This is a genomic window from Polaromonas sp., from assembly GCF_041689105.1.
Taxonomy (GTDB): Bacteria; Pseudomonadota; Gammaproteobacteria; order Burkholderiales; family Burkholderiaceae_C; genus Polaromonas.
The window spans coordinates 1-85,568 of record NZ_JBDNGU010000089.1 but is presented as its reverse complement, the minus strand read 5'-3'; the positions used below and the strand labels follow the sequence as shown (position 1 = coordinate 85,568).

Sequence of the window (85,568 nt, the reverse complement as noted above, 5' to 3'; positions counted from 1 at the left end):
TTAGGGAGCCTTGGCGTCGTTCAGGTATTTCTCGACCTGCGGCGCGCTGACCGCGCCAGGCACGCGCGAGCCGTCGGCAAAAATCAGTGTGGGCGTGCCGGTGATACGGTACTTTTTGCCGAATTCAATGTTGCGCGCCAGCGCGCTGCTGTCGCAGCTGGCGGGCGCTACCGGCCGGTCATGCACCATCAGGTCCTGCCAGGCCTTGCCTTTGTCCTTGGCACACCATAGATTTTTCGATTTTTCGACGGAGTCGGGCCCCAGGATGGGATAAAGAAACATGTAGATGGTCACATCCGTGACTTTTTGCATGTCGCGTTCAAAGCGCTTGCAGTAGCCGCAATTCGGATCTTCGAACACGGCCAGCTTGCGTTTGCCGTTGCCGCGCACGATGGTGAACGCATCCTTGAGCGGCAAGGCGTCGAAGGCCACGGCATTGAGTTTATCCACGCGCTCTTCGGTCAGGTTGCGCCGCAGCTTGGTGTCAATCAGGCTGCCTTGAATCAGGAAGTTGCCTTCGGCGTCGGTGTAGAAAATGTCGTTGCCATTGACTCGAATCTCGTACAGGCCGGCCATGGGCGACTTGCTGATCTCATCGATGGTCGGGAGGTTGGGCAGGCGATCCATCAGGTTTTTGCGGATCGCCGCTTCCTGCGCGACAGCGGCACTCAGGCCAAGGGCCAGCAGGCTGCAGGCCGCCATGGCCTTGAATAATTTCATCATTTCTTCCAGTCGTTGGTTAAATCTTCTCTAAATCTGACGCACACCGTCCGTGCGGACGCCCATCGCCTGACGCGTCACCCACGTCTTGAGCGGGCCGCTGCGTGCAAATCCCTTCATGCCCCAATTGCGCAGGACCTGCCAGCGCACATCGGTCTGCGCAAACAGGCCGTGCAAGCCGTCCGTCACCGCGCCCATGGCGGCTACATCGGCCTTGCGCGCCCGTTCATAGCGGCGCAGCAGTTTCTCGTCACCCAGGCCGCGCCAGTATTCGCGCTGGCGAATCACCCCGGCCAGTGCCGCTGCATCGGCCAACCCCAGATTCAGACCCTGGCCAGCCAGCGGGTGCACCGTGTGTGCAGCGTCACCTGCCAATGCCCAGCCTGGCCCGACCCAGCGTTCGGCGGTGGACAGTGCCAGCGGCCAGCTTGACAGGCTGCTGGTGAGTTGCAGGTGGCCCGCTTTGGTGCCGCAGGCGGCCTGAACGGCCGCGGATAACTCTTGAGGTGACATTTTTTCCAGTGAAGCCGCACGCTCCACAGAGACAGACCAGACCAGCGCCACAGAGTTCCCGTCCGCGCCGCCGATTGGCAAAAGGGCCAGCACCTCGCCTTGGCTGAACCACTGTCGGGCCACGCCCCGGTGTGCCAGATTGCTTAGCAGGCGGGCCGCGATGGCTTTTTGCGGGTACGGCTTGACGCTCCAGGTGGCGCCGAACTCGTTGCGGCTGCTGCTTTTCTGGCCTTCGCACACCACCTGAAGCGCCGCCTGGACGGGCGCCGGAACAGCTTCGATCTGTGGCTGGTAATACACGGCGTCGGCGAGTTGTTGCTCCAGTGCCGGCACATCGACGATCCAGGCCAGCGGCGTGCTGCTGTCGGGTTCTGCGTTGAAATCGAGCCGGCCGCCGTCGTCGCCCCAGACCTGCATGGCGAGCACGGGTGTGGCCGACGGCTCCTCTGGCCAGGCCCTGAGCGACTCCAGCAGCTGTCGCGATGCGGCGTTCAGCGCGTAGGCCCGCAGATCCTGGGCGGTGGGCGCGGACGGGTTGACGTCAGGCGCGGGACGGGTGACCAGCGCCACGCGCAGGCGCTCGCGTGCCAGCAGCAGAGCCAGCGTGCGGCCGACCACCCCGCCGCCGCGGATACAGACATCAAAGGGTTTGGACATGATTCATTTTAGAAGGCAGTGCAAAATCGGGCCTTCCATGCGATCCGACCCGAATTTTTTGAAGGACTTGTCAAGTGAGTGAATCATTGAGCGAATCACCCGGCGCAGCGCCAACCGATGTTGACGCGGTCATCACCGCCTTGTGGGTGTACCCCGTCAAATCCTGTGCCGGCGTGCAGGTGACCGAAGCCATCCTGACGGAAACTGGCCTCGAGTTTGACCGCGCGTGGATGGTGGTCGATAAGCAGGGTGAATTTGTGACGCAGCGCGAGTTGCCGCGCATGGCGCTGATCCGCCCCCAGCTCAAGACCCAGGACATGGTGCTTCGCGCGCCGGGCATGCTGGCCCTGCACATTGCGCTGGACCAGGTTCAGGAGCCTGTGCGCGTCAAGGTTTGGGACGACGAGGTCAAGGCCTACGACATGGGTCCGGTAGCGGCCCAGTGGTTCAGCGATTTTCTGGGTGCCAAGCTGCGCCTGGTTCGGTTTGACCCGGAGGAAAAGCGCCTGTCCAGCCCGCGCTGGACGGGCAGCGTCGAGGCGCTCAACCAGTTCAGCGACGGTTACCCGCTGCTGGTGATCAGCGAAGCCTCGCTGGCTGGCCTCAACGACAAACTTCTGGCCGAAGGCAGCGCGCCTGTGACCATGGAGCGTTTTCGGCCCAACATCGTGCTGGGCAATGCGTCCGGCGACACTGCGCAGGCACTGGTGGCCCATGACGAGGACCGGCTCAATGAGTTGCAGGTCGGCACCGAGCAGGGCCTGGCCCGGCTCAAACCGGTCAAGCCATGTGCGCGTTGCCCGATCCCCAACATCGACCCAGCCACCGCGCTGAGTAGCCCGGAGGTCAATGACATGCTGCAGACCTACCGCCAGGACCCGCAGCTCGGCGGCGCATTGACTTTCGGCATGAACCTGATCCGGCTGGACAGTGAGGACCACCTGCTGCGGGTGGGGCAGGCTGTCACGGCTAACTACCGCTTCGACTGACAGGGGCCACCCAGGGTCAGGCGACAGTCTGCGTGGATTGCTGCGCAGGCAGGCTGTCACCGTCGCTGTCATCGAGGCCGGAGTCCACTTCCAGCGGCATGGGCCGTGTCAGCTCCGGCTCCAGAAATCAGATGGGCCGGCGCGTGCGGGCCGCCATGCCGGTCAGCTGGTCAGCCAGGGCTTGCGCGAGTTGCGGCCCGTCCAGCAGTTTTTCGGTGAGCAGTACGCCGGCAATGTGAAACTGCAGGATAACTTCGGGCTTGAGGCCCTTGAGCGGCATGAGGCCTGCCGCGATCAGGCGTGCGGCCATGTCGGTGACCGGCTCGCGGGAGGACACCCCCTCCATGATCAGGCCAAAGCGAGCCTCGTCCACCCGGCCCACGGTATCCACATCGCGCAGGATGCGGCGCAGCTTGATCACGCTGCGCAGCAGGCTTTGCTCGGCCACTGCAATGCCGTGGGTACGCTTGATGTAGTTGTAGTTGACCAGCTCGATATACACCACGGCAGCCGCTTCCTTGTTGCGCTTGGCGCGGGACAGTACTTGTGACAGCCGATCGCTGAAAAGATGCGGGGTCAGCAGGCCGGTCAGCGCATCCTGGCTGGACATGGCCTGCTCGCGGGTTTCAATGATGTGACGCTCGCGCGAACGGATGTTCAATGCCACCAGCAGCAAAGGTGCCTCTGCGGCCAGCGCGATCATCAGCGAGTGCTCGATCAGCCACGAGCTGGGTACCCAGCCGAAAATACGCGCCACCGCCAGCAAGGTGGCTGCCGACAGGGGCGTGAAGGCGCCCAGCACCCACAAGCCGACCACATCCCTGCGCCGCGACGCCAGAAACGCCGTTACCAGGCCCAATACGACGCACAGCGTCAGGTAGACACCGATCAGGCGAACACCCCATCCCCGGTCCATCACCACAAAAAGCAGCGCCAGGACCGGACCGGCCAGGGCGGTCCACTAGCGGACCCGATCAAGCCGCGCGTAGTGGGTATTCGAGCCGCAAAGCGCCCTGACCCTCAGCAGCGCAACGCAGCCGCCGATCAGCCCCAAAAAACCCTGTGCCGCGTTGTTCCAGGCGGCGGAGTCGCCCCATAGCAGATGGCCGGCCGTACCGCTGGTGGTGGCGATGACGCCCATCATGATGGCCGCATAGCCCGCATAGCCCGCATAGCCCGCATAGCCCGCATACCAGCCATATAGCCGGTCGCGGTACACCCAGCTCTGCGCCGCACTGGCAACCACCGGCAGAAGCAAGGCACCAAAAACGACGCCGATCAACATGTAATCGACCTGTACCCGCTGCCTTCTGGTCGCGCTCGAGATGACATTGACCGGGATGTTGATCTGGGTCTGGTGCTGGATGCGGACATACACGTCCCTCATCACACCGGGTTGCAAGTTCAGTGAAAATTGCCCATACCGCCCCCGCTCAGGCCAGCTGGAGACGGGCACGGTGTCGCCTGCGGTCTGCCCCAACCATTGCCCGCGTGCCGACAGCTGGTACACGGTGACTTTGTCGAGCAGCGGAATCGGAAACTCCAGGACCCACTGGTGGTGCGAGTCAAGGGGTTCCAGAAAGCGATAGTGTTGCCACAGCGCGGCCTGGGTACCCAGCGTGTAGATGGTGTTGCTGCGCGGCGGGCTCATCAAAGCCTGGAATTGACCGGCCGCCACCTGCGCAATGCTGGCTTTGGCCTCGGCGTCTACCCATGCCAGACCCTGGGCCTGCAGGTCGAACGAGACATTCGGGTCGTGCAATATCAGCACCGGCTGGGCCTGGCTGGGCGCGGCGGCGAGTGCCCCCAGTACCACCAGTGCCAGGCCCGCGATCTGCACAAGCGCAAATCGCATACACTTCTCAGCCTGTTTTTGAAGGTTTCTCATGAGCTTGAAGTGCGGTATTGTAGGTTTGCCCAACGTGGGGAAATCGACCCTTTTTAATGCTTTGACCAAGGCGGGCATTGCGGCTGAAAATTATCCTTTTTGCACGATTGAGCCCAATGTGGGAATTGTGGAAGTCCCTGACCAGAGGTTGGCCCAATTGGCCGCCATCGTGAATCCGGAGAAGATCCAGTCCGCTATCGTGGAGTTTGTGGATATTGCCGGGTTGGTCGCTGGCGCCAGCACCGGCGAGGGACTGGGCAATAAGTTTCTGGCGCACATTCGCGAGACCGATGCCACCGTCAATGTGGTGCGTTGCTTCGAGGACGACAACGTCATCCATGTGGCGGGCAAGGTCGACCCGATCTCCGACATCGAGGTGATCCAGACCGAACTGTGTCTGGCCGACCTGTCCGCCGTCGAGAAAGCGCTGCATCGCGTGACCAAGCTGGCGCGTTCCGGCGACAAGGAGTCCATCAAGCTTGTGGCTATCCTGGAGAAGTGCCAGGTCGCGCTCAATGACACCAAACCCGTCCGTACCATCGATTTCAGCAAGGAAGAGCTGTCGCTGCTCAAGCAGTTCTTCCTGATCACTGCCAAGCCGGCCATGTTCGTGGCCAACGTGGCCGAGGACGGTTTCGAGAACAACCCTTTCCTGGACCGGCTGAAGGCCTATGCCGCCGAGCAGAAGGCACCGGTGGTCGCGATCTGCGCCAAGATGGAAGCCGAGATGGCCGACATGGAGGAAGAGGACAAGAAGATGTTCCTCGCCGAGATCGGCCAAGAGGAACCCGGCCTGAACCGCCTGATCGTCGCCGCCTACAAGCTGCTGGGCCTGCAGACCTACTTTACCGCCGGTGTGAAAGAAGTGCGCGCCTGGACCATCCATGTGGGCGACACCGGCCCGCAGGCGGCCGGTGTGATTCACACCGATTTTGAAAAAGGCTATATCCGCGCCCAGACCATCGCCTTCGACGACTACATCGCCTTCAAGGGTGAGCAAGGCGCCAAGGACGCGGGCAAGATGCGCAGCGAAGGCAAGGAATACGTCGTCAAGGATGGCGACGTGATGAATTTCCTGTTCAGCAGCTGACGCCTGCAGCGGCCGGTGCGTCGCTGCTTCAGAGTGAAAAAGGCCTCCAGCCCTTGTTCTGCGGGCGCAAGCAGCTATTGATTTGGTAGCAAATTGTCGAATCTCCAGAGACCCTTGCCCATGACAGAACCCGTCCGTCCCGATCAGCGCCTGGCCAAGCGCCTGGCTGAAATGCTGTCCTGCTCGCGCCGCGAGGCCGAGCAGTACATCGAGGGCGGCTGGGTGCGGGTCGATGGCGTGGTGGTGGAGGAGCCGCAGTTTCGCGTCCTCAAGCAGAAGATCGAGCTCGACGGCGATGCCAGCTTGCTGGCATTGGCGCCGGTCACGCTGCTTCTGCACAAGCCGCCCGGTTATGCAGCCGGTCTCGATGCCGCGTCAAGCCGGGCTGCCCCCGCCGCGCAGTTGCTCACGACGAACAACCGGGCCGGGGACGACCGCTCCGGCATCCGGCCGCTCAAGAAACATTTCAGCACGCAGGCCCTCGCGACACCGCTGGCGACACCGGCCAGCGGCCTGGTGGTGTTCACCCAGGACTGGCGGGTCGCGCGCAAGCTCAGCGAGGACGCCTCGGTGATGGAGCATGAAGTGATTGTGGAGGTGACTGGCACGCCTAGCACCGGGGGGCTGGAACGGCTCAATCGCGTCGATCACGGTTTTACGTTCAATGGCGCGCTGTTGCCGCCCGCCAAGGTCAGCTGGCAGAACGAAACCCGTTTGCGTTTTGCGCTCAAGGGCGAGCGCCCCGGACAAATCGCCTACATGTGTGAAAGCGTGGGCCTGAGCGTGCAGGCCATGAAACGCATACGTATAGGCCGGGTTTCCATGAGCAGCCTGCCGGTGGGCCAGTGGCGTTACCTGCTGCCGACCGAGCGGTTCTAGTCCATACGGGACAGAGAACTACACGCACTGAGCGAACGTGGGGGTCTTTTTTTCGCAAGGCTTCCCGAGAAAAAATGCGCCCCCTCGGGGGGCAGCGAGCCACACGCAGTGAGCGAACGTGGGGGTCTTTTTTTCGCAGGGCTTCCCGAGAAAAAATGCGCCCCCTCGGGGGGGCAGCGAGCCACACGCAGTGAGCGAGCGTGGGGGCCATATTCACCCGCCGAGAAATTTGAAGTCGCCAGGAAACGCCCAGACCAGCGCGCCCGTCATCATGAAATAACGCGCAAATTTGCCGATCGCCATGTAGGCCACGCAGGGCCAGAACGGAAACTTGAGCCAGCCGGCCACCGCGCACAGCGGGTCGCCCACGGCCGGAAGCCAGGCCAGCAGGCAGGCTTTGGGCCCGAGTTTTTCCAGCCAGCGGATGGCCCGGCCATGGTGCGAGGAATGTGAATATTTGTCCACCACCTTGTGCGCGCCGTAGCCCAGCCACCAGTCCAGTGCGCCGCCCAAGGTGTTGCCGACGGTGGCCACCAAAATGGCGGGCCAGAACATGTGCGGGTTGAGTTTGACCAGCCCGAACACCACGGGCTCGGAGCCCAGCGGCAACAGGGTCGCTGAAATAAACGAGACCACGAACACTGTGCTCAGACCGTACTCTGGCAAGGCCAGCGCTTGAGTCAGGTGTTGTATCCAGAGTTCCATCTGCAGCGAGTATAGAGAGTGCCGTGACGCCAACGCTGTAGGGCGGACGCTTGCAAATCCGTGTGCGAATTTCGATTGCTGAAATTTTGGGCAGTTACAATCACACCTCTTTTCGGCAAGCACCATTCCAGCACCTTCATGAACATCGGCCCCTATGTCCTGGCAAACAACCTGTTTGCCGCGCCGATGGCCGGTGTCACCGACCGGCCTTTCCGGCGCCTGTGCAAGGCGCTGGGCGCGGGTTACGCGGTCAGTGAAATGGTGACCTCGCGCCGCGACCTGTGGGACACGCTGAAAACGTCGCGCCGCGCCAACCACGACGGCGAAGTTGCGCCGATTGCGGTGCAGATCGCAGGCACCGATGCGCAGATGATGGCTGAAGCGGCCGCCTACAACATCGACCGTGGCGCCCAGATCATCGACATCAACATGGGTTGCCCGGCCAAGAAAGTCTGCAACAAGTGGGCCGGCTCGGCGTTGATGCAGGACGAGCCCTTGGCGCTGGCCATTGCCGAGGCCGTGGTCGCAGCCTGCGCGCCACGCGGCGTGCCGGTCACCTTGAAGATGCGCACGGGCTGGGCTGAGTCGCACAAAAATGCGGTCACGCTGGCGCGCGCCTTCGAGACCGCCGGCGTGCAGATGCTCGCAGTGCATGGTCGCACACGCGCCCAGGGGTACAAGGGCCAGGCCGAGTACGACACGATTGCCGCCGTCAAGGCTGCGGTGCGTATTCCGGTGGTGGCCAATGGCGACATCCACACCCCGGAAAAAGCCCGCGATGTGCTGGCGTACACCGGCGCCGACGCGGTAATGATAGGCAGAGCGGCCCAGGGACGCCCGTGGATCTTTCGCGAGATCGCACATTTCCTGGCAACCGGCACGCATCTTGCGCCGCCACTGGTGGCTGAGGTCAGGCGTTTGCTGCTCGATCACCTGCTGGATCACTACGAACTTTACGGCGCGTTCAGCGGTGTGCGCAGCGCGCGCAAACACATCGGCTGGTATGTCAGGACGCTGCCCGGTGGCGAGGCCTTTCGTAGCCGCATGAACCTGCTGGACGATTGCGAGACGCAATGGCAGGCTGTTGCAGGTTTTTTTGACGGATTGGGCGCCGAGATGGACCGCATGCCGGTGGCTGCGGGCGGCGACTTGAATGAACAACAACAGGACAGGCAGGGGGAGCTCGCATGAGCAAGAAGCAGATCGAAGAGTGCGTGCGCAGCAGTCTGGAGAGTTATTTCAAGGACCTGCGCGGCACCGAACCCGACGGCATGTACGAGATGATGGTGCGGGTGGTCGAAAAACCGCTGCTGGAGGTGGTGATGCAGCAGGCCGACCAGAATCAGTCGCGGGCCGCCGAATGGCTGGGCCTGAACCGCAACACGCTGCGCAAGAAGCTGATTGACCACAAGCTGATCAAGTAAAACCGCTCCACGCAGCGCGGCTTGCGCGCACCAGAAACAAAGAAGACCATGAACGCAACCTCGCCCGCCGACCTTGAAGTGATTGACATGAAGGCATTGATTTCCGTCTCCGACAAAACCGGCATTGTTGAATTCGCACGCGCACTGCACGCGCTGGGCATCAAGCTGCTGTCCACGGGCGGGACAGCGAAGTTGCTGGCTGACGCCGGCCTGCCGGTCACCGAGGTTGCCGACCACACCGGCTTTCCTGAAATGCTCGACGGCCGTGTCAAGACGCTGCACCCTGCCATCCACGGCGGGCTGCTGGCACGCCGTGACTTGCCCGAACACATGGCCGCCCTGAAGGCGCACGCTATCGATACCATCGACCTGCTGATCGTCAATCTCTATCCTTTTGAGGCCACAGTGGCTCAAACCGGCTGCACGCTGGAAGACGCCATCGAGAACATCGACATCGGCGGCCCGGCCATGGTGCGCTCGGCAGCCAAGAACTGGAAGGATGTGGGGGTGCTGACTGACGCCTCGCAATACGCCGGCGTGCTCGAGGAACTCAAGGCGGGCGAGCTCAGCGACGCGACAAGGTTTGCTCTGGCGGTGGCCGCGTTTAACCGCATCAGCCAGTACGACGGCGCGATCAGCGACTACCTCTCAGGCATTCAGGCTGACGGTGCGCACAGCCTGTTTCCGGGCCAGGCCAATGGCCGCTTTATCAAGGTGCAGGACCTGCGTTATGGCGAAAACTCGCACCAGCAGGCAGCGCTTTACCGTGACCTGTATCCGGCGCCGGGTTCGCTGGTGACCGCCATGCAACTGCAGGGCAAAGAGCTGTCTTACAACAACATCGCCGACGCGGATGCGGCCTGGGAGTGCGTCAAGAGTTTCACGGAGTCTGCGGCCTGTGTCATCGTCAAACACGCCAACCCCTGCGGCGTGGCGGTGGGTGCCAATGCGCTGGAGGCCTACAGCAAGGCTTTCAAGACCGATCCGACCTCGGCCTTCGGCGGCATCATCGCGCTGAACTGCACGCTGGACGAAGCAGCGGCGCAGCAGATCGTCAAACAGTTCGTCGAGGTGTTGATGGCCCCCGCCTTCACACCTGCGGCGCTGGAAGTATTCAAGACCAAGGTCAACGTGCGTATCCTGCAGGTCGCGCTGCCGCCTGGCGGCGACACCGCGTGGAAGCAAGGCCGCAACCTGATGGACGTCAAGCGTGTCGGTTCCGGCATGCTCATGCAGACCGCCGACAACCACGAACTCGTGCTGGCCGACCTGAAGGTGGTGAGCAAGCTGCAGCCGACGCCGGCGCAATTGCAGGATTTGCTGTTCGCCTGGAAGGTCGCCAAATACGTCAAGTCCAACGCCATCGTGTTCTGCGGCGACGGCATGACCCTGGGCGTGGGCGCCGGCCAGATGAGCCGCATCGACTCGGCGCGTATTGCCTCCATCAAGGCGGCCAACGCCAGCCTCGACCTTCAAGGTTCTGCCGTGGCCAGCGACGCCTTTTTTCCGTTTCGCGACGGCCTCGATGTGGTGGTTGATGTCGGCGCTACCTGCGTGATCCAGCCGGGTGGCAGCATGCGGGATGAGGAAGTGATTGCAGCGGCGGATGAGCGTGGTGTGGTGATGGTGCTCAGCGGGGTGCGGCACTTCCGGCATTGAGTCGATTCTGTACGCCACATGTGGCTTTAGCCCTTATCGAACAGTCGCAGGCAGCTATTGAATTTATAGCAAATGTGGTGCCCGGGTCTTTCCAAAGTGACCGCCATTCATCTACCCCAGCGCAGCACACACGGCCAAATGAAGTCCCCCCTCCATCGCCCAGAAGGGCGAGGGCATGGGTTAGGGGTGGGAGTGAGGAGTCAGACCTGCTGCCAAAAGCAGACGACTGACGCAGCGGGATGCCCGGAACTGCGGCAACCCGAAAGCAAGCCGGCTCAGTTCCCTGCAAAAAACCGCGCGGCCACATCCACCGTTTCTTCAATATCCGCAGCCGTGTGCGCCGAACTGACAAAGCCGGCTTCGTACAAGGCCGGCGCGTAGTAAATGCCTTCATCAAGCATGGCGTGGAAGAATCGGTTGAAGGCCGGGCCGTCGGTGGTCATCACGGTGGCGTAGTTCTGCGGTAGCGGGTCAAGCAGGAAAAAGCCGAACATGCCGCCTTCGCTGTCGGCGCTGAAGGTGACGCCGGCCTGGTGGGCCGCCTGCGTCAGGCCGCCGGTCAGGCTCCTTGTACGTCCGGACAGCGCCTCGTAAAACCCCGGTTTTTGCAGCTCGCGCAAGGTCGCCAGCCCGCAGGCGGTAGCCACCGGGTTACCCGACAGCGTGCCGGCCTGGTACACCGGGCCCAGCGGCGCCAGCTGCTCCATCACCGCGCGGGTTCCGCCGAAGGCCGCCAGCGGCATACCGCCGCCTATGACCTTGCCCAGCACGGTCATGTCGGGCTTGAAGCCAGGAATACTTTTCGCATAAACACTCTGCGCGCCACCGAGAGCCACGCGAAAACCGGTCATCACTTCGTCAAACACCAGCAACACGCCGTACTGGGTACAGAGCTCGCGGCAGCGTTTCATGAAGGGCACACTCGCCCGTACAAAGTTCATGTTGCCTGCAATCGGCTCGATCATCAGGCAGGCGGTGCTGCTGCCATGCAGGACGAAGGCTTCTTCCAGCTGCGCGATGTGGTTGTATTCGAGCACCAGCGTGTGCTGCACCACCTCGGGCGGCACGCCGGCGCTTGTCGGGTTGCCGAAGGTGGCCAGGCCCGAGCCGGCCTTCACCAGCAGAGCGTCGGCGTGACCGTGGTAACAGCCTTCGAACTTGATGATCTTGCTGCGCCCCGTCGCACCGCGCGCCAGCCGGATCGCGCTCATCGCTGCTTCGGTGCCCGAGCTGACGAGGCGCAGCATTTCGATGGACGGCAGCAGCCGCACAATTTCTTCGGCGAGTTCGACCTCCCGTTCGGTGGGTGCGCCGTAAGAAAAACCTTCCAGGACGGCCCGCTGGACCGCTTCGACCACGGCAGGGTGGCCATGACCGAGAATCATCGGCCCCCAGGAGCCGATGTAGTCGATGTAGCGCTTGCCATCGGCATCCCAGAAGCAGGCGCCCTGCGCGCGTTGCACGAACCGCGGTGTGCCACCGACCGCTTTAAAGGCGCGTACCGGCGAATTGACCCCACCGGGGATCAGTTTTCTTGCGCGTTCGAACAGGGCCGTGTTGCGGGAATTGTCGGGGCTAGTGTTTGGTGCCATTGATGAGTATGTCGAAAGGGGGTAGGGCGGGGGCGGGATCAGCGCTTTCGGCGTCGTCGCCGTCGGCGTCGGTGTCCGTCTGGGCCCAGAACAGGCGGTCAGGCACGATGTTGCCCATGCCTGGGTGAAAGCCTGCGTCCAGGCTGTGATCGAGATAGGTCAGGGCCTCGCTGGTGGCGGCCTGCAGGTTGTGCCCATTGGCCAGCAGGGCCGAAACGGCAGCGGTCAGCGTGTCGCCAGCACCGGCAAACACGGCCTCGAAACGCTCGAACTTCTCGCTGTAAAGAATCGCCTGCGGCGTGGCCAGCACGTTGTCAATGAACTGTTCAGGCAGGGGGATGCCGGTGACCAGGGTGTAAGGCACACCAAACTCAGCTGCCGCCTTGGCGATGTCGCGGGCCGAAGGGCTCTTGTCGCCGGCCCAGTCGGGCAACAGCCAGCGCCAAAGGCTGCTGTGGTTGCCCACCAGCACAGTGGTTTGCGGCAGCAACAGTTCGCGGAAGGCGTCCAGGTAATTGTCGATGGCATCTTCTTCCCACCACGACAGGTTGGGCATGTAGGCAATCAGCGGCACGTCAGCATAATCCGATGCGATCTCCGCGATAGCGCTGATGTTTTCCGGGTTGCCGACAAAGCCGACCTTGATGGCGCTGACCGGCATGTCTTCGAGCGCGGTTCGGGCCTGTTCGGTCACGGCATCCTCATCAAAGCAAATATGATCGAAAATTTCGGCGGTGTCGCGCACATAGGCGCCGGTGACGACCGCCAGCGCGTGGGCGCCAGCGGAGGTGATGGCGCTGATGTCCGCCGTCAAGCCGCCGGCGCCGCTGGGGTCGCTGGCGTTGAAGGTCATCACGCAGGCTGGAGATGTTTCGCCCTCCTCTGCTTCCATTTGCGGGGCATCTAGAGGAGGTGGGTTGGGGTTTGCCATAGGCTGGATTTTGTCTTGTACGCGAATAAGCAACGCCGCCTCGGTACAATTGTTGCATTCTATTCGAAGGCAACTTAAGCTGTGACCCAAACAATGACCTGGATGTGTTTAATCTGTGGATGGATTTATGACGAAACGACGGGGGCGCCAGAACACGGCATTGCGGCAGGTACGCCGTGGGCCCAGGTTCCCATGAACTGGACCTGTCCTGAATGCGGGGCACGAAAAGAAGACTTTGAAATGGTTCAGATCTGAATGCCTGATCAGTTGTCTACACAAATGCTCAGCGGGCCCGGCCTGCCGGCTGCGCGTTATAAGGAGCGCAGTCAGTGAGTATTCCCAGTTCAGGGTTCAAGGTGTTGGTCATCGATGACAGCAACACCATACGCCGCAGTGCAGAAATATTCCTGAAACAGGGCGGCCATGAGGTGCTGTTGGCCGAAGACGGCTTCGACGCGCTGGCCAAGGTCAATGATTATTTGCCCGACCTGATTTTTTGCGACATTCTGATGCCGCGCCTGGACGGCTATCAGACATGCGCGATCATCAAGCGCAACCCGAAATTTTCAAATGTCCCGATTGTGATGCTGTCTTCCAAAGACGGCGTTTTCGACAAGGCGAGAGGCAGGATGGTCGGATCCCAAGACTACCTGACCAAGCCGTTTACCAAAGACCAGCTGCTGCATACCGTCCAGGAACTTGGCAGCGCAAAACAAGGAGTAGCGTAATGGCAATTAAGAAAATCCTGATCGTGGATGATTCAAAAACCGAACTGATGTTCATGACCGACCTGCTCGGCAAGAACGGATTTTCAGTAAAAACCGCCGAGAATGCGGAAGACGCCTTTCGTCGGCTTGCCGAGGAAAAACCCGACCTGATCCTGATGGACGTGGTGATGCCCGGGCAAAATGGTTTTCAGCTCACGCGTGCCATCACGCGAGATCCTCTTTACGCTGATGTACCCATCATCATGTGTACCAGCAAAAACCAGGAAACCGACCGTGTTTGGGGCATGCGCCAGGGCGCCAAGGACTACATCACCAAACCGGTGGATGCCGACGACCTGATGGCCAAAATCAAGGCGCTGGGCTGATTCGCTACCGAACTCACTAAAGCATGGCCAATCGACAAGCACTTAGAGAACTACAAAGTCGTCTGGCCGACAGGCTGCAAGCCGCCAAGACACAGGGTGTCTCGGCTTCCTGGCTGGCCGTGGAGGCAGGTGGCGACAAGTACCTGTTCCCGTTGAACCAGTCTGGAGAAATCTTCCCATGGGTCAGCGCGCAAAACGTGCCCTACACGCAGGCCTGGTTCGCCGGTGTTGCCAATTTGCGCGGCGGTCTTTACGGCATCGTCGATCTGGCCAGTTTTGTAAGCGGGAAGATGCCGCCACCGCGCAGCGAAATGACGCGCACCGAGTCTCGCCTGGTTGCGCTCAACAGCGCGCTCGAAATCAACTGCGCATTGCAGATTGACAAGCTTGCCGGCTTGCGCAACCCCGAGGCCTTCACCGATTTTGCCGAGAGGTCGCCCGAATCGCCGGAGTTCTTCGGCCACAGCTATGTCGATGCCAACGGTAGCCGGTGGCAGGAGATCAACCTGCAGTCGCTCGCGCAACAAGTCCACTTTTTGACCATCAGCGCGTAGCGCTCTCACGTTTTTCCCGGAAGGCTCACCATGTCTGTCATTGAAAATATCCAGAAGCTATTCAAAACAAAGCCCGCTGCGCCCCAGGACAGCATGGATGATGTTTCACTCGACATGTCGGTCGATCCTCTGGCGACGGACGCGATGAATTCACCAGGCAGCATGGCGGCGCCCATCCCCGCCGAAAGCGGTACCGGGCCGGAGAGCCAGAACGCTGATGACACGCCTGAAAACGTCGTACTCCTGTCGCTGCCGATACTCGGGCGCCGCCGCATGGGGGCGCATCAGCAGGTGCTGCTGGTCTTGTTGGGTTTTGCAGTCGTGGTGTTGGGTTCCGTGACCGTTGTTGCGTTGAATCAGGCGGACCAGGTGGCGCAACAGGTGGCGGCTACCGGGCAATCGCTGATGCAGTCGCAGCGGCTGGCCAAGTCGGTTTCGCAGGCGCTGGTAGGTAGTGCCCAGGCATTCCCCGACGTGCGGGAGAGCTCCGATGTGTTGGCCAAAACCGTGCGCGGCCTCAAGTCCGGCGAGACGTCGCTGCGTTTGGCACGTGTGGCTCCCGAGTTGCAGCCGGAGGTTGCCGCAGTGACGCCGTTGATGGAGCGCGCCGAGAAAAACGCATCCACGGTGATGAGGCAGCAGGCGATTCTGACGCAGGTGGGCAGCGCTTTGCGTACCATCAACCGACAGTCGTCGGACCTGCTGGAAATCGCTGAAACCGTGGCTTCGCTCAAACTTCAGCAAAATGCCCCCCCGGCAGAAATCTCTGCAGCCGGCCAGCTCGTGATGTTGACGCAGCGCATTGGTAAATCGGCCAATGAGTTCCTGACCATGGAGGGCGTGAGCCCGGAGGCGGTGTTTTTGCTTGGCAAGGATTTGAACTCCTTCAAGGAAATTGCCCAAGGACTGCAGGAAGGCAGCCCCGAGCTGCGTCTGGCGGGCTCCAAGGACCCCCAGACACGCGAGCGGCTTGAAGCGCTGATGGCGCTGTATGAACAGACACGCGTTCAGGCCGGCGCCATTTTGGGCAACTTGCAGGGTCTGGTGTCTGCACGCGAAGCCCAGGCCTCGATTATTTCCGACAGTGAGCCCTTGCGCCGCGGTCTGGAGGATATTCAGGGCAAGCTCTCGTCACAGACTGGTTTGGGTGTAGGCGCCTTGACCACACTCGCAGTCGCTGCGGCCTTTGCGCTGCTTTGTGCGGCAGGCCTGGCCCGTTTGCAGGTGCTGGACAGCCGCCAGCGCCAGGGTGTAGCTGAAAGCCAGCGGCAGGAAGCCAAGGGCCAGGAGCAGGACGCCAAGCGCGTCAACGATGCCAACCAGGCCGCCATTTTGCGGCTGATGAACGAGTTGCAGACAGTTGCCGAGGGCGACCTGACCCAGGAGGCGACGGTGACCGAGGACATCACCGGCGCCATTGCCGACTCGGTGAACTACACGGTGGAGGAGTTGCGTCAGCTGGTGGGCAACGTGCAGAACACGGCGACCCGCGTGGCGCAAACCACCGCCCAGGTGGAAAGCACTTCCACCGAGCTGCTGGCCGCGTCGACCGAGCAGTTGCGTGAAATTCGCGAAACCGGCCAGTCGGTGCTCGACATGGCAACCCGAATCAACCAGGTGTCCAGTCAGGCGCAGGAATCGTCCCAGGTGGCGCGCCAATCGCTGACCGCTGCCGAATCAGGTTTGCAGGCCGTGCAGAACGCGATCGGCGGTATGAACTCCATCCGCGACCAGATCCAGGAAACGTCCAAACGGATCAAACGGCTGGGTGAGTCCTCCCAGGAGATTGGCGAAATTACCGAACTGATCTCGGACATTACCGAGCAGACCAACGTGCTGGCGCTGAACGCTGCCATTCAGGCTGCCTCTGCCGGTGAGGCGGGACGCGGCTTCTCCGTGGTGGCGGAGGAGGTGCAGCGGCTGGCTGAACGTTCCGCCGATGCGACGCGCCAGATTTCCGCGCTGGTGAAGGCGATTCAGACCGACACGCAGGATGCCGTGGCCGCCATGGAGCGCTCCACGCAGGGTGTGGTCGAAGGTGCCAAGCTGTCAGACAGCGCAGGTACCGCGCTGACCGAGATTGACCAGGTGTCGCGCCGGCTGGCTGACCTGATTGAACAGATTTCCAACGCCGCATCCCGCGAAGCCGAATCGGCCAACGTGGTGGCCGGCAACATCCAGCACATTTTTGCTGTGACGGAGCAAACCGGCGAAGGTACACGTTCGACGGCCCAGCAGGTGCGTGACTTGTCGCGCATGGCGGAAGAACTGCGGCAGTCCGTTTCGCGATTCAAGATTGCCTGAGGCAGTCCTTCGCTGCCTTTGTCCGTGAACTCCGATTTATGAACCGGCCCGCCATTTATGCAACCGAACGACCCGAATTCAACAGCCGCTGAACTCGACCTGGCTGTCAGTGATCTGGGCCCGCTGGCTTGGGTACTGGACGAACTGCGTAAATCGCTGGATGGCGCTGCCAAGGCCTTGAAGCGTTTTGTGCGCGACGCTGAGCTGGCCAGGGGGTCTGACCTGGCGGCGCTCGATGCGAGCCAGCTGCGCATCGCCCGCCAGCAATTGCACCAGGCGGTGGGCGCGCTGGAGATGGTGGGCCTGGGTGCACCGGCGTTGGTGCTGCGGGCCATGGAGGCGGCGGTCCAGAAATTTATCCAGCGTCCGGAGCAATGCAGTCAGGATGCTGCGGCCAAGGTCGAGCTGGCCAGTTTTGCACTGACGGAATATCTTGAGGGGGTGCTGGCAGACAAGCCAGTCTCCGCCGTTTCACTTTTCCCCCAGTACCGCGATGTTCAGGGGCTGGTCGGCGCTGACCGCATTCATCCGGCGGACCTGTGGGTGTTTGAATGGCGCTGGATTGAACCGGTCACGGACCTCCCCGTGGAAGCCCGGGCTTACGATGACGCATCAAGGCAGCTGCTCGACCAGCTGGTACTGAAAATCATGCGAACGGGCGATGCGCAAGCGGCGCAAAGCTTCAAAGACGTGTGCCTGGGCTTCGCCAAGGCGCAGCCCGGTGGCGAGCCGCGCGTGTTCTGGAAAATCGCGGCGGCTTATTTCGAAGCCATTTCGCATGGGCTGATCAAGGTCGATCTCTACGCCAAGCGTGCTGCTTCGCGCATCCTGTTGCAATATGCCGCGTTCGCCAAGGGCGGCAGCAACGCCTCGGACCGGCTTGCCCAGGACTTGCTGTTCTTCTGTTCTCAAGCGGTAGCCCATCGCGCCAGTGACGCACCCGTCCTGTCCGCAGTTCGTGCGAGTTACGGGTTGGCGCGTTTCAAGCCGGTTGACTATGAAGCCGTACAGTTTGGCCGCTTTGACCCGGCTTTGCTGGCGCAAGCGCGCAAGCGAATCGTGTATGCCAAGGAAACCTGGTCCTCGCTGACTGCCGGTGATTTGAGCAAGTTCAAGACCCTGGCCGACCAGTTCAGTCTGGTCACGGATTCCCTGGTCAAGCTCTACCCTCCGAGCGAACCGCTGGCACAGGCCTTGTCGCGAGTCATCGACACCACGGTTCGCTCCGCGCAGGCACCCCCTATCGAGCTGGCGCTCGAAGTCGCGACAGCTGTCCTGTATCTGGAAGCTGCCTTTGACGATCTCGATCCCAGCGATCCGCAACTCACAATCCGGACGGCGCGCCTGGCAGAGCGGCTGGACGATGTCCGCAATGGCGGCGGAGCCCAGCCACTGGAAGCCTGGATGGAAGAGCTTTACCGGCATGTAAGCGATAAGCAGACCATGGGCAGCGTGGTGGGCGAGCTGCGTATTTCCCTCAGCGAGCTTGAAAAATCACTGGACCTGTTTTTCCGCGATCCACAGGACAAGGCTGTCCTGGTGGCGGTGCCGGGCCAGTTGTCGCAGATGCGTGGAGTGCTGTCAGTCCTGGGGCTGGACCAGGCTTCTCACGCGGTGCTGCGCATGCGCGACAGTGTCGAGCAGATGTTGGTCACGGAAGTTGACGAGCAACTGGCCCGTTCTGCCGGAACTTTTGACCAACTGGGCAACAACCTGGGGGCCTTGAGCTTTCTGATCGACATGCTCAACTACCAGCCTGCGCTGGCAAAGAAGCTGTTTGTTTATGACGAGGTCAAGGGCGAACTCAAGCCGCTGATGGGACGCAGCCTGGCGGCGCCGGACGCTGCTGCGGCAGTCAGGGTCCAGAGTGAACTTTCCCAGGAGGTTCTTTCGGTTGTGCAGGACGCCCAGGCGGGTGTTTCGGCCGAAAGCCTCAGTGTCAAGCTTGATGTCCTTGCCACGCGTGCGGCTCTGGCCGACCAGCCCGGGCTGGCGCAGACTGCCCGCAATGCTGCGGTGGCTGTGGCGGGGAACACCCAGACGAATACCGGTTCGCTCACCGATCTGGTTGCGGCCACGAGGCCAGACGCAGCGCCTCAAGCACCGGCCACCGCGCCCGAAGAGTTCGAAGAAGACGACTTGCGCGATATTTTCCTTGAGGAGGCGCGCGAGGTGGCTGGGCAGGCGCAAGCTGCCATCGCCGCGCTGGCGAATGAGCCTGGGGATATTGGCGAGCTGACGATACTTCGCCGCGCCTTTCACACACTCAAGGGCAGTTCGCGCATGGTGGGACTGAATGAGTTTGGCGAAGCCGCCTGGTCCATGGAGCAACTGCTCAATGGCTGGCTTGCCGAGCAAAAGCCGTCAAATGACATCTTTCGCGCGCTGTGCGTTCAGGCGATGGACGGGTTTGTTGCCTGGATTGGCGATATTTCTGCCAACTGCGATGCCTCGTGGAAGGCTGCGCCGTTTCGCAGCAGTGCCGACGCCATGCGAACAGAAGGGCGTTTCAGCGCGATTGGGTTGCCGCAGGCGGCGCAGCCGCTGCTCGAAGCTGCTCAGGTCGCGCCGCAGATGCCCGCCCCGCAGTCGGACACCGATTTCGACTTTGACTTTGCGCTGGATGCACCGCCCGCGGCCAAACCACTGGCCGTGGCGCCCGAGCAGCCGCCCGCCGAGATCCAGGGCATTGATTTTGAAAGTTTGTCGTCCTTGTCCGAGCTTGATGCCATTGCGCCAGCTGCGGTGCAGACTTCTCCTGACAGTGTGTTTGAGCTGGATATGGAGGAGCCGGCACCAGCGGCCCAGGCAGACTCCGTGGAACTGTCTGCCACCGATTTTGATGCGCATTTTTTCTCGTCAGCGGTGCTGGACACCGAGCCGGTCAGGGCTCCAGAAACCCAGCAGGAGCCAGTAAAAACATCGGACGATACAACGTTTGATTTTTCCTTCCCTGCTTCCGACAACGAGGTAGAAGACGCTAGCCCATCGGCGTCTGGTACTGAATTGCTTGCTGAGCCCGATGACGTGATGGAGCCCGCATCGCTGGAGACGGCGGGGGACGACCAGGTCAAGGTGATTGGTTCGTTGCGTATCGGTATTCCGCTTTACAACGTGTACCTGAACGAAGCCGACGAGTGGTCTCGCAGGCTGGTGACCGAGGTGACGGAGTGGACCATGGAGCGGGGCCAGCCCATCGGGGACTCGACCCTGGCGCTCACGCATTCACTGGCAGGCAGTTCTTCGACTGTTGGGTTTGACGCCCTCTCCGAGATGGCCCGGGCGCTGGAGCACGCCTTGCAGCAATCGCAGATCCAGCCTGGAGATGTCGGCAGCAGACACGGCCCGTTGTTCGTCAGTGCTGCCGAAGACATCCGGCGCCTGCTGCACCAGTTTGCAGCCGGTTTTCTTAAACAGCCGGATGCGAAAATTCTGCAGGCTTTGCGTAACATAGACTTTTCCGAGACCACCAGCGAAGAGCTTCCAGGCGCTGAAAGCACTGCAAAAGTGGGGGATGTCCCCATGGCTGCCCAGGAGCTGCCTGCTGCGCCCGCGAGCAAATTTGTCATCAGGGCGGTAATCAGCGCGCCGGTTTCGTTGAGCACACCTACCGTCACGGTCGCTGCGCCAGAGGCCCCCGTTCCATCGGCTCCCGTCGCTGTTCCTGCGCCTGCACCTGCTTTGGCGTCTGCCTCCTCGCCCGATCCCGTCGCGTTGCCTGCCAACCCGTCGTCGGCTACGGCCTCGGCCTTTAACGAAGACATCGACGACGAATTCGACGCGGTGGATGCGATTGATCCTGATCTGTTCGCGATTTTTGAGGAAGAAGGGGCTGAGCTGATGCCGCAGCTGGGTGCTGGCCTGCGGCAATGGGCGGCCCGTCCGGACAATATGGGCGCCCGTAATGAGGTGCTGCGTGCCCTGCATACCCTCAAAGGCAGTGCCAGGCTGGCGGGCGCGATGCGACTCGGTGAAATGGCGCACCGCATTGAGTCTGACATTGAACACATGGGCTCTGCTGCCGCCGCCTCGCAAAATTTTGATGCGCTGCTGGTGACCTTTGATGCCATGCAGATGAACTTCGAGACCTTGCGCCATCCGGGCGAATCCGGTGCGCTCGAAGCTCTTGAACCGCTGTCGGCGCCAGCGGAGAGGGCCGACCCGGCAAGCGCGGAGCCCGCCAATGCGCTCGCAGCTGCCGCGCCGGTGGGCGGCCGGAAGGTTGTGATGTCCATGGCACAGGCCACGGCTCTGCAACCTCTGCGTCCGGCCGCTTCCGGCTCGATCCGGGTGCGCTCGCAACTGCTGGACCGCATGGTCAACCAAGCCGGTGAAGTCATGATCACGCGCTCCAGGCTGGAGGCCGAGCTGAACCAGCTGCGCGGCTCTCTCAACGATTTGAGCGGCAACTTGAACCGCTTGCGCTCACAGTTGCGCGACGTAGAACTGCACTCCGAAACCCAGATGCAGTCGCGCTTGCAGCAGGCCAAGGAAGCTCAACTCGGGTTTGACCCCCTGGAGTTCGACCGTTTTACCCGCGTTCAGGAGCTCACCCGCATGATGGCGGAGTCTGTCAATGACGTTGCAACCGTTCAGCGCACCTTGCAGCGAACCGTTGAAGCCACCGAGGACGATCTGATTGCCCAGGCGCGCCAGACCCGCGAATTGCAGCGGGACCTGCTGCGTACCCGCATGGTGGAGTTTGAAGGCATTTCGGAACGTTTGTACCGCGTGGTGCGGCAGGCTTCGAAGGAAACCGGTAAACAGGTGCGCCTTGACTTGCAGGGCGGCACGATCGAGATGGACCGCGGCATGCTTGATCGCATGACGCCGGCGTTTGAGCATTTGCTGCGCAATTGTGTGGCCCATGGCATAGAAACCCCTGAGGCCCGGCTTGGCGCTGGCAAAGAGTCCAGCGGTCTGATCACTGTGAGCGTGCAGCAGTCCGGCAACGACGTGTCCGTCGGGTTTCGTGATGACGGTGCCGGTCTGAATCTGCAGCGGATCCGCGAGAAGGCCCTGTCATCGGGCCTGCTCGCGCAAGGACAACAGATCGGCGACGACGAAGCTGCCAACCTGATTTTCATGCCCGGCTTCTCTACCGCCTCCCACGTCACAGAACTCGCGGGTCGCGGCATCGGAATGGACATTGTTCGTTCCGAGGTCAATGCCCTCGGCGGCCGCATTGAAACCAGCACGGTGGCGGGTAAAGGTACCAACTTCAAACTGGTTTTGCCCCTGACCACTGCGGTGACGCAGGTGGTGATGCTGCGCGCGGGCGGATCCTCCGTGGGTGTGCCCGCCAACGTGGTGGAAACCGTGCGCCGGATTTCCGCCAAGGATTTGCAGCAGGCCTACAACACCGGGGTACTCGACGTCGCGGGTGAGTCCGTCCCCTTCTTCTGGTCCGGCGCCTTGCTGCAGGCTTCACGCCGCAGCAACGAGCCGCAGGGGAAAACCGCGCCGGTGATCATTTTCCGAAGCGCCGCCCAACGGCTGGCCCTTCACGTCGACGAAGTGCTCGGCAACCAGGAGGTCGTGGTCAAGAATCTGGGGCCGCAGCTGTCCCGTTTGCCAGGCTTGGCGGGCATGTCGGTGCTGGCCTCTGGTGCTGTGGTGCTGATCTACAACCCGGTGGCGCTGGCAACGGTGTATGGCCAGCAGGCGCGTGGCTGGAGTTCCGACAGTGCCGAGCCGCACATGCTGGAGCAGGCAGCGGCGGATGGTTCGAGCGGGGCGGGCTTGGCCGTGGCCTCGCAGATGCCGACGGCGCCCCAGATACCGCTGATTCTGGTGGTGGACGACTCGATCACGGTGCGGCGCGTCACGCAGCGGCTGCTGCAACGCGAAGGTTATCGCGTGTCCATGGCCGCTGACGGGCTGCAGGCGCTGGAGCGTCTACAGGAGGAGCGGCCCACGGTCGTGCTGTCAGACATCGAAATGCCGCGTATGGACGGTTTTGACCTTGCGCGCAACATTCGCGGTGACGTTCGTTTGAGCAGTTTGCCCATCATCATGATCACCTCGCGCATCGCTGAAAAGCATCGCGAACATGCCAAGGAACTTGGCGTCGACCATTACCTCGGCAAGCCTTATGCTGACGACGAGCTGCTCAGCCTGATTCGTCACTACTGCAGCGCAGAAGTTGCAGTTTGACGCGATAAAGGGCTTCAGCCCTTTATGCACAAGCGCAGGCAGCTATAAAAAATGTAGCGCATTTCGGTCATCCGGGCTTCTTGACCGGGGCATAACGCTGTAGTGTCCGGGCGCGCGCTTCCTCGTGTTTCACCAGGGGAAACGGATAGTTCCGTCCCAGCTCGACACCGGCGGCCGCCAGTTCGGCGGGGCTCGCCAGCCACGGACTGTGGATGGTCGTGCCAGGCAGGCGGGCCAGCTGCGGCAGGTACTTGCGGATGAACTTTCCGTCAGCATCAAACCTCTCGCTCTGGCTGACAGGGTTGAAAATCCGGAAATAGGGCTGCGCGTCACAGCCGCTGCTCGACGCCCACTGCCAGCCTCCATTGTTGGCCGACAAATCAAAGTCGTTCAGCTGCCGGGCAAAATACGCTTCGCCCCAGCGCCAGTCGATGCCCAGGTCCTTCACCAGAAAGCTGGCGGTGACCATGCGCAGCCGGTTGTGCATATAGCCGGTCTGGTTGATTTGCGCCATGGCGGCATCGACCAGCGGGTAGCCGGTGCGCCCGTCACACCAGGCCTGGAAAAGCGCTTGGGCGCCCGGTCCCTGTTCCCACTGGATGCTGTCGTAGTCAGGCTTGAAGGCGGCCGCGACCACGTGCGGGAAGTTGCTCAGGATCTGCGCATAAAAATCGCGCCAGATCAGTTCGCTGAGCCAGACAGCAGCCCCTTCGCTGCCGCGTTGCTGCAGCTTCAGGGCCGTGGTCGCGAGCGCCCGGATGGACACAGTGCCGAAGCGCAGATGCACGCCCAGATAACTCGGGCCCTTGATGGCAGGGAAATCACGCGTGGCATGGTACTGATCCATGCGCGGCACAAAATCGTCAAGCAAATGTTGGCCGCCGGTGCTGCCGGTTGGGATTTTCAGGTCGGCCAGATTGCTCGCAACAAACCCGAAGCCCGAAAGTTCGGGAGTTGCCGCGCGGTAGGCCTCAGGGCGCCCGGCCAGTGCAGCAGCGTGGCGCTGCACCGCGTAGGACTGCAGGTAAAAGTCATCGACCTTTTTGAGCCAGGCATTCTTGTAGGGGGTAAACACGCTGTAGGGTTTGCCGGTTTGGGTCAGCACTTCCTGGCGCTCAAAAATCACATGGTCCTTGAAGGTGTGAAAAGACCTGCCTGCTGTTGCCAGGGTTTCAGCCACCAGGATGTCTCTTGCCAGCGATCGGGGTTCGTCATCGTGGTTGGCGAAAACCGCATTGACCGACAGGGCATGGGCCAGCTCCGGCACCGTTATGCCTGCACTGCCATGCAGCACGATCAGCCCGCCATCAGCCCGCCGGTTGGCATCGGTCAGGCGCTTCAGCTGGCCGTCCAGATCCACCAGTGACTCCCGGATAAATTCGACCCGGCGATCAGCGCGTGGCAATACGCCGAGGATGTCGCGGTCCAGCACAAACACGCAAAATACCTGGCGGCAAGACTTCAGCGCGTGGTACAGCGCCGCGTTGTCGTCGCTGCGCAGGTCCCGCCTGAACCACATCAGGCCTTTGTCATATCGCTTGCTCAGGGTCACGGGGCTACCTTTTTGTGGCGAAGTTTGCCGTTGGGCTGGCTGCACGCGGGCAAGGCATGGCGGTGCTTTTTTCTGCCGGCCCCGCCTCGCTGCGCGTAAAATCACGCCATGGCCATGGATTCTGCACCGATCAATCTTACCCACCACTTCCTGATCGCCATGCCCGGTCTGGACGACGAGGCTTTCAAAAAAAGCGTGGTGTACATGTGTGAACACAGCAATCGGGGTGCGCTTGGGCTGGTCATCAACAAACCCAGTGATATCAATCTTAAAAACCTGTTCGACAAGGTCGCGCTGCCCTTGCGCCGCGAAGACCTGACCGAATCGCCGGTGTTTCAGGGCGGTCCGGTGCAGACCGAGCGCGGCTTCGTTTTGCATGAATGCATGCTGCCAGGCAGCGAATCGGTGTATGCCTCGACCATGACCATCCCTGGCGGGCTGGAGATGACCACGTCCAAGGATGTACTGGAAGCCCTGTCCACCGGGGCCGGGCCGCGCAAGGTGTTTATCTCGCTCGGGTATTCGGCCTGGGGCGAGGGACAGCTGGAGTCTGAAATTTCGGAAAACAGCTGGCTGACCGTCGAAGCTGACCTGTCGCTGATTTTCGATACCCCGGTCGAGCAGCGTTACGACAAGGCGCTGCTGCTGCTGGGCTTGCAGAGCTGGATGTTGTCGCCCGAGGCCGGCCACGCATGAGTGCATTGGCCCCGCCTGCCCTGGCCGCCAGTTATCAAACATTTCTCGCTTTCGATTTTGGCCTCAAGCGCACCGGGGTTGCCACCGGCAACCGGCTGACGCGCACCGCCACCCCTCAAGGCAGCATTACCGCCGAAGGCGACGCGCGTTTTGCAGCCATTGCCCTGAAGATCAGCGAGTGGCAGCCCGACGCCCTGGTGGTCGGCATTCCCTTCCACCCTGACGGTGCGAGCCATGAAAACACCGCGCGCGCGCTGAAGTTCGCCCGCCAGCTGCGCGGTCGTTTTGGCCTGCAGGTATTCGAGGTCGATGAGCGCTACAGCACCACCGAAGCCCTGTCCCGGGGGGCGGCAGATGCCGATGCCGCGTCTGCCTGCATAATCCTTGAGCAGTTTTTAAGGAGTCTTTCATGACCAGCCTCACCCTGGACGCCGAGGCCTTGTACCGCGAAGTCCTTCACGCCATGCAGCAGATACTGGCGGCCTACGAGCAGGCACCCCGCCTGGTGGGTGTGGCGTCTGGCGGCGTCTGGCTGGCCGAACGCCTGCGTACGGACCTGGCCTTGGCGGACGACGTCGGCAGCCTGTCCTCGGCGATGCACCGCGATGATTTTGCCCAGCGCGGCCTGTCTGCGAGTGGCCAGACGCTGCTGCCTTTTGATGTCAACGGTGCGAACCTGATCGTGCTCGATGACGTTCTCTACACAGGCCGCACCATACGCGCGGTACTCAATGAGTTGTTCGACTACGGGCGTCCGGCCAGCGTCAAGCTGGTGGTGCTGGTGGACCGGGGCGGACGCGAGTTGCCGATCGAGGCCAACTTTGCCGCTGCAAGGGTTGCCCTGCCCGCGTCGCAGTCGCTGGCCCTGGCGCGCAGCGATGAAGGCCATTTCAGTTTTCAAGTCCAAGGAGCAACGACATGAATTCCCACACTGGCGGCCTGGTGCCCCTGCGCAAGGCGTGACCGTGCTGTACCGGCGAAATCCCCAGCTCAACAAGAACGGCGAACTGATTCATTTGCTGTCAATTGAAGGCCTGCCGAAAGCCACGCTGACGCAAATCCTTGATACGGCCGCCAGCTTCGTCAGCGTCAGCGATCGCGAAGTGAAAAAAGTCCCGCTGCTGCGCGGCAAAAGCGTCTTCAACCTCTTTTTCGAAAATTCCACCCGTACCCGCACCACCTTCGAAATCGCGGCCACGCGGCTGTCGGCCGATGTGATCAACCTCGACATTGCACGGTCTTCCGCCTCCAAGGGCGAATCCCTGCTCGACACAATCTCCAACCTGAGTGCGATGGCCGCCGACCTGTTTGTGGTGCGCCACAGCGAGTCGGGTGCGCCTTACCTGATTGCACAACATGTGGCTCCGCACGTGCATGTGATCAACGCCGGCGACGGCCGGCATGCCCACCCCACGCAGGGCTTGCTGGACATGTACACCATCCGCCACTACAAGAAGGACTTCAGCAATCTGACCGTGGCCATCGTCGGTGATGTGCTGCACTCCCGTGTGGCCCGCTCCGACATCCACGCGCTGACGACGCTGGGCTGCCCTGAAGTGCGTGTTGTAGGCCCCAAGACCCTGGTGCCTGCCGACATGGCCCAGATGGGCGTGCGTGTTTGCCACACACTGGAAGAAGGTATCCAGGATGCCGACGTCATCATCATGCTCAGGCTGCAAAACGAACGCATGTCGGGTGCGTTGCTGCCCAGCAGCCAGGAGTTTTTCAAGAGTTTCGGACTGACCAACGACAAGCTCCGTTTGGCCAGACCGGACGCCATCGTGATGCACCCCGGTCCGATCAACCGCGGCGTCGAAATTGACTCGGCCGTGGTCGACGGCGCGCAAAGCGTGATCCTGCCGCAGGTCACTTTCGGCATCGCGGTGCGTATGGCGGTGATGAGCATTGTTGCCGGGAACGAGACATGAAGATACTGATCAAAAACGGCCGCGTGATTGATCCGGCCTCCGGGCTGGACGAGGTTGGCGACGTGGCGATTGCCGCCGGGCGCATCGTCTCGCTCCACGAAAAGGTCGCCGATTTTTCGCCCAACAAGACCATTGACGCGACCGGCTGCATTGTGGCGCCTGGTCTGATCGATCTGGCGGCCCGCCTGCGCGAGCCGGGCTATGAGCATGAAGGCATGCTTGAAAGCGAGCTTGCCGCCGCCGTCGCGGGCGGCGTCACCAGCCTGGTCTGCCCGCCCGACACCGACCCCGTGCTCGACGAGCCCGGATTGGTCGAAATGCTCAAGTTCCGCGCCGAAAAGCTGCACCAGTCGCGCGTGTTCCCGTTGGGTGCCCTGACGCGTGCGCTCAAGGGCGAGGCCCTGACCGAAATGGTAGAACTGACGGAGGCGGGCTGCGTTGGTTTCAGTCAGGCCGACGTGCCGCTGGCCAACACCCAGGTCTTGCTGCGCGCGCTGCAATATGCCGCCAGCTTCGGTTACACCGTCTGGCTGCGGGCGCAGGACAGCTGGCTGGGCGGCGGCGTGGCCGCCAGCGGGCCTCTCGCAACCCGACTGGGCCTGAGTGGTGTGCCGGTGGCGGCCGAAACCATTGCGCTGCACACTTTGTTTGAATTGATGCGCGCCACCGGCGCACGTGTGCACATTTGCCGCATCAGCAGCGCCGCTGGCGTGGGCTTGCTGGCCTGTGCCAAGGCCGAAGGTCTGCCCGTGACGGCCGACGTGAGCATTAACAGCCTGCACCTGACCGACACCGACATTGGTTATTTCGACAGCCGGATGCGGCTGAATCCGCCGCTGCGCCAGCAGCGTGACCGCGATGCCTTGCGACAGGCCCTGCTGGACGGCACCATCGATGCGCTGGTGTCCGACCACACGCCGGTGGAGGCCGATGCCAAGACCCTGCCTTTTGCCGAAGCCGAGCCGGGCGCAACCGGTCTGGAGCTGCTGCTGGGTCTGGCGTGCAAGTGGGGCCAGGACAGCGGCGCGGGTTTGCCCCGTGCGCTGGCGGTGCTGACCAGTGAGCCGGCACGTGTGCTTGGCAGCGTGCTGGGCACCTTGCACACCAGTGCGGGCCAACTGGTCAAGGGCGGTGTGGCCGACATCTGTGTGTTCGACCCCCAATCGGAATGGACGGTCCAGCCCGGCGCGCTGCGCAGTCAGGGAAAACATACGCCGTTTTCCGGCTACCAGTTGCCGGTGCAGGTACGCTGGACACTGGTCGGCGGGCAGCTGGCTTACGAGGCCTGATCGGCATGCGTCAAGCCAGGGCCGTCTGGCGGCTGCTTTGGGCCCTGGCGCACATTGTCGGCGGCCTGTGGACCATCCTGACCCGTTTTCCCCAGCTGACACAGCACGACAGGGAAGCGCGGGTTCATGCCTGGGCCCAGGCCATGCTGCGCGGCGTGGGCATCACGTTGGCCGTCCGGGGTATGCCGGTGGCCGCTGGCCCGGCGTTGCTGGTGGCCAATCACCTGTCCTGGCTGGATATCGTGGTTTTACATGCCTCGCGGTATTGCCGTTTTGTTTCCAAATCGGATATCGAACACTGGCCGCTGGTGGGCACTTTGGCCGGTGGCGCCGGCACCCTGTACATCGCGCGCGAATCCCGGCGCGACGCTCATCGCCTGGTTCACCAGATGGTCGAGCGCCTGCAACTCGGCGAAGTGCTGGCGGTTTTCCCTGAAGGCACCACCGGCGACGGAATCTCCATGAAACCGTTTCATGCCAATTTGTTGCAGGCTGCCATCTCGGCTGACGCCCCTGTGCAGCCCATCGCCCTTCGCTTTGTTGACGCGGACACCGGGCAGACCAGTTTCGCGCCGCGCTACATCGATGATGACTCGATTTTTGTGTCGATCTGGGAAACCTTGTGCGTCAGGCAGCTTCGCGCCGAAGTGATTTTCGGCGAACCTGAGCGCTGCAATGGCCGCGACCGCAGAAGCTGGGCCGCCGACCTGCAAAGGGAAGTTGCCCGCCTGCTCAGCGAGCCCGCCTAACCGTTTCGGCGCCGGGCAAGGCGCACACGCCCCCTCTGGCGGCAGCGCAGTACACGCAGTGACAAGCGTGGGGGCCTAACTTTCTGGCTGGAACGTCACCACGTGATCAACTTCGGCGCGAATGCCGATCCACTCGCCCAGCGCATGGTCGTGGTGCGACGGCACATGCGCCATCACCGTCTCACCGCTGCGGAGCTTCAGGGTGTACAAAAACTCCGAGCCGCGAAACGCCTTGCGCACAATTTGCGCCTTTACCGGCGCCGCATCATCGTGCACGATGTCGTCGGCGCGCAGCAGCACGTCGCACACGCCATCGGCATAGGCGCCAGGCAAGGGGCATTCCAGCACGTCGCTCAGCTCACCCAGAACGGTACTCACCACCACGTTGTCGCCGCGCTGGATGATCTGTGCGCGGGTGAACACGCCGTGGCCAATGAAGTCGGCCACAAAACGCGTCGCTGGCCGGTGGTAAAGCTCATAGGCCTCGTCCCACTGGTGCAACTGGCCGTCGCTCATCACGCCGATGCGGTCACCGATGGCAAAGGCTTCGAGCTGGTCGTGGGTGACCATCAATGCCGTGGCGCCCGCCAGTTTCAGGATGCCGCGCACCTCATGCGCCAGCCGTTCGCGGAGATCCACATCCAGGTTGGAAAAAGGCTCGTCCAGCAACAGCAGGCGCGGCCTCGGCGCCAGCGCGCGCGCCAGCGCCACGCGCTGCTGCTGGCCACCCGACAGCTCATGCGGGTAGCGCCGTTGTGCGCTGCCCAGGCCGACCATCTCCAGCACCTCGGTGATGCGTTGCTGACGCTCGGCCGGGCGCAGGTGCGCCAGCCCGAAAGCCACGTTGTGGGCTACGTCCAGGTGCGGAAACAGGGCGTAGTCCTGGAACACCATGCCGATGCGACGCTTTTCAGCCGGCATGTGCAGCATGCCGCTGCTGACCGTTTCCTGCGCCAGCGAGATACTGCCCGTCTGCGCCCGTTCCAGGCCTGCGACAGCCCGCAGCAAGGTGGTTTTGCCGCAGCCCGATGGCCCGATCATCACGCCGATCTCGCCGACCGCCAGGCCCAGCGAGACCCCATTGACCGCGGGCCGGGGCTGGCCCGCGTAGTGCACCACCAGGTGGGAAAGGTCTAAAAACATGGATTGAATTGTAGATGCTTACAATTCTCATTCACACTTGCAGAACCCAAAGCCCCGGAGCGGCCACAGGCATGGGCCGGCGGACGCAACAACACTCTCTATCTTTTCTGGACCGCATGCCCCGTCGCCTTATTCTTTCTGCGCTGCTGCTGCTGCTGATGGCCGTTCTCACCCTGCCGGTGCTGGCGGTGATCCTGTCGTGGCTGGAACTCGATGGCGATTCCCTGCCCATCCTGCAGCAAATGCTGCAAACCGTTTTACCCGACTACGCATGGACCTCACTGCTGCTGTGCCTGGCGGTGGCGCTGGGCGTGGCCGTGATCGGCATGGCGACCGCAAGTGCGGTCACCCTTTTTGATTTTCCGGGGAGACGCTTTTTCTCCTGGGCGCTGCTGCTGCCGCTGGCGATGCCGGCTTACGTGGTGGCCTACGCCTACACCGACTTCTTGCAATACGCCGGGCCGCTGCAAAGTGCACTGCGCGAAAGCTTCGGCCTGCAGGGGCGGCTGCTGCCCGAGATACGCAGCCTGGGCGGGGCTGTGCTGGTCTTTACCGTCTCTCTGTACCCCTATGTCTATTTGCTGGCCCGAACCGCCTTGTCCGAGCGGGCCGCGCATTTGATGGAGGCGGCGCGGCTGCTGGGCGCGCCGCTGCATCGCCGCATCCGCGAGGTTGCGCTGCCACTGGCCCGACCTGCCGTGGCCGCCGGCGTGGCGCTGGCGCTGATGGAGACGCTGGCCGACTTTGGTGTGTCCAGCTACTTCGGCATCCAGACCTTTACCGCCGGTATCTACAAGGCCTGGTTGGCCATGGACAACCGCCTTGCAGCTGCCCAGCTGGCCACGGTGTTGTTGCTGGTTGTGGCTGTGCTGTTGCGCATCGAACACCACGCGCAACGCCGCATGCGTTTTGCTACCAGCCGGGGAGACCGCGCCGGGACCGCCGAAACCGTGCCCACAGTACTGCGCGGCATGAAAGCCGGCATGGCCTGGCTGGTCTGTGTATTGCCCATCACCCTGGGGTTTGTGTTGCCTGTCCTGTTCATGCTGCGCCCCTTGATGGGCAGCTGGGGCGATTTGCCCTGGACGCAGTTTGTGGGCTGGTCTCTCAACAGCCTGGGCCTGGCCGGGCTCAGCGCAGCGTTGGCCACGGCGCTCGCCCTGGGTTTGGCTTTTGCGCTGCGGCGCGAGCCCGACTGGTTGACGCGTGCCGCTGTGCAACTGGCCAGTCTCGGTTATGCCGTCCCGGGCGCGGTGATTGTGGTGGGCTTGTTGCTACCGGTGGGATGGTTGCAGGCGACGGCCCCGCAAACCGCGGCGGGCTATTGGGTCACCGGGACGGTGCTTGGCATCGTGTGGGCCTACCTGGTGCGCTTCACGGCTGTGGCGCTGCAGTCGGTGCAAAGCGGCTACTCACGCATCCCCTCAAGTTTTGACGACAGTGCCCGCATGCTGGGCAGCACAGGCGCCGCCTTGCTGCTCAAGGTGCACTGGCCCCTGCTCAGGCGCTCCGTGGGCGCAGCCGCCCTGCTGGTGTTTGTGGACGTGATGAAGGAGTTGCCCGCCACGCTGGTGCTGCGCCCCTTCAACAGCGACACGCTGGCGGTGGTGACCTACCAGCTGGCGCGCGATGAGCGCCTCGGCGAGGCAGCCTTGCCAGCCCTGGCCCTGGTGTTGGTGGGCTTGTTGCCGGTGCTGCTGCTCGGCCGCACCTTGCGCGCGAAATAGCCGGCCGCCGCATTTTCCAGGCGCAGGCAGCACATGCCTGGCTGTAGGTAGCCGCCTACGCCCATCTCTAGCGCCAGCCTACCGGAGTGCCGAATGGCGATCCCTAAGGTAAGAGTCCTCTGTCGCGAAGCCCAAGCGCGCGCGATTTCGTCAATACACCTCAGGAGGTCCACATGAACGACGATCGAATTGAAGGGAACTGGATGCAGTTCAAGGGCAAGGTCAAGGAACAGTGGGGGCACCTCACCGACGATGACCTCGACATCATCGCGGGCAAGCGCGACCAGTTGCTCGGACGTATCCAGGCGCGCCACGGCCTGGCCAAAGACGAGGCCGAGAAACAGCTTGCGTCTTTCCAGGAGCACAACCCCACCGGATTTTTTGAGCGCTACTAACTTGAGCCTGCGTTGTCAGCAACGCACTGATCGATGCATGGACCGATAGGAGTGATCAAAACGTCATCAATCTTCGCACGAAAAATCCGCCATAAATTCATCCAGAGGAATCCAATGAAAACCCGACTCGCCATGTTTACCCTCGCTGTCTCCTGTGCTTTTGCCGGCAACGCCATGGCGTTGACCAAGGAAGACTACAAAGCGCAAAAAAACCGCGTCCAAGCCGAGTACAAGGCCGGCAAGGAAAAATGCGACATCCTGAGCGCCAATGCCAAGGACATCTGTCAGGCAGAGGCCGAGGGCGCTGAAAAAGTCGCCAAGGCCGAACTGGAAGCCCAGTACAAGCCCAGCCCCAGGCATGACAAACAGGTGCGTGACGCCAAGGCAGACGCGGCGTATGACCTGGCCAAGGAAAAGTGTGACGATTTCGCCGGCAATGCAAAGGATGTTTGCATGAAGGACGCCAAGGCTGCTCGCATAAGCGCCAAGGCCGATGCCAAGGTCAGCAAGGCTGGCGCCGAGGCCAACAACGACAAGGCTAAAAGTGTCGCCCAAGCCCGCAAGGACGCCAACGCCGACAAAAACGAAGCGATGTACAAGGCTGCCAAGGAGCGCTGCGACAGCATGTCTGGTGCAGCCAAAGACGGCTGCCAGAACGATGCCAAAGTCAAATTCGGCATGAAATAAGCCGCCGCGCGTCAGGGCGCCGCCAGTCCGATCCCGGGTTTGCCCAGCAAGCCCGGGATTTTGTCTTTCACACTAAATATCCCTCAGCCCATACCCTGTGAGTTTAAGCAGCTATATATTTGATAGCGGACTCGCCCTCTGCGGTCGGCTGACCGGTCGGGGCAGATGCTCTGCTGGCGTGGCGTTTGCCGTCGGCCGGTGGGTGCCTGAGGCCGCTCGGCGACGGCCAGGCCTTGAGAAACGGACGTCGGCTTGTCGATTTGCTTAAAATAGCGGCAATCAAGGACACACGATGCACATTGACAAAGAACTCGACACACGCGGCCTGAATTGCCCCCTGCCCATCCTGAAAGCAAAAAAGGCGCTTGCTGAAATGAGCAGCGGCCAGTTGCTTCGCGTGGTGTCCACCGATTCTGGCTCCACGCGGGACTTCATGGCGTTTGCCAAGCAAACAGGCAATGAGCTGGTGGATCAGCAAACCGAAGGCGGCGACTTCATCCACGTGCTCAAGCGCCGCTGACCGTCCCCGGATTCCGGCGGGAAGGCTGGAGACTGCCCGGTGCGCGGTCAGGCTACCTGAAGATTCTTCAGGTAGTTGCGAAAATGCTCGCCAACTTCAGGGTGCGCCAGGGCGAGTTCCACCGTGGCCTCCAGAAAACCTTCTTTGCTGCCGCAGTCATAACGCTTGCCGCTGTACTGGAAGGCATACACGCTTTCCTCGTTCATCAGGCCGGCAATGCCGTCGGTCAGCTGAATTTCACCGCCCACCCCAGTGGACTGGTTGCGGATATGCCTGAAAACGGCGGGTGTCAGGACGTAGCGGCCCGCCACCCCCATGCGGGAGGGTGCTACTTCCGGGGCCGGTTTTTCCACCATCGTCCCGACCTTGATGAGCTTGTCGTTGACGGTTTCGCCCGCCACGATGCCATAGCGGCGGGTTTGTTCGGCTGGCACTTCCTGCACAGCCAGCACTGATTGATGCAACTGCGCGAACTGCTCGGCCATCTGGGCCAGCACGGGCGGGGAGCCGACCATCAGGTCGTCAGCCAGCAGCACGGCAAAAGGCTCATTGCCGACCAGATGCTCGGCGCAGAGAACCGCGTGGCCCAGACCGAGAGAGCGTGGTTGACGAACATACGAAAAGTCCATGTCACCGGGGTTCATGGAGCGGACCAGTTCAAGCAGTTTGTGCTTGCCTGCAGCTTCCAGCTCGGTTTCCAGCTCATAAGCGGTGTCGAAGTGGTCTTCGATGGCCCGTTTATTGCGTCCGGTGACGAAAATCATGTGGCGGATGCCTGCCGCGTAGGCCTCTTCGACCGCGTACTGGATCAAGGGCTTGTCCACGACGGGCAGCATTTCCTTGGGTTGCGCCTTGGTGGCGGGCAGAAACCGCGTTCCCAAGCCTGCGACCGGGAATACGGCCTTTTTGAGTGTGACTTTTTGCATCGACTTTTAAAGGTTAAAGGGCTAGAGTGTGGCGTGATTCATACACGGCTAGTGTCGGACGGCAGCCCGAATCTGTGTGGGAAGCGCACAAACTGCGCGATGAAAAAAAAGGATAACCGGGTGGACATCTTACTTCTTGATGCATTGGTGCCTGAGGCCATGACCTGGCTGGAGTCGCGGCACAGCGTGGAATACCGTCCCGAGCTGGCGGATGATCTTGTGCTCCTGCGCAAGACGGCCTACAAGACGCGCGGCATTGTTTTCCCGCGCCAAACGGTGGTGACCCGCGACTTTCTCGACTTTCTGCCCAAACTCAAGGCCGTCGGCCGCCTGCATGTGGGCACTGACAACACCGACCTGGAAGCCTGCAAGGAGCGCGGTATCAAGGTGGTTCATGCGAGCAGTGCCAACGTGCGTTCCAACGCCGAATACCTGCTGAGCAGCCTGCTGCTGCTGTACCGGCGCGGCGTGGTTTCGGCGCTGATGGGCAAGCGCCATCCCTCCACTCAGATGGGCCGCGAGCTGCACGGCAGCACCGTGGGTATCCTGGGGCTGGCACCCACCGCGCACACGCTGGCCGGCATGTTGACCAGCCTGGGCGTGCGCCTGATCGGGTATGACCCGGCCGTACACCATACCGCCCCGATCTGGGAGCGTTTGCGCATCCAGCCTGTCACTCTGACCGAACTGGTCAGCCAGTCCGATGCGGTGTCGGTGCAGATGCTGTATGCCAACAGGTTTCGCGGTTTCGTCAATGAAAAGCTGCTGGTCGCCTGCAAGCGCGGGCAATTGTGGGTGGGCATCAGTCGCAGCGCGCTTTTTGACGAAACTGCCTTGGCTGCGGCCCTGTGTGATGGACGCCTTGAGGCCTGCATTCTCGATGGTGCCGAAGACAATTTCGCCGGTGAAAACTCGCCCGTCAACGGCTTGAAAAACCTGTTCATCACGCCGCGTCTGGGTTCGCACACCCGGGAGGCACGCCTGCGTTCGAGCTGGTATGTGGCGCATCGCATGCATGAGGCCATTGCAGCCGGACAGCCGCGCAGCGCTGACTATGTGCCGAGCGCGCCTATGGAGATGGAATTGCCCGGTGCGGTGTCGCCATCGCAGTGGGGCGAGCCCGAATTCGGCATGCGCTAGAAATGGCCCCCACGGTCATTCACTTCGTGTAAATCCCTGCCCCCCGAGGGGGCCGCTGCGCCTGCGGCCCGGCAAAGCCGGTTCCGCGGCCCCTGCTTGAAGGGGAGTCGCCTCCAAACGAGGTCTGGAAGTTAGTTCAACCGCGCTAGCTGGGTGCGAATTTTCTCCAGCGTCGCCGTGAACTCCACCAGCCGCTTGCGCTCCTGATCCAGCACCGCAGGCGGCACCTTGGCCACAAAAGCCTCGTTGGCCAGCTTGGCCTGAACCTTGACCAGCTCGCCTTCCAGCCGCGTGGCTTCCTTGCCCAGGCGGGCTTTTTCGGCCACGAGGTCCACCTCCATGTGCAGGCAGACCTTGGCCTCCCCCACCACGGCGACAGGTGCGGTCTCGGCCGCCTTGGCCCACTCGGCCTCGCTTTCAAACACCTTGACTTCGCTGAGCTTGGCCAGCGCCTTGATGGCAGGCGCGGACTGGGTCATGAAGGCCTGGTCGCCGACCACAAACAGCGGCAGCCGTGTGGCAGGTGAGACCTTCATCTCGCCCCGCAGGTTGCGGCAGGCGTCCACCAGTGTCTTGAGTTTGGCGACGTGCGCCTCGGCCAACGCATCGATCTTGGCCGGCTGGCTTTGCGGGTAGGCGGCCTGGCCGATGTAGTCGCCTTTTTTCAGGCCTGCCACCGGCGCGACTTTCTGCCACAGCTCCTCGGTGATGAAAGGAATCACCGGGTGCGCCAGGCGCAGGATCGCTTCGAGCGTGCGGATCAGCGTGCGGCGCGTGGCGCGCTGCTCGGCTGGTGTACCGTTCTGGATCTGCACCTTGGCAATTTCCAGGTACCAGTCGCAAAACTCGTCCCAGACAAACTGGTAGATGCTGCCAGCCACGTTGTCGAGTCGGTAGTCGGCAAAACCTTTGGCGACATCGGCCTCGACACGTTGCAGGGTGGAGGCAACCCAGCGGTCCGCCTGCGAGAAGCTCAGGTAGTTGTGGAATTCGGCACCGGGCGCGCATTGCTCTTTGGTGTGTTCCGCCAAGCCGCAGTCCTGGCCTTCGCAGTTCATCAGTGTGAAACGTGTGGCGTTCCAGAGTTTGTTGCAGAAATTTCGGTACCCCTCGCAGCGCTTGCTGTCGAAATTGATGCTGCGGCCCAGGCTGGCCAGCGAAGCAAAGGTAAAACGCAGTGCGTCCGCGCCATAGGCCGGGATGCCGGCGGGGAATTCCTTCTCGGTGTTCTTGCGCACCTGTGGGGCGGTCTCGGGCTTGCGCAGGCCCTGCGAGCGTTTGTCGAGCAGCGGCGCCAGTTCTATGCCGTCGATCAGGTCCACCGGGTCCAGCACATTGCCCTCGGACTTGCTCATCTTCTTGCCCTGGGCATCCTTCACCAGACCGTGGATGTAGACGTGGTGAAAGGGCACCTGGCCGGTGAAATGGGTGGTCATCATGATCATCCGGGCGACCCAGAAGAAAATGATGTCGTAGCCGGTGACCAGCACGCTGGACGGCAAAAAGAGATCGAGTTCTTTGGTTTTTTCGGGCCAACCGAGGGAGGAGAAGGGCACGAGGGCCGACGAATACCAGGTGTCGAGAACGTCTTCATCCCTAGACAGCCCGTCGCCGCGAATGCGTTCAAGACGAGCAACATTACTAAGAGCGGCGTCCTTATGGCGCGGGTCAATGTTGTTGACCGCTGATTGAGCGGACAGAATTGCTTTGTCTATTGCAACGTAAAACTTAACCAACGCCTCTTGCTCTGTTCGGGCTACATAGGGTTCCGGATCAAACTTGGAATACCACGCCGGGATCTGATGGCCCCACCAAAGTTGGCGTGAGATGCACCAATCCTGGATACTCCCCATCCATTGGTTGTAAGTGTTCACCCATTGCTCGGGCACAAATTTAACTTCACCACTCGCCACCGCATCGCGTGCTTTTTGAGCGATGGATTTTCCTGTGCCGTCCTTCGGGCTCACCTTGTTGACTGCGACAAACCACTGATCGGTAAGCATAGGCTCAATGATTTGACCAGTGCGCGCGCAACGCGGGACCATCAATTTATGCTTTTTTGTTTCAACGAGAAAACCAGCTTGGTCTAACTCAAACACGATTTTTTTACGTGCATCAAAGCGATCCAACCCTTGTAGATGTTCAGGAATAATTCGAGAAATGGCGTCTTGCTTGCCGAGGTCGTTCAAACCCACTAAAAAGTTATACAGGACAGAGTGATAAGGCCGCTCTTCATCACTTTGGGCGCCATAGTTCCAGACCAAGTCCCAGTGGCTTTTTACCGACTCGAATGACAAGAGTTTTGCGTCCAAGCCCAGCACACCAATGGCGACCAAACTGTTGCGCTGACCAACGGCATAGTCGTTTGCATCATGTGCAGGTGTGACCTTCACAACACCCGTGCCAAATTCCCTGTCCACGTAGTCGTCGGCAATGACCGGAATGCGACGGTTGCACAACGGCAACACAACTTCTTTGCCGATCAGGTGCTGGTAACGCTCGTCCTCGGGATGCACCATGAGCGCCACGTCGCCCAGCATGGTCTCGGGCCGGGTCGTCGCGACGGTCAGCGAACCCGAGCCGTCGGTCAACGGGTAAGAGATGTGCCAGAGAAAACCGTCTTCCTCTTCGCTCTCGACTTCCAGGTCGCTGACGGCGGATTTCAGGATTGGGTCCCAGTTGACGAGGCGCTTGCCGCGGTAGATCAGGCCCTGCTCGTAGAGCTGCACAAAGGTCGAGGTCACGACTTTGGACATCTTCGGGTCCATCGTGAAGTACTCGTGTTTCCAGGCCACCGAGTCGCCCATGCGGCGCATCTGGCGCGTGATGGTTGTGCCGGACTCCTCTTTCCATTCCCAGACTTTTTCGGCGAACTTCTCGCGGCCCAGGTCGTGGCGGCTCTTGCCTTCGCCCTGCAGCTTGCGCTCGACCACGATTTGTGTGGCGATACCAGCATGGTCGGTGCCGGGCACCCACAGCGTGTTGTCGCCCTTCATGCGGTGATAACGCGTTAGCGAGTCCATGATGGTCTGGTTGAAGGCGTGGCCCATGTGCAGCGTGCCGGTCACATTGGGCGGCGGCAGCTGGATCGAGAACGACGGTTTGCTAGAGTCCAGCGTGGGTTCGTACATGCCGCTGGCTTCCCAGAGCGGACCCCACTGGCTTTCAATCGCGGCCGGCTCGAAAGACTTGGCCAGGCTGTCCAGCCCCGGCGTGGGCACGCTTACCCGCTCAGGCGGGCTGCCGGCGGTGGGTGGGGTGGGCAGGGGCTTGGCAGGGTCGGTCATGGGCAGCAATGAAAAACGGCATCTGGTGAGATGCCGTCGGGGTGGATCAGGTTGTGCCGATTTTATTCGACTGGCGCGGTCTCAGGCGGGCGCGCTGGCCCGGGCTGCGTCGATACAGGCCTGGAGCACGACCGTGTCGCCCAGCTGGTTGGCCAGGATCAGGATCAGCCGGGCGTTCAGCAACTCGGACTCCTCACGGCTCAGACCCTGGTGGGCGTCCAGCAGGCCTTCGTAAAAGGTATCGGCGTCCTGGAAGTTGAGGCTGCTTTTCACGCGTTTTCCTCCTGCAGGCCGATGGCGACGCTGACGGCGCGTACCAGGCCGGAATCCAGCCGCTGCCCGGTGGCGGCCACATAACTGTCGGGCCGCAACAGCGCCCAGCCGCCTGCGGTCGCAGCTGCCACGCAGCAGGTGGCGCGCAGGTGCCCCCGCCGGTCGATCACATGTTCTCTCGCTTGCGGCTGCTCGCCGGGCGCCAGCACCTGCACGCAGCGCAAGCCGCTTTGCCCTGCGAGTTCCCGCAGGCGGCTGGCTGCGGACGCCGGCAACGCGCCGAACACCAGCAACAGCAACTGCCCGCCGGCCCAGCTGAGCAGGTCCACCAGCTCGCCGGGCTGGCCGTTGGCCCACGAAAAACTGACATTTTGTGTCGCCATGCCGCCAGTTTTGTCACAAACCGCGCTGCGCGAGTAGGTATTGGGCACCGACATCCGGCCGGTGTTGACCAGTTGTCGCGCGAACAGGTGCTGCCGCGCCAGGCCCAGCGCCGCGGTGCGGAACAGGCGCTCGGCGCCGTCGGCCGGGCGCAGGAAGCGGGCTGTGCGGTTGGTGACCAGCACGTTTTGTTGTGCCGCCTCATGGCGCTCGGCGCTGTAGCTATCCAGCAGGCTGGGGCTGGCCCGGCCCTGCAGCACGGCAGCGAGTTTCCAGGCCAGGTTGTCGGCGTCCTGCACGCCGGAGTTGCCACCGCGTGCGCCGAAGGGGCTGACGACGTGGGCCGCGTCACCGACAAAAAACACCCGGCCGTGGCGCAGGCCGTCCAGGCATTCGCTGCGGTAGGCATAGGGGCCGACCCAGACGATATGGCATTCGTCCTCGCCGAGCTCACGCTTGAACTGGGCGTTGAGCCGGGCCCGAACCACGTCCTCGCGGCTGACCTGCTCGGGGTCGCAGTTGGGGGCCATCTGGTAGTCGATGCGCCATACGCCGTCGGCCATCAGGTGTTGCCAGACGGCGCGGTTGTCGTTGAAGGGCGCCTCGATCCAGGTGTGGCGCTCGACCGGCGGTGCGTCCTTGAAGCGCACATCAGCGATACACCAGCGGTCGTCGCCTTTTTTGGCGGTGATCGAGGCGCCGCACCAGGCGCGAAATGGGCTGCGCGAGCCTGTGCAGTCGATCACATGGTCGGCCTGCAGCGTGTAGTCACCGGCCGGCGTGGTGATGGACAGCGTGGCGAAGGCGTTGTTCTGCTCAAACGCGGTGATGCGGTTGTTCCAGCGGATGTCGATGCAGGGCTGGCTGCGACAAAGCGTGTGGATTTGCTCGACCAGAAAACCCTCGATGTAGAACTGCTGGATGTTGATGAAAGGCGGCTCCGCGCTGAGTGAATGGGTCTGCTGCTGGCGCAGGTCGAAGGAATACACCTCGTCCTCGCCGGCAAAGGTGCGGCCCACGCTCCACTGAATGCCCTTGCGCGCGATGCGCTCGTAGACGCCCAGGCGCTTGAAAATCTCCAGCGTTTTCTGGGCATAACAAATGCCGCGCGACGATGCGCCCTTGACGCCCACGGTGTTGTCCTCGTCCAGCAGCAGCGCCTCGACCCCCAGGTGGGCCAGCGCGCAGGCCAGGCTCAGCCCGCTGATGCCGCCGCCGACGATGACCAGGGGGCAGCGCCGGACCTCGCTCGTCGCCAACTCTGGCGGCGCAACAAAGGGGTACTCGGGCAGGGTGTAACCCGTGCCCTGGGTGAACTCATAGCCGTTGCTGAAAGCGGTGTCGGCATAAGCGGCTTGTGTCTCCAGCATGGCGGGTCACCCTCGGACGATGGTTTTATAAGAGATTTCTGGCTCCAGCCCTTGTCGGACGGGCGCACGCTGCTATTAAATCAGTAGTGAAATAGATCAAGCGGCGGGTTTGCTGGCAACTTCCGGCCGGTCGTTCTGCTGCGGCTTGAGCGGCGCGACTGCCTTGCCCGCAGTTTTTTCCTCGCGCCACTGCTGCTTGCGTGCCGTCCATTCGGCCAGCCGCGCGTGCGCGGTTTTGCTTTCCTGCAGCATCTCGAATTCATCTGCCAGCTGCGCCGTCAGCTCCAGACGCACGCCGTTGGGGTCGAAGAAGTAAATGCTCTTGAAAATATGGTGGTCGGTTACGCCCAGCACCTCGGTGCCGTCGGCCTGCAGGCGCGCCTTCATGGCTTCCAGGTCGGCGACCGTGTTGACGCGAAACGAGATGTGGTTGACCCACAGCGGCGTGTTGGGCGAGGGTAGCGCGGCCTCGTCGTTGCCCAGGTCGAAAAACGCGATGAAGGAGCCATCCTGCAGGCGAAAGAAGAAGTGGGTGTAGGGGCAGTACTCGCCGGTGCTGGGGACGTAGTCGCTCTGGATGATGTGGTAAAGCGGCAGCCCGAGGATGTCTTCGTAAAAATGCCGGGTCTCCTCGGCATCCCTGGCGCGGTAGGCGTAGTGGTGCAGTTGCTGCACGGGCGCTGGCGGCGGCAGCGACGACAGCGCAGAGAGCGGAAGCGGGTTTTTCATCAAGGCAGCCATGGAGTTCTCCAGATTGAACAGCGGGTTGTTTTAGCTGGGGGTGGTCACCCGTTTAAATTTACCTATTCATAATGAATTTACTATATCGTAACTCCATGGCTCTGCCAAGCAGGGCGGCATGGCGTGTTTTCTTGGCTGCCTGATTTATTGAGAATGGGTATCAATTGCACTTGAGTGATAGCTTTTGTATTTGTCCGGTATTGAGCCAAGCAATTAGACGCAGCGCCCGAATCGGTCTAAGGTGTGCGAGTTCCCCGGCAGACGCTTTGGGGTTCGCACAACTTTCACAACCACGAAGGAGATTTCCATGGCTGCTCTCAAAGGCTCCAGGACGGAAGAAAACCTGAAGGCCGCATTTGCCGGCGAATCACAGGCCAACCGCCGTTATCCGTATTTCGCAAACAAGGCCGACGTTGAAGGCCAGCCTGATGTTGCGGCGCTGTTCCGCTCCACCGCAGAAGGCGAAACCGGCCACGCGCACGGCCACCTAGAGTGGCTGGAGCAGTGCGGCGACCCGGCCACCGGCATGCCTTTCGGTGCCACCCGTGACAACCTCGCATCTGCCGTGGCCGGCGAGACCCACGAGTACACCGACATGTACCCCGGCATGGCCAAGACCGCGCGTGACGAAGGCCACGACGAAGTGGCCGACTGGTTTGAAACGCTGGCCAAGGCCGAGCGCTCGCATGCGAATCGATACACCAAGGCACTCGCTGAACTGGTGGACTGATTCTGCATGTTCCCTCTCCCTCCGGGAGAGGGCTAGGGTGAGGGTGGGCGCATTGAGCCTTGCCTTCACCTTAGCCGAGACCCCTCACCCCAACCCTCTCCCCACGGGGGCGAGGGAGAAACAACAAGAGACGAGCCATGGCCACAGAAGGCAATCTGCAAGCGCCCACGCGCCACGCTATCGACTGGAAAAACCCGGACTACTACAACGAGGCCGCAACCTTTCACGAGATGGAGCGCATTTTCGACATCTGTCACGGCTGCCGGCGCTGTGTCAGTTTGTGCGGCGCCTTCCCCACCCTGTTTGACCTGGTCGACGAAAGCAAGACCGGCGAAGTTGATGGCGTGGACAAAAAAGACTACATGAAGGTGGTCGACCAGTGTTACATGTGCGACCTCTGCTACATGACCAAGTGCCCCTATGTGCCGCCGCACGAGTTCAACCTCGACTTTCCGCACACCATGCTGCGCGCCAAGGCCATCAAGTTCAGGAAAGGCGAAGTGGGCACCGGCGAAAAGTTTTTGTCTTCCACCGACGTGCATGGCCAGTTCGCCGGCATCCCCATCGTGGTCCAGGTTGTCAATGCGGTGAACAAGACCAAACCGGCGCGCGCCGTGATGGAGAAAGTACTGGGCGTGGACAAAAACGCCTGGCTGCCTGAGCTGGCCACAAAGAAGTTCCGCTCCAGCGCACCCGAGTCGCCGCCGCACCCGGTGAAAGACGGCGTCAAGACGCCCGGCAAGGTGGTGATTTATTCCACCTGCTACATCAATTACAACGAGCCGGGCATCGGCCACGACCTGCTCAAGGTGCTGGACCACAACGAAGTGCCCTACGTGCTGGTCGAGAAGGAAAAGTGCTGCGGCATGCCCAAGCTGGAGCTGGGCGACCTCGATTCGGTCAACGAGAGCAAGGAGGCCAACATTCCAGTGCTGGCCCGTTATGCGCGGGACGGCTTTGCCATCCTGAGTGCCGTGCCCAGTTGCACCCTGATGTTCAAGCAGGAAATCCCTCTGATGTACCCGGAGGACGCCGATGTGCAACTCGTCAAGGAGCACATGTGGGATCCGTTTGAATACCTGATGGCGCGCAAGCGCGACGGTTTGATCAAGACGGAGTTTCCCGTACCACTTGGCAAGATCAGCTACCAGATCCCGTGCCACGGCCGCGTACAGAACATCGGCAAGAAAACCGAGGAGATGCTCAAGATGGTGCCGGGCACCAGCGTGCAAACGCACGAGCGCTGTTCGGGTCACGCCGGCACCTTCGGCGTCAAAGTTCCCTATCACCAGCAGGCCATGAAAATCGGCAAGCCGCTGTTCAAGGCCATGGCCAGCCACAAGGACGGAGGCTTGCCCGACGTGATCAGCAGCGACTGCCCGCTGGGCGGCCACCACATCGCCCAGGGCTTTGAAGTCAACCAGCTTGGTGCGCCGCCGCAAAAACACCCGTTGACGTTGATACGGACGGCCTACGGATTGAAATAATGTTTTGACTTTGTCATCGCGGGCTTGACCCGCCATCCATGGTGGTATGCCGACATGGATGCAGGATCGGAGTCCGGCATGACGCCATTTGGAGTTCAAAGTATGCAAATCACCGGAAAAATAACGCGCGAGAGCCTGATGACGCTGGAGGCGTACACGAAATACCGCAAGGAATTCAAGGCGCAAATCATGGCCCACCGCCAGTTGCGCAGCGTTCACCTGGGGGAGCACATCAACGTGCAGTTCGAGAGCGAAACCAGCATTCGGTACCAGATCCAGGAAATGCTGCGCCTCGAAAAAATCTTTGAAGAAGACGGCATCACCCAGGAAATTGAAGCCTACGCGCCGCTGATGCCCGACGGCAGCAACTGGAAGGCGACCATGCTGATCGAGTACCCCGACGTCAACGAGCGCAAGCGCGAACTGGCGCGCCTGATCGGTGTTGAAGACCGGCTGTTTGTCGAGGTCGAAGGCCATGCGCGGGTGTACGCGATTGCCGACGAGGATATGGACCGGGAGAACGACGAGAAGACCTCGGCTGTGCATTTTTTGCGCTTTGAGCTGAGCCCGCCCATGTGCGCGGCGGTCAAGGCCGGCGCCGGTGTCAAGCTCGGTTGCGATCACACCCACTACCCGGCGCATAGGACGATTCCGGCAGAAGCGCTGGCGTCGCTGGTCAGCGACCTGCACTGAGCCGGGCCTCCCCGACGCCGGCCACCGGGCGGCGCCGCGCTGTCGTAAAGTCAGGGGTTGCCTCACTTGATTGCCCGCTCCCTATGCTGTTTTTACTTTCGCCCGCGAAATCGCTGGATTTTGAGACCCAGCCTCACGTCGCCAGCCACACCCAGCCCCTGTTCGTCAGGCAGTCCAGCCAGTTGATCAAGGTGCTCAGGGAGAAGTCGCCGCAGCAGATCGCTGAACTGATGTCCCTGTCTGACACGCTGTCCGGGCTGAACGTGGCGCGGTATCAAGCCTGGTCCACCCGCTTCACTGCAAAGAACGCGAAGCAGGCGGCGCTGGCTTTTGATGGCGACGTCTATGGTGGCCTGGATGCAAGAAGTCTCAAACCTGCGCAGCTCGACTGGGCGCAGGCGCATCTGTGTATTTTGAGCGGACTGTACGGCGTGTTGCGGCCGCTGGACCTGATGCAGCCTTACCGCCTGGAGATGGGCACACGCCTGGCTACCGACAAAGGCAGCAACCTGTACCAGTTCTGGGGTAGCATGATTTCTGTCTACCTCAATGAGCGCGCAGCCGCAGACACATCTCCGGTGATCGTCAATCTTGCGAGCGAGGAATACTTCAAGGCGGTGGACCTGAAGGCCCTGAAGCCGCGCGTGGTCAGCTGCGTCTTCGAGGAGTTCAAGAGCGGCAAGTACAAAATCATCAGCTTCAATGCCAAGCGCGCGCGCGGACTGATGGTGCGTTATGCCGTCGAGAAAAAGATCGCCACGGTCAAAAAGCTGGAAGGCTTTGACGCCGAGGGTTACCAGTTCGAAGCTGCCGCATCGCAGCCTGACCGCCTGGTGTTCAGGCGCAAACAGGCAGCCTGACATTTCATTGAAGGGAGCAGTCGTGACATCACCCGTGAGCACAGTGCAAGGTCAGACCATCACGCGAGAGCTGCGCAACTGGATGGCCGCCCAGGCCGCCGAAGGCCATGGGCGCGAAGTCGTGCTACAGGCCATGCTTGCTGCAGGCTGGAGCCACCAGGTGGCGAGCGAGGCACTCAGTGAAACGCCGCCACCAGCGCTGCCTGTGCCCTGGCCTGCCAGTGCTGAATCGAGCCTGCGACTCGATGCTGGCGACCGGCGCGTGGACATCAGCACGGTGATGCGCGGGCCCGATCTGCTGGTGCTTGAGAATCTGCTGGACGAGCAAGAATGTCTGGCGCTGATCGATGCGGCCAAGCCCCGGCTACAGCGTTCGCTGACGGTGGCGCTGGAAACCGGCGGTGAGGAGCTGCATGATGACCGCACCAGCGACGGTATGTTTTTCACGCGGGGTGAAAATACCGTGGTCGCGCGCATAGAGGCGCGCATTGCCCGGCTGCTCGGGTGGCCGCTTGAAAACGGCGAAGGCCTGCAGGTGCTGCGTTATGGGCCAGGCACCGAGTACAAGCCGCACTACGATTATTTTGACCCGTTCGAGCCCGGTACCCCCAGCATTTTGGCGCGCGGCGGCCAACGTGTGGCCACGGTCATCATGTATCTGCAAGAGCCAGCCGAGGGCGGCGCGACGGTGTTTCCCGATTTGCGGCTGCAAGTGGTGCCGCGGCGCGGCAGCGCAGTGTTTTTCAGCTACGGCATGGCCCACCCCAGCAGCCAGACGCTGCATGGCGGCATGCCGGTGCTGGCCGGTGAAAAATGGATCGCCACCAAATGGCTGCGTGAACGGGAGTTTGTTTAACACCCCTGTTGAGGCTCACTGCAGGGTTCTGGGCACACCCCTGTCGGACGCTCACTGCGTGTAGCGCCTTCTCCCCTTGCAGGGAACGGCGCCTGCAGCCTGGCAAAGCCAGTTCCGCGGCCCCTGCTGAGGCAGTCCGGGTACCCCGCTCCGACAGAGATGGACATAATCACCAGATGAAAATACGAGCCAACAACATCGACATCGAAATTGAAGACACCCACCCGGGCGACGCGAGCGGCCGGCCTGTCGTGCTGCTGATCATGGGCCTGGGCATGCAGCTGGTGGCGTGGCCGCCGGCGCTGGTGCAGGCCCTGATGGACGCCGGTTACCGCGTGGTTCGGCTGGACAACCGCGACATCGGCCTGTCGCAGAAGTTTGACCACCTGGGCCAGCCCAACCTGGTCTGGGCAAGCCTCAAGTACAAGCTGGGCCTACCCGTAAAGTCACTCTATTCGCTGCACGACATGGCGGCTGATGCGCTGGCGGTGCTTGACGTGCTGCAGATCGACAAGGCGCATGTGGTCGGTGTCAGCATGGGTGGCATGATTGCGCAACGCGTGGCCCTGGCCGCGCCGGCGCGTGTGCTGAGCCTGACCAGCATCATGAGCTCCAGCGGTGCGCGCGGCCTGCCGCAGGCTGAACCGCATGTCATGCGGGTGCTGCTGAGCCGGCCGGCCGGCAAGGACCTGTCCTCCATCATGGACCATTACGTCAAACTCTTCAAGGCCATCGGCAGCCCGGGTTTTCCGGTGGACGACGCGGAACTGCGCTTGCGTATTCTGGCCGCCTCCGAACGCAGCTTCCACCCCGCCGGCGTGACGCGCCAGATGATGGCCATCGTTGCCGACGGCCGCCGTGCCGCAGAACTGGCGGCCCTGCGTTTGCCGGCCCTGGTGGTGCACGGCAAGGCCGACCCGCTGGTGCCTTTTGCCTGCGGCGAAGACACGGCGCGGCGCATTCCGGGCGCCCGGCTGATAGGTATTGAAGGCATGGGCCACGACCTGCCGGCCGGTGTGGTCGAGCGTGTGCTGCAGCCCCTGATCCCTCATCTCAATGCAGCAGGTACCGCGCGATGAACCAGCCTGAAGAGTCGCAGCTGGGCAGAAGCTCGGCCTATATCGACCAGTACGACGCCTCCTTGCTGTTCCCGATTCCGCGTGTCGTCAAGCGCGCAGAAATCGGCCTTGGCGAAACCTTGCCCTTCATGGGCGCCGACATGTGGACCGTGTTCGAGCTGAGCTGGCTCAACCTGCGCGGCAAGCCACAGGTGGCGCTGGCGCACATCACCGTGCCCTGCGAATCGCCCAACATCGTCGAGAGCAAGTCCTTCAAGCTTTATCTCAACAGTTTCAACAACACGCGCTTCGCAGATGCGCGCGAGGTGCGGGAGCGTATTCGCGCCGACCTCAACGCGGCGGTGGGTGCCGGTGTCGGTGTCAAGACGCTGGGGCCGGAGCTGTTCGATCAGGAGCCCGTGCACGAACTTGACGGCATGAACCTGGACCGCCTCGATGTCGAATGCCAACATTACACGCCGACGCCGGAGCTGCTGTTTGCCGACCATGAGGAGCCGCCGGTCAGCGAAACCCTGGTGTCCAACCTGCTCAAAAGCAACTGTCTCGTGACCGGCCAGCCCGACTGGGGCAGCGTGCAAATTGCTTATTCAGGTGCGCCCATCGACCAGGAAGGCCTGCTGCAGTACCTCGTGAGTTTTCGCAACCACAACGAGTTTCATGAACAGTGTGTCGAGCGCATCTTCATGGACATCTGGACCCGCTGCAGCCCGGCGCGGCTGTCGGTGTATGCGCGTTACACCCGGCGCGGCGGCCTGGACATCAACCCGTTTCGCACCAGTCATCCGCAGGCGCTGCCGCCGAATGTGCGCACGGCGCGGCAATAAGCGCCGTGTCTGTCATTGCGGGCTTGACCCGCAATCCATGCCGCGCTGGCTCGTCACGTCGCGTCATGCCCACATGGATCCCGGATCGAGTCCGGGATGACGGTGACCCTTGTGGGTGCTACTGAATCAATAGCTGCATACGCCCGTCCAACAAGGGCTAGAGCCCGATTTCATTGAAATATTTGAGCGGTGACAGCCCGGGAAAGTCCCCCGCGCGTTTTTCCTTCATCGCTGTCACCGACTCGCGCACATGCTGATTGCTCCAGATCGCGCCTTGCAGCCAGCCCATCTGTTTGAGCGCGTCGTCCACCGAATGGTCGCGGGTGTAATGGATAGCCTGCTTGGTGCCCCAGATCGCGACGGGTGGCTTGCTGGCAATTTCCTTCGCGCACTGCAATGCGGCGGCGAGCATGGCTTCTTCTGATTCAAAAACTTCGTTGACCAGGCCGTAACCCAGTGCTTTTTGCGCGGGGAGCCGCCGACCGGTGTAGGCCAGCTCCTTGACCACGGCCAGCGGCACCAGCTTGGGCAGGCGTTGCAGGGTGCCGACGTCGGCGACCATGCCGATGTTGATTTCCTGGATGCAGAAAAACGCATCGGCGGTGGCGTAACGAATGCAGCAGGCCGTCACCATGTCCACCGCGCCGCCTATGCAGCCGCCCTGGATGGCCGCAATCACCGGTATGCGCAGGGTCTCCAGCTTGGTAAAGGTTGCCTGCATGCCGGCCAGCAGGTCGAACATGGCGGCACGGCCTTCGGGGCTCTGGTCGTCCATGCTGATCGCGCCGCCAAAAGTCTCCAGCGCCATGCCGGCGCTGAAATGTTTGCCGGTGCTGGAGATCACCAGCACGCGCGCCTCGCCGGCCTTGTTGAGGTGGGAGAGCACCTCATCGAGCTCACGCCAGAAGGTCGGGTGCATGGTGTTCATCGCTTCGGGGCGATTGAGCACCAGATGGGCGATGTGGTCGCTGGTGGAAAGGGAAAAGCAAGTCAGTGGGTTCATGCCTGCCAATGTAAAGCAGCGCGCTGTTTTCGGCCAGTCGCGCCTGAGACGTTCGCTGGCGCGGCACCACGCTCGGGGAGGTGGAGAGCACCCAGCGCCTATTTGGCTGCTGCAATCGCCTTGGCCAGGTCGGTGGTTTCTTCACAGCTGCTGCAGATCGCCTGCAGCTTGACCAGCTGGGCTTCGGCCTGGGCTTTCTGGCCGGTCTTCAGGTAGGCGATGCCAGAGTATTCCAGTGCACCCCTGTGTTTCGGATCCAGCGTCAGCGCCTTGTTGTAGGCGGCAAAGGCTTCGTCGTATTTGCCCAGCCAGCGGCTGGAATACCCGAGGTAGTTGTAGGCGTCGGCATTTTTCGGATTTTGCGCGACGACCTTGTTGAAGCTGCTGACGGCCTCGGCCCATTTTTTGGCCTCCATGGCTTTTTTGCCGGTGGCAAAGTCGTCCAGACGGGCGTTTTCAACAGGCGTGGACTGGAAGTCGGCGGCCAGTGCAGCGCCAGCCAGGGCCAGGCCCAGGATGGGCAGGGCGATGAAGTGGCGAAGGGTCTTGGTGGTCATGAAAGGCTCCTGTTCAGATGTCGGTGGATGGATGCGCTGTGGTGCAGCACCCTGGACAAACGGGCGAAGCCGCAAAACGGATGCAGGATATCCTGCTATTTGTGGCCTGCCGCGCCGCTTCACCACAACTTGGCGCAATTACCGCTGAACACGACGGTCGCGCCGGGCGCTGCCGGGCTGGCATCCGTTTCCAGCGTGACCACCAGTTTGCTGACCTTGGACAGCAGTTTTTCCGAGGTGTCCGGCAACACAGACACGGCGGAGCCGCTGGTGGGCACGGTCCCCAGTACAAACGCCGCACCGGTGGCGGGCACAGCCCACAGCACCAGCCTGCCGCTGGCGGGCGGCGTGATTGGGCCTATCACCTTGATCGTCATGGTTTTGCCGTGGCGCAGTGAACTGACCAGCAACTTGCCGTTGCCCTGCGCGTCGGTCAGCAGACCGACATAACTTTGCGGCAGTCTTTCGCCACTGCGCATGGCGATCTGGTCGCTGGACACAAAGATGCCCGGTGCCGTGACAAACAGAACGCTGGCTGCAAAAACGCCGGCCGCCAGACCGCCCAAGCTGAATCCGGCCGGTTTGAGCCAGCCCAACCAGCCGGATGCTGAAGGCTCTGCGGTCCTTGGCGCCGGTCGGGTGCGTGCGGAAATCGCTTTCCAGAGTTGTTCTGACGGCTGCTGCAGCGGCACCGAGACAGCCAGCTGGCCCAGGCGGGTTTCCCATTGCGCAACCAGCCCACGCACATCCGCACGATCGCGCTGCAAGCGCTCAAAACGGCGGCGCGCGCCACCGGTCAGCGTGCCCAGCACATAGGCCGATGCCAGGTGTTCCAGGACTTCAGGGCCGGTATATCTCATGACGCCACCACCCCTTGCGCTGCCAGGCAGCCCTTGAGCTTTTCCAGGCCGCGCCGTATCCAGGCCTTGACCGAGCCCAGCGGCGCGCCCATTTGTGCGGCCACTTCGCTGTGGCTCAAGCCCTGGTAATACGCCAGCGCCAGGCTTTGGCGATAGCTGCCATCGAGGGTGTTCATGCAGCCGTCAATGTGCAGGGCTTCGGTCGCCTGTTCAAGCAACTGCAGCGCGCTGGGCGCCGGGTTGCCTGTCGACGGCACATCGTCGGCATGGAGATCGCCGTCGTCGGGCAGCGCGTTTTCCTTGCGGCGCGCGCGGGCGCGGTAGGCGTCCAGCGCCTTGTTGCGAACAATGGCAATCAGCCATGTCATCGCCTGTATCGTTTGCCCGCCCACCTCGCTGCGGTAGCTGCCGGCGTTTTTCCAGATGCTCACATACGCCTCTTGCAGCACGTCTTCGGCCGCTTGTCCTTGCCCCAATATACGAACAGCCACACCAAACAGATGCGTGTGGGTGCGTTCATAAACCCGGGCAAAGCAGGCGTGGTCGCCCTGTGCTGCGGCGGCGATCAGTGTCTCCAGGCTGCGGGTGTCCAGGGCGGCGTCGGGTTTCATGCGGCCCGAGTATATGGACTTCTGCCGCCCCGGCCAATGGCGTTTGGAGCGGGCGCCTAGATCCTGCGGCGGCGCGGCACCACGTTCAATTGCAGGGTGGCTTTGCCTGGGGCTGCGCTGACGGTGGTCTGCTGGGGGGCGATGTCAATCAGTTGGTCGGCATGCCAGACCTTGATCTGGGCCGCGCCATCAGGGATCTGCTCCAGATTGGCAATGCCGTCGGCGCCTGTCAGCAACGCCCAGGGCGACTCGCTGACGTAGACATGGCCGCGCATGGAACCGTGGATGTGGCAGCCCAGCAGCACGGCACCGGCTTTTTCAAACACCGCCTCCGCCGTCTTGCCTGGTTTTCCCTCGGGCTTGCCGTCCAGCCGCAGCTCGAAGCTGCCGCTGCCAGCATTGTTGAACTGCGCAAAACCCGCGGCGGATGCCCGCACATGGTGCTCCCAGGGGTCGTTGTTGACAAACTGTGCCCGGGCGCCCACTCCCACCACGCTGACAGCCGGGATGAAGCGCATTTTTTCCTGGCTGATCGTGACCTGCGTTGGCAGGGGTGCCTTGGGCGCGCCCTTGTTGGCCGGCATCACCACCACCACCGCGTCCTGCACGGCTTGTCCAGCACCAGCACTTGCAGATTGCCGGCGATGGCCCAGCTGGTCAGGGCGGCCAACAAGGGCGATGATGGTTTTTTTCATGAGTGAGAGACCTCTTGTCGGTGGATGGGATCAGCGGACCGTGATGGTGTCACGATGCATGGGGCCAGCAAGGCCAGCATCTGGTTTTGTGTGCGGAAAGCAATGCCTTTGGCGTCCATGCTTTGCTGCAGCACCTCGACCAGCGCATGGAAGTCCGACTTCTTGATGTCCAGGTTGGCATGCGCGCTTTTCATGTCGGCGCCCTTGTAGACGCAGGGGCCGTCGGACAGCGAGCACAGCTGGTCCACCAGCTGCTCCTTGACCCGCTGCTGGTTGGACGGTTGGAAATGCGGTCCGGCGCGCGGGTCAGCCAGCAGGCGGACCATGAAGTCGTCCATCAGCGTCACCAGGCCGGCTTTTTCGCCAAAGACCTTGTAGAGCTGGTCGTTCTGGGGCGCCGTCTGGGCGAAGGATGCGCTCGCCAGCAGCAGACTGGATGCGGCGAGAACGAGGGAGATCAGATTTTTCTTCATGTCAGTTCCTTGAATGTGTGGAGGGTGGGGGTCTGGGTGCTTGCCGGCGGGGTCAGAAGGCGACCTGGGCCGACAGGCAATAACCGGTCTGCTTGCGGCTGGCGGTGGTGGCCGGCACGATCACGCCCAGGTCCACGTAAGCCAGCGTGACCGAGACGTTTTTGTTCGGTGCCCAGGCAATAAAGACGTCTTTCCAGTCTTCAGAGCGCAGGCCATTGCCCAGTCCTGCGGCGCGGCCAGCGGTCTCGAGCTTGTTGCGCATGAAGCGGTATTCGGCGCCTACGGCGACGTTTTTGCTGATCAGGTAAGCGACCGAAAACTCCGGCTGCAGGCTGTAGCTGTTGTTGCTGCCGCCGCCCAGGGTGGCGCCGTAACCCAGCAGGCCGTTCTGGTTGGCCTTGGTGGCGCGCAGTGTGCCGTTGACCAGCAGGCTCTGACCCAGAAAGAGTTTGGTGGCGCTGACATACACATCCACGCCCTCACGTTTGGCACCCAGCGCACGCAGTGTGCCGTCCAGCCCGGTTGAGCCCAGTGTTTTGTATTCCACACCCACGGCCACCTGCGGCATGAGGGTATCGGCGTCCAGCACAGCGTCACCTGCCACACGTATCTTGGCGCCCAGAATCGTCTGCTTCAGGTGCAGGCCTGGCAGGCCCAGCCCGGTGCCGGTGACGCCAGTTTTCAGGTCCTGCTGGGCAATGGACAGCTCGTAGCGGTCGTTGATGCCGACCGAGGCGCCCACAATGTTCAGCCCGTAGTCTTTGGTGCGTGCGGTGGTGACAAAGGCCGTGCCACCTGTCTCGCCTTCGGTGGCATTGCTGCCGATCACGGCCCAGGGGGTCAGTCCACCGCCGGCTGCGCCGTCGATGCTGCTGACGCCGCCGGTCAGCAGCAGTTTGCCAGTCTCGGCATGGGCAGAAAATCCGGCGCCAGCGCAGAGTGTGGCGATGCAAGCGGCAACGAGGCGAGGGGCAAATGGAGTTGTCATGGGGTTCTCATTGGTAAAAGGAGATGGTTTGGGGCAAACGTAGATCGGATGTACCGGTTTGAACGACGCAGGCGTGGGACTGGATTCGAGCGACACGCATTTATTTATTTGCAGCCTGTGCACCCTGTGGGTGATTCAGTTGAATCTGTACTCTCGGCAATTGCGTATCTGCCCCATGACCCACAACCAACCAGCGCGTTGAGGAGCCTCCGCATATGCCATGCACGCCTGCCCTCGCGCTTCGCCCCCCGTTTTTTTTGCGCGCAGTCGTACTCGCTGCAGCGGTGCTGCTGATGGCTGGGCCGGGCCTGGCCCAAGGAAGTGGCGCGCGGGAATGGCGCACACCGCCGCCCGGGGACATACAACGCGGCGCGGCCCTGTACCAAACGCGCTGCACCGCGTGTCACGCGGTGGACAGCAACAAAATTGGTCCCGCTCACCGCGGGGTGATGGGCCGCCGGGTAGGCGGCCTCAAGGGCTACACCTACTCCGCCGAACTCGCGCAGTCGCGCCTGCGCTGGACGCCGCAGACACTTAACGCCTGGCTCGAAGACCCGGAAGAGCTGGTGGCCGGCCAGCGCATGGGTTTCCAGGTGGAAGACGCCCAGGAGCGCGCTGACCTGATTGCTTACCTGGCCACATTGAAATAAACCAATAGTTAGAAGAGCTGGCCAGTTGCTATAAATTCAGTAGCTGCTTGCGCCCGTCCGTCAGGGGCTGGAGGTGTTTTCGGTTCTTGAACTGGCTCTTCCCCGGCTTTCGCCAAGGTAGCTGCCCGGACCCCGAGCAGGCGCAGCCGCTGGCTCAAAGGCACCCGCTTGAGGCAGAGTCCGGCTATTTTGCGAATCGTTTGCGCGTCCGAGGTGTAGGACTCAGCCGTTTGATCACGCGTCGCGATTTTGAAATCGTCGTAGCGCAGTTTGATGCCAATGGTTTTGGCGACGTAGCCCTTGCGCTGCAAATCGTCGGCCAGACGCGTGCACAGGTCGGTGAAGATCGCGCCCAGCGCGGCCTTGTCGCGCACCGCATGCAGGTCGCGCTCGAAGGTGGTCTCGCGGCTCATGCTGACCGGCTCGCTTTCGGTCACGACCGGGCTGTCGTCTCGCCCCCAGGCCACGGCGTGCATCCATGCACCGGTGGCCTTGCCGAAGTTGTCGACCAGCCAGGCCGGGTCCTGCGTGGCCAGCTCGCCGATGGTATGGACCTGCAGCTTTGCGAGTTTCTCGCCGGCCTTGGGGCCGATGCCGTTGATCTTGCGCACGTTCAGCGGCCAGATTTTTTCCTGCAGGTCAGCCTCATGAACAATCGAGATGCCGTTGGGCTTGTTGAACTCGCTGGCCATCTTGGCCAGCAGGCGGTTGGGCGCGACGCCGATCGAGCAGGTCAGTCCGGTGGCCTGGAAGATGGCTTTCTGGATCAGCCGCGCCAGCACGCGCCCGCCCTCGCGCTGACCGCCGGGCACATCGGTGAAATCGATGTAAACCTCGTCCACGCCGCGATCCTGCATGACCGGCGCAATGTCCATGATGGTGCTTTTGAAGAGACGCGAGTATTTACGCACTTCGTCGAAGTCCACCGGCAGCACGATGGCCTGCGGACAGAGTTTGGCGGCCTTCATCATGCCCATGGCCGAACCCACGCCGAACTGCCGCGCGGCATAGGTCGCGGTGGTGATGACACCCCGGCCCGCGTAGTCCTTGAGCAGGGGAAACTCCGCGACCGGGATGAAGCGCAGCGCGCGTTCGGGGTTGACGCGTATGGCCTCATCCACCTTGCGCCGCCCGCCGCCTATCACCACCGGCAGGCCTTTGAGCTGCGGGTAACGCAGCAACTCGATGGACGCAAAAAAGGCGTCCATGTCAAGGTGGGCAATGCGGCGCAGGCGGTGCGCAGAAGAAGGGGGAGTGTCGCTCACCCGGCAAGCATAGCGGCGAACCGAAGGCCGCGTTGAGCCAGTGCGGGTGGCCTGGCGATGACCAGTTACCCACGATGCTGGCCGTAGCGCCCTGTCACCCGGCGCTGTCGGCGGAAGGTCCGGCCGCCGCATATACCAGTGCTGCGCGCAACACCTGAAGCGCCTGCGGCCCCGACAACAGGGAGTCCGGCCTGAACAGCAGGGCCACCAGCCGTCTGCCGGCGTGGGCCAGCGCCACGGGCTGCCCCTGGTCATCACGTACCCACACTTGCCAACCGGCGGGCAGCTCGCCCGCCAGCAAAGCCAGGCTGGCGTAACGCGCAGTGACAAACAGGTCCGGGTCCGCCCACGGCGCGTCTGCAGTGGCGCGACAAGCGATGAGCCGCCCGTGTTCGGGGCGGATCGCCTGCACGGCAAACCCCGATTGGCCCAGCAGGTGCAGGGCTGCATCACCGACGGCCACCCGTTGCTGCTGCGATGCGTCCGGCATCCCGCTCAAGCCGACCTGAACGGAAATGGCCGCCGCTTCGTCAAGGTGAAGGCCCAGTCCCTCCAGGCAATCGCGCATGGCCGAGCCGAAAGGGTCTGTGGCATTGATCAGGCGAACGGAGCCGGGCAGGGCCGCTTGTTCCGTCGCGCTGCCGCCAGTCGCCGTCGCTTCCAGACCGAAGGCCCGCCACAACGAGGCTGTCTTGAGCCGCGACTCCTGCTCTTCGCGCTCTGGCGAGGAGTCGGCCATCAGATCCCCCCCGGTGCGCACCTCGGCCACGCCGTTTCGGACGGACGCGGCGCGCAGGATGGTGCCCACCAGCGCATCGCCGTTGGATGCCACCTGCACCACCAGGCCGCCGTACCAGCCGCGCGGGCTGGCCTCGAGCTGGTCGATGGACTGCAGCGCTTGCTTGCGCGGTGTGCCGGTCACCATCACCGGCGCGGCTGTGGCCGCGATGGCATCCCAGGCATCGGCGCCGGCACGCAGGCGTCCCTCGAGCCGATCTACGGCATGGACCACGGTGGCCAGCGACATAGGGTGGCGCCGGTTCAGCAGCCGCAGCGAGCCCGGTTCGCACAGTGGCGCCAGATCGTTGCGCAGCGCGTCCGTGCACACCGCCAGCGAGGCGGCGTCCACCTCTTCATTGAGCAGCTCGCGCAGCGACTCGGCCTCGCCGGTGGCGCCGGGCCGGCGTGCGACGGTGCCGCACACCGGCAGACTCTGGATGGCTCCGGACCGGATGACCAGCTGCAGGTCGGGTGAGGCGCCGAACAGCCGCAGCCCGCTGCCGTCGTGGACAAAAAAACTGGCCGGCGCCGGATTGGCCGCGCGCAGCCGCTCAAAGGCCTGTATCGCCGGCATCTGCACCCTGCGGCGGTAGCTCTGGCTCAGGGTCAGGGAAACCAGCGCGCTGGCCTGCAGACTGGCCAGTGCCCGACGCACCATGTCGGCGTAGCCTCCGGGCGGGTGGTCGTCCCCAGGCTCGGCCAGCGCAGGTTCCGGCGTGGCCGCAGGCGCGTGCAGGGGGGTGGTGCGGAGCAAGGGCGGAACAGCATCCTGTGTCTGTGGAGGCATGGCGGCGTCGTCAAAGCTCAGGCGCAGTGCCTGCCACGCCCCGGCTGCGTCCCGCCGCAGCAATTGCTCGCCAAAAAAAAGCACGCCGAGCGGGTCCGCCTGCCTGGCACCCGTCGCCAGCTGGTGGGCGGCAAAGGGCAGGGCGCCCAACAGCAGGACATCGGGCGAGGGTGCGAAGCAGGCCAGAAAACCGCGCACGGCGGCAAGGGTGCTTGAGCCGCTCCCGCGTAGCGGACCGGCGTACCAGCTTGCCAGCGCGGGAAGAGCCAGCAGTTGGCGGCCGAAGCCATTGAGTACTTCGACCTCCAGGCCGTCACCGAAAAGATGCAGGGCCAGTGCGGGTTCGGTCAGCAGCGTGGCCTGCAGCGGGTGCAGGCCATGGATGCCGGCGTCCACGCCGAAATAAACGCCCGCCTGGTGCTCAAGCCGGGCCAGAGCCTGTCCGGCCTGTGCCGGCGTGGCCGCACTGCGCGCAACGCGCAGCGCGATCATGGGACGTTCACTCGACGGAGATGCCAGTGCGCTTGATGACGGGCGTCATCACACGCAGCTCCTGTTGCATGAAACGCTGCAGGTCCTGCTCCGACCCGCCAATAGGTTCCATGTACTGGGCGTGCAGCTTTTCCTTGACGTCCGGCATGGCCAGCACGGCGTTGATCTCCTGGTTCATGCGTTGCACGATGTCGTTGGGCGTCGTGGCCGGCGCCATGATGGCCATCCAGGCGAGGTTCTCAATTTCAGGCAGGCCGGCTTCCTTCATGGTCGGAATGTCCGGCATGAGCTGGCTGCGTTTGGCTGTGGACACGGCCAGTGTGCGCATCTTGCCCGCCTTGACCTGGGGCATCACCGCCACGGCCGGCACGCAGGCAAACTGCACGTCGCCCTGCAGGATGGCCAGGATGGCCAGCGGCGAGGAGGCGTAGGGAATGTGCACCGCAAACGTATCGGTTTTGACCTTGAGCAGCTCCACACCCAACTGCGACAGGCTGCCCACGCCGGTGGACGAGAAGTTGAACTTGCCGGGGTTCTTTTTCATGGCATCGACCAGCTCCTTGAGCGTGGTGATACCCGAATCGGCGCGCACCGCACACACATTGGCCTGGCCGCCAGCCAGCACCACAGGGCGCAGCTCGGTGAACGGGTCATAAGGCAGCTTCTTGTAGAGCACGGTGTTGTACACCAGCGGGCCATTGGTGCTGATCAGAAAGGTGTAACCGTCGCCAGGCGACTTGGCAACCGCGCCGGTGCCGTTGTTGCCGCCGCCACCCGCGCGGTTTTCGATGATGACAGGCTGGCCCAGGCGCGGCGAGAGTTTGTCGGCGACGAGGCGCGCGATCACGTCAGGTGACGAGCCCGCGCCGTAAGGCACAACGATGCGCACCGGCTTGTTGGGCCAGGCCTGCTGGGCCATGGCGCCGACAGTGGCCAGCGCGACAGCCGTCGCTACAGCGCAGCGGGCGAGCAGGCGATTCAGGGGAAAGCGGGTGGGGGTGAGGATGTTCATGGTGCGATCAGTTCGGTCTCGTTAAAAAAAGTCCCCTCGCCGGCGATGTAGCCGGCAACCAGGGTGCGGTAGGTGGATTCGACAATATGGGACAACCCGGGAAAGCCCGCCTCGTGCGTAGCGGCCAAGGCGCGCACACGGGCGAACACCTGGGCTTGGCGCGCCGGTGCGGACACCTGGAAACTGTCGCGCTTGAAGCGGGTGGCATCGCGCACACACAATGCGCGTTGTGCCAGCAGGGCGACGATCTGCTCATCCAGCGCATCAATACGCTGGCGCAGCCCGGCGAGGGTGGCCGCCACCTCGACATAGCCGGGGTCCTTGAAGCGCCGCACAGGGGGGGTGTCGACCGGGGGTTCTTGGGAAGGGTTCATGCGTTCGTGCAAACACGCCTGGAGGCGTGGCCGCAATTCAACCATTGATAAGCAAGCTTATTTGTTTTTTCGCAGGCCGTCATCGGGGCAATCCCTTGGCCTGCGGGGGGGGGGGAGTCGGCTCAGGTCGGGAAGCTGCCGGGCAGCAAAATGCCCTTGTCCACCGTGGCGATGTCGGTGTGGCCGCAAAACGCCATCGTGATGTCGAGTTCCTTGTGGATGATCTGCAGGGCCTTGGTCACGCCAGCCTCGCCCATGGCGCCCAAGCCGTACACCATGGCACGGCCGATCATGGTGCCGCGTGCGCCCAGTGCCCAGGCCTTGAGGACGTCCTGGCCGGAGCGTATGCCGCCGTCCATCCAGACTTCGATGCTGCTGCCCACGGCTTCAACAATCGGAGGCAGGGCCGCGATGCTGGACTGCGCGCCGTCGAGCTGTCGGCCGCCATGGTTGCTGACGATGATCACGTTGGCCCCGCTTTGTGCGGCCAGCCTGGCGTCTTCTACATCCTGAATGCCCTTGAGCACCAGCTGGCCGTCCCAGCGTTCACGCACCCAGGCCACATCGGCCCAGGACAGGCGCGGATCGAACTGCTCGTTGGTCCAGGCGGCGAGCGAGCTCATGTCGCTCACGCCCTTCACGTGGCCGACCAGGTTGCCGAAGCTGCGGCGGCGGGTTGCCGCCATGCCCAGGCACCAGCGCGGCTTGGTCATGAGGTTGATGATGTTGGCCAGTGTCGGCCGTGGGGGGGCGGTCAGCCCGTTTTTGAGATCCTTGTGGCGCTGGCCGATGACCTGCAGGTCCAGCGTCAGCACCAGTGCGCTGCAGCCGGCCTTGCGGGCGCGCGCAATCATGGCTTCCATTGCATCGCGGTCGCGCATCATGTAGAGCTGGTACCAGAAGGGGACCTGTGTCGCTGCCGCGATGTCTTCCATGGAGCAGATGCTCATGGTTGACAGCGTGAAGGGAATGCCGAATTTCTCAGCCGCCCGGGCCGCATGGATTTCACCGTCGGCATGCTGCATGCCGGTCAGACCGACAGGCGCAATGGCCACTGGCATTTTCACCTTCACGCCCGCCATGGTGGTGGCGGTGCTGCGGTTTTCCATGTTGACCGCCACGCGCTGGCGCAGCTTGATTTTCTGGAAGTCCTCCGAGTTGGCGCGGTAGGTGCCCTCGGTCCAGGAGCCGGAGTCGGCGTAGTCGTAAAACATGCGCGGCACGCGCTTTTGAGCAAGGACGCGCAGGTCTTCGATGGTGGTGATGACGGGCATAGGGGTCTCCTGGGAAGGCTACATGCTAGCGGCTTTGGCCGCGTGCCGGTTTGAAGAAATTTGGTGGGTTCCGGTCAATGGCGAAATTTTTTCATGCCAGCGGGGGCGTTTTCTCCCGCTTATTCATGGCCCTCAATGCATCACCAGCGGTTGATGCCGTATTCTTCAAGACTTTTAGGCCTCCAGCCCCTTGCGGACGGGCGCCATCCGCTCCTGAATCCATAGCAAATACAGTCTGGCAGGTGCTCCGGATAAACCATTTTCTGCGGTTGAGGACCAGCGTGTCGGACGGATGGAATTCGCGTTTTACTTCATAAAATGTGGCTGCAGCTCAGGTGGGTCGGGCGCAAGAAGCTAGCAAAACGATAGCAATGGAGAATTGACCGATGGCGTTGTATGGGTGCATATCAGGCCACTTCCCGGTGCTGCAGATACCGGTCCCACAGCGCTTGTGCGACCTCAGCCTGCAGTTTGTCCTTGGGCCGCTTGAGCGGGTCGCGCTGCGGGTCTGACGCCAGGGCGGTTTTGATGCGGATGAAATCCAGCGGATGCAGGGTTTGCATATGCGCCATGTGGCCGGAAACTGCAACCACCAGTTGCTGGAACTTGTGGCCGGCCACCATTTTTTCGCCCGAGCCGACCTGAACCGCGCACAGGTCGTCTTCGCTTGCGCTCATGCGAAGCGGATGGGGATCGCCGTCTTTCGCGGTGCGGCGGATGATGTCAATCTCGTAGCCGTCGTCGTTCACCGCCGTCTGACGCTGGTCGCGCAACACGCGAAAGCTTGAATCTGCCTTGCGCAGCACGGCAAGCAGTGAGCTGTCCAGTCGTCGCAGTGTGCTGACGAAAGCCGTGCGCTGGCGTGTGTCAAAGAGCAAGTCCATATCGCGCGTGGCCATGGCCTCGTTTCCGACGCGCACGCCGCAGGCGCTTTCGTACGCGTACATCGCGTTGGTGCCGACGGTTAAAAACTGGGAAGCTATGCCGGCTTTTCGCAAGGCTTCCAGAACTTTGACGATGACATTGGGTGCCCGGCCTACGCCATAGAGGCGGTTGAGCTTGCGTTGCTCTTCCAGCCGCGCGGCCAGCGATTTGACGCGCGTCGTGGCCGCCTCCTTGCGCTCCATGAATCGGGTGTAAATGACCTGCGTGTCCGCGCTTTCAGGGCCGATCGTCTTCTGGGCGCTGGCAGTGCTGGTGCGTATCAGGTAGCGCACGCCGCGCAACTCGCGCCAGATCATGGAGCCGCGTACCTGTGCTGCATCTTCCAGAGCCTCGGCCTGCGCCCGCATCAAGGCTTGCGCGTCGATGTACTGCCGCGACTGGTTTTCAGTAAGCTCCAGAAAATCTGGCATGGTTGTTCAATAGAATTATCAAAAAATATATATTACAGTGAACTTTGTTATATATCAACAACTTAAGTATAATAATTAGCGTTAAAAAGCCGGCTGGTTGCAATGCTTTTCAGTTAAACCTGGAACCGTTCGGGCTGAGCTTGTCGAAGCCTGGCTCTAATGCTGGCAACCCTTCGGCTAGCCCAAGGCGAACGGCCTTAAACGAACCGTATGGCGACCAGCCTGCGCCCGTCTTTTCTCGCCGCTGGTGGCGGTCTGCGAACCGCGGCCCAGGATGGTCGCGCCGCAAGGAGGACAGCGATTGCCTTTTTCAATGGATGAAGCCGCGTTACCCTCTGTGAGGCGTGAAAGCGTAGCCTTCTTGCATACAACAAGAACCACGATACGGCGTAAAAAAAAGCGGGCCGCAGCCCGCTTTTGTGAATCTCGGCAGAGTCGGCGTCAGCCGAGGTTCAGCGGCACAAAAATCCTGCTGTCCCCGCGCTGGATCAGCAGCGCTACCGACTTGCCTGATTTGGCGACCATGGCGCGCACCTGCTCGATGTCGCGCACCGGCGTGCCGTTGATGGACACCAGCACGTCCCCTGCCTGCACGCCAGCCAGCGCGGCCGGGCCGCTGGCCTGTTGCACCAGCAGGCCGCTGTCCACACCGGCTTCCGCCCGCTCAGATGGCTGCAGCGGCCGCAGCGCCAGGCCGAGCTTGCCTTGGGCTACGCCTTCTTCTGGTCCCGCCGCCTCGGCCGTCTTCTGGTCGGCGTTGCCCAGGCGGGCCGTGAGTTCTTTGGACGCGCCCTGGCGCCAGACTTCCAGCTTGAACATATCGCCCGGCGACGCCTGGCCAATCACCGCCGGCAGGTCGCCGGAGGACACGATGGGCTGGCCGTTGGCCTTGCGGATCACGTCGCCTGACTGCAAGCCCGCCTTGTCAGCCGGACCGCCTTTTTCCACGCTCGATACCAGCGCGCCCTCGGGTTTGTCGAGCTTGAAGGAGTCGGCAAAAGCCTGGTTGACCTCCTGCACCATCACGCCCAGACGGGCATGTTCGACCTTGCCGGTGGCCACGATCTGGTTTTTGATGCGGCTGGCCACGTCGATGGGAATCGCAAACGACACGCCCTGGTAGCCGCCGCTGCGGCTGTAGATCTGCGAGTTGATGCCCACCACCTCGCCGCGCGAATTGAACAGCGGGCCGCCAGAGTTGCCCGGGTTGATGGCCACGTCGGTCTGGATAAAAGGCACCGCGCTGTCGTCGGGCAGCGAGCGGCCCTTGGCACTGACCACGCCGGCTGTCACGGTGTTTTCAAAGCCAAACGGCGAGCCGATGGCCAGCACCCACTCACCGACCTTGAGATCGCTGGTTTTGCCCAGCGCCACCACCGGCAGGTTGTCGGCCTCGATTTTCAGCACCGCCACATCGGTTTTGGGGTCGGCGCCCAGCACTTTGGCGCGGAACTCGCGGCGGTCGGTCAGCTTGACGGTCACTACCTTCGCATCACGCACCACGTGGGCGTTGGTCAGGATGATGCCGTCCGCGCTGACGATGAAGCCCGAGCCCTGGCCGCGTGTCGGCATGTCCTGCTGGGGACCGCCGCGCCCTGCACCGGGTCCGCCTTGGCCTTGCTGAAAGCGTTTGAAAAATTCAGAAAACGGATCGCCGGACGCACCATCATCGTCTCCATCTCCCCGGGCAAAGGGTGAGTCGTTGCTGACCTTGGTGGTGCCGGTGACGCTGACGTTGACGACGGCCGGGCCGTAACGCTCGGTGATCTGCGAAAAGTCCGGCGGTGCGATGAACGAGCCGGGCGCCGCAGAAACCAGGGCGGGGGGTGACGCCGCAATGGCTGACGGATGCACGGTGTTGAAGGCGCTGACACCGGCGCCTCCGATGGCGCCTGCGGCCAGCAGTGCAACGACGAGACGGGTGTTTTTCAGTGCTGCATAGGTCATGGCGGGTTTCCTTGGTTTTCCTGGAATGAGGCACACGGTGGTGCCGGTACAGGCAATGATGGTGACCCAGGCTTAGGCGGGGCTTAAATTGCCCCCACGGTGTGGTTGAGGCCCCCACGGTCGTTCACTTCGTGTAACTCCCTGCCCCCCGAGGGGGCCGCTGCGCCTTCGGGCCGGCAAAGCCGGACCCGCGGCTCCTGCTTGTAAAGAGGGGAGCGGCTCGCGAGACGTTCGCTTTAGGTGGTCGATGGTCAGGGCTATGAATAAAATCGGGCTCTGGCCCTTATGGGGCGGGCGCAAGCAGCTACTAAATAGATAGCGTCAAGCTGGGAAGCCGCTAGATGGATGAAGGAGCTGCTGGAAAAAACACGTTGACCTGCAGGCCGCCCAGACGGTCGGAGCGGTCCAGTTGCAGGGTCGCCCCATGGGCAGCGGCGATCACCCGGACGATGGCTAGACCCAGGCCGCTGCCAGTCTCAAGTGCTGCGCCGTTGCTGCGGTAGAAGCGGTCAAAGACGCGCTCGCGGTCTTGCGCTGCAATGCCCGGTCCGCTGTCTTCCACCCTCAGCACCGGCCGGTCTTGCGCCATTTCCAGCGACACATCGACGCGGCCCCCGACCGGTGTGTACTTCACCGCGTTGTCCAGCAGGTTACGCAGTAACACACGCAGCGCTTCGGGCTGGCCGTTCACGAGCGCCGGGCCGGGCACTGGCGACTCCAGCACCCCGAGGTCGACCTGCTTGAGTCGGGCATGCGGCAACACGTCGGCCACCGCCAGTCTTACTACATCCTGCAGCTCGACGCATGCGACCGTCTGCGACGGCTGGCCCGAACCGGCTTCCTCGCGCGCCAGCACCATCAACTGCTCGACCAAGCGGATCGCGCGGTCTATGCCCTGGTTCAGGCGGGTGATGGCGGCCTCGCGTTCGGCCGGTGTTTCATCCAGGCGGCCCTGCGGACGCAGCGCCTGTGCCTGCAACTTGAGCGCCGTCAGCGGCGAGCGCAGTTCATGCGCTGCATCGGCGACAAAATTCTGCTGCGCCTCGAAAGCGCCTCGCACCCGCCCAAACAGCAGGTTGAGCTCGTCCACGAGCGGGCGCACCTCGTCGGGGAGGCCGGTGTCGGCCAGCGGCGAAAAATCGTCAGCGGCACGGCTCGCGACTTCACGGCGCGCGCGTTCGACCGGCGCCAGCGAGCGGGTGATGACCCACCAGACCGCCAGCATCAGCAGCGGGGTCAGCAGGCCGAAGGGCAGGATCGCCTGAATTGCGAGCGAGCGCGCGCGTGCCGTTCGGGCGCCCAGATCCTGCGCAATCTGTACGGTTTGCAGGGCGGTCTGCAGGGTGTAGACGCGGTAGAGGTTGCCGTCGGCCTCGACATCGGAAAACCCGAGCACCGCGCGCGGCGGCAGCACCGAACGCGTGGATCGAAACAGTTGCTTGCCGTCTGGCCCCCAGATCTGGATGTAGAGGTCGAAGCCCGGTGCCTCGCTGTCTTGCAGCAAGGGGGAGTCCAGCGGGATGCCGCTGCGCAGCGAGCGGGCGACTTGCTGCAGATGGTCGTCAAACATGGCATCGGCCTGGCGCAGCGCGCCGCGGTACGCAGTAAAGGCCTGCAGCACGGCGACCAGCACGATGGCCACCATCACAAACCACAGCAGCCGGGCTTTGAGAGAATGGCCTCCCACACTTTTTACATTGGGGACCTGTGGCGCTGCATTGCCGGTTGTCATTCCCGGGGCACCAGGTAACCCAGGCCGCGCACGGTCTGGATCAGGTCGGCGCCGAGCTTTTTACGCACGCCGTGGATATAGACCTCGACCGCGTTGCTGCTCACGTCGTCTTTCCAGCTGAAGAGTTTTTCCTCCAGCTGCGCCCTGGACAACACCGCGCCAGGGCGCGCCAGCAGCGGCTCCAGCACGGCCCATTCGCGGGCCGACAGCGACACCGGCTGGCCGTGCAGGCTGGCTTCGCGGGTCGCAGGGTTCAGGCTCACGCCCTTGTGTTCAAAAGCCGGTTCTGCCCGGCCCGCGCTGCGGCGTATCAGCGCGCGTATGCGCGCCAGCAGCTCGTCGGTGTCATAGGGTTTGACCACATAATCATCGGCGCCGGCATCCAGCCCGGCGATGCGGTCGCCCACCGCGTCGCGCGCCGTGGCCACCAGCACGGGCGTGGTGTTGCGGCGGGCGCGCAGCGCCCGCAATACTTCGAGTCCGTCGCGCTGGGGCAGGCCCAGATCCAGCAGCACCAGGTCGTAGTCTTCGCTGCGCAGGGCCGCGTCGGCCAGCTTGCCGTCGCGCACCCAGTCCACCGCATAGTGGGCGCCGCGCAGTGCATCAAGCACGGCCTCACCGATCATGGTGTCGTCTTCGACGAGCAGTAGTCGCATCTTTCGTTCCTTGTGGGACGATGATACGGCGCGTACCGGCTGGTTTCTTAAGCCGGGCTGAAAGGTCGGGTGGCGCGGTTCAGCGCGCAAGCGCAAAACCCAGGTGCCGGCGTGCAGGGTCTGTTTGGACCGAAAATCACGCAAAGGAAGAATAACTTGCCGTCAACCGATTCAACGCCGCAGACCGGCGTGCGCCTGGTACCGCGCCGTATCCTTCCGGTGATTGTGCTCTCGCAATTTGCGGGCACCTCGCTGTGGTTTGCGGTCAATGCCGTCATGCCCGATCTCCAGGCCGCCTGGGGTCTACCGGCTGGCGCCGTGGGCTCGCTGACTTCAGCGGTGCAACTCGGTTTTGTTGCGGGCACGCTGGTGTTTGCGCTGTTGCTCGTAGCCGACCGGTTCTCACCGTCTCGCGTCTTCATGGTGTGCGCAGTGCTGGGCGCACTGGCCAACGCGGCCGTGGTGTTGCTGAGCGGCCAATATGCGCTGCTGCTGGGGCTGCGCTTTTGCGTGGGCTTTCTGCTGGCGGGGGTGTACCCGGTGGGCATGAAAATCGCGGCCAGCTGGTACCGGGAGCGGCTGGACGCGGTGATGGGCGTGCTGATAGGCGCGCTGGTGCTGGGTACGGCGTTACCGCATGGGCTGCGCGCGCTCGGCGTGGATGCCTCTGGCCTGGGCGCGGGTGGCCTGGCGCCGTGGCAGGTGGTGATTCTCATGGTGTCTGTGCTGGCCGCGCTGGGGGGCCTGGCCACGGCGTTCTGGGTGCCCGACAGCCCGGACCTGCCGCGGGGCACACCCATCACGCCGCGTGCCTTGTCCGTGATCTGGTCGGACCGGCGGGTGCGCGCCTCGGTGTTTGGCTACTTTGGCCACATGTGGGAGCTCTATACCTTCTTCGTGCTGCTGCCGCTGGTGCTGGCGACGCGGCTGGCCGGCGCCCAAGTCAGCGCGGCCGCGTTTGTGGTGATTGCTGCGGGCTTTGTGGGCTGCGCCGGCGGCGGCTTGTGGGCGCGGCGTATCGGCAGCGCGCGGGTGGCGGGCATTCAGCTCGGTGCCAGCGGCCTGTGCTGCCTGCTGGCGCCACTGATGTTGGCAGCGCCGCTGCCGGTGTTTTTGCTGTGGCTGCTGGTCTGGGGCGTGACGGTGTCCGGCGACTCGCCCCAGTTCTCCACCCTGACCGCCCACAACGCGCCCCGAGAAATCGCAGGCAGCGTGCTGACCTTTGCCAACTGCATGGGGTTCATCATCTCGGTGGTCAGCATCGAGCTGTTTGTGCGGGCGTCGCATACCCACTCATTCGGTTCTGTGCTGCCGTGGCTGGCGCTTGGGCCAGCGCTGGGGTTGTGGCTGTTCCGGCCATTGATGCGGAGAGTCTGATTCGCGTGTCCTGTTAGCGTGTTTGTGCCGCGCTTCTGCCCAGGCCGACCCAGCGGCGCTACAACTGCCCGCTCTGCACCCGCAAGCCATCGAGTCCGCGAAGGACTTCATGGCACGGGTGGTGCAGATCGATGCGCTGCTGTGTCCGTGCTGCCAGGTGGGCAGACTGCACGTGGTGCAGGTGCTGGCGGTACACAAGCGCGTGATTTTGCCCAACTCCCTCGCCCTCTGGGAGAGGGCTGGGGTGAGGGCTGACTCCGCTGTGAACTATTTTCCAATTCGGCCCGCAACTCGAGATGGTTGTAATGAAGGCCATCACAAAACGCCCATTGCTTGCAGTCATGGGCAGCAGAAATTCAGGTTCGGAAGAACATCAGGTTGGGCCATAATTTGAGTCAACAGGTTCGGGGCCGTAAAGCATTTCCTTCTGCTAGCAGACATTCCGGTGGTTGCTTCAGTCCAACGAGGAATACCTTCCGCGTATGCATATCGCTTTCGTTTCAAACATCGCCGCGCGGCAGATAAACGCTATTCGTTGGGCATCATCATCACAACTGTGGCTTTAGACCGCGTCACACGGGGGAGCCCTTCGCATAAACAAGTTCGCCATGTCTAGTCCGCTGCGGTCATGGAAGAAGGGAGAACTCCCTGTCTCGCCATTTGTATGCCTCTCCTTAGGCGCGCATGTTGAATCAGACGGACAGTTACTCCTGACCCGGCAGCTAATGGCGGACTCCGATATCGATCATGAGGTCGACGGTCTTATCAGGGAAATAGAGAGATTCCGAAAGACGGCAAAGAAAGAGCTGCGCACGCTTCAAACAACAATGCTCAGAAAATAATCATCTCAACAGAAAATTACAGGCGGTGGCAAATGCCTAGAGTCAAAGGCCTAATCTTTCTCTTTGTTGTTCTTCAGTTGGCGGCTTGCAGTTCTCGCGTCAGTTCAATCGATTCCTGCTCGTTTGAAGTCCAGAAACTTCTTCTTCCTTGGTTTCGGCCCGATGGAACACTTCCTAACGCAATCGCCTACAAACACCGCTCCGCAGAGCTGATTCAGGACTGCATGGCGAGCAAAGGGTGGGTTTTCAACAATGCAAGAGCTGAAGCCGAATTTCAGACTGGTCGGTCACCGGGTTTTTTTGAGCGGTACAAAGATCCTGCGAATTGGTCATTTACCTGGTTTGGACTTCTGTCAGATGCAAAGAGCGACGTTAAGCCGCTTCCTGTGTCGAAGCCATGACGCCCAATGAACCAGTACTGTCCTAAAAGACAAGTATTTTCGACCTCCCGGGTGTGTACATTTTCTTTCCTGGGCGAGCCCAGGGTTCGGCTATTGGCCTGTATGTCCGGCAAAAATGGCCTCGCTGGGACCGCTTTTCGCTTTCGACGCCCAAAATCCGACAGGCTGCTAGAAACCGGCGACATCTGCGCTCTCAGAGTTTCAAATCGTTTTTCCATGAGTCAGGGTTGCGCTGTTCAAACGCAGCATCAATGTCATGGGATGCACCGACGATGCTTGAAATCCGTAATGCTCATAGAACTGTTTGGCGCGGGCATGAAGAGCGTGTACCAGCAGTGCTCTGACGCCCGCATTTTGGGAAACAGCGACAGCCCGATTGACGGCGTCCTGCAACAAGGCGGCACCCAGCTTGATCCCATGGGCGCGCTGATCGACAGCAAGCCGCGCCAGCACCATCACCGGAACGGGGTCAGGCATATTGCGGCGCACTGAACTCGTTGCCATCTGGTGCGCGACTGCGCCGGCAGCCATGGCGTAGTAAGCGTAGATGCGCTTGTCCTGATCGGCCAAGACAAACGTGCGGCTGGCTCCGCTCAATTGGTTGGTCATGGCGCGACGCTTGAGCCACTCGTCAAGCACCGCTTCGCCGCACGCGAACTCATCGGGAAAATGGTCGGTCAATAGCGGTTGCGGCGCGCTCAGTTGCAAACCCGGTTGCAAACTCATGCTTTCCAAGGCGCCTTGACGGCCATGAGGCGTTCAAGCCCCAGGTTGTGGGTAGGTGGTGCATCGAGTAATTGGGTGAACTGTTTGAATTTGTCGGCATCCAGACTGAAAAAGACCTGGTCAAGCACGACGGACTGCGCTTTGTCGCAGGCGGCCTCGAGCATGAAGTCCGACCGATTCTTGCCCAATAAATTTGCGGCTTGATCAATCAGATCCCGCTGCGCGGGGAGTGCCCGCAGGTTGATGGCGGCGTCACGCATAAGCGTCTCCATTTTCGTATACACAATAGATATACGCATCATAGTGTCGTGTGTAGCCGTTGTCAATACGCCCGTATCGAAAAGGAAAAGCGTGGGTCAAAAAGGACGCGCCAGAGTTTGGGGTGAGTTGATCCTCGGCAGTTTGCAGCAGCGGGCCGCCGTGCTGCATTGACTGCGCCGTTCCTCTGATCCAGCGTGAATCAGAAAGAAATGACCGTTAGCCCAGCCGCGCCCGGTGCCGCGCAATTTGCGCCCGCACCTGGCTTGGCGCGGTGCCGCCCAGGGTGTTGCGCGCGTTGAGTGATCCGCGCAGGCTCAGCACGTCGTACACGTCTTTTTCGATCTTGGGGTTGAACTCCTGCAGCACCGCCAGCGGCAACTCGGACAGATCCACCGCGTGCGACATCGCTGCCTTGACGGCGTGGGCCACGGCTTCGTGCGCGTCGCGAAAGGGCAGGCCCTTCTTGACCATGTAGTCGGCCAGGTCGGTCGCGGGGGCGTAACCCTTGAGCGCGGCGCGCTCCATGGCTTCGGGTTTGACAGTGATGCCACCCACCATCTCGGCAAAGATGCGCAAGGTGTCTTTCAGCGTATCGACGGTGTCGAACAGTGGCTCCTTGTCTTCCTGGTTGTCCTTGTTGTAGGCCAGCGGCTGGCCCTTCATCAGGGTGATCAGGCCCATCAGGTGGCCGACCACGCGGCCGGTCTTGCCACGCGCGAGTTCGGGCACGTCGGGGTTTTTCTTCTGCGGCATGATGGACGAGCCGGTGCAGAAGCGGTCGGCGATGTCGATGAAGCCGAAGCTCTGGCTCATCCACAGCACCAGCTCCTCGCTGAGCCGGCTGATGTGAATCATGGCCAGTGCGGCGGCGGCGGTGAACTCAATCGCAAAGTCGCGGTCGCTGACGGCGTCCAGGCTGTTCTGGCAGACCTGCGGCTGGCCTGACTCGTCAACCATGCCCAGGGTCCGGGCGACACGTTCGCGGTCCAGCGGGTAGCTGGTTCCAGCCAGCGCAGCGGCGCCCAGCGGCAGGCGGTTGACGCGCTTGCGCACGTCCTGCAGGCGCTCGGCGTCGCGCGCAAACATTTCCACATAAGCCAGCATGTGGTGGCCAAAACTCACGGGCTGGGCCACCTGCAGATGCGTGAAGCCGGGCAGGATGACTTCGACGTTTTTCTCGGCAATATCGACCAGCGCTTTTTGCAGATCGGCCAGCAGCGCGGCGATCAGGTCGATTTCGCCGCGCAGCCACAGGCGCACGTCGGTGGCCACCTGGTCATTGCGGCTGCGGCCGGTGTGCAGGCGCTTGCCGGCGTCACCGACCAGTTGCGTCAGGCGTGCCTCGATGTTCAGGTGCACGTCTTCGAGGTCCAGCTGCCATTCAAAAGCGCCGGATTCGATGTCTTGGCTGATTTTTGCCAGGCCGTTCCGGATGGCCGTATGGTCGGCGGCGCCCAGGATTTTCTGCGCCGCCAGCATGTCGGCGTGCGCCAGCGAGCCGGTGATGTCAGCCTGCCACAGGCGCTTGTCGAAAAACACACTGGCGGTGTAGCGTTTGACCAGGTCGCTCATGGGCTCGGAGAACAGGGCGGACCAGGCTTGGGATTTTTTGTCGAGTTGACTCACGTCGGGCTTTCTTTGGGCTGCCCTTTGGGGCGACATCGGAGTGCGCGCGGCCGGGAGAGGCGCCGGGGACATTGGTTTTCAGGAAAAGTACGGGTTTGGCACTGGTTTCAAGGCTGCCGCAGGTGCAATACTAATGACCTTGATTTTATCTGTGTGCCCGCCGGCCCGGAAACCCTGCCTTCGGCCCGCAGAAATGACCCCCACCGACCTGAGCAAGGACCACCGGACGCCCCTGTCATGAGCCCCAAGCCCCATCTGTCCTCCTTTGGAGAATCCACCATGCTGGGCGGCGTCAGCCAGCCTGGGGACGAGCTTGTGCGGCTGCCTGCCCGTGTCAATGTTTTCGATGCCTGCAATGTCGGCGTGGTGCTCCGTGCCGTGCTGTTTGTCGAGGCGGTGGTGGGTGTGGGCAGCATGTTCGGCGCGGCCCGGTTTGTGGACTGGCTACTGCGTTTTTCGCTGCTGACTGGCGGTGTGTTGCCGGCCACGCTGGCCTGGCTGATCGTCGCTTGTGTGCTCAAGGCTTACCTGGCGCGGCTGGGGACACCCGCCCAGTGGCTTGCCGGCATGGCTCTGGGCGCACTGGCCGGGCTGTATGGTTGCGGCCTGCTCGCCATGATGGGCCTGCTGGAGCCAGCGCCGTGGTGGGCCAGCGGGGCGGCAGGCGTATTGCTGTCGTCGGTGCTGGTCGCGGGGCTGGCGTGGCGCGCCAAGGCGCGCACACCCGCGGCCACGGCGGCGCGGCTGGCGGAGCTGCAGTCGCGCATCCGCCCGCATTTCCTGTTCAACACCCTGAACAGCGCCATTGCACTGGTGCGGGCCGAGCCAGCCAAGGCCGAGGCGGTGCTGGAAGACCTCAGCGAGCTGTTTCGCCATGCTCTGGCCGATGCCACCGAGTCGGTCACGCTGGGCCAGGAGATCGCGCTGGCGCAGCGTTACCTGGCCATCGAGCAGATCCGTTTCGGCGAGCGCCTGCAGGTGCAGTGGAGCCTGGACCCCGACGCCAATGCCGCCAAGCTGCCGCCGCTGCTGCTGCAGCCACTGGTAGAGAACGCCGTGCGCCACGGCGTGGAGCCCAGCGCAGTGGGCGCGCAGGTCAAAATATCGACAGTGCGCCGCGGCAGCATGGTGGTGCTCAAGGTGACCAATTCGACGCCGGCGGGCGTGGGCGAACGCGGCCACGGGCTGGCGCTGGCCAACGTGCGCGAACGTCTGGCGCTGCTGCACGATGTGCAGGCGCAGTTCAAGACGGTGTTCCGGGACGGCATGTTTCAGGTGAGACTGGAGATACCTTTATGACGGCAACGCTCAGGGCACTGATCGTGGACGACGAAGCACTGGCGCGCGCGCGCCTGCGCACCTTGCTGGGCGATTGCACGGCGCCTGCCGCCTGCGTGGCGGCCGAGGCTGCCCACGCGGTGCAGGCCATGGAGGCGCTGCGCCGCGAAATGTTTGACGTGGTGCTGCTGGACGTTCATATGCCCGGCGCCGACGGCATCACGCTGGCCCAAACCATCGCGCAGCTGCCCCAGCCGCCCGCAGTGGTGTTTGTGACGGCTCACTCGGAGCATGCGGTGCAGGCCTTTGAGCTCGAAGCCGTGGACTACCTGACCAAGCCGGTGCGGCTCGAACGCCTCCAGCAGGCGCTACAAAAAGTAGAGCGTCTTATGCAGGCGGGTAAAGGGCCACAGCCTGATTTTGATGAAGGATGCCTGATCATCCAGGACCGTGGCCGGACCGAACGTGTGCCTCTGGCAGAGGTGCTGTATTTGAAGGCCGAACTCAAGTACATCACTGTGCGGACTGCCGGCAAGAGCTACATTCTCGACGGCAGCCTGAACGAGCTGGAAGACCGCTATCCCCGCTTCATGCGCATCCATCGCAACGCGCTGGTGGCGCGGCGTGCCGTGCGTGCGCTTGAAAAACACTTTGATCCGGAAGAGGGGGAAGGCTGGGCGGTCCGGCTCAACGGCATCGACGAACTGCTCGCGGTGTCCCGGCGCCAGCTCAGTGCGGTGCGTGAGGCCATCGCCGGTTAAGGCGCGGCCCGCGCAGTCGGGCCGGCAGCCGGTAGCCTGCCGCGCAGGCGTCCTACACCGGCGCCGCTCGACCTCTGATGAAATAGGTATACAACGATGGACGCCTGGTGACTGCGGCTGTTTTTGCGGCGACCCAAGAGGAGAACACATTGAACGACGACCATTCGCCTGACGCGACGCCCGCCGCGGCCGAGGTGACGACCTTTCCGGAACCCCCGCGCCTGCTGCTGCAGATGCCGGTGGACATTCGCAACATGTCGCTCATGGTACTGGCCGGCCTGGCGAGCCTCTTTGTGCTGAGCTGGGCCAAGGCCGTGCTCATTCCGGTGATGCTCAGCGTTCTTTTCAGCTATGCGTTTTCTCCGGTGGTCAACTGGATGGAGCTCAAGCGCATCCCGCGCTGGTTGGGTTCAGCGTTGTTGTTGTTCGCGATTCTGGGCGCTATCGGGGGCACGGCCTATTCCCTGCGGGACGAGGCAGTCGCCATGGTGGACTCCTTGCCCGTGGCGGCGCAGAAATTCCGCAATGCCCTCAAAAAGAGCAGCGGAAAGTCCGCCAGCGCCCTGGACACGGTGCAAAAGGCGGCGACACAGATCGAGAGGGCGGCCGAGGAGAGCGGGGCGCCCGGTGGCAACCGCGGCGTGATGCGCGTGGTGGTCGAGAAGTCCAGTTTCAACGTCAAGGACTACCTGTGGCCCGGCACCGTCGGCTTGATCGCGTTGATTGGCCAGACCATCGTGGTGATTTTTCTGACCTACTTTCTCATGCTCTCTGGCGATACCTTTCGCCGCAAGATGCTCAAGCTGGCCGGGCCCAACCTGAGCAGCAAAAAAGTAACGCTGCAGGCTCTGCATGAAATCACCGGGCAGATCCAGCGCTACCTGCAGGTGCAGTTGCTGACCAGCGCGCTGGTGGGCGTGATGACCTGGCTGGCATTGCTGGCCATCGGACTGGAGAATTCTGCGGTCTGGGGCATTGCCGCTGCGGGGCTCAACCTCGTGCCTTATGTCGGCTCGCTGATCACAGCGGCGGCCACGGCGCTGGTCGGCTTTCTGCAGTTTGGCTCGCTCAACATGGCCATGCTGGTTGGCGGCGCGTCGCTGCTAATCCATACCCTGGTGGGCAACCTGATCACGCCGTGGCTGACCAGCCGTGCCAGCCGCCTGAGCCCGGTGGCGGTGTTTGTCGGGCTGTTGGCCTGGGGTTGGCTCTGGGGTGTCTGGGGCTTGCTGCTGGGCATCCCCATCATGATGATGGTGAAGTCCGTCTGCGACCGGGTCGATGACCTCAAACCGGTGGGCGAGTTTTTGGGGTCCTGAAGGGCAAACACCCGGGTCGGGCTGCAGCAGAAATTCCCAAGAAAAAAGCCTGCAGGCCCTTGTCCCGCGGGCGCAAGCAGCTATCTATTTGATAGTGACGCATGCTGGTGGTGTTCAATCCTCAAGACCCGTTCAGGCTCTGCCTGCGCTGCGCCGACGCATCGACGCATCGACTCTTCGACAGGCTCAGGACAGGCTGACCCGCTGCGAACAGCGCTGCGTGTGTGACCGCAAAGCCGTATCACCGTGTCAAACGGCTCGCGCGTCGGCAAACACCACGCGGTAGCACTGGGTGAAGCCCGCAGGCGCAGCCGCCTGCTCAAACCTTGCGCCGTGAATGGCGGCAATTTTCTCCACCACGCGGTGACCAGCGCCCAGGCCTAGCGAATGGTGGCGCTGGACGCCAGAGGGTGCGGGGTCTGGCGGCGCGGTGCTTCGGGCGGCTGTGTCGCTGACCTGCAGCCAGCGTGCCTGCGGGTCCAGCTGCACTTCTACGCTGGTGCCGGCCGGCGTGTGGCTCAAGGCGTTTTCAATCAGGTTGCGCAGCACCAGGCCCAGCAGCACCGGGTGGCCCTGCATCAAAAAAGGCCCGGGGCTGAGCAGCCCCAGCTCGTGCCCGCTGTCGAGCGCGGCCTGGCCGAACTCCGCGACTTCGGCACGCGCGATGGCATCGAGGTCCAGTTGCTGCATGGCTTCAGCCAGCTCCGTGCGGCTGGCACGCGCCAGCGCGAGAAGGTTGGACAACACCTCGCCCGCCCGTAGCGCGTCGCGCTCCAGTTGCACCAGCAGTTGCTCGTGCGCCTCACCTGGTGCGGCCTGGCGCAGCGCGTGTGCCTGCAGGGTCAGCGAGGCCAGCGGCGTGCGCAGCTCATGCGCCAGTTCGCTGGCCAGCTCGCGCTCGCGCGACACTGCGGCCTGGTAACGTGCTGCCAGCGTGTTGATGGAGTTCACCACCGCACGAAACTCCTGCTGCGGGTATGGGGCGTGCAGCGGCGAGGGCTGGTGGATGTCCAGCGCGTCCACGTCGCGCGCCAGCGCGTACAGCGGACGCAGCCCGCGGTGTATCGCCAGGCCCAGGGCCAGGACCGCAGCCGGCAGCAGCCAGAAGCCGGGCTCGGCCAACTGCTCGGCAATGTCGCGGGCCAGGTCATCGCGTTCGCTGATGCCCAGCAGCACCGTCACCTTTTTTTCGCGCGCCGGTCCATCCCACTGGGAAAACGCGCGCCAGGCCACCGGCGGCGCGCCCAGCAGCAAGGTTTCAAAGCCTTCCCCCTGGCTGAAGGGCACGGCCGGCGCTTCGCCGGTGCGCAACAACTCAGCGCCAGCGGCATTCCAGACCACCACGCTCATGGACTGCCGGTAGTCGTGGCTTTCCAGGCTGGACAGGCCGGGCAGGCTGGCCACGCCGCCGCGCACAGCTGAGGGGCTGGGGTTCTGCGCCAGCTGCAGCAGCGCCACGCTGGCCAGGTGGCCGTCGGTCAGCTCGTCGGCTTCGTGAACCCCAGTCTGGTAGCCCAGCACCAAGAAGCCGCCCCAGACGCTCAGCAGCGCGCCAAATGCCCACGCCATCAGGCTCAGCGTGACGGATCGTTGCAGCTTCATGGCTTGTCCTCCGGAACAAAATAACCCACGCCGCGCAGCGTGCGAATGACAGCTTCACCGAGTTTTTTGCGCAGATGGTGCACGTGTACCTCCACCGCGTTACTGTCCAGCGCGTTGTCCCAGCTGTACAGCTGCGCCTCGATCTGCGGGCGCGACAAGACGCGGGGCCGCACCTCGATCAGCGCCAGCAGCACGCCAAACTCGCGTGCCGACAGCTCCACTGGTTGGCCGTCCTGCAGGACCGTGCGGTTGGCTGGGTCCACTTCCAGCGCGCCGGCCGTGATCAGCGGCTGCGCCCGCCCCAGGGAGCGGCGGCGCAGCGCGCGCATGCGTGCGGAGAGTTCGTCGGGATCAAACGGTTTGGTCACATAGTCGTCGGCGCCCATGTCCAGGCATTCGATGCGCGCGGCGACCTGGTCGCGCGCTGTCATTACGAGGACGGGCGTGGCGGCGTCAGGCAGCCGCGCGGGCGGCACCTGGCGCAGGCGCCGCAACACCTCGGCGCCGTCACCGCCGCGCAGACCCAGGTCCAGCAGTACCAGGTCAAACGGCTCCACACGCAGCGCCGTCCACGCTGTATCCACGCTGTCCGTGATGTCCACGGCCCAGCCGAGCTGACGCAGGTGGGCCTCCAGCCCGGTGGCAATACCCTCGTCATCCTCCACAACCAGTACACGCATGCCTGCATTGTGCTTGAGGAGTTCTTAAGCGGCTCTTAAGGAAGACTTAAGACAGGACGCCGAAGCTGCGGCCCATGCAAAGTTTTTCAAACCGGCAACTGACCGCATTCACGGCTGCAGCGGCGCTGGGGCTGCTGGCCTGGGACGTATCCGGCCTCGATCTCGTCATGGCGCACTGGTTCGGTGGACCCGGGGGGTTTCCGCTGCGCGAGCACTGGGTGCTGACCAGCGTGCTACACGACGGCGTGAAATGGCTGGCCTGGGCGCTGGCGCTGGGATTGTGCCTGGGGGTCTGGTGGCCGATAGGCGTGTTGGCCCGCCTGCCCTTCAAACGCCGCTTGCAGCTGGCGAGCACGACCCTGGTGGCCGCGCTGGTGATCAGCTCGCTCAAGACACTCAGCACCGCCAGTTGCCCGTGGAGCCTGTCAGACTTCGGCGGCGTAGGGCGTTACATCCCCCACTGGTTGCACCTGTTGACATCGGACGGCGGAAGCGGCGGCTGTTTTCCGGCCGGTCACGCGTCGTCCGGCTTTGCTTTTCTGGGCGGCTACTTTGCTTTTCGCCACACCGCGCCTAGAGTGGCACGTTACTGGCTGGGCGCTTCGATGACGGCCGGCCTGGTGCTGGGGCTGGCGCAGCAGATGCGCGGCGCGCACTTCAGCAGCCACACCTTGTGGACCGCCTGGATTTGCTGGTGCGTGGCCTGGGCCATGGACGCTGTGTGCACCCATTTGAATTGCAAGCCGCTGGACGCGGGCATGAAGAGAGCCTGATGACCTACGCTGCCCCGCAACCTGTTTCGGCCACAACGGCCCCAGCGGCCCCAGCGGCCATTGCTCGCGCGCATCCGGCGCGCGCCTTCACGCACCCGCTGTGGCTGATTCTCGTGGCCAGCCTGTGGATGGGCAGCGCAGCCAACCTGCCGCTGTGGCTGGCGCTGGAGCGCCTGTCGGTGTTTGACCGTGCCGGCGGCTGGCTGTTTGCGGCGGCGCTGTCGCTGATCATCAGTGCCACGCTGGCTGCCTTGCTGAGCCTGCTGGCCTGGCGTTGGACGCTCAAGCCGGTGCTGGCTATGCTGCTGCTGGCGGCGGCGGCCGGCGCGCACTTCATGCTGGCCTACCACGTGGTGATCGACACCACCATGCTCGCCAACGCGCTGCAGACCGATGCGCATGAGGTGCGCGACCTGCTGGGTGTCAAGCTGGCCGCCTCGCTGCTTGTGCTGGGGGTGTTGCCCTGCCTGGCATTGTGGCGCTGGCGGGTGGACTACGGCGGCTGGCCGCGCCGCGCCGCGCACAACCTGCTGCAGGCGGCGCTGGCGCTGGTGACGGTGGCGGCGCTCACGCTGGCCAGCTTCAGCCCGCTGGCATCCACCATGCGCAACCACAAGGAGTTGCGCTACATGCTCAACCCGCTCAACACCCTCTACGCGCTGGGCAACCTCGGCGTCGCACCGTTGCGGCGCGATGACACCGTTCTGCTGCCGCTGGGGCTGGATGCCCATGCCGCCTTGCCGCCAGCCGGCGCGCGCCCGCCGCTGCTGGTGCTGGTGCTCGGAGAAACCGCGCGCAGCGGCAACTTCGGTATCAACGGCTACGGCCGCGACACCACGCCCGGGCTGACACGCCAGGACGTGACCAGTTTTCGCAACGCCTGGTCCTGCGGAACCAGCACGGCGGCGTCGGTGCCCTGCATGTTTTCCGGCTTGGGCCGCGAGGGGTTTGAAGCACGCAGGCAGCGCAGCGAGGGCCTGCTCGACGTGATTCAGCGTGCTGGCATGGCGGTGTTGTGGTTAGACAACCAGTCCGGCTGCAAGGGCGCCTGCGACCGCGTGCCCAGTGTCAACACCGCCAACCTGACGCACCCGCAGCTGTGCCCCGGAGGCGAGTGTTACGACGGCATCATGCTCGAAGGCCTGGACGCGCGCATTGCGGCCCTGCCGGCAGAGCGCCGCGCACGCGGCGTGGTGGTGGTGCTGCACCAGATGGGCAGTCACGGCCCGGCCTATCACCTGCGCTCGCCGCCGGCCTTCAAGCGTTTTGCCCCCGAGTGCACTGACAACGACCTGCAGGGCTGCAGCAGCGCTGCGCTGGTCAATGCCTACGACAACTCGATCGCCTACACCGACCACTTCCTGTCGTCCACCATCATCTGGCTCAAGCAGCAGCAGGCGACCTACGAGGCCGCTATGGTTTACGTGGCCGACCACGGCGAGTCGCTCGGCGAGAACAACCTTTACCTGCATGGCATGCCTTACCTGATCGCGCCAGCCGTGCAGAAACATGTGCCCTGGATCACCTGGACCTCCAGCGGCTTTGCCCAGCGCAGCGCCCTGAGCAGCGCCTGCCTGCGCCAGCAGGCTGACCGGCCTGTCTCCCACGACAACTACTTTCACTCGGTGCTCGGCTTGCTGGGCGTGCAGGCCAGCGTTTACCAGCGCGCGCTGGATGTCTATGCCCCCTGCGCCGTGGCGCTCACCGATGAGGTGGCTGGCAAACGGCCGCCTGCAGCCGTCGTCGGGCTGGCAGACACGGTTGCAACCGGGGTTCGTTAACAAAAATTACCTGTAGCCCTTGTGTGACGGGCGTCAAAAGCTATCTATTTAATAGCAAGTGATGGCGCGCTAAAACCACATCGCAGGTGATCTTCAATCGCCCAGATCGATCAGTCCCGCCAGGCGCACTCCGCTGGGCGCCACGTGGTCGGCCACCACCCAGGCGCGCTCGGGCTGGCTGGAGGCGTCTTCCAGCAGATCCATCACAAAGCCGATGGATGCCTTGTCGAGCGCGGCAAACGGCATGTCCAGCAAGGTCACGGCTGCGCCCGAGGCAAAAGCCGCCGCCAGAAAGACCTTGCGTTTGGAACCGGTGGACAGCATGAAAAACTGCTTGAGCATCTGCGTCTCCAGCGCAAGTCCGTCCAGTACCTCGCCCAGCAGCTTTTCGTCAAACTTCGGGCAGCGGCGGCGTTGCGCCTGCAGCCAGGCCAGCGGCGTCAGGGAGTCAAAAGCATCGGTGCGCGGGTCGGTCCAGAACAGCTGCCCGCAATAGGCATCGCGCTGCTCATGCAGCGAGATGCCCCTGATCTGCAAGTGGCCGCCGTCCAGCGGCAACTCGCCCGCGAGCAGGCGCATCAGCGTGGTCTTGCCGCGCCCGTCGCCGCCGCGCACCAGCGTGACGCCGGGGTGCATGGCCGCCGACCAGTCGGTAAACAGCGTGTGATTCGGGTACGCAAAACACAGGCGTTCCGCCTGTAGCACCGGCACGGTCTGGCTGCCAGCGTTCATCGATAAAACGCTTCGACCTTGCCCGTGAGCTTGATCAGCAGCGGCTGTCCCTTGCGGTCCAGCGTCTTGCCTGCGGGCACCTTGGCCCAGCGTTCGCCGATGCAGTTTTCCCCCACATCGTGGCACTCCGTGCCGTTGACGCGAATGCCGATGTCGTGGTCAAACACGGCAGCGATGTGATGTGGTCTGCGTGGGTCTGCGCACAGGGGGTCGGGCAGGGCAGGATGGAGGGGGGTGTCAGTCACGGGTCTTTTTTATTGATTGAATATCGCGTGATTTTCCATGAGATTGCCGGTTTCCGCCAACCCGCAGCGCCAGATGGGCTTCGCACGCGATCCGGCGCGGCTGGGGACTTTGTGTAAAAAACCGTCTCTGGCCCCAATCCCTGTACGCAGACAGCTACTGAATCAATAGCAAACCAGCGCGGACATCAGTTCGTGGCTTGCACCAGAAGGCGCACCTGCGCCTTCAACTCGGCCAGCACGACAGCCTCGCCTTCGGCCACCACGTGGTCGGGCGTGAAACCGTAGTCACCGGCCATGCCGGCGCGCTGCCAGCGCAGCCTCACCTCACGCCCTTCAGGCAGCCGCAGCGTGAGCTCGAACGAAGGCCAGTGCGCGGGCAAACGCGGCGAAAGCGACAACACGCCCTGGCGTACCGACAGACCCAGCAGGGTCTCGATCGCCGCCCGGTGCAGCCAGGCGGCTGACCCGGTGTACCAGCTCCAGCCGCCCCGGCCTACATAGGGTGGCGAGCCGTAAACGTCGCCGGCCATCACATAGGGCTCCAGCTCGTACACCGGACCGCGCGTGGGGTGTTCGCTGCGATGCGCAGGGCTCAGCGCCTTGAAGCTTTCCCAAGCGGCTTCGGTGTCGCCGCTTTGGGCCTGCGCCATCATGGCCCATACGCCGGCATGGGCGTACTGGCCGCCGTTTTCGCGCACGCCGGGCGGGTAGGCCTGGATGTAGCCCGGGTTGTTGGCGGAGTTCTGCAGCGGCGGCGTGAGCAGGCGCAGCAGGCCGTCTTCACGGTCCACGAGTTGGTCGTTCATGGCCCGCATGGCGGGCACCGTGAACGCGTCGGACGATGCGCCGGAAAGCACCGACCAGGCCTGGGCAATCAGGTCGATGCGGCACTCGTCATTTTGCGAGGAACCCAGCGGCGCGCCGTTGTCAAAAAAGGCGCGTCGGAACCAGGCACCGTCCCAGCCATCGCGGTGCAGCGCAGCTATCCAGCCCGCGCGTGCGTCCAGCCACTTCTGCGCGCGGGCGGTCTCGCCGCGGGCCTGGGCCAGCGGTGCGAAGTCCTGCACCACGGCGCACAGAAACCACGCCAGCCAGACCGACTCGCCTTTGCCCTCGTGGCCGACGCGGTTCATGCCGTCGTTCCAGTCGCCGGTGCCCATCAATGGCAGGCCATGCGCGCCAGTGGGCAGACTGCGGTCGATGGCGCGCGCACCATGCTCGAACACCGAGGCAGTCTGGTCGCTGACCTGCGGCGTGTAATAGGCGTCTTCCGCGCCTTCGGGAATCGCCGGGCCCTCGATGAAAGCCACCTCTTCATCCAGCAAGCCGGCGTCGCCGGTGACGGCCACGTAGCGCGCGCTGGCAAAAGGCAACCACAGCAGGTCGTCTGAAAAATGTGTGCGAACCCCTTCGCCGCCAGGCGCATGCCACCAGTGCTGCACGTCGCCCTCGGGGAACTGGCGCGAGGCGTTGAGCACAATCTGGTCGCGCAGGCGGCGTGGCTCGACCATGGCAAAAGCCATCGCATCCTGCAACTGGTCGCGAAAACCAAAGGCGCCACCGGCCTGGTAAAAACCGGCCTTGGACCACAAGCGCGAGCTCAGCGTCTGGTACAGCAGCCAGCGGTTGACCAGCGCATCAAACAGCGGATCGGGGGTGAGGACCTCGACCTTGCCGAGCAGGCCGGTCCAGTACTGTTTGACATCCTGCAGCGCCTCACCCATATCCCGTCCCTGCCAGTCGCGCGCAAGCTGCTCGGCCTGCTCCGCATCGGGCGCATGGCCGAGCAGGAAGGCCAGCGTCGTGGACTGCCCGGCCTCCAGCGTGAACGTGCCTGACAGCGCGGCGCAGGGATCGGCCGCCGTGCCGGCCTGCTGGCTCAGTACCTCGGGCAGGACCAGACGGCCGGCCACGTCAAAAAATTCACTGCGGTCGCAGGTCCACTGCAGCGGGTCGGCCACGCCGACCAGCGACAAAAAGGCGGTACTCCCGCCGAAGCCGGCGCGGCTTTCGCGCTGTTGCGCGAGCACGGCCGGCTGGTTGGGCATCTTCCAGCCGTGCACGGTGCGGCGGTCATGGCGCGAGCCTCCCATTTGCCACTCCAGCATCGCCAGCGCACGCAGCCTGCGCGGCTCGTTGCCCTGGTTGTGCAGCGTCAGGTGCACCACCTTGATCGCCTCCTTACGGTCCACAAAGAACGTGGTCTGAGCGGCCAGCGTGCCGTGCCGGCATTCAAACACTGTGTAACCCTGACCATGGCGCACGCGGTAAGGCAATTGCGAACCGCTTTCGGTGGACGGGCTCAGCGCCAGCATTTTCTGCGTGTCCAGGTCCTGCAGCAGGTAGTGCTCGCCAGCCGGGTCCTGCAGCGGGTCGTTGGACCAGGGGGTGAGCTGGTGCAGGCGGCTGTTGGTGGCCCAGGTGTAGCCGGCGCCGGCCTCGGACACCTGGCAGCCGAAGGAGGCGTTGGCGATCACATTGACCCAGGGACGCGGCGGCCGGTGGCGGCTGTCTACCTCGAACTGGAACTCGCCGCTGGCTGCATCGAACCGGCCCACCGGGTGCGCCCCGGCGGCTGGTGGGACCGCTGCCGGGTCAGCCAGCGCGGCCGTGGGCACGGGTGCCGTGGCGGGTACAGCACGGCGGCGCAGGCCGGTGGCGCCCTGCAGCGCTGCCAGTTGCTGCTCCAGCGGACGGCCGTCAGCGGTGAAGATAAAACGCGCCAGGCCGGTCAGCGCGGCTTTTTCAGCCGGCGAGATTTCATACTCGCGCAGCAGGAAAAAGCCGCCAGCGTCATTGACCGGGAAGCTGTTTTCCACTTGTTGGCGCGTGTGATCGTGCATCGCCAGAATGCCTTGCTGCAGCGGCATCAGGTAGGAGTTGACTTCGCTGTTGAGGATCACCACGTCGACCACGATCCCGCCAAAACTCCACAGCGGCTGTGCGCGCAGCAGTGCATGCACCAGCGCCAGCCCGGTGTTGGAGTGAATGCGCACCAGCACGATGGGTTTGTCGCCGGACAGGCCGAAGCGCCAGAGCAGACGCTGGTCCAGCAGGCCCCGGTCGGTCAGCGGCCGCGTGGCGGTGTACAGCAGCGCAGTGGTCAGGTCCTGCAAGGCGGCATTGCGCTCCGGCGCAACGCTCAGGTCGCGCAGTCGCACCCGGGCCAGCGTTGAGGCCATGCGGGTGGCGCGTTCGACGTGCATGGGTTGCATGTATTTGTCGATGCGGGCGAAGAGATCCGTGCTGTTTTCCCCCGCTGCGGTCGCAAAGCTCAGGCGTGCCATGCCGCCTGAGGCAATGCGCACCCTGATGCGAAGGCCGGCCACCGGGTCCAGCCCGTTGTCCTGCGCCACATCAGGGGCGGTGTCAAGGGTGGTGTCGTGCCACGTCCCCCCAGTCAGCAGCGCGGGCTGTGCGGGCAGGCGGTTGCGCCCCAGAAAAGAGCGCCGGTCAGCAATGGAATCAACGGACAGCACATTAGCGTCTGCCGCCGCCAGGAAATGCGCCACCGCCATGGCCGGGTCACCTTGCAGCCGGGCCTTGCGCGTGAGCAGCAGGGCGTGCCAGGGCGCATGCCAGCGGGTTTCCACAAACAGGTTGGAAAAAGCCGGATGAGCTTCGTCCGCACGCGGGTCGGCCAGTACCGCTTCGAAACAAGATACAAGATCCAGCGTGAGTTCCTGCGCGGAGAGGTTGAGCAGGGTGACGGTACGGATTTCGGTGTCGTCTTCCGGGCTGACCAGCACGGTGACCGTGGCCTCCAGCTCCTGAGACTTGGCCTCAAACTCGACGCGGTCGGCCAGGAAGGTGGCCTTGTACACCCAGTCGGGGTGGGGCGCCGGATGGAAGGTCAGCGACGCCCCCTGTGGCTGGTCGGCCGTGCGCACATAGAAAAAAGTACCGTAGGCGTCGCGCAGCAGGTCGTCGCGCCAGCGCGTGATGTTCTTGCCGCGCCACCGGCTGGCACCGGCACCGTTGGCACGCAGCGTCACGCTGTACTGACCGTTGGACAGCAGCTGCGTGGGCTGCCAGCCGGAGGCCGCCGGGTCCAGCTCGCGAGAATGGTAGAGCGATTCCGCGCTGGGCGCCTCCGGCTCGGGCAGGGTGCGCGGGTCGACGCTTTCAATGATCTGGCGCGGCGTTTTTTCGTGCAGCAGCGTTGTGTGGGCCTGAATCAGCGGCGCCGAGCAGAACCAGCGGCGCGGCGCTTCGCGGCACAGCACATTGCACAGCGCTACCAGCGACATGCCCTGGTGGTGCGCCATGAAGGTGTTGACCACGCTGAAGGCCTGCGCGCCGGGTTGCCTGGCGATGGTGAAGTCAATCGCATCGACAAAACCATAGATGCCGCGGGCGCCGGCCATCTCGAGCTGGCGCAGGTTCTTCACAGCATCGGTCGGTCTGAACATGCAGGCCAGCACGCTGGCATAGGGCGCCACCACGCGGTCCCCCGGCGGAGTGCGGCGCAGTGCCAGCCGCGGCACGCCAAACGGCGCGTATTGGTAGGCCAGCGTGTGGTCCTGCCCAAAATACGCGGACTCGGAAACGCCCCACGGCAGATGCTGGGCGTGGCCGAAAGCCTGCTGTTCCATCACCGCCGCCAGCCCGGAAATATGCAGCAGGCCCTGCTCGGGCTCGCCCATGACCAGCGAGGGCATCAGGTACTCGAACATGGAACCCGACCAGGACTTCAGGCCGGGTGTGATGCCCACCGTCAGGAAGCTGCGGCCCAACGCCTGCCAGTGGCGCCGCGGCACGTCGCCCTTGGCAATCGCCAGAAAGCTTGTGAGCCGGGACTCGGAAGCCATCAGGTCGTAATAGCTGGCATCAAGCGCCTGCTCGTGCACGCGCAGGCCGATGTGAAAGAGGTGGCGCTTGGCGTTGTACAGGCCGCTGAAGTCCATACCCATGCACAGCTGCTCGCAGCGCTCCGCGATGGCGTGCAAAAGGGCGGCGTGTTCGGTGGCCAGATCGGCAGGTGGGAGCGCCACCGAACGCAGCGAAGGGCCGCCCCGAGCAATGTCAGCCCCCTCGGGGGGCAGCGAAGTACGCGAAGCGACGAGCGTGGGGGCCGAATTTTCCGCTGGGCCGCCCCAAGGAAAATCAGCCCCCTCGGGGGGCAGCGAAGTACGCGAAGCGACGAGCGTGGGGGCCGAATTTTCC

At 63.0% G+C, this 85,568-nt stretch carries 75 protein-coding genes; 37 read left to right on the top strand and 38 right to left on the bottom strand.

Annotated features, from left to right (window positions below):
- Both ACESMT_RS09020 and ACESMT_RS09015 read right to left on the bottom strand, forming a co-directional pair.
- A complete protein-coding gene (locus tag ACESMT_RS09020; protein ID WP_372826232.1) occupies nt 1–720 on the bottom strand; it encodes a DsbC family protein in 720 nt (239 codons plus the stop codon).
- 30 nt (nt 721–750) lie between these two features.
- Entirely contained in the window at nt 751–1,890 is a 1,140-nt protein-coding gene (locus ACESMT_RS09015) for an FAD-dependent monooxygenase (RefSeq protein WP_372826231.1), read from the bottom strand.
- 74 nt (nt 1,891–1,964) lie between these two features.
- Between ACESMT_RS09015 and ACESMT_RS09010 the strand changes: the two genes are divergently transcribed.
- Nucleotides 1,965–2,879: an MOSC domain-containing protein gene (locus tag ACESMT_RS09010; protein ID WP_372826230.1), complete on the top strand. Its 915-nt coding sequence runs from the start codon at nt 1,965–1,967 to the stop codon at nt 2,877–2,879.
- Nucleotides 2,880–3,006: 127 nt separating this feature from the next.
- Here ACESMT_RS09010 and ACESMT_RS09005 read toward each other — a convergent pair whose 3' ends face one another.
- Both ACESMT_RS09005 and ACESMT_RS09000 read right to left on the bottom strand, forming a co-directional pair.
- Nucleotides 3,007–3,816, bottom strand: coding sequence for a diguanylate cyclase domain-containing protein (locus tag ACESMT_RS09005; protein ID WP_372826239.1), 810 nt, complete (start codon nt 3,814–3,816; stop codon nt 3,007–3,009).
- A 24-nt stretch (nt 3,817–3,840) separates the two neighbouring features.
- The gene (locus ACESMT_RS09000) at nt 3,841–4,734 is read right to left on the bottom strand and encodes a 7TM-DISM domain-containing protein (protein WP_372826229.1); all 894 of its coding nucleotides are present in this window, start codon (nt 4,732–4,734) and stop codon (nt 3,841–3,843) included.
- Nucleotides 4,735–4,765: 31 nt separating this feature from the next.
- Between ACESMT_RS09000 and ychF the strand changes: the two genes are divergently transcribed.
- Entirely contained in the window at nt 4,766–5,857 is a 1,092-nt protein-coding gene (gene ychF / locus ACESMT_RS08995; protein WP_372826227.1) for a redox-regulated ATPase YchF, read from the top strand.
- Between the two features lie 120 nt (nt 5,858–5,977).
- Nucleotides 5,978–6,736 (top strand): rRNA pseudouridine synthase, encoded by a 759-nt coding sequence (locus ACESMT_RS08990; RefSeq protein ID WP_372826226.1) that lies wholly within the window; start codon nt 5,978–5,980, stop codon nt 6,734–6,736.
- Between the two features lie 213 nt (nt 6,737–6,949).
- On the opposite strand, the gene ACESMT_RS08985 is transcribed toward ACESMT_RS08990, so the two are convergent.
- Nucleotides 6,950–7,441: a YqaA family protein gene (locus ACESMT_RS08985; RefSeq protein WP_372826225.1), complete on the bottom strand. Its 492-nt coding sequence runs from the start codon at nt 7,439–7,441 to the stop codon at nt 6,950–6,952.
- Between the two features lie 138 nt (nt 7,442–7,579).
- On the opposite strand from ACESMT_RS08985, the gene dusB reads away from it, so the two are divergent.
- From dusB to purH, 3 genes are all read left to right on the top strand, one after another.
- Entirely contained in the window at nt 7,580–8,632 is a 1,053-nt protein-coding gene (gene dusB / locus ACESMT_RS08980) for a tRNA dihydrouridine synthase DusB (protein WP_372826224.1), read from the top strand.
- Entirely contained in the window at nt 8,629–8,865 is a 237-nt protein-coding gene (locus ACESMT_RS08975; RefSeq protein ID WP_372826223.1) for a Fis family transcriptional regulator, read from the top strand. Before dusB ends, ACESMT_RS08975 begins: the two co-directional genes overlap by 4 nt.
- A gap of 81 nt (nt 8,866–8,946) precedes the next feature.
- On the top strand, nt 8,947–10,524 hold the full coding sequence (gene purH / locus ACESMT_RS08970; protein WP_372826238.1) for a bifunctional phosphoribosylaminoimidazolecarboxamide formyltransferase/IMP cyclohydrolase: 1,578 nt from the start codon (nt 8,947–8,949) through the stop codon (nt 10,522–10,524).
- Between the two features lie 275 nt (nt 10,525–10,799).
- Here the strand turns inward: purH and hemL are convergent, their stop codons facing one another.
- The gene (gene hemL / locus ACESMT_RS08965; protein WP_372826222.1) at nt 10,800–12,116 is read right to left on the bottom strand and encodes a glutamate-1-semialdehyde 2,1-aminomutase; all 1,317 of its coding nucleotides are present in this window, start codon (nt 12,114–12,116) and stop codon (nt 10,800–10,802) included.
- Entirely contained in the window at nt 12,100–13,047 is a 948-nt protein-coding gene (locus ACESMT_RS08960) for a hydroxymethylpyrimidine/phosphomethylpyrimidine kinase (RefSeq protein ID WP_372826221.1), read from the bottom strand. Before ACESMT_RS08960 ends, hemL begins: the two co-directional genes overlap by 17 nt.
- Before the next feature lie 81 nt (nt 13,048–13,128).
- Here ACESMT_RS08960 and ACESMT_RS08955 point away from each other — a divergent pair, with 81 nt between their 5' ends.
- From ACESMT_RS08955 to ACESMT_RS08930, 6 genes are all read left to right on the top strand, one after another.
- Nucleotides 13,129–13,302: a rubredoxin gene (locus tag ACESMT_RS08955; RefSeq protein ID WP_372826220.1), complete on the top strand. Its 174-nt coding sequence runs from the start codon at nt 13,129–13,131 to the stop codon at nt 13,300–13,302.
- Nucleotides 13,303–13,376: 74 nt separating this feature from the next.
- Nucleotides 13,377–13,775 (top strand): PleD family two-component system response regulator, encoded by a 399-nt coding sequence (locus tag ACESMT_RS08950; protein ID WP_372826219.1) that lies wholly within the window; start codon nt 13,377–13,379, stop codon nt 13,773–13,775.
- Complete coding sequence (locus ACESMT_RS08945; RefSeq protein WP_296922753.1) at nt 13,775–14,140, top strand: response regulator transcription factor; 366 nt, start codon at nt 13,775–13,777, stop codon at nt 14,138–14,140. The genes ACESMT_RS08950 and ACESMT_RS08945 overlap by 1 nt, the downstream gene beginning before the upstream one ends.
- A 23-nt stretch (nt 14,141–14,163) precedes the next feature.
- Complete coding sequence (locus tag ACESMT_RS08940; protein WP_372826218.1) at nt 14,164–14,694, top strand: chemotaxis protein CheW; 531 nt, start codon at nt 14,164–14,166, stop codon at nt 14,692–14,694.
- 30 nt (nt 14,695–14,724) lie between these two features.
- The gene (locus tag ACESMT_RS08935; RefSeq protein WP_372826217.1) at nt 14,725–16,998 is read left to right on the top strand and encodes a methyl-accepting chemotaxis protein; all 2,274 of its coding nucleotides are present in this window, start codon (nt 14,725–14,727) and stop codon (nt 16,996–16,998) included.
- A gap of 57 nt (nt 16,999–17,055) precedes the next feature.
- Nucleotides 17,056–23,154, top strand: coding sequence for an Hpt domain-containing protein (locus ACESMT_RS08930; protein ID WP_372826216.1), 6,099 nt, complete (start codon nt 17,056–17,058; stop codon nt 23,152–23,154).
- Nucleotides 23,155–23,221: 67 nt separating this feature from the next.
- On the opposite strand, the gene ACESMT_RS08925 is transcribed toward ACESMT_RS08930, so the two are convergent.
- Nucleotides 23,222–24,673: a deoxyribodipyrimidine photo-lyase gene (locus ACESMT_RS08925; protein WP_372826237.1), complete on the bottom strand. Its 1,452-nt coding sequence runs from the start codon at nt 24,671–24,673 to the stop codon at nt 23,222–23,224.
- Nucleotides 24,674–24,814: 141 nt separating this feature from the next.
- On the opposite strand from ACESMT_RS08925, the gene ACESMT_RS08920 reads away from it, so the two are divergent.
- Genes ACESMT_RS08920 through ACESMT_RS08895 form a run of 6 tightly spaced genes read left to right on the top strand, consistent with a single transcriptional unit; the run spans nt 24,815 to nt 29,368 of the window.
- The gene (locus ACESMT_RS08920) at nt 24,815–25,402 is read left to right on the top strand and encodes a YqgE/AlgH family protein (protein ID WP_372826215.1); all 588 of its coding nucleotides are present in this window, start codon (nt 24,815–24,817) and stop codon (nt 25,400–25,402) included.
- Nucleotides 25,399–25,815: a Holliday junction resolvase RuvX gene (gene ruvX / locus ACESMT_RS08915; protein WP_372826214.1), complete on the top strand. Its 417-nt coding sequence runs from the start codon at nt 25,399–25,401 to the stop codon at nt 25,813–25,815. Before ACESMT_RS08920 ends, ruvX begins: the two co-directional genes overlap by 4 nt.
- The gene (pyrR, locus tag ACESMT_RS08910) at nt 25,812–26,324 is read left to right on the top strand and encodes a bifunctional pyr operon transcriptional regulator/uracil phosphoribosyltransferase PyrR (RefSeq protein ID WP_372826213.1); all 513 of its coding nucleotides are present in this window, start codon (nt 25,812–25,814) and stop codon (nt 26,322–26,324) included. The genes ruvX and pyrR overlap by 4 nt, the downstream gene beginning before the upstream one ends.
- Before the next feature lie 43 nt (nt 26,325–26,367).
- Nucleotides 26,368–27,330 carry an aspartate carbamoyltransferase catalytic subunit gene (locus tag ACESMT_RS08905; protein ID WP_372826236.1) on the top strand — a complete coding sequence of 321 codons (963 nt, stop codon included), beginning with the start codon at nt 26,368–26,370 and terminating at the stop codon, nt 27,328–27,330.
- Entirely contained in the window at nt 27,327–28,619 is a 1,293-nt protein-coding gene (locus ACESMT_RS08900) for a dihydroorotase (RefSeq protein ID WP_372826212.1), read from the top strand. Before ACESMT_RS08905 ends, ACESMT_RS08900 begins: the two co-directional genes overlap by 4 nt.
- Nucleotides 28,620–28,624: 5 nt before the next feature.
- Nucleotides 28,625–29,368, top strand: a complete 744-nt coding sequence (locus tag ACESMT_RS08895) for a lysophospholipid acyltransferase family protein (RefSeq protein WP_372826211.1) — start codon at nt 28,625–28,627, stop codon at nt 29,366–29,368.
- A 75-nt stretch (nt 29,369–29,443) separates the two neighbouring features.
- On the opposite strand, the gene ACESMT_RS08890 is transcribed toward ACESMT_RS08895, so the two are convergent.
- Complete coding sequence (locus tag ACESMT_RS08890; protein ID WP_372826210.1) at nt 29,444–30,511, bottom strand: ABC transporter ATP-binding protein; 1,068 nt, start codon at nt 30,509–30,511, stop codon at nt 29,444–29,446.
- A 116-nt stretch (nt 30,512–30,627) separates the two neighbouring features.
- Here ACESMT_RS08890 and ACESMT_RS08885 point away from each other — a divergent pair, with 116 nt between their 5' ends.
- The 4 genes from ACESMT_RS08885 to ACESMT_RS08870 all read left to right on the top strand — a co-directional run bounded on the left by ACESMT_RS08885 (nt 30,628) and on the right by ACESMT_RS08870 (nt 33,840).
- Nucleotides 30,628–32,238 (top strand): ABC transporter permease, encoded by a 1,611-nt coding sequence (locus tag ACESMT_RS08885; protein WP_372826209.1) that lies wholly within the window; start codon nt 30,628–30,630, stop codon nt 32,236–32,238.
- A gap of 173 nt (nt 32,239–32,411) precedes the next feature.
- A complete protein-coding gene (locus ACESMT_RS08880) occupies nt 32,412–32,633 on the top strand; it encodes a CsbD family protein (protein WP_372826208.1) in 222 nt (73 codons plus the stop codon).
- Nucleotides 32,634–32,747: 114 nt separating this feature from the next.
- Nucleotides 32,748–33,320 carry a hypothetical protein gene (locus ACESMT_RS08875; protein WP_372826207.1) on the top strand — a complete coding sequence of 191 codons (573 nt, stop codon included), beginning with the start codon at nt 32,748–32,750 and terminating at the stop codon, nt 33,318–33,320.
- A 292-nt stretch (nt 33,321–33,612) separates the two neighbouring features.
- Nucleotides 33,613–33,840, top strand: coding sequence for a sulfurtransferase TusA family protein (locus ACESMT_RS08870; protein ID WP_304931606.1), 228 nt, complete (start codon nt 33,613–33,615; stop codon nt 33,838–33,840).
- Between the two features lie 47 nt (nt 33,841–33,887).
- Here ACESMT_RS08870 and galU read toward each other — a convergent pair whose 3' ends face one another.
- Nucleotides 33,888–34,766, bottom strand: a complete 879-nt coding sequence (galU, locus tag ACESMT_RS08865; RefSeq protein WP_372826206.1) for a UTP--glucose-1-phosphate uridylyltransferase GalU — start codon at nt 34,764–34,766, stop codon at nt 33,888–33,890.
- Nucleotides 34,767–34,865: 99 nt separating this feature from the next.
- Between galU and ACESMT_RS08860 the strand changes: the two genes are divergently transcribed.
- Entirely contained in the window at nt 34,866–35,906 is a 1,041-nt protein-coding gene (locus ACESMT_RS08860; RefSeq protein ID WP_372826205.1) for an NAD(P)-dependent oxidoreductase, read from the top strand.
- Between the two features lie 131 nt (nt 35,907–36,037).
- On the opposite strand, the gene ACESMT_RS08855 is transcribed toward ACESMT_RS08860, so the two are convergent.
- From ACESMT_RS08855 to ACESMT_RS08840, 4 genes are all read right to left on the bottom strand, one after another.
- Entirely contained in the window at nt 36,038–39,193 is a 3,156-nt protein-coding gene (locus tag ACESMT_RS08855) for a valine--tRNA ligase (protein WP_372826204.1), read from the bottom strand.
- Between the two features lie 81 nt (nt 39,194–39,274).
- Nucleotides 39,275–39,466, bottom strand: coding sequence for a DUF2783 domain-containing protein (locus tag ACESMT_RS08850; protein ID WP_372826203.1), 192 nt, complete (start codon nt 39,464–39,466; stop codon nt 39,275–39,277).
- The gene (locus ACESMT_RS08845) at nt 39,463–41,217 is read right to left on the bottom strand and encodes an FAD-dependent monooxygenase (protein ID WP_372826202.1); all 1,755 of its coding nucleotides are present in this window, start codon (nt 41,215–41,217) and stop codon (nt 39,463–39,465) included. The genes ACESMT_RS08850 and ACESMT_RS08845 overlap by 4 nt, the downstream gene beginning before the upstream one ends.
- A gap of 96 nt (nt 41,218–41,313) precedes the next feature.
- On the bottom strand, nt 41,314–41,958 hold the full coding sequence (locus ACESMT_RS08840) for a VOC family protein (RefSeq protein ID WP_372826201.1): 645 nt from the start codon (nt 41,956–41,958) through the stop codon (nt 41,314–41,316).
- Nucleotides 41,959–42,265: 307 nt separating this feature from the next.
- Here ACESMT_RS08840 and ACESMT_RS08835 point away from each other — a divergent pair, with 307 nt between their 5' ends.
- The 7 genes from ACESMT_RS08835 (at nt 42,266) to queF (ending at nt 48,487) form a co-directional block, all read left to right on the top strand.
- Entirely contained in the window at nt 42,266–42,688 is a 423-nt protein-coding gene (locus ACESMT_RS08835; protein WP_372826200.1) for a rubrerythrin family protein, read from the top strand.
- Nucleotides 42,689–42,825: 137 nt separating this feature from the next.
- Nucleotides 42,826–44,175 (top strand): (Fe-S)-binding protein, encoded by a 1,350-nt coding sequence (locus ACESMT_RS08830; protein ID WP_372826199.1) that lies wholly within the window; start codon nt 42,826–42,828, stop codon nt 44,173–44,175.
- A gap of 102 nt (nt 44,176–44,277) precedes the next feature.
- Nucleotides 44,278–44,868, top strand: coding sequence for a DUF3501 family protein (locus tag ACESMT_RS08825; RefSeq protein ID WP_372826198.1), 591 nt, complete (start codon nt 44,278–44,280; stop codon nt 44,866–44,868).
- Nucleotides 44,869–44,951: 83 nt separating this feature from the next.
- Entirely contained in the window at nt 44,952–45,728 is a 777-nt protein-coding gene (gene yaaA, locus ACESMT_RS08820) for a peroxide stress protein YaaA (protein ID WP_372826197.1), read from the top strand.
- 82 nt (nt 45,729–45,810) lie between these two features.
- Complete coding sequence (locus tag ACESMT_RS08815; protein WP_372826235.1) at nt 45,811–46,584, top strand: 2OG-Fe(II) oxygenase; 774 nt, start codon at nt 45,811–45,813, stop codon at nt 46,582–46,584.
- A gap of 176 nt (nt 46,585–46,760) precedes the next feature.
- Nucleotides 46,761–47,663, top strand: coding sequence for an alpha/beta fold hydrolase (locus ACESMT_RS08810; protein WP_372826196.1), 903 nt, complete (start codon nt 46,761–46,763; stop codon nt 47,661–47,663).
- Entirely contained in the window at nt 47,660–48,487 is an 828-nt protein-coding gene (gene queF, locus ACESMT_RS08805) for an NADPH-dependent 7-cyano-7-deazaguanine reductase QueF (protein WP_372826195.1), read from the top strand. The genes ACESMT_RS08810 and queF overlap by 4 nt, the downstream gene beginning before the upstream one ends.
- A 157-nt stretch (nt 48,488–48,644) precedes the next feature.
- Here the strand turns inward: queF and ACESMT_RS08800 are convergent, their stop codons facing one another.
- From ACESMT_RS08800 to ACESMT_RS08770, 7 genes are all read right to left on the bottom strand, one after another.
- A complete protein-coding gene (locus ACESMT_RS08800; RefSeq protein ID WP_372826194.1) occupies nt 48,645–49,490 on the bottom strand; it encodes an enoyl-CoA hydratase-related protein in 846 nt (281 codons plus the stop codon).
- 98 nt (nt 49,491–49,588) lie between these two features.
- The gene (locus ACESMT_RS08795) at nt 49,589–50,047 is read right to left on the bottom strand and encodes a tetratricopeptide repeat protein (protein ID WP_372826193.1); all 459 of its coding nucleotides are present in this window, start codon (nt 50,045–50,047) and stop codon (nt 49,589–49,591) included.
- A 119-nt stretch (nt 50,048–50,166) separates the two neighbouring features.
- Nucleotides 50,167–50,907, bottom strand: a complete 741-nt coding sequence (locus ACESMT_RS08790) for an anti-sigma factor domain-containing protein (protein WP_372826192.1) — start codon at nt 50,905–50,907, stop codon at nt 50,167–50,169.
- Nucleotides 50,904–51,518, bottom strand: coding sequence for a sigma-70 family RNA polymerase sigma factor (locus ACESMT_RS08785; RefSeq protein WP_372826191.1), 615 nt, complete (start codon nt 51,516–51,518; stop codon nt 50,904–50,906). The genes ACESMT_RS08790 and ACESMT_RS08785 overlap by 4 nt, the downstream gene beginning before the upstream one ends.
- Before the next feature lie 56 nt (nt 51,519–51,574).
- Nucleotides 51,575–52,213 (bottom strand): plastocyanin, encoded by a 639-nt coding sequence (locus ACESMT_RS08780; protein ID WP_372826190.1) that lies wholly within the window; start codon nt 52,211–52,213, stop codon nt 51,575–51,577.
- Nucleotides 52,210–52,686: a group 1 truncated hemoglobin gene (locus ACESMT_RS08775; protein WP_372826189.1), complete on the bottom strand. Its 477-nt coding sequence runs from the start codon at nt 52,684–52,686 to the stop codon at nt 52,210–52,212. The genes ACESMT_RS08780 and ACESMT_RS08775 overlap by 4 nt, the downstream gene beginning before the upstream one ends.
- Before the next feature lie 52 nt (nt 52,687–52,738).
- Nucleotides 52,739–53,674 (bottom strand): DUF3034 family protein, encoded by a 936-nt coding sequence (locus ACESMT_RS08770; RefSeq protein ID WP_372826188.1) that lies wholly within the window; start codon nt 53,672–53,674, stop codon nt 52,739–52,741.
- Nucleotides 53,675–53,931: 257 nt separating this feature from the next.
- Between ACESMT_RS08770 and ACESMT_RS08765 the strand changes: the two genes are divergently transcribed.
- Nucleotides 53,932–54,324 (top strand): cytochrome c family protein, encoded by a 393-nt coding sequence (locus tag ACESMT_RS08765; RefSeq protein ID WP_372826187.1) that lies wholly within the window; start codon nt 53,932–53,934, stop codon nt 54,322–54,324.
- An 8-nt stretch (nt 54,325–54,332) separates the two neighbouring features.
- Here the strand turns inward: ACESMT_RS08765 and ACESMT_RS08760 are convergent, their stop codons facing one another.
- The 9 genes from ACESMT_RS08760 to ACESMT_RS08720 form a co-directional block, all read right to left on the bottom strand.
- Nucleotides 54,333–55,532: a DNA polymerase IV gene (locus ACESMT_RS08760; protein WP_372826234.1), complete on the bottom strand. Its 1,200-nt coding sequence runs from the start codon at nt 55,530–55,532 to the stop codon at nt 54,333–54,335.
- Nucleotides 55,533–55,683: 151 nt separating this feature from the next.
- Nucleotides 55,684–57,648 carry a chorismate-binding protein gene (locus ACESMT_RS08755; RefSeq protein WP_372826186.1) on the bottom strand — a complete coding sequence of 655 codons (1,965 nt, stop codon included), beginning with the start codon at nt 57,646–57,648 and terminating at the stop codon, nt 55,684–55,686.
- 7 nt (nt 57,649–57,655) lie between these two features.
- Nucleotides 57,656–58,660, bottom strand: a complete 1,005-nt coding sequence (locus ACESMT_RS08750) for a Bug family tripartite tricarboxylate transporter substrate binding protein (RefSeq protein ID WP_372826185.1) — start codon at nt 58,658–58,660, stop codon at nt 57,656–57,658.
- Entirely contained in the window at nt 58,657–59,034 is a 378-nt protein-coding gene (locus ACESMT_RS08745) for a chorismate mutase (protein ID WP_372826184.1), read from the bottom strand. The genes ACESMT_RS08750 and ACESMT_RS08745 overlap by 4 nt, the downstream gene beginning before the upstream one ends.
- A 122-nt stretch (nt 59,035–59,156) precedes the next feature.
- Nucleotides 59,157–60,308, bottom strand: a complete 1,152-nt coding sequence (locus ACESMT_RS08740) for an L-lactate dehydrogenase (protein WP_372826183.1) — start codon at nt 60,306–60,308, stop codon at nt 59,157–59,159.
- Nucleotides 60,309–60,715: 407 nt separating this feature from the next.
- Nucleotides 60,716–61,663: a GSU2403 family nucleotidyltransferase fold protein gene (locus ACESMT_RS08735; protein WP_372826182.1), complete on the bottom strand. Its 948-nt coding sequence runs from the start codon at nt 61,661–61,663 to the stop codon at nt 60,716–60,718.
- Between the two features lie 441 nt (nt 61,664–62,104).
- Entirely contained in the window at nt 62,105–63,610 is a 1,506-nt protein-coding gene (locus tag ACESMT_RS08730) for a DegQ family serine endoprotease (protein WP_372826181.1), read from the bottom strand.
- Between the two features lie 337 nt (nt 63,611–63,947).
- The gene (locus ACESMT_RS08725) at nt 63,948–65,342 is read right to left on the bottom strand and encodes an ATP-binding protein (RefSeq protein WP_372826180.1); all 1,395 of its coding nucleotides are present in this window, start codon (nt 65,340–65,342) and stop codon (nt 63,948–63,950) included.
- Nucleotides 65,339–65,998, bottom strand: a complete 660-nt coding sequence (locus ACESMT_RS08720) for a response regulator (RefSeq protein WP_372826179.1) — start codon at nt 65,996–65,998, stop codon at nt 65,339–65,341. Before ACESMT_RS08720 ends, ACESMT_RS08725 begins: the two co-directional genes overlap by 4 nt.
- Before the next feature lie 156 nt (nt 65,999–66,154).
- On the opposite strand from ACESMT_RS08720, the gene ACESMT_RS08715 reads away from it, so the two are divergent.
- Nucleotides 66,155–67,375, top strand: a complete 1,221-nt coding sequence (locus ACESMT_RS08715; protein ID WP_372826178.1) for a nitrate/nitrite transporter — start codon at nt 66,155–66,157, stop codon at nt 67,373–67,375.
- Nucleotides 67,376–68,819: 1,444 nt separating this feature from the next.
- Here the strand turns inward: ACESMT_RS08715 and ACESMT_RS08710 are convergent.
- From ACESMT_RS08710 to argH, 3 genes are all read right to left on the bottom strand, one after another.
- The gene (locus ACESMT_RS08710) at nt 68,820–69,344 is read right to left on the bottom strand and encodes a GNAT family N-acetyltransferase (RefSeq protein WP_372826177.1); all 525 of its coding nucleotides are present in this window, start codon (nt 69,342–69,344) and stop codon (nt 68,820–68,822) included.
- Nucleotides 69,341–69,604: a DUF1778 domain-containing protein gene (locus ACESMT_RS08705; RefSeq protein WP_372826176.1), complete on the bottom strand. Its 264-nt coding sequence runs from the start codon at nt 69,602–69,604 to the stop codon at nt 69,341–69,343. Before ACESMT_RS08705 ends, ACESMT_RS08710 begins: the two co-directional genes overlap by 4 nt.
- A gap of 217 nt (nt 69,605–69,821) precedes the next feature.
- Entirely contained in the window at nt 69,822–71,231 is a 1,410-nt protein-coding gene (gene argH, locus ACESMT_RS08700) for an argininosuccinate lyase (protein ID WP_372826175.1), read from the bottom strand.
- Between the two features lie 279 nt (nt 71,232–71,510).
- Here argH and ACESMT_RS08695 point away from each other — a divergent pair, with 279 nt between their 5' ends.
- The 3 genes from ACESMT_RS08695 to ACESMT_RS08685 all read left to right on the top strand — a co-directional run bounded on the left by ACESMT_RS08695 (nt 71,511) and on the right by ACESMT_RS08685 (nt 74,589).
- The gene (locus ACESMT_RS08695; protein ID WP_372826233.1) at nt 71,511–72,530 is read left to right on the top strand and encodes a sensor histidine kinase; all 1,020 of its coding nucleotides are present in this window, start codon (nt 71,511–71,513) and stop codon (nt 72,528–72,530) included.
- Entirely contained in the window at nt 72,527–73,270 is a 744-nt protein-coding gene (locus ACESMT_RS08690; protein WP_372826174.1) for a LytR/AlgR family response regulator transcription factor, read from the top strand. Before ACESMT_RS08695 ends, ACESMT_RS08690 begins: the two co-directional genes overlap by 4 nt.
- A 149-nt stretch (nt 73,271–73,419) precedes the next feature.
- Complete coding sequence (locus ACESMT_RS08685; protein ID WP_372826173.1) at nt 73,420–74,589, top strand: AI-2E family transporter; 1,170 nt, start codon at nt 73,420–73,422, stop codon at nt 74,587–74,589.
- Nucleotides 74,590–74,838: 249 nt separating this feature from the next.
- Here the strand turns inward: ACESMT_RS08685 and ACESMT_RS08680 are convergent, their stop codons facing one another.
- The gene (locus ACESMT_RS08680) at nt 74,839–76,191 is read right to left on the bottom strand and encodes a histidine kinase dimerization/phospho-acceptor domain-containing protein (protein WP_372826172.1); all 1,353 of its coding nucleotides are present in this window, start codon (nt 76,189–76,191) and stop codon (nt 74,839–74,841) included.
- Complete coding sequence (locus ACESMT_RS08675) at nt 76,188–76,871, bottom strand: response regulator transcription factor (RefSeq protein WP_372826171.1); 684 nt, start codon at nt 76,869–76,871, stop codon at nt 76,188–76,190. The genes ACESMT_RS08680 and ACESMT_RS08675 overlap by 4 nt, the downstream gene beginning before the upstream one ends.
- 74 nt (nt 76,872–76,945) lie before the next feature.
- Between ACESMT_RS08675 and ACESMT_RS08670 the strand changes: the two genes are divergently transcribed.
- The gene (locus ACESMT_RS08670) at nt 76,946–77,644 is read left to right on the top strand and encodes a phosphatase PAP2 family protein (protein ID WP_372826170.1); all 699 of its coding nucleotides are present in this window, start codon (nt 76,946–76,948) and stop codon (nt 77,642–77,644) included.
- Entirely contained in the window at nt 77,644–79,425 is a 1,782-nt protein-coding gene (locus ACESMT_RS08665) for a phosphoethanolamine transferase (protein ID WP_372826169.1), read from the top strand. Before ACESMT_RS08670 ends, ACESMT_RS08665 begins: the two co-directional genes overlap by 1 nt.
- Nucleotides 79,426–79,518: 93 nt before the next feature.
- Here ACESMT_RS08665 and ACESMT_RS08660 read toward each other — a convergent pair whose 3' ends face one another.
- From ACESMT_RS08660 to ACESMT_RS08650, 3 genes are all read right to left on the bottom strand, one after another.
- Nucleotides 79,519–80,157: an ATP-binding cassette domain-containing protein gene (locus ACESMT_RS08660; RefSeq protein ID WP_372826168.1), complete on the bottom strand. Its 639-nt coding sequence runs from the start codon at nt 80,155–80,157 to the stop codon at nt 79,519–79,521.
- Nucleotides 80,154–80,402, bottom strand: a complete 249-nt coding sequence (locus tag ACESMT_RS08655; RefSeq protein ID WP_372826167.1) for a DUF3297 family protein — start codon at nt 80,400–80,402, stop codon at nt 80,154–80,156. The genes ACESMT_RS08660 and ACESMT_RS08655 overlap by 4 nt, the downstream gene beginning before the upstream one ends.
- Before the next feature lie 185 nt (nt 80,403–80,587).
- Nucleotides 80,588–85,396: a GH36-type glycosyl hydrolase domain-containing protein gene (locus tag ACESMT_RS08650; RefSeq protein ID WP_372826166.1), complete on the bottom strand. Its 4,809-nt coding sequence runs from the start codon at nt 85,394–85,396 to the stop codon at nt 80,588–80,590.
- Nucleotides 85,397–85,568 lie beyond the last annotated feature (172 nt).

Bases quoted from the DNA above. Each gene is read 5' to 3' on its own strand.
- ACESMT_RS08875 (WP_372826207.1), top strand. From the start codon at position 32,748: ATGAAAACCCGACTCGCCATGTTTACCCTCGCTGTCTCCTGTGCTTTT.
- ACESMT_RS08725 (WP_372826180.1), bottom strand. From the start codon at position 65,342: ATGACAACCGGCAATGCAGCGCCACAGGTCCCCAATGTAAAAAGTGTG.
- ACESMT_RS08735 (WP_372826182.1), bottom strand. From the start codon at position 61,663: ATGCCAGATTTTCTGGAGCTTACTGAAAACCAGTCGCGGCAGTACATC.
- ACESMT_RS08935 (WP_372826217.1), top strand. From the start codon at position 14,725: ATGTCTGTCATTGAAAATATCCAGAAGCTATTCAAAACAAAGCCCGCT.
- queF (WP_372826195.1), top strand. From the start codon at position 47,660: ATGAACCAGCCTGAAGAGTCGCAGCTGGGCAGAAGCTCGGCCTATATC.
- ACESMT_RS08835 (WP_372826200.1), top strand. From the start codon at position 42,266: ATGGCTGCTCTCAAAGGCTCCAGGACGGAAGAAAACCTGAAGGCCGCA.
- ACESMT_RS08730 (WP_372826181.1), bottom strand. From the start codon at position 63,610: ATGACCTATGCAGCACTGAAAAACACCCGTCTCGTCGTTGCACTGCTG.
- ACESMT_RS08900 (WP_372826212.1), top strand. From the start codon at position 27,327: ATGAAGATACTGATCAAAAACGGCCGCGTGATTGATCCGGCCTCCGGG.
- ACESMT_RS08960 (WP_372826221.1), bottom strand. From the start codon at position 13,047: ATGGCAAACCCCAACCCACCTCCTCTAGATGCCCCGCAAATGGAAGCA.
- ACESMT_RS08860 (WP_372826205.1), top strand. From the start codon at position 34,866: ATGAAAAAAAAGGATAACCGGGTGGACATCTTACTTCTTGATGCATTG.
- ychF (WP_372826227.1), top strand. From the start codon at position 4,766: ATGAGCTTGAAGTGCGGTATTGTAGGTTTGCCCAACGTGGGGAAATCG.
- ACESMT_RS08845 (WP_372826202.1), bottom strand. From the start codon at position 41,217: ATGCTGGAGACACAAGCCGCTTATGCCGACACCGCTTTCAGCAACGGC.
- ACESMT_RS09000 (WP_372826229.1), bottom strand. From the start codon at position 4,734: ATGCGATTTGCGCTTGTGCAGATCGCGGGCCTGGCACTGGTGGTACTG.
- ACESMT_RS08695 (WP_372826233.1), top strand. From the start codon at position 71,511: ATGCTGGGCGGCGTCAGCCAGCCTGGGGACGAGCTTGTGCGGCTGCCT.
- ACESMT_RS08945 (WP_296922753.1), top strand. From the start codon at position 13,775: ATGGCAATTAAGAAAATCCTGATCGTGGATGATTCAAAAACCGAACTG.
- galU (WP_372826206.1), bottom strand. From the start codon at position 34,766: ATGCAAAAAGTCACACTCAAAAAGGCCGTATTCCCGGTCGCAGGCTTG.
- ACESMT_RS09020 (WP_372826232.1), bottom strand. From the start codon at position 720: ATGAAATTATTCAAGGCCATGGCGGCCTGCAGCCTGCTGGCCCTTGGC.
- ACESMT_RS09015 (WP_372826231.1), bottom strand. From the start codon at position 1,890: ATGTCCAAACCCTTTGATGTCTGTATCCGCGGCGGCGGGGTGGTCGGC.
- ACESMT_RS08710 (WP_372826177.1), bottom strand. From the start codon at position 69,344: ATGAGTTTGCAACCGGGTTTGCAACTGAGCGCGCCGCAACCGCTATTG.
- ACESMT_RS08830 (WP_372826199.1), top strand. From the start codon at position 42,826: ATGGCCACAGAAGGCAATCTGCAAGCGCCCACGCGCCACGCTATCGAC.
- dusB (WP_372826224.1), top strand. From the start codon at position 7,580: ATGAACATCGGCCCCTATGTCCTGGCAAACAACCTGTTTGCCGCGCCG.
- ACESMT_RS08720 (WP_372826179.1), bottom strand. From the start codon at position 65,998: ATGCGACTACTGCTCGTCGAAGACGACACCATGATCGGTGAGGCCGTG.
- ACESMT_RS08670 (WP_372826170.1), top strand. From the start codon at position 76,946: ATGCAAAGTTTTTCAAACCGGCAACTGACCGCATTCACGGCTGCAGCG.
- ACESMT_RS08890 (WP_372826210.1), bottom strand. From the start codon at position 30,511: ATGTTTTTAGACCTTTCCCACCTGGTGGTGCACTACGCGGGCCAGCCC.
- ACESMT_RS08705 (WP_372826176.1), bottom strand. From the start codon at position 69,604: ATGCGTGACGCCGCCATCAACCTGCGGGCACTCCCCGCGCAGCGGGAT.
- ACESMT_RS08885 (WP_372826209.1), top strand. From the start codon at position 30,628: ATGCCCCGTCGCCTTATTCTTTCTGCGCTGCTGCTGCTGCTGATGGCC.
- ACESMT_RS08680 (WP_372826172.1), bottom strand. From the start codon at position 76,191: ATGAAGCTGCAACGATCCGTCACGCTGAGCCTGATGGCGTGGGCATTT.
- ACESMT_RS08740 (WP_372826183.1), bottom strand. From the start codon at position 60,308: ATGCCCGTCATCACCACCATCGAAGACCTGCGCGTCCTTGCTCAAAAG.
- ACESMT_RS08780 (WP_372826190.1), bottom strand. From the start codon at position 52,213: ATGAAAAAAACCATCATCGCCCTTGTTGGCCGCCCTGACCAGCTGGGC.
- ACESMT_RS08810 (WP_372826196.1), top strand. From the start codon at position 46,761: ATGAAAATACGAGCCAACAACATCGACATCGAAATTGAAGACACCCAC.
- ACESMT_RS08745 (WP_372826184.1), bottom strand. From the start codon at position 59,034: ATGAACCCTTCCCAAGAACCCCCGGTCGACACCCCCCCTGTGCGGCGC.
- ACESMT_RS08855 (WP_372826204.1), bottom strand. From the start codon at position 39,193: ATGACCGACCCTGCCAAGCCCCTGCCCACCCCACCCACCGCCGGCAGC.
- yaaA (WP_372826197.1), top strand. From the start codon at position 44,952: ATGCTGTTTTTACTTTCGCCCGCGAAATCGCTGGATTTTGAGACCCAG.
- ACESMT_RS08660 (WP_372826168.1), bottom strand. From the start codon at position 80,157: ATGAACGCTGGCAGCCAGACCGTGCCGGTGCTACAGGCGGAACGCCTG.
- ACESMT_RS08750 (WP_372826185.1), bottom strand. From the start codon at position 58,660: ATGAACATCCTCACCCCCACCCGCTTTCCCCTGAATCGCCTGCTCGCC.
- hemL (WP_372826222.1), bottom strand. From the start codon at position 12,116: ATGGCACCAAACACTAGCCCCGACAATTCCCGCAACACGGCCCTGTTC.
- ACESMT_RS08815 (WP_372826235.1), top strand. From the start codon at position 45,811: ATGGCCGCCCAGGCCGCCGAAGGCCATGGGCGCGAAGTCGTGCTACAG.
- ACESMT_RS08690 (WP_372826174.1), top strand. From the start codon at position 72,527: ATGACGGCAACGCTCAGGGCACTGATCGTGGACGACGAAGCACTGGCG.
- ACESMT_RS08755 (WP_372826186.1), bottom strand. From the start codon at position 57,648: ATGATCGCGCTGCGCGTTGCGCGCAGTGCGGCCACGCCGGCACAGGCC.
- ACESMT_RS08760 (WP_372826234.1), bottom strand. From the start codon at position 55,532: ATGGACGCCTTTTTTGCGTCCATCGAGTTGCTGCGTTACCCGCAGCTC.
- ACESMT_RS08775 (WP_372826189.1), bottom strand. From the start codon at position 52,686: ATGAAGAAAAATCTGATCTCCCTCGTTCTCGCCGCATCCAGTCTGCTG.
- ACESMT_RS08990 (WP_372826226.1), top strand. From the start codon at position 5,978: ATGACAGAACCCGTCCGTCCCGATCAGCGCCTGGCCAAGCGCCTGGCT.
- ACESMT_RS08785 (WP_372826191.1), bottom strand. From the start codon at position 51,518: ATGAAACCCGACGCCGCCCTGGACACCCGCAGCCTGGAGACACTGATC.
- ruvX (WP_372826214.1), top strand. From the start codon at position 25,399: ATGAGTGCATTGGCCCCGCCTGCCCTGGCCGCCAGTTATCAAACATTT.
- ACESMT_RS08975 (WP_372826223.1), top strand. From the start codon at position 8,629: ATGAGCAAGAAGCAGATCGAAGAGTGCGTGCGCAGCAGTCTGGAGAGT.
- ACESMT_RS08925 (WP_372826237.1), bottom strand. From the start codon at position 24,673: ATGTGGTTCAGGCGGGACCTGCGCAGCGACGACAACGCGGCGCTGTAC.
- ACESMT_RS08880 (WP_372826208.1), top strand. From the start codon at position 32,412: ATGAACGACGATCGAATTGAAGGGAACTGGATGCAGTTCAAGGGCAAG.
- pyrR (WP_372826213.1), top strand. From the start codon at position 25,812: ATGACCAGCCTCACCCTGGACGCCGAGGCCTTGTACCGCGAAGTCCTT.
- ACESMT_RS08770 (WP_372826188.1), bottom strand. From the start codon at position 53,674: ATGACAACTCCATTTGCCCCTCGCCTCGTTGCCGCTTGCATCGCCACA.
- ACESMT_RS08665 (WP_372826169.1), top strand. From the start codon at position 77,644: ATGACCTACGCTGCCCCGCAACCTGTTTCGGCCACAACGGCCCCAGCG.
- ACESMT_RS08895 (WP_372826211.1), top strand. From the start codon at position 28,625: ATGCGTCAAGCCAGGGCCGTCTGGCGGCTGCTTTGGGCCCTGGCGCAC.
- ACESMT_RS08940 (WP_372826218.1), top strand. From the start codon at position 14,164: ATGGCCAATCGACAAGCACTTAGAGAACTACAAAGTCGTCTGGCCGAC.
- ACESMT_RS08800 (WP_372826194.1), bottom strand. From the start codon at position 49,490: ATGAACCCACTGACTTGCTTTTCCCTTTCCACCAGCGACCACATCGCC.
- ACESMT_RS08790 (WP_372826192.1), bottom strand. From the start codon at position 50,907: ATGAGATATACCGGCCCTGAAGTCCTGGAACACCTGGCATCGGCCTAT.
- ACESMT_RS08675 (WP_372826171.1), bottom strand. From the start codon at position 76,871: ATGCGTGTACTGGTTGTGGAGGATGACGAGGGTATTGCCACCGGGCTG.
- ACESMT_RS08985 (WP_372826225.1), bottom strand. From the start codon at position 7,441: ATGGAACTCTGGATACAACACCTGACTCAAGCGCTGGCCTTGCCAGAG.
- ACESMT_RS08840 (WP_372826201.1), bottom strand. From the start codon at position 41,958: ATGGCTGCCTTGATGAAAAACCCGCTTCCGCTCTCTGCGCTGTCGTCG.
- ACESMT_RS08920 (WP_372826215.1), top strand. From the start codon at position 24,815: ATGGCCATGGATTCTGCACCGATCAATCTTACCCACCACTTCCTGATC.
- ACESMT_RS08930 (WP_372826216.1), top strand. From the start codon at position 17,056: ATGCAACCGAACGACCCGAATTCAACAGCCGCTGAACTCGACCTGGCT.
- ACESMT_RS08795 (WP_372826193.1), bottom strand. From the start codon at position 50,047: ATGACCACCAAGACCCTTCGCCACTTCATCGCCCTGCCCATCCTGGGC.
- ACESMT_RS08825 (WP_372826198.1), top strand. From the start codon at position 44,278: ATGCAAATCACCGGAAAAATAACGCGCGAGAGCCTGATGACGCTGGAG.
- ACESMT_RS08870 (WP_304931606.1), top strand. From the start codon at position 33,613: ATGCACATTGACAAAGAACTCGACACACGCGGCCTGAATTGCCCCCTG.